This window comes from Streptomyces sp. CNH189 (assembly GCF_000527195.1).
In genome coordinates this window covers 1-115343 of record NZ_AZUS01000020.1, presented here as the reverse complement: position 1 = coordinate 115343, position 115343 = coordinate 1, and the positions used below count along the sequence as shown (strand labels likewise).

The 115343-nt window shown below is 72.9% G+C and carries 107 protein-coding genes and 1 riboswitch (1 of these 108 running past the window's edge); of the genes, 53 read left to right on the top strand and 54 right to left on the bottom strand.

Features of this window, described 5'->3' with window-relative positions:
• The 11 genes from araD to B100_RS0125350 form a co-directional block, all read left to right on the top strand.
• Window positions 1-1646: the 3' portion of an L-arabinonate dehydratase gene (gene araD, locus B100_RS0125400; protein WP_024887229.1), read on the top strand. 85 nt of this gene lie to the left of the window's left edge; the window shows 1646 of its 1731 coding nt (coding positions 86-1731); the start codon falls outside the window, past its left edge; its stop codon occupies window positions 1644-1646.
• A gap of 120 nt (window positions 1647-1766) precedes the next feature.
• Complete coding sequence (locus B100_RS0125395; RefSeq protein ID WP_024887228.1) at window positions 1767-2699, top strand: carbohydrate ABC transporter permease; 933 nt, start codon at window positions 1767-1769, stop codon at window positions 2697-2699.
• Window positions 2696-3592, top strand: coding sequence for a carbohydrate ABC transporter permease (locus tag B100_RS0125390; protein WP_024887227.1), 897 nt, complete (start codon window positions 2696-2698; stop codon window positions 3590-3592). Before B100_RS0125395 ends, B100_RS0125390 begins: the two co-directional genes overlap by 4 nt.
• On the top strand, window positions 3589-4773 hold the full coding sequence (locus B100_RS0125385; protein ID WP_024887226.1) for a Gfo/Idh/MocA family protein: 1185 nt from the start codon (window positions 3589-3591) through the stop codon (window positions 4771-4773). Before B100_RS0125390 ends, B100_RS0125385 begins: the two co-directional genes overlap by 4 nt.
• On the top strand, window positions 4770-5615 hold the full coding sequence (locus B100_RS0125380) for a DUF6807 domain-containing protein (protein WP_024887225.1): 846 nt from the start codon (window positions 4770-4772) through the stop codon (window positions 5613-5615). The genes B100_RS0125385 and B100_RS0125380 overlap by 4 nt, the downstream gene beginning before the upstream one ends.
• Entirely contained in the window at window positions 5612-7189 is a 1578-nt protein-coding gene (locus B100_RS0125375) for a glycoside hydrolase family 43 protein (protein WP_024887224.1), read from the top strand. Before B100_RS0125380 ends, B100_RS0125375 begins: the two co-directional genes overlap by 4 nt.
• The gene (locus tag B100_RS0125370; RefSeq protein ID WP_024887223.1) at window positions 7186-8553 is read left to right on the top strand and encodes an ABC transporter substrate-binding protein; all 1368 of its coding nucleotides are present in this window, start codon (window positions 7186-7188) and stop codon (window positions 8551-8553) included. Before B100_RS0125375 ends, B100_RS0125370 begins: the two co-directional genes overlap by 4 nt.
• A gap of 115 nt (window positions 8554-8668) precedes the next feature.
• The gene (locus B100_RS0125365) at window positions 8669-9994 is read left to right on the top strand and encodes a polysaccharide lyase family 1 protein (RefSeq protein WP_024887222.1); all 1326 of its coding nucleotides are present in this window, start codon (window positions 8669-8671) and stop codon (window positions 9992-9994) included.
• An 89-nt stretch (window positions 9995-10083) separates the two neighbouring features.
• On the top strand, window positions 10084-11196 hold the full coding sequence (locus B100_RS0125360; RefSeq protein ID WP_024887221.1) for a pectinesterase family protein: 1113 nt from the start codon (window positions 10084-10086) through the stop codon (window positions 11194-11196).
• On the top strand, window positions 11193-12272 hold the full coding sequence (locus B100_RS0125355) for a dienelactone hydrolase family protein (RefSeq protein ID WP_024887220.1): 1080 nt from the start codon (window positions 11193-11195) through the stop codon (window positions 12270-12272). The genes B100_RS0125360 and B100_RS0125355 overlap by 4 nt, the downstream gene beginning before the upstream one ends.
• Window positions 12273-12416: 144 nt before the next feature.
• On the top strand, window positions 12417-13868 hold the full coding sequence (locus B100_RS0125350; protein WP_024887219.1) for an NCS2 family permease: 1452 nt from the start codon (window positions 12417-12419) through the stop codon (window positions 13866-13868).
• On the opposite strand, the gene B100_RS0125345 is transcribed toward B100_RS0125350, so the two are convergent.
• Window positions 13865-14743, bottom strand: a complete 879-nt coding sequence (locus B100_RS0125345) for an SDR family oxidoreductase (RefSeq protein ID WP_024887218.1) — start codon at window positions 14741-14743, stop codon at window positions 13865-13867. The genes B100_RS0125350 and B100_RS0125345 overlap by 4 nt on opposite strands.
• Window positions 14744-14805: 62 nt before the next feature.
• On the opposite strand from B100_RS0125345, the gene B100_RS0125340 reads away from it, so the two are divergent.
• Window positions 14806-15402 carry a TetR/AcrR family transcriptional regulator gene (locus B100_RS0125340; protein ID WP_024887217.1) on the top strand — a complete coding sequence of 199 codons (597 nt, stop codon included), beginning with the start codon at window positions 14806-14808 and terminating at the stop codon, window positions 15400-15402.
• Between the two features lie 52 nt (window positions 15403-15454).
• Here B100_RS0125340 and B100_RS0125335 read toward each other — a convergent pair whose 3' ends face one another.
• From B100_RS0125335 to B100_RS0125325, 3 genes are all read right to left on the bottom strand, one after another.
• Window positions 15455-16912: a penicillin-binding transpeptidase domain-containing protein gene (locus B100_RS0125335; protein WP_024887216.1), complete on the bottom strand. Its 1458-nt coding sequence runs from the start codon at window positions 16910-16912 to the stop codon at window positions 15455-15457.
• A 252-nt stretch (window positions 16913-17164) separates the two neighbouring features.
• Window positions 17165-17638 (bottom strand): GNAT family N-acetyltransferase, encoded by a 474-nt coding sequence (locus B100_RS0125330; RefSeq protein WP_024887215.1) that lies wholly within the window; start codon window positions 17636-17638, stop codon window positions 17165-17167.
• A gap of 3 nt (window positions 17639-17641) precedes the next feature.
• The gene (locus B100_RS0125325) at window positions 17642-18415 is read right to left on the bottom strand and encodes an IclR family transcriptional regulator (protein WP_024887214.1); all 774 of its coding nucleotides are present in this window, start codon (window positions 18413-18415) and stop codon (window positions 17642-17644) included.
• A gap of 141 nt (window positions 18416-18556) precedes the next feature.
• On the opposite strand from B100_RS0125325, the gene B100_RS0125320 reads away from it, so the two are divergent.
• Window positions 18557-20086 (top strand): aldehyde dehydrogenase (NADP(+)), encoded by a 1530-nt coding sequence (locus tag B100_RS0125320; RefSeq protein ID WP_078541177.1) that lies wholly within the window; start codon window positions 18557-18559, stop codon window positions 20084-20086.
• Window positions 20087-20093: 7 nt separating this feature from the next.
• Here B100_RS0125320 and B100_RS0125315 read toward each other — a convergent pair whose 3' ends face one another.
• On the bottom strand, window positions 20094-20756 hold the full coding sequence (locus B100_RS0125315; RefSeq protein WP_024887212.1) for a response regulator transcription factor: 663 nt from the start codon (window positions 20754-20756) through the stop codon (window positions 20094-20096).
• 89 nt (window positions 20757-20845) lie between these two features.
• Window positions 20846-22576, bottom strand: a complete 1731-nt coding sequence (locus tag B100_RS0125310) for a histidine kinase (RefSeq protein ID WP_064751482.1) — start codon at window positions 22574-22576, stop codon at window positions 20846-20848.
• Window positions 22577-22804: 228 nt separating this feature from the next.
• On the opposite strand from B100_RS0125310, the gene B100_RS0125305 reads away from it, so the two are divergent.
• The 4 genes from B100_RS0125305 (at window position 22805) to B100_RS0125290 (ending at window position 26017) form a co-directional block, all read left to right on the top strand.
• A complete protein-coding gene (locus B100_RS0125305) occupies window positions 22805-23401 on the top strand; it encodes an LURP-one-related family protein (RefSeq protein WP_024887210.1) in 597 nt (198 codons plus the stop codon).
• Between the two features lie 47 nt (window positions 23402-23448).
• Window positions 23449-24057: a DUF1349 domain-containing protein gene (locus tag B100_RS0125300; protein ID WP_024887209.1), complete on the top strand. Its 609-nt coding sequence runs from the start codon at window positions 23449-23451 to the stop codon at window positions 24055-24057.
• 94 nt (window positions 24058-24151) lie between these two features.
• A complete protein-coding gene (locus B100_RS0125295; protein WP_024887208.1) occupies window positions 24152-24895 on the top strand; it encodes a DsbA family oxidoreductase in 744 nt (247 codons plus the stop codon).
• Window positions 24896-24964: 69 nt separating this feature from the next.
• Entirely contained in the window at window positions 24965-26017 is a 1053-nt protein-coding gene (locus tag B100_RS0125290) for an aminotransferase class V-fold PLP-dependent enzyme (RefSeq protein WP_024887207.1), read from the top strand.
• A 153-nt stretch (window positions 26018-26170) separates the two neighbouring features.
• Here B100_RS0125290 and thpD read toward each other — a convergent pair whose 3' ends face one another.
• From thpD to B100_RS0125265, 5 genes are all read right to left on the bottom strand, one after another.
• Entirely contained in the window at window positions 26171-27067 is an 897-nt protein-coding gene (gene thpD / locus B100_RS0125285; RefSeq protein ID WP_024887206.1) for an ectoine hydroxylase, read from the bottom strand.
• 6 nt (window positions 27068-27073) lie between these two features.
• Window positions 27074-27472 (bottom strand): ectoine synthase, encoded by a 399-nt coding sequence (locus tag B100_RS0125280; protein WP_024887205.1) that lies wholly within the window; start codon window positions 27470-27472, stop codon window positions 27074-27076.
• Window positions 27473-27507: 35 nt separating this feature from the next.
• Window positions 27508-28779: a diaminobutyrate--2-oxoglutarate transaminase gene (ectB, locus tag B100_RS0125275; protein ID WP_024887204.1), complete on the bottom strand. Its 1272-nt coding sequence runs from the start codon at window positions 28777-28779 to the stop codon at window positions 27508-27510.
• Between the two features lie 67 nt (window positions 28780-28846).
• Window positions 28847-29353, bottom strand: coding sequence for a diaminobutyrate acetyltransferase (ectA, locus tag B100_RS0125270; RefSeq protein WP_024887203.1), 507 nt, complete (start codon window positions 29351-29353; stop codon window positions 28847-28849).
• A 736-nt stretch (window positions 29354-30089) separates the two neighbouring features.
• Window positions 30090-31190: an aminotransferase class V-fold PLP-dependent enzyme gene (locus tag B100_RS0125265; RefSeq protein ID WP_024887202.1), complete on the bottom strand. Its 1101-nt coding sequence runs from the start codon at window positions 31188-31190 to the stop codon at window positions 30090-30092.
• A gap of 189 nt (window positions 31191-31379) precedes the next feature.
• Here B100_RS0125265 and B100_RS0125260 point away from each other — a divergent pair, with 189 nt between their 5' ends.
• The 5 genes from B100_RS0125260 to B100_RS0125240 all read left to right on the top strand — a co-directional run bounded on the left by B100_RS0125260 (window position 31380) and on the right by B100_RS0125240 (window position 36255).
• Window positions 31380-32231, top strand: coding sequence for a transporter substrate-binding domain-containing protein (locus B100_RS0125260; RefSeq protein WP_024887201.1), 852 nt, complete (start codon window positions 31380-31382; stop codon window positions 32229-32231).
• Window positions 32232-32235: 4 nt separating this feature from the next.
• Window positions 32236-33072, top strand: a complete 837-nt coding sequence (locus tag B100_RS0125255) for an amino acid ABC transporter permease (protein ID WP_024887200.1) — start codon at window positions 32236-32238, stop codon at window positions 33070-33072.
• Complete coding sequence (locus B100_RS0125250; protein WP_024887199.1) at window positions 33069-33860, top strand: amino acid ABC transporter ATP-binding protein; 792 nt, start codon at window positions 33069-33071, stop codon at window positions 33858-33860. Before B100_RS0125255 ends, B100_RS0125250 begins: the two co-directional genes overlap by 4 nt.
• 162 nt (window positions 33861-34022) lie before the next feature.
• Complete coding sequence (locus B100_RS0125245) at window positions 34023-35114, top strand: amidohydrolase family protein (protein ID WP_024887198.1); 1092 nt, start codon at window positions 34023-34025, stop codon at window positions 35112-35114.
• Between the two features lie 178 nt (window positions 35115-35292).
• Complete coding sequence (locus B100_RS0125240; protein WP_024887197.1) at window positions 35293-36255, top strand: SCO1860 family LAETG-anchored protein; 963 nt, start codon at window positions 35293-35295, stop codon at window positions 36253-36255.
• Window positions 36256-36618: 363 nt separating this feature from the next.
• Here the strand turns inward: B100_RS0125240 and cobC are convergent, their stop codons facing one another.
• From cobC to cobM, 6 genes are read right to left on the bottom strand one after another with little or no spacing between them, the layout of a single operon-like run.
• Window positions 36619-37680, bottom strand: a complete 1062-nt coding sequence (gene cobC, locus B100_RS0125235; protein ID WP_024887196.1) for an Rv2231c family histidinol phosphate aminotransferase CobC — start codon at window positions 37678-37680, stop codon at window positions 36619-36621.
• Window positions 37670-38581: a sirohydrochlorin chelatase gene (locus tag B100_RS0125230; protein ID WP_024887195.1), complete on the bottom strand. Its 912-nt coding sequence runs from the start codon at window positions 38579-38581 to the stop codon at window positions 37670-37672. Before B100_RS0125230 ends, cobC begins: the two co-directional genes overlap by 11 nt.
• The gene (locus B100_RS0125225) at window positions 38578-39165 is read right to left on the bottom strand and encodes a precorrin-8X methylmutase (RefSeq protein WP_024887194.1); all 588 of its coding nucleotides are present in this window, start codon (window positions 39163-39165) and stop codon (window positions 38578-38580) included. The genes B100_RS0125230 and B100_RS0125225 overlap by 4 nt, the downstream gene beginning before the upstream one ends.
• Window positions 39162-40844, bottom strand: a complete 1683-nt coding sequence (gene cobJ / locus B100_RS0125220; protein ID WP_024887193.1) for a precorrin-3B C(17)-methyltransferase — start codon at window positions 40842-40844, stop codon at window positions 39162-39164. The genes B100_RS0125225 and cobJ overlap by 4 nt, the downstream gene beginning before the upstream one ends.
• The gene (locus B100_RS0125215; protein WP_024887192.1) at window positions 40841-42079 is read right to left on the bottom strand and encodes a bifunctional cobalt-precorrin-7 (C(5))-methyltransferase/cobalt-precorrin-6B (C(15))-methyltransferase; all 1239 of its coding nucleotides are present in this window, start codon (window positions 42077-42079) and stop codon (window positions 40841-40843) included. Before B100_RS0125215 ends, cobJ begins: the two co-directional genes overlap by 4 nt.
• Window positions 42076-42894: a precorrin-4 C(11)-methyltransferase gene (gene cobM / locus B100_RS0125210; RefSeq protein WP_024887191.1), complete on the bottom strand. Its 819-nt coding sequence runs from the start codon at window positions 42892-42894 to the stop codon at window positions 42076-42078. The genes B100_RS0125215 and cobM overlap by 4 nt, the downstream gene beginning before the upstream one ends.
• 97 nt (window positions 42895-42991) lie before the next feature.
• On the opposite strand from cobM, the gene B100_RS0125205 reads away from it, so the two are divergent.
• On the top strand, window positions 42992-43720 hold the full coding sequence (locus B100_RS0125205; RefSeq protein WP_024887190.1) for a ZIP family metal transporter: 729 nt from the start codon (window positions 42992-42994) through the stop codon (window positions 43718-43720).
• 17 nt (window positions 43721-43737) lie between these two features.
• Here the strand turns inward: B100_RS0125205 and cobI are convergent, their stop codons facing one another.
• From cobI to B100_RS0125160, 9 genes are all read right to left on the bottom strand, one after another.
• Entirely contained in the window at window positions 43738-44469 is a 732-nt protein-coding gene (gene cobI, locus B100_RS0125200) for a precorrin-2 C(20)-methyltransferase (RefSeq protein WP_106967091.1), read from the bottom strand.
• Window positions 44466-45983, bottom strand: a complete 1518-nt coding sequence (locus B100_RS0125195; RefSeq protein ID WP_486585702.1) for a cobyrinic acid a,c-diamide synthase CobB — start codon at window positions 45981-45983, stop codon at window positions 44466-44468. The genes cobI and B100_RS0125195 overlap by 4 nt, the downstream gene beginning before the upstream one ends.
• Window positions 45977-46585 carry a cob(I)yrinic acid a,c-diamide adenosyltransferase gene (gene cobO, locus B100_RS0125190; protein WP_024887187.1) on the bottom strand — a complete coding sequence of 203 codons (609 nt, stop codon included), beginning with the start codon at window positions 46583-46585 and terminating at the stop codon, window positions 45977-45979. The genes B100_RS0125195 and cobO overlap by 7 nt, the downstream gene beginning before the upstream one ends.
• Entirely contained in the window at window positions 46585-48570 is a 1986-nt protein-coding gene (locus B100_RS0125185; RefSeq protein ID WP_024887186.1) for a putative cobaltochelatase, read from the bottom strand. Before B100_RS0125185 ends, cobO begins: the two co-directional genes overlap by 1 nt.
• On the bottom strand, window positions 48567-52247 hold the full coding sequence (cobN, locus tag B100_RS0125180; RefSeq protein ID WP_037723468.1) for a cobaltochelatase subunit CobN: 3681 nt from the start codon (window positions 52245-52247) through the stop codon (window positions 48567-48569). The genes B100_RS0125185 and cobN overlap by 4 nt, the downstream gene beginning before the upstream one ends.
• The gene (locus B100_RS0125175) at window positions 52244-53755 is read right to left on the bottom strand and encodes a cobyric acid synthase (protein ID WP_024887184.1); all 1512 of its coding nucleotides are present in this window, start codon (window positions 53753-53755) and stop codon (window positions 52244-52246) included. The genes cobN and B100_RS0125175 overlap by 4 nt, the downstream gene beginning before the upstream one ends.
• Entirely contained in the window at window positions 53752-54693 is a 942-nt protein-coding gene (locus B100_RS0125170; RefSeq protein ID WP_024887183.1) for a cobalamin biosynthesis protein, read from the bottom strand. The genes B100_RS0125175 and B100_RS0125170 overlap by 4 nt, the downstream gene beginning before the upstream one ends.
• 119 nt (window positions 54694-54812) lie before the next feature.
• A riboswitch (cobalamin riboswitch) is annotated at window positions 54813-54931 on the bottom strand.
• A 173-nt stretch (window positions 54932-55104) separates the two neighbouring features.
• Entirely contained in the window at window positions 55105-55326 is a 222-nt protein-coding gene (locus tag B100_RS0125165) for a hypothetical protein (RefSeq protein WP_024887182.1), read from the bottom strand.
• 28 nt (window positions 55327-55354) lie between these two features.
• Window positions 55355-56608, bottom strand: coding sequence for an inorganic phosphate transporter (locus B100_RS0125160; protein ID WP_024887181.1), 1254 nt, complete (start codon window positions 56606-56608; stop codon window positions 55355-55357).
• A gap of 155 nt (window positions 56609-56763) precedes the next feature.
• On the opposite strand from B100_RS0125160, the gene B100_RS0125155 reads away from it, so the two are divergent.
• The 3 genes from B100_RS0125155 (at window position 56764) to B100_RS0125145 (ending at window position 60332) form a co-directional block, all read left to right on the top strand.
• Complete coding sequence (locus tag B100_RS0125155) at window positions 56764-57495, top strand: class II aldolase/adducin family protein (RefSeq protein WP_024887180.1); 732 nt, start codon at window positions 56764-56766, stop codon at window positions 57493-57495.
• Between the two features lie 123 nt (window positions 57496-57618).
• Window positions 57619-58746, top strand: a complete 1128-nt coding sequence (locus B100_RS0125150) for an alpha/beta fold hydrolase (protein WP_024887179.1) — start codon at window positions 57619-57621, stop codon at window positions 58744-58746.
• Between the two features lie 308 nt (window positions 58747-59054).
• A complete protein-coding gene (locus B100_RS0125145; RefSeq protein WP_024887178.1) occupies window positions 59055-60332 on the top strand; it encodes a hypothetical protein in 1278 nt (425 codons plus the stop codon).
• 493 nt (window positions 60333-60825) lie between these two features.
• Here the strand turns inward: B100_RS0125145 and B100_RS0125140 are convergent, their stop codons facing one another.
• Complete coding sequence (locus B100_RS0125140) at window positions 60826-61239, bottom strand: VOC family protein (RefSeq protein WP_037723488.1); 414 nt, start codon at window positions 61237-61239, stop codon at window positions 60826-60828.
• 212 nt (window positions 61240-61451) lie between these two features.
• Between B100_RS0125140 and B100_RS0125135 the strand changes: the two genes are divergently transcribed.
• From B100_RS0125135 to B100_RS0125125, 3 genes are all read left to right on the top strand, one after another.
• Entirely contained in the window at window positions 61452-63050 is a 1599-nt protein-coding gene (locus B100_RS0125135) for an ABC-F family ATP-binding cassette domain-containing protein (RefSeq protein ID WP_024887176.1), read from the top strand.
• Between the two features lie 383 nt (window positions 63051-63433).
• Entirely contained in the window at window positions 63434-63655 is a 222-nt protein-coding gene (locus B100_RS0125130) for a helix-turn-helix domain-containing protein (protein WP_006132657.1), read from the top strand.
• A gap of 106 nt (window positions 63656-63761) precedes the next feature.
• The gene (locus tag B100_RS0125125) at window positions 63762-64565 is read left to right on the top strand and encodes an enoyl-CoA hydratase/isomerase family protein (RefSeq protein WP_024887175.1); all 804 of its coding nucleotides are present in this window, start codon (window positions 63762-63764) and stop codon (window positions 64563-64565) included.
• An 86-nt stretch (window positions 64566-64651) separates the two neighbouring features.
• Here the strand turns inward: B100_RS0125125 and B100_RS0125120 are convergent, their stop codons facing one another.
• Window positions 64652-65410: a hypothetical protein gene (locus B100_RS0125120; RefSeq protein ID WP_024887174.1), complete on the bottom strand. Its 759-nt coding sequence runs from the start codon at window positions 65408-65410 to the stop codon at window positions 64652-64654.
• Window positions 65411-65496: 86 nt separating this feature from the next.
• On the opposite strand from B100_RS0125120, the gene B100_RS0125115 reads away from it, so the two are divergent.
• The 5 genes from B100_RS0125115 to amaP are packed head-to-tail and all read left to right on the top strand — an operon-like array spanning window position 65497 to window position 67786.
• Window positions 65497-65991, top strand: coding sequence for an Asp23/Gls24 family envelope stress response protein (locus tag B100_RS0125115; RefSeq protein WP_024887173.1), 495 nt, complete (start codon window positions 65497-65499; stop codon window positions 65989-65991).
• 25 nt (window positions 65992-66016) lie between these two features.
• Window positions 66017-66202, top strand: a complete 186-nt coding sequence (locus tag B100_RS0125110) for a hypothetical protein (protein WP_024887172.1) — start codon at window positions 66017-66019, stop codon at window positions 66200-66202.
• Window positions 66199-66582: a hypothetical protein gene (locus B100_RS0125105; RefSeq protein WP_024887171.1), complete on the top strand. Its 384-nt coding sequence runs from the start codon at window positions 66199-66201 to the stop codon at window positions 66580-66582. Before B100_RS0125110 ends, B100_RS0125105 begins: the two co-directional genes overlap by 4 nt.
• On the top strand, window positions 66579-67205 hold the full coding sequence (locus B100_RS0125100) for a DUF6286 domain-containing protein (RefSeq protein WP_024887170.1): 627 nt from the start codon (window positions 66579-66581) through the stop codon (window positions 67203-67205). Before B100_RS0125105 ends, B100_RS0125100 begins: the two co-directional genes overlap by 4 nt.
• A gap of 2 nt (window positions 67206-67207) precedes the next feature.
• Complete coding sequence (gene amaP, locus B100_RS0125095; RefSeq protein ID WP_024887169.1) at window positions 67208-67786, top strand: alkaline shock response membrane anchor protein AmaP; 579 nt, start codon at window positions 67208-67210, stop codon at window positions 67784-67786.
• A gap of 357 nt (window positions 67787-68143) precedes the next feature.
• Here amaP and B100_RS0125090 read toward each other — a convergent pair whose 3' ends face one another.
• The 11 genes from B100_RS0125090 to B100_RS0125040 all read right to left on the bottom strand — a co-directional run bounded on the left by B100_RS0125090 (window position 68144) and on the right by B100_RS0125040 (window position 81632).
• A complete protein-coding gene (locus B100_RS0125090; RefSeq protein WP_024887168.1) occupies window positions 68144-68899 on the bottom strand; it encodes an SDR family oxidoreductase in 756 nt (251 codons plus the stop codon).
• Window positions 68900-68903: 4 nt separating this feature from the next.
• On the bottom strand, window positions 68904-70685 hold the full coding sequence (locus B100_RS0125085; RefSeq protein WP_024887167.1) for a glycoside hydrolase family 15 protein: 1782 nt from the start codon (window positions 70683-70685) through the stop codon (window positions 68904-68906).
• 33 nt (window positions 70686-70718) lie between these two features.
• Entirely contained in the window at window positions 70719-71084 is a 366-nt protein-coding gene (locus B100_RS0125080; RefSeq protein WP_024887166.1) for a hypothetical protein, read from the bottom strand.
• Window positions 71081-71707, bottom strand: coding sequence for a sigma-70 family RNA polymerase sigma factor (locus B100_RS0125075; protein WP_024887165.1), 627 nt, complete (start codon window positions 71705-71707; stop codon window positions 71081-71083). The genes B100_RS0125080 and B100_RS0125075 overlap by 4 nt, the downstream gene beginning before the upstream one ends.
• A complete protein-coding gene (locus tag B100_RS0125070; protein ID WP_024887164.1) occupies window positions 71704-73260 on the bottom strand; it encodes a sodium:solute symporter in 1557 nt (518 codons plus the stop codon). The genes B100_RS0125075 and B100_RS0125070 overlap by 4 nt, the downstream gene beginning before the upstream one ends.
• Window positions 73261-73460: 200 nt before the next feature.
• Window positions 73461-74273: an SURF1 family cytochrome oxidase biogenesis protein gene (locus tag B100_RS0125065; RefSeq protein WP_024887163.1), complete on the bottom strand. Its 813-nt coding sequence runs from the start codon at window positions 74271-74273 to the stop codon at window positions 73461-73463.
• Between the two features lie 109 nt (window positions 74274-74382).
• Window positions 74383-75366, bottom strand: a complete 984-nt coding sequence (locus B100_RS0125060; protein ID WP_024887162.1) for a DEDDh family exonuclease — start codon at window positions 75364-75366, stop codon at window positions 74383-74385.
• Between the two features lie 98 nt (window positions 75367-75464).
• Window positions 75465-76472, bottom strand: coding sequence for a CopD family protein (locus B100_RS0125055; RefSeq protein ID WP_024887161.1), 1008 nt, complete (start codon window positions 76470-76472; stop codon window positions 75465-75467).
• 548 nt (window positions 76473-77020) lie between these two features.
• A complete protein-coding gene (locus B100_RS0125050; RefSeq protein WP_024887160.1) occupies window positions 77021-78397 on the bottom strand; it encodes a CoA transferase in 1377 nt (458 codons plus the stop codon).
• 101 nt (window positions 78398-78498) lie between these two features.
• Window positions 78499-80040 carry a S8 family serine peptidase gene (locus tag B100_RS0125045; protein ID WP_024887159.1) on the bottom strand — a complete coding sequence of 514 codons (1542 nt, stop codon included), beginning with the start codon at window positions 80038-80040 and terminating at the stop codon, window positions 78499-78501.
• Between the two features lie 62 nt (window positions 80041-80102).
• Window positions 80103-81632, bottom strand: coding sequence for a S8 family serine peptidase (locus B100_RS0125040; RefSeq protein ID WP_024887158.1), 1530 nt, complete (start codon window positions 81630-81632; stop codon window positions 80103-80105).
• Between the two features lie 267 nt (window positions 81633-81899).
• Here B100_RS0125040 and B100_RS0125035 point away from each other — a divergent pair, with 267 nt between their 5' ends.
• From B100_RS0125035 to moaA, 3 genes are all read left to right on the top strand, one after another.
• Complete coding sequence (locus B100_RS0125035; RefSeq protein ID WP_024887157.1) at window positions 81900-82256, top strand: DUF485 domain-containing protein; 357 nt, start codon at window positions 81900-81902, stop codon at window positions 82254-82256.
• On the top strand, window positions 82253-83881 hold the full coding sequence (locus B100_RS0125030) for a sodium/solute symporter (RefSeq protein WP_024887156.1): 1629 nt from the start codon (window positions 82253-82255) through the stop codon (window positions 83879-83881). Before B100_RS0125035 ends, B100_RS0125030 begins: the two co-directional genes overlap by 4 nt.
• 160 nt (window positions 83882-84041) lie before the next feature.
• A complete protein-coding gene (gene moaA, locus B100_RS0125025; protein ID WP_024887155.1) occupies window positions 84042-85031 on the top strand; it encodes a GTP 3',8-cyclase MoaA in 990 nt (329 codons plus the stop codon).
• A gap of 23 nt (window positions 85032-85054) precedes the next feature.
• Here the strand turns inward: moaA and B100_RS0125020 are convergent, their stop codons facing one another.
• Both B100_RS0125020 and B100_RS0125015 read right to left on the bottom strand, forming a co-directional pair.
• Complete coding sequence (locus tag B100_RS0125020) at window positions 85055-85282, bottom strand: hypothetical protein (RefSeq protein ID WP_037723464.1); 228 nt, start codon at window positions 85280-85282, stop codon at window positions 85055-85057.
• A gap of 242 nt (window positions 85283-85524) precedes the next feature.
• Window positions 85525-85920 (bottom strand): DUF3099 domain-containing protein, encoded by a 396-nt coding sequence (locus B100_RS0125015; RefSeq protein ID WP_024887153.1) that lies wholly within the window; start codon window positions 85918-85920, stop codon window positions 85525-85527.
• Window positions 85921-86164: 244 nt separating this feature from the next.
• On the opposite strand from B100_RS0125015, the gene B100_RS0125010 reads away from it, so the two are divergent.
• Complete coding sequence (locus B100_RS0125010; RefSeq protein ID WP_024887152.1) at window positions 86165-86449, top strand: GlsB/YeaQ/YmgE family stress response membrane protein; 285 nt, start codon at window positions 86165-86167, stop codon at window positions 86447-86449.
• 69 nt (window positions 86450-86518) lie between these two features.
• On the opposite strand, the gene tyrS is transcribed toward B100_RS0125010, so the two are convergent.
• From tyrS to B100_RS0124995, 3 genes are all read right to left on the bottom strand, one after another.
• The gene (gene tyrS, locus B100_RS0125005; RefSeq protein ID WP_024887151.1) at window positions 86519-87787 is read right to left on the bottom strand and encodes a tyrosine--tRNA ligase; all 1269 of its coding nucleotides are present in this window, start codon (window positions 87785-87787) and stop codon (window positions 86519-86521) included.
• Window positions 87788-87853: 66 nt separating this feature from the next.
• Window positions 87854-89248 (bottom strand): metallopeptidase TldD-related protein, encoded by a 1395-nt coding sequence (locus B100_RS0125000; protein ID WP_024887150.1) that lies wholly within the window; start codon window positions 89246-89248, stop codon window positions 87854-87856.
• A complete protein-coding gene (locus B100_RS0124995) occupies window positions 89245-90768 on the bottom strand; it encodes a TldD/PmbA family protein (protein WP_024887149.1) in 1524 nt (507 codons plus the stop codon). Before B100_RS0124995 ends, B100_RS0125000 begins: the two co-directional genes overlap by 4 nt.
• Before the next feature lie 334 nt (window positions 90769-91102).
• Between B100_RS0124995 and fabG the strand changes: the two genes are divergently transcribed.
• From fabG to B100_RS0124980, 3 genes are all read left to right on the top strand, one after another.
• Entirely contained in the window at window positions 91103-91807 is a 705-nt protein-coding gene (gene fabG, locus B100_RS0124990; RefSeq protein ID WP_024887148.1) for a 3-oxoacyl-[acyl-carrier-protein] reductase, read from the top strand.
• Window positions 91808-91812: 5 nt separating this feature from the next.
• Window positions 91813-92580, top strand: a complete 768-nt coding sequence (gene fabI / locus B100_RS0124985; protein ID WP_024887147.1) for an enoyl-ACP reductase FabI — start codon at window positions 91813-91815, stop codon at window positions 92578-92580.
• A 73-nt stretch (window positions 92581-92653) separates the two neighbouring features.
• The gene (locus B100_RS0124980) at window positions 92654-92938 is read left to right on the top strand and encodes a hypothetical protein (protein WP_051490058.1); all 285 of its coding nucleotides are present in this window, start codon (window positions 92654-92656) and stop codon (window positions 92936-92938) included.
• On the opposite strand, the gene B100_RS0124975 is transcribed toward B100_RS0124980, so the two are convergent.
• Window positions 92916-93608, bottom strand: coding sequence for a FadR/GntR family transcriptional regulator (locus B100_RS0124975; RefSeq protein ID WP_024887145.1), 693 nt, complete (start codon window positions 93606-93608; stop codon window positions 92916-92918). The genes B100_RS0124980 and B100_RS0124975 overlap by 23 nt on opposite strands.
• An 82-nt stretch (window positions 93609-93690) precedes the next feature.
• Here B100_RS0124975 and B100_RS0124970 point away from each other — a divergent pair, with 82 nt between their 5' ends.
• The 4 genes from B100_RS0124970 (at window position 93691) to B100_RS0124955 (ending at window position 96270) form a co-directional block, all read left to right on the top strand.
• On the top strand, window positions 93691-95031 hold the full coding sequence (locus B100_RS0124970) for a CynX/NimT family MFS transporter (RefSeq protein ID WP_486585701.1): 1341 nt from the start codon (window positions 93691-93693) through the stop codon (window positions 95029-95031).
• Between the two features lie 133 nt (window positions 95032-95164).
• Window positions 95165-95281, top strand: a complete 117-nt coding sequence (locus tag B100_RS37720; protein ID WP_106967088.1) for an SGM_5486 family transporter-associated protein — start codon at window positions 95165-95167, stop codon at window positions 95279-95281.
• Window positions 95282-95481: 200 nt separating this feature from the next.
• Window positions 95482-95688 (top strand): hypothetical protein, encoded by a 207-nt coding sequence (locus tag B100_RS0124960; RefSeq protein WP_024887143.1) that lies wholly within the window; start codon window positions 95482-95484, stop codon window positions 95686-95688.
• 63 nt (window positions 95689-95751) lie between these two features.
• Complete coding sequence (locus B100_RS0124955) at window positions 95752-96270, top strand: SixA phosphatase family protein (protein WP_024887142.1); 519 nt, start codon at window positions 95752-95754, stop codon at window positions 96268-96270.
• A 116-nt stretch (window positions 96271-96386) separates the two neighbouring features.
• On the opposite strand, the gene serB is transcribed toward B100_RS0124955, so the two are convergent.
• Window positions 96387-97595, bottom strand: a complete 1209-nt coding sequence (serB, locus tag B100_RS0124950) for a phosphoserine phosphatase SerB (protein ID WP_024887141.1) — start codon at window positions 97593-97595, stop codon at window positions 96387-96389.
• Window positions 97596-97937: 342 nt separating this feature from the next.
• A complete protein-coding gene (locus B100_RS0124945; RefSeq protein WP_024887140.1) occupies window positions 97938-99893 on the bottom strand; it encodes a streptophobe family protein in 1956 nt (651 codons plus the stop codon).
• 243 nt (window positions 99894-100136) lie between these two features.
• Between B100_RS0124945 and B100_RS0124940 the strand changes: the two genes are divergently transcribed.
• Complete coding sequence (locus B100_RS0124940) at window positions 100137-102647, top strand: FHA domain-containing protein (protein WP_024887139.1); 2511 nt, start codon at window positions 100137-100139, stop codon at window positions 102645-102647.
• 91 nt (window positions 102648-102738) lie between these two features.
• Here the strand turns inward: B100_RS0124940 and B100_RS0124935 are convergent, their stop codons facing one another.
• From B100_RS0124935 to B100_RS0124925, 3 genes are all read right to left on the bottom strand, one after another.
• Complete coding sequence (locus B100_RS0124935) at window positions 102739-103461, bottom strand: transglycosylase SLT domain-containing protein (RefSeq protein WP_024887138.1); 723 nt, start codon at window positions 103459-103461, stop codon at window positions 102739-102741.
• Window positions 103462-103812: 351 nt separating this feature from the next.
• Window positions 103813-104856, bottom strand: a complete 1044-nt coding sequence (locus B100_RS0124930) for an S-adenosylmethionine:tRNA ribosyltransferase-isomerase (protein WP_024887137.1) — start codon at window positions 104854-104856, stop codon at window positions 103813-103815.
• Entirely contained in the window at window positions 104853-105551 is a 699-nt protein-coding gene (locus tag B100_RS0124925; protein WP_024887136.1) for an SDR family oxidoreductase, read from the bottom strand. The genes B100_RS0124930 and B100_RS0124925 overlap by 4 nt, the downstream gene beginning before the upstream one ends.
• A 244-nt stretch (window positions 105552-105795) precedes the next feature.
• Between B100_RS0124925 and B100_RS0124920 the strand changes: the two genes are divergently transcribed.
• The 3 genes from B100_RS0124920 to B100_RS0124910 all read left to right on the top strand — a co-directional run bounded on the left by B100_RS0124920 (window position 105796) and on the right by B100_RS0124910 (window position 107978).
• Entirely contained in the window at window positions 105796-106941 is a 1146-nt protein-coding gene (locus B100_RS0124920; RefSeq protein WP_024887135.1) for a GAF domain-containing sensor histidine kinase, read from the top strand.
• Entirely contained in the window at window positions 106934-107575 is a 642-nt protein-coding gene (locus tag B100_RS0124915) for a response regulator transcription factor (RefSeq protein WP_024887134.1), read from the top strand. Before B100_RS0124920 ends, B100_RS0124915 begins: the two co-directional genes overlap by 8 nt.
• A gap of 157 nt (window positions 107576-107732) precedes the next feature.
• A complete protein-coding gene (locus B100_RS0124910) occupies window positions 107733-107978 on the top strand; it encodes a chaplin (protein ID WP_024887133.1) in 246 nt (81 codons plus the stop codon).
• A 448-nt stretch (window positions 107979-108426) separates the two neighbouring features.
• On the opposite strand, the gene B100_RS0124905 is transcribed toward B100_RS0124910, so the two are convergent.
• Window positions 108427-109209, bottom strand: coding sequence for a hypothetical protein (locus B100_RS0124905; RefSeq protein WP_024887132.1), 783 nt, complete (start codon window positions 109207-109209; stop codon window positions 108427-108429).
• A gap of 163 nt (window positions 109210-109372) precedes the next feature.
• Between B100_RS0124905 and B100_RS0124900 the strand changes: the two genes are divergently transcribed.
• The 3 genes from B100_RS0124900 (at window position 109373) to B100_RS0124890 (ending at window position 111803) form a co-directional block, all read left to right on the top strand.
• A complete protein-coding gene (locus tag B100_RS0124900; protein WP_024887131.1) occupies window positions 109373-110170 on the top strand; it encodes an ABC transporter ATP-binding protein in 798 nt (265 codons plus the stop codon).
• Between the two features lie 88 nt (window positions 110171-110258).
• Window positions 110259-110699 (top strand): NfeD family protein, encoded by a 441-nt coding sequence (locus B100_RS0124895; protein WP_037723456.1) that lies wholly within the window; start codon window positions 110259-110261, stop codon window positions 110697-110699.
• A gap of 159 nt (window positions 110700-110858) precedes the next feature.
• Window positions 110859-111803 carry an SPFH domain-containing protein gene (locus B100_RS0124890; protein WP_024887129.1) on the top strand — a complete coding sequence of 315 codons (945 nt, stop codon included), beginning with the start codon at window positions 110859-110861 and terminating at the stop codon, window positions 111801-111803.
• A 110-nt stretch (window positions 111804-111913) separates the two neighbouring features.
• On the opposite strand, the gene B100_RS0124885 is transcribed toward B100_RS0124890, so the two are convergent.
• From B100_RS0124885 to B100_RS0124875, 3 genes are all read right to left on the bottom strand, one after another.
• Window positions 111914-112420, bottom strand: coding sequence for an HNH endonuclease (locus tag B100_RS0124885; protein ID WP_024887128.1), 507 nt, complete (start codon window positions 112418-112420; stop codon window positions 111914-111916).
• A 207-nt stretch (window positions 112421-112627) separates the two neighbouring features.
• Window positions 112628-113167 carry a YbhB/YbcL family Raf kinase inhibitor-like protein gene (locus B100_RS0124880; RefSeq protein WP_024887127.1) on the bottom strand — a complete coding sequence of 180 codons (540 nt, stop codon included), beginning with the start codon at window positions 113165-113167 and terminating at the stop codon, window positions 112628-112630.
• Window positions 113168-113207: 40 nt separating this feature from the next.
• On the bottom strand, window positions 113208-113990 hold the full coding sequence (locus B100_RS0124875) for a sporulation protein (protein ID WP_024887126.1): 783 nt from the start codon (window positions 113988-113990) through the stop codon (window positions 113208-113210).
• Between the two features lie 190 nt (window positions 113991-114180).
• Here B100_RS0124875 and B100_RS0124870 point away from each other — a divergent pair, with 190 nt between their 5' ends.
• Window positions 114181-114822 (top strand): DNA-3-methyladenine glycosylase, encoded by a 642-nt coding sequence (locus tag B100_RS0124870; protein WP_024887125.1) that lies wholly within the window; start codon window positions 114181-114183, stop codon window positions 114820-114822.
• The last annotated feature ends 521 nt before the right edge of the window (window positions 114823-115343 follow it).

Below are 115343 nucleotides of genomic sequence, written 5' to 3'. Positions count from 1 at the left end.
GTACCCGCCAGCTCGGCTACCTGCCCGAGGAGCACCTGGGCAAGCCGGTCGTGGCCATCCTCAACACCTGGTCCGACATCAACCCCTGCCACGTCCACCTCCGCGACCGCGCGCAGGCTGTCAAGCGGGGCGTGTGGCAGGCGGGCGGCTTCCCGCTGGAGTTCCCGGTCTCCACCCTCAGCGAGACCTTCCAGAAGCCGACCCCCATGCTCTACCGCAACCTCCTCGCCATGGAGACCGAGGAGCTGCTGCGCTCGTACCCGGTCGACGGGGCCGTGCTGATGGGCGGCTGCGACAAGTCGACGCCCGCCCTGCTGATGGGCGCCGCGAGCGCCGGACTGCCCGCCGTGTTCGTCCCCGCCGGGCCCATGCTGCCCGGGCACTGGCGCGGCGAGACCCTCGGCTCCGGCACCGACATGTGGAAGTACTGGGACGACAAGCGGGCCGGTGTCATCGGCGACTGCGAGATGCAGGAACTGGAGAGCGGTCTGGCCCGCTCGCCCGGCCACTGCATGACCATGGGCACCGCGTCCACGCTGACCGCCGCCGCGGAGGCGCTCGGCGTCACCGTTCCGGGCGCCTCCAGCATCCCGGCGGTCGACTCCGGACACGACCGGATGGCCGCGAAGGCGGGCATGACGATCGTCGACCTGATCCACAAGGGCCGTGGGATCGGCGACATCCTCACCGCGGACGCCTTCGAGGACGCCGTGACGACCGTCCTCGGGCTCGGCGGCTCCACCAACGCCGTCATCCACCTGATCGCCATGGCCGGACGCGCGGGAGTGAAGCTCACCCTCGACGACTTCGACCGCGTCGCCCGCACCGTCCCGGTGCTGGCCAACGTGCGGCCGGGCGGACAGACGTACCTGATGGAGGACTTCCACTTCGCGGGCGGGCTGCCCGGGTTCCTCTCCCGGATCCCGGACCTGCTGCACCTGGACCGGCCCACCGTCTGCCACGACACCCTGCGCGACCAGCTCGCCGGCGCGCGGGTGCACGACGACGACGTGATCCGTACCCGCGACAACCCGGTCGCGGCCGAGGGCGGGGTGGCCGTGCTGCGCGGCAACCTCTGCCCGGACGGCGCCGTCATCAAGCACATCGCCGCCGAGCCGCACCTGCTGAAGCACACCGGTCCCGCCGTCGTCTTCGACGACTACAGGGAGATGCAGCGGACCATCAACGACCCGGCGCTGGGCATCACCGCCGACAGCGTGCTGGTGCTGCGCAACGCGGGGCCCAAGGGCGGCCCGGGCATGCCCGAGTACGGGATGCTGCCGCTCCCCGACCACCTGCTCAAGCAGGGCGTGCGGGACATGGTCCGTATCTCCGACGCCCGCATGAGCGGCACGAGTTACGGCGCCTGCGTGCTGCACGTCGCCCCCGAGTCGTACGTCGGCGGACCGCTCGCGCTGGTGCGCACCGGCGACCCGATCACCCTCGACGTCGAGAACCGCACCCTCAGCCTCGACGTGGACGACGAGGAGCTGCGCCGGCGCCGCGCGGAGTGGACACCGCCGCCCGCGCGGTACGAGCGGGGCTACGGCGCGCTCTACAACGACCAGATCACCCAGGCCGACACCGGCTGCGACTTCGAGTTCCTCGCCCGCCCGGGCACCGTCCAGGACCCGTACGCGGGCTGACCCGCCCGCACGGGCGGACACGGCCCCCGCACACCCATGCAGAAAGCGCTTCCTACCGCGCACGAGAGCCACCCAGCCAGGCACCGCACAGCACGACGTACCGAGAAACGGAGAACAGTCATGGCCCAAGCCGCAGCCGTGGCGAAACCGCCCGCGCCACCGAGGCGGCGCCGTGCCTCCGCCACACCCCGCAGACTCCCCTACCTGCTGATCGCGCCGGCCGCCCTGCTCATGCTCGGGTTCATCGCCTACCCGGTGCTCAGCGTCTTCTGGTACAGCCTGCAGGAGTACAACCCCACCAAGCCCTGGCGGAACGGCTTCGCGGGCCTCGACAACTTCACCCACATCTTCACCGAGGACCCCCTCTTCTGGGACACCCTGGTCTTCAGCGCCAAGTGGGTGTTCGTGGAGGTCGGCCTGCAACTGCTGTTCGGACTCGCCCTCGCCCTCATCGTCAACCAGACCTTCGTGGGCCGGGCCCTCGGCCGCGCGCTGGTCTTCTCCCCGTGGGCCGTCTCCGGCGTGCTGACTTCCGCGATCTGGGTGCTGCTCTACAACTCCCAGACCGGCATCACCCGTTACCTCGCGGACATGGGCGTCGGCGAGTACGGCGTCAGCTGGCTGTCGGACACCTCCACCGTGTTCCCGGCGGCGGTCGTCGCCGACCTGTGGCGCGGCGTCCCCTTCTTCGCGATCCTCATCCTCGCCGACCTCCAGTCCGTCTCCAGGGACCTGTACGAGGCCGCCGAGGTGGACGGCGCCGGCCGGATCAAGCAGTTCCTGCACATCACGCTGCCGCACCTGAAGGACGCCATCATCCTCTCCACGCTGCTGCGCGCCGTGTGGGAGTTCAACAACGTCGACCTGCTCTACACGCTGACCGGCGGCGGACCCGCGGGTGTGACCACGACGCTGCCGCTGTACATCGCCAACACCTCCGTCGACGCCCATGACTTCGGCTACGCGTCGGCGCTGACCACGGTGGCGTTCGTGATCCTGCTCTTCTGCTCGATGGTCTACCTGCGGCTGAGCAAGTTCGGAGGCGAGAAGTGATCACCAAGGAGGCCACCGCGGCCGCCCCCGCCCCCGCGCCCGCCGTCCCGGAACCGCCCCGGCCCGCGAAGAAGCGCCGGGCCTGGGACGAGGCACCGCGCTGGCAGATCTACCTGCCGCTCGGCATCTACCTCGTCTTCACCCTGATCCCCTTCTACTGGATCCTGCTGTTCGCGCTGCGCCCGGCGGGCTCGACCTCGCTGGTGCCCTGGCCGATGACCACCGCCCACTTCGAGAAGGTGTGGACGGACCGGAGCTTCGGCACCTTCTTCCAGAACAGCGTCCTGGTCGGCGTCGCCACCCTGGTCATGACGACCCTGGTCGCCCTGGCCGGCGGCTACGCCCTCGCCCGGTTCGACTTCAAGGTCAAGCGGGCGTTCATGCTGGCGCTGCTCTGCTCCCAGTTCGTGCCCGGCGCGCTGCTCCTGGTCCCGCTGTTCGAGATCTTCGCCGAACTGCAGATGATCAACTCCCTCGGCAGCGTCATCCTCGCCGAGACGGTGTTCCAGCTGCCGCTGTCGATGATCCTGATCAGCAACTTCATCAAGAACGTGCCGTACTCCCTGGAGGAGGCCGCCTGGGTCGACGGCTGCAACCGGTTCCGGGCCTTCCGGGTGGTGGTGCTGCCGCTGCTGCGGCCCGGCCTGATCGCCGTCGGCTCCTTCGCCTTCGTGCACTCCTGGAACCACTTCCTGTTCGCCCTGATGTTCCTCAACAACCAGGAGAAGCAGACCATCCCGGTCGGCCTCAACACCCTGATGAGCGCCGACAGCGTCGACCTCGGCGCGCTCGCCGCGGGCGGCATCATCGCGGCCGTCCCCGTCGTGGTCGTGTTCGCCTTCATCCAGAAGTGGCTGATCACCGGGTTCAGCGCGGGGGCGGTGAAGGGATGAGCGCCCCCCCGACCGCGCCCGGCACCCCGCTGCCCGTCGTCCTCGCCGGCGCCCGCGGCCACGGCCGTTGGCATGTCGACAACATCCGCGGGCTGCAGGCGGCAGGCGTCGTACGGCTCGTGGGCGTCTGCGAGCTCACCCCGCTCACCGAAGACGAGTTCGGCGGCGAACTCCCGCCGCAGTCGCCCGACTTCGGGGCGCTCCTCGACTCCACCGGCGCCCGCGCCGCGGTGATCTGCACCCCCATCCCCACCCACACGGACCTCGCCCTCACCGCCGCCTCCCGGGGTGTGCACCTGCTGCTGGAGAAGCCCCCGGCACCGTCGTACGCCGAGTTCCGCAGGATGGCCGACGGGGTCGCCGCGGCCGGCGTCGCCTGCCAGATCGGCTTCCAGTCGCTCGGCTCCCACGCCCTGCCGGCGATCCGCGGCCTGGTCGACGAGGGCGCCGTCGGCCGGGTGACCGGGGTCGGCGGGGCCGGCGCCTGGGTGCGCCCGGAGGCGTACTTCCGGCGGGCGCCCTGGGCGGGCCGGCGGCGCCTCGACGGTGTCGACGTGGTCGACGGGGCGCTCACCAACCCCCTCGCCCACGCCGTCGCCACCGCCCTCGCGCTCGCCGGCAGCACCCGCGCCGAGGACGTCGCCGACATCGAGACCGAACTGCTGCGCGCCCACGACATCGAGTCCGACGACACCTCCTGCGTCCGCGTCACCACCGTGCAGGGCGGCTCGGTCACCGTCGCCGCCACCCTGTGCGCGGAGCGGGCCGACGAGCCGTACGTGGTGGTGCACGGCACCAGCGGCCGGATCACCTTCTGGTACAAGCAGGACCGCGTGCTGCTCCAGCGCGCGGGCCACGGCCCCGAGGAACTGCGCTTCGGCCGCACCGACCTGCTGGAGAACCTCGCCGCCCACCTCCGGGACGGCACCCCGCTGCTGGTCACCCCCGACGACACGGGCGCCTTCATGCAGGTCGTGGAGGCGATCCGCAGCGCCCCCGACCCGGCCCCGCTGCCCGCCGAGGCCTGGCACCGCGTCCCCGGCGAGGACCGCCGGGTCGTCCCCGGCGTCGACGCCCTGGTCGCCGCCTCGGCGGACGGCCTGTCCCTCTACTCCGAGCTGGGCGCCCCCTGGGCCCGGCCCGCCCACCACCACCTGCCGAAAGTGGTGAGCACCCGATGACCGGCAACGACTCCGTGGTGCTGCGCGTCGCCGGCCGGCCCGTCGGCCGCTACGTCACCCGGCCGGAGCTGCCGGCCCGGCTCTCCCCACGGCCGTTCCTGCACCCCGTCACCACCCTGGCCGGCACGGCGGTCACCGAACTGAGCCCCGCCGACCACGCACACCACCTCGGCGTCGGTGTCGCCGTCCCCGACGTCGAGGGGTTCAACTTCTGGGGCGGACGCACCTACGTCCGCGACCGCGGGTCCACCGAGCTGGACAACCACGGCGCCCAGCGGCACACCGCCTACCAGCGGCGCGAGGCCGACGGCTTCACCGAGGAGCTGCGCTGGATGGCCGCGCCCGGCGAACTGCTGCGTGAACAGCGCACGGTCACCGCGACCGCCCTCACCGCCGGCGCGTGGGCCCTCGACCTCAGTTTCGCCCTCACCAACGTCTCGGGACGCCCGCTGTCCGTCGGCAGCCCCGCCACCAACGGCCGCCCCGGCGCCGCCTACGGGGGCTTCTTCTGGCGGGCCCGCAAGGAGGACACGGCGCCGGACGTGTTCACCCCCGGCTCCGAGGGGACGGACGCGGTGCACGGGCGGACCGCCGACTGGCTCGCCCTGGCCGGCTCCACCTGGACCCTGGTCTTCGCCGGGGCCACCGGGGCGACCCGACGCGACCCCTGGTTCGTCCGGACCGGCGAGTACCCGGGGGTCGGCTCCTCCCTCGCGTACGACGCACGGCTGCCGCTCCCGCCGGGGGAGACGGTGGAGCGCCGGGTCGTCACCGTCGTCGCCGACGGCCGGCTCGGCCGCGAGGAGGCGGCCGCCCTGGTCGCCGAGGCGGTGAGCCCGTGAGCGCCGACCCGGCCGGGCCCGTCTACCGCAACCCGGTCCTGAACGCCGACTGGTCCGACCCCGACGTGATCCGCGTCGGCGACGACTTCTACCTCACCGCCTCCAGCTTCGGCCGGGCCCCCGGACTGCCCCTGCTGCACTCCCGCGACCTCGTCAACTGGAGCCTTGTCGGCCACGCCCTGCAACGCCTCGAACCCGAGGGCGAGTTCGCGGTGCCCCGGCACGACTGCGGGGTATGGGCACCGTCCCTGCGCCACCACGAAGGGCGCTTCTGGATCTTCTGGGGCGACCCCGACCAGGGCATCTTCCAGGTCAACGCCCCCGCGATCCGCGGCCCGTGGACCCGCCCGCACCTGGTGAAGGCCGGCAAGGGCCTGATCGACCCCTGCCCCCTGTGGGACGACGAGAGCGGCGAGGCGTACCTCGTGCACGCCTGGGCCAAGTCCCGCTCCGGCGTCAAGAACCGCCTCACCGGCCACCGGATGCACCCGCACGGCACCGAACTCCTCGACGAGGGCATGGTGATCGTGGACGGCGACCGCATCCCCGGCTGGTTCACCCTCGAAGGGCCCAAGCTCTACAAGCACGACGGCTGGTTCTGGATTCTCGCCCCCGCCGGGGGAGTGGAAACCGGCTGGCAGGGCGCCTTCCGTTCCCGCGCCTTCTTCGGCCCGTACGAGGAGAAGGTGGTCCTGGAGCAGAAGGACACCGACGTCAACGGCCCGCATCAGGGCGGCTGGGTGCGCACCCCGTCCGGCGAGGACTGGTTCCTGCACTTCCAGCACCGCGGCCCCTACGGCCGGGTCGTCCACCTCCAGCCGATGCGGTGGGACGAGGACGGCGGCTGGCCGGTGATCGGGGACGACGGTGCCCCCGTCACCGAGCACCGCCGCCCGGACCTGCCGCCGCAGCCGCCCGCCGCGCCCGCCACCGACGACGACTTCCCCGGCGGACGTCCCGGCCGCCAGTGGCAGTGGACCGCCAACCCCCGGGACGGCTGGGCCACCCACCACTCCGCCGACGGCCTGCGGCTCACCTGCGTCCGCAGCGCCGACGCCCACGACCTGCGCCTGCTGCCCCACGTCCTCACCCAGCGGTTGCCCGGTACCCCCTGCACCGTCGAGGTGGACCTGCGGCTCGACGGCACCGAACCCGGGGCGCGCGCCGGGCTCGCGGTCCTCGGGGACGCCTACAGCTGGATCGGCCTTCGGCGCGGGACGGACGGCACGGTGCACCTGGTGCACCGGTTCGCCGAGACGGCCGCGGAGCAGGAACGGGACGCCGCGCCCCCGCGTCCCGTCCCCGACGGCCGGGCCCGGCTGCGCGTCGACATCGACGCCGGCGCGCGCTGCCGCTTCTCGTACGAGACAGGGGACGGCACCGGGGGCGGCACGGAGCACGGCCCCTGGGGCGGGTTCCGCCCCTCCGGCCAGGTCTTCGCCGCAACCCCCTGGCGCTGGGTCGGCGCTCTGCTCGGCCTGGTCGCCCTGGCGCCCACCGGTCAGGGACACGCCGGTACCGCCACGTTCACGCAGTTCAGGATCCGCATCCAGGAGAAGAGAGCCGACCGATGAAGATCAGCATTCTCAGAACCAGCACGGGCAGCAGGCGCCGCCGCACGTCGGCGGCCGTCGCCCTCGGTGCCGTCCTCGCCCTGACCGCCACCGCCTGCGGTGACGACGGCAGCGGTGCGGGCGGCGACAAGGGCGCCGAGGGCAGCGGCACGGGGAAGATCGTCTTCTGGGACAACAACGGCGGTGTCCGCACCGACATCTGGAAGGCGATCATCGCCGACTTCGAGAAGGCCAACCCGGACATCGACGTCCAGTACGTCGGCATCGCCTCCACCGAGTACCAGTCGAAGGTCGACACGGCCATCCAGGGCGGCGGCCTGCCGGACGTGGGCGGCATCAGCGCGTCGATGCTCGCGGGCTTCGCCGCCCAGGGCGCGCTCGAGCCTCTCGACGAGCGGCTGGAGGGCTCGTCGCTCAACGGCAAGCTGAACAAGGACATGATCGAGTCGCTGCGCGCGGCCGGCGGCGGGGACGACCAGCTGTACTCCGTGCCGACCTCCGCCAACAACGGTGTTCTGTACTACCGCACCGACATGTTCGAGAAGGCGGGCCTGGAGGAGCCGACCACCTGGGACCGGTTCTTCACGGCCGCGGAGAAGCTCACCGACAAGGGCGGCAACCGCTTCGGCTACACCATCCGCGGCGGCGCCGGCTCCATCGCCCAGGCCCTCGACGCGGTGTACGGGCAGTCCGGGATCACCACGTTCTGGGACTCCACCGGCAAGAAGACCACGGTCAACGACCCGAAGAACGTCAAGGCGCTGGAGAAGTACGCGGGCCTGTTCAAGAAGGTCACCCCCGCCGCCGACCTCAACAACGACTTCACCAAGATGGTCGCCCAGTGGGACTCGGGCGAGATCGGCATGCTGAACCACAACCTGGGTTCGTACCAGGACCATGTGAAGGCGCTGGGCGCGGGCACGTTCCGGGGCATCCCGCAGCCGGTCGGCCCCGACGGCAAGCGCGTGCAGGTGTCCAACCCCGTCGACGGCATCGGCCTGTTCAAGAGCTCCAAGAACAAGGACGCGGCCTGGAAGTTCATCGAGTTCGCCACCTCGGCGCAGTCGAACTCGAAGTTCAACGAGTCGGCGGGGCAGGTGCCGGCGCACGCGGACGCCGCGAAGGACGCGTGGATCGGCAAGGCGGAGCCGACCAAGCTGGCGGCCGAGGCGCTGAGTGACGGTTCGACCACCATCGTGCAGCTGCCCTACTACCTGCCGGACTGGAACACCATCTCCAAGGCGGACAACGAGCCGAACTTCCAGAAGGTGCTGCTCGGGGACATGAGTGCGAAGGCCTTCCTGGACGGGCTGGCCGAGCAGCTGAACGAGGCTCAGGCCGAGTGGGACGAGCAGATGGGGTGACGTCGGTTCGGGACGGCCCGTTGGTCTTCGGCTGCGGGCCGTCCCCGGCCGGGCGCGCAGTTCCCCGCGCCCCTGAGAGGGCGCTTCACATCCCTGCGAACAGGAGAGCCGCACCATGAACGTTCATGTATGGCATGCTCATGCCAGGAGAGCCGGTGTGCTGGCCGGCTGCACCGCGCTCGTGCTGGCCCTGACCGGTACCGCCGCGCAGGCCCACACGCCCGCGCACCGCGACCCCGCCCGCCAGACCCTGCCCGCGGGCGACGGCTGGGCCTCGTACGGCACCGGCACCACCGGAGGCGCCGCCGCCGGTACCGCGCGGGTCCGCACCGTGACCGACTGGGCCCAGTTCACCGCGGCCCTCGCGGAGGGCGGGGACGCCCCGAGGATCATCAAGGTGAAGGGCACCCTCGACGCCGTCGCCGCCGGCTGCGACGCGCTCGCCGCACCTGGCTACGACTTCGACGCCTACCTGGAGACGTACGCCCCCGACACCTGGGGCCTGGACCGGGACCTGACCGACGAGCCCGACGACAGCCCCGAGGGCCTGCGCCGCGTCTCCGCCGCCAACCAGGACGCGGCCATCAAGGTGAACGTCCCCTCCAACACCACGATCATCGGCGTCGGCCGGAACGCCGCGATCAAGGGCGCCAGCCTGCAGATCAAGGGCGTGGACAACGTCATCGTCCGCAACCTCACCCTGGAGAGCCCCGTCGACTGCTTCCCGCAGTGGGACCCCACCGACGGCGACCGGGGCAACTGGAACTCCGAGTACGACACCGTCGTCGTGTACGGCTCCACCCATGTGTGGCTGGACCACAACACCTTCACCGACGGCACGCACCCCGACAGCGCGGCCCCGACCCACTTCGGCATGCTCTACCAGCAGCACGACGGCGAACTGGACGTCGTGCGGGGCGCGAACTACGTCACCGCCTCCTGGAACGTCTTCACCGAGCACGACAAGACGATCCTCATCGGCAACAGCGACAGCGAGTCCACCGCCGTGGGCGACCGCGGCAAGCTGAAGGCGACCTTCCACCACAATCTGTTCTCGGACCTCACCGAGCGGACACCGCGCGTGCGCTTCGGCCAGGTCGACGTCTACAACAACCACTTCAGGGCCGGCTCCGGCTACGGCTACAGCTTCGGCGTCGGCAAGGAGTCCCAACTCGTCGCCGAACACAACGCGTTCAGCCTGCCCCAGGGCGTCAGCCCGGCGAAGGTCCTCAAGCGCTGGAACGACTCGCCGCTCACCGCCCGGCACAACCTGGTCAACGGCAGGCCCGTCGACCTGATCGCCGTGCACAACGCGGAGATCCCCGAGGAGACCCTGCGCTCCGGCGCGGGCTGGACGCCCACCCTGCGCACCGCCGTGCACCCCGCCTGGGCCGTCCCTGCCCTGGTCCACCTCGGCGCGGGCGCCGGCCGCCTGCGCTGACCCGCCCGTCCTGCCGGGACGCCGGTGCGGTCCGCCCCCACAGCGGACCGCACCGGCCCTCCACCCAAGTCCCCCGAAGGAGCACCCGTATGCCTGCGCATCCGTCCCGGAGGAACGTCCTGCTGGCCGGCGCCGGGGCCGGCTCCGCACTCGCCCTGGCCGCCGCCCCGGCACAGGCGGGCCGCCGCCCCCGCGCCCCGTTCGGCCGCTACGGTTCGCCCTCCGCCCGGCTCACCCGCTCCGCCCTGTACGTCCACCCGGCGGGCGCCGGTGACTTCACCTGCGTCCAGGCGGCCGTCGACGCCGCCACCGGCCCCGGACGCACCCTCGTCCTCGCCCCCGGCGTCTACCGCGAAACGGTCTCCGTCCCCGCCGACCGCACGGACATGACCTGGATCGGCGCCTCCGACAACCCCCGTGACGTGGTCGTCGTGTACGACAACGCGGCCGGCACCCCGAAACCCGACGGCTCCGGCACCTACGGGACCTCGGGCTCCGCCACCACCACCCTGCGCCCCGACGGCTTCACCGCCCACCGGATCACCTTCGCCAACGACTGGCTGCGCGCCGACCACCCCGGCGTCGGCGGCACCCAGGCCGTCGCCGTCAAGGTGACCGGCGACCGCAGCACCTTCCTGCACTGCCGGTTCCTCGGCCACCAGGACACCCTCTACGCGGACTCGGCCTCCCTGGACACCGTCGCCCGCCAGTACTTCGCCCACTGCTACGCCGAAGGCGACGTCGACTTCGTCTTCGGCCGGGCCACCGCCGTCTTCGACCGGTGCCGGTTCCACACGCTGACCCGCCCCGACCTGACGTCCGCCCCGTTCGGCTTCGTCTTCGCGCCGTCCACCGCCGTCGCGAACCCGCAGGGCTTCCTCGTGACCGGCAGCCGGATCAGCGGCGAGGCCCCCGACGGCTCCTACAAGCTGGCCCGCCCCTGGGTGCCCAGCTCCGACCCGACCGCCCGGCCCATGCTCACCGTCCGCGACACACACCTCGGCGCGGGCATCGACGCCGTGGCGCCGTACACGAACATGGCGAGCGGGTACCCCTGGCAGGACCAGCGGTTCGCCGAGCACCGCAACACCGGCCCCGGCGCGGTGGTCACGGTCCCCGCGAACCGGCCGCAGCTCACTCCTGCCCAGGCCGCCGCGCACACCCGCCAGGCCTGGCTCGGCGACTGGCGGCCTCGGGCATGACCTCAGTGCCAGGACTGCCAGGACCGCCCGGCCTGCTCGACGCGCTCAAGGACGACCTGACGTTCCCGCTCGCCTGGGGGACCTCACCCGTCCGCGACCCCGCGCGCTGGCGTCGGGCGACCCGTGCCACGGTGGAGGGCACGCTTGTCGTCCCCGCCGAACCAGCCCTGCCCTACGACCCCCAGTACACCCCGGGTCCTGAAGGGGGCGGGTACGCGAGGGAGTTGGTGGAGGTCACCCTCACCCGCCGCACCCGGGTCCGCGGCGCCCTGCTCACCCCGCACGGCCCCGGCCCCTTCCCGGCGGTCCTGCTGCTGCACGACCACGGCTCCCGGTTCGACATCGGCAAGGAGAAGTGCGTACGGCCCTGGTACGACGACACCCGGCTCGCCTCCGCCGAGGAGTGGGCCGGGCGCCACTTCGACGGGCGCTTCCCCGGCGACGAACTCGCCCGTCGCGGCCACGTCGTGCTCTGTCTCGACGCGCTCGGCTGGGGCGAACGCGGTCCGCTCGTATACGAAGAGCAGCAGGCGCTCGCGAGCACCCTCTACCAGCTGGGCTCCTCCCTCGCCGGACTGCACGCCCGCGAGGACCAGCGCGCCGCCGCCTTCCTCGCGGGGCTCGACCGGGTGGACGCCCGCCGGGTCGCCGCCGCCGGCTGGTCCATGGGCGGCTACCGCGCCTGGCAGGCCGCCGCGCTGAGCGACCACGTGACGGCCGCGGCGAGCGTCTGCTGGATGACCGGGCTGAAGCAGATGACGGTGCCCGCCAACAACACCCTGCGCGGCCAGTCGGCGTTCCACATGCTGCACCCCGGACTCGCCCGCCACCTGGACATTCCCGATGTGGCGAGCCTCGCCGCGCCCAAGCCGACGCTGTTCTTCCACGGCGCCCGCGACCCCCACTTCCCCGCCGACGGGGTGCGGCACGCGTACGCCAGGCTGCGCTCCGTCTGGCGGGCCTGGGGCGCCGAGGAGCGGCTGCGACTGCGGGTCTGGCCCGAGCACGGCCACACCTTCGCCTCCCCGATGCAGGACGAGCTGTACGCCTGGCTGGACTCCGCGCCGCGCGCGTGACGTCACGTACGACGGGCCGGACGCCGTCCGGCCCGCCGGTATGCCAATCCGTCACACGAAGCACACCGGAACGACGTACGGCACGGGCACAATCCAGCCAGCGTTCAGCAGATCATCATCTCCCGCTCATCGAGGAGCAGTTGCATGTCCGAGGCAGAGAAGACGGCCGAACGGCGGGGCGCCGGGCCGTCCACGGTGACGGGTGTCGACCGGTTCTTCCGGATCACCGAACGGGGCTCGACGTTCGGCCGGGAGATACGCGGCGGCTTCGCCACCTTCTTCACGATGGCGTACATCCTCGTCCTCAATCCGCTGATCCTGGGCGGCGCGAAGGACAAGTTCGGTGAGCAGCTCGACCCGGTGCAGCTCACCACCGCCACCGCCCTGGTGGCCGCCGTGATGACGATCGTCATGGGCGTCGGCGGCAACCTGCCCCTCGCCCTGGCCGCCGGGCTGGGACTCAACGCGGTCGTCGCCTACCAGATCGCCCCGCTGATGAGCTGGGACGACGCGATGGGCCTGATCGTGCTGGAGGGCCTGCTCATCTGCGTCCTGGTGGTGACCGGGCTGCGCGAGGCCGTCATGCACGCCATTCCGCAGCCGCTGAAGCAGGCGATCAGTGTCGGCATCGGACTGTTCATCGCGCTGATCGGCTTCGTCGACGCCGGGTTCGTCACCCGCATCCCCGACGCCGCGAACACCACCGTGCCGGTGCAGCTCGGCGGCACCGGCACCCTCACCGGCTGGCCGATGCTGGTGTTCTGCGTGGGCGTGCTGCTCACCGTCGGACTGCTCGCCCGCAAGGTGCGCGGCGCCATCCTCATCAGCATCGTCACCATGACCGTGGTGGCGCTCGTCGTCAACGCGCTCGCCGACGTGGACACCTGGGGTCTGACCACCCCGGAGTTCCCCGACAAGGTCGTCGACGCCCCCGACTTCGGCCTCCTCGGCCAGTTCAGCCTGTTCGGCGCGTTCGGCCAGATCGGCGTGGTCACCGTCGTACTGCTGGTGTTCACCCTGATCCTGTCGGACTTCTTCGACACCATGGGCACCGTCGTCGGCGTCAGCGCCGAGGCCGGCCTGCTGGACGAGGACGGCAAGGTGCCGGGCCTCGGCAAGGTGCTGCTCATCGACGGCGCCGCGGCCGTCGCGGGCGGCGCCGCCTCCGCCTCGTCGGCGACCTCCTACATCGAGTCGGCGGCCGGCGTCGGCGAGGGCGCCCGCACCGGCTTCGCCAACCTGGTCACCGGCTCCCTGTTCGGCCTCGCCCTGTTCCTGACCCCGCTGCTCACCATCGTCCCCCTGCAGGCGGCGGCCCCCGCGCTGGTCGCGGTCGGCTTCCTGATGATGACCCAGGTCAAGCACATCGACTGGGACCGCTACGAGATCGCCGTCCCGGCGTTCCTCACCATCGCCGTGATGCCGTTCACCTACTCCATCACCAACGGCATCGGCGCCGGCTTCCTCGCCTACGTCCTCATCAAGACGGTGCTGGGCCGCGCCAAGGAGGTCCACTGGCTGCTGTGGGGCACCGCGGCACTGTTCCTGGTCCACTTCGCCATCGACCCGATCGAACAGCTCCTCGGCGTCGGCTAGGAGGCCGGCGGCCGGAACGCGGCGGCGTGGTCGGCGGCCCAGCGGCGGAACGTCCGCGCCTCACCGAGGAGGTCGGCCACCGCGGTGGTCACGTGGGCGGGCCGCCCGACCGCCGCGTTCCACGCGCCGAGCAGCATGTCCACCACCGCGGCGGGCGCGGTGCCCTCCGACAGGCGGCGGAACTCCTCCGGTGTCATCTCCTCGAAGGGGACCGGGAGTCCCAGGGCCTCCCCGATGACCCGCACCTGCGCGGCCTGGGTCAGTGACTCGGGGCCGGTGAGCACATGGTCGCCTCCGGTGAGGCCGGGGTCGTACAGCGTGCGCGCCGCGACGGCCGCGACGTCCCGGTCGTCGACCGGCGCTGTCTCGGCGGCCCCGTAGGGCCACCGGACGGCCTGGCCGGCGCTGATCGCGGGCGCCCACCAGGCCAGCGCGTTCGACGCGAGCATGCCGGGGCGGAGGATGGTCGCCTCCGGCCCGGCCGCTGTGATCAGCCGTTCGATGTGCGCGTGCAGATCCGCCATGGGGTTGGGCTGCCGGAAGAAGGGGTGCGGCGTCCGGTGCGGGGAGGAGAGGAAGACGACGCGCCGTACGCGGGCCGCCAGGCGTTCGACGACCGCCGCCGCCGTGTCGGGCGGAGCCGTCCAGACGAGGAAGACGGCAGCCGCGCCCGTCAGCGCCGGATCGAGGGACCCGGGCTCGGTGAGGTCGCCGGTGAAGATCTCGGCCTGCGCGGGAAGCGCCGCCGCCGCGTCCGGGCGGCGGACGAGGGCGCGGACCGGCACACCCGCGTCGAGCAGCCGGCCGACGACCAGGCGGCCGATCCGGCCCGTCGACCCGGTCACCAGTACGGGAGGAGTGTTCGTGGGATGCATGCCGCCATGAAAACGTTACCGAGTTAAAAAAGCAACTCGGTAACAAATGTTACGGTGGGCTCATGCACGAGCCGACGGGACTGCGCGCCCGCAAGAAGCAGCGGACGCACGACGCGATCGCCGACGCGGCCGTCTCGCTGTTCCTGGAACACGGCTTCGACCGCGTCTCGGTGAACGACATCGCCGCGGCGGCCGAGATCTCCAAGCCGACCCTTTTCCGGTACTTCCCCACCAAGGAAGACCTGGTGCTGCACCTGTTCAAGGACCACCAGGGCGAGGCCGCACGGGTCGTCCGCGACCGCGCTCCCGGCGTGGAGCCGATGACGGCACTGCACCGCCACTTCCGGGCCGGACTCGACCGGCGCGACCCCGTCACCGGCCTGAACGACCACCCCGAGGTGGTCGCTTTCCACCGGCTGGTGTTCGGCACCCCGAGCCTCGCCGGGCGCCTCGCGCGGTACCGGCTGGAGGACGAGGAGGCACTGGCGGACGCCCTCGGCGAGGGGATCGAGGCGCGCCTGCGGGCCGCCCAGGCGCTCGCCGTTCTCCAGGTCCTCGCCCGCGTCAACTGGCAGCGGATCGCCGACGGCCGGACCGCCGGGGACGTCCACCCCGAGGCGGCGGCCGACGCCGACCTCGCGTTCGACCGGCTCCGCTGACACGGACGGGCAGCCCCCTGGAGGACAGGGGGCGGCCCGGTGCTGTGCGGGTTCAGTCCTTGAGGGCTGCCTTCATCGTCGCCCTGGCGATCGGGGCCGCCAGGCCGTTGCCGCTGACCTCCGAGCGGGCCGCGTCGGACTGCTCGACCAGGACCGCCACGGCGACCTTCCTGCCGTTCGAGTCCGACTCGCCGTAGGAGGTGAACCAGGCGTACGGCGTCTTGCTGTTGTTCTCGCCGTGCTGCGCCGTGCCGGTCTTGCCGCCCACCGTGGCGCCGGCGATCTGAGCGTTGGTGCCCGTGCCCTTGGAGACCACCGTCTCCATCGCCGACCGGAGCTGCCCGGCGGTCGACTCGCTGACGATCCGCCTGGCCGACGCGTCCTCGTCGTGGTCCTCCAGCACGTCGCCGCCGCTGTCGGTCACCCGGGACACCATGTGCGGCGACATCAGCTCACCGCCGTTGGCGAGGGCCGCGGAGACCATCGCGATCTGCAGCGGCGTCGCCGTCACGTCGAACTGGCCGATGCCGCTGAGCGCGGTCTGCGGGTCGTCCATGTCCGAGGGGTAGACGCTGGGGTAGGCGCGCACCGGCACGTCCTGCTTCTCGTCGTTGAAGCCGAACTTCTCCGCCATCGCCCGCACCTTGTCCTGCCCCAGGTCGACGGCCATCTTCCCGAAGACGTTGTTGCAGGAGTACTGAAGCCCGACCCGGATCGAGGCGTCCTCGCAGGGCGCGGACGGATTCTCGTTGCCCAGGTCCTTGCTCGTGCCCGGCAGCGGGTAGGGGTCGGGGCTGTCGGTCGGGTCGTCCACCGAGGCGTACAGGCCGTCCTCCAGCGCGGCCGCCGCCACCACCAGCTTGAACGTCGAGCCCGGCGGCAGGGGCTGGCGCAGCGCGCGGTTGGTCAGCGGCTTGTCCTTGTCCGCGTTGAGCCGCGTCCAGGCCTCGCCCGCGGTGTTCGCGTCGGTCAGCGCCGTCGGGTCGTACGACGGGGTGGACACCGAGGCGAGGATCCGGCCCGTCTCCGGGTCGATGGCCACCGCGGCGCCCTTCTTGTCACCGAGCGCCTCGTACGCCGCCTTCTGCACCGCCGGGTCGATCGTCGTCACCACGCTCCCCGGGCCGGCCCGGCGGTCGGTGACGGTGTCCATCACCGACCTCAGCCGGGTGTCGGTGCCGTTGAGCAGGTCCGCGTAGATGCCCTCCAGCTGGGTCGGGGCGTAGGCCTGCGAGGCGTAGCCCGTCACCGCCGCGTACAGCGGTCCGTCCGTGTAGGTGCGCTTGTACGCGAGGTCGCCGCCCTTCGTCCGCGCCGAGCCGGTGATCGCCTCACCGCCCACGACGATGTTCCCGAGCGGCTCCGCGTACGTCTCGATCGCGTTGCGCCGGTTGTCCTTGTCGTCCGCCAGTGCCCGGCCCTCGTAGAACTGCACCCAGGTCGCCCGCACCAGCAGGGCGAGCACCAGGAGCAGCGTGAAGACGGAGGCACGCCTGATGGTCCTGTTCATCGCGTCCGGACAGACGAGCGGGAGGGGGCGGAGCGTTCCCGTCCGCGGGGATTCTCATCGGCTGTTCATACGGCCGCCCGCCGGGCGTGAGCCCGCTCACCCCGCCGCGCGGGACCAGGCGCACCCGTCGCGGGCAGGTCGGCCGCAGGCCGGGTCGGTGGGGGCTTGGCGCGCGGTTGCCCGCGCCCCTGGGTGAGCGGTCCGACCCGGCGTCCTGGGATCACCGGTCCCACAGGCACCCCGTGGGGCGGCTCAGCCCTCCAGTCCGAGTACCAGCTCGTCCGTGTCCGCGCCCCGCCCCGGTGCGTACGCCCGTGCCTTCCCGGTGATCTCGAAGCCGCACTTGCGCAGCACCCGCAGCGAGCCCGCGTTGTCCTCGGCCACGCGCGCGTACAGCGGACGGTCGGTGACCTCCGCCAGCAGGGCGCGCAACGCGGCCGTGGCGATGCCCTTGCCCCAGTAGGCGCGGTCGATCCAGTACGTCACCTCGCGCTCGCCCGCCTCGCCGTAGACGGATGCCGTCCCCACCACGTCGCCGTCCGCGAGGACGGTGCGCGCCACGATCTCCGGGGAGCTGCGGATGTGCGCCCAGTGGGCGTCGAAGCGGTCCCGGTCGGCGGGGTCCTCCGGGGTGAAGGCGGCCATGCGCAGCGCCTCCGGGTCGTTCATCTGCCGGTAGAAGACGGGCAGGTCGCTGTCGTGCACCGGGCGCAGGGCGACGTCCACGGGTCAGAGCCTCCGGGTGGCCAGGGTCAGCCGGTCGCGGGCGTCGAACAGGGCGTCCTTCACCATCTGTTCGTGCGCCGGGGTGAGCCGGGCGACGGGCACCGAGCAACTGATGGCGTCCCGCGCGGGCGTGCGGTAGGGGATCGCCACACCGAAGCAGCGCAGACCCAGGGTGTTCTCCTCGCGGTCCACGGCGAAGCCCTGCTCCCGCACCTGGTGCAGCTCCTCGATGAGCTTCTCCCGGTCGGTGAGGGTGTTCTCGGTGAGCGCGGGCAGTGTCTCGGGGAGCATCTTGCGCACCTGCTCGTCCGTGTACGTGCTCAGCAGCGCCTTGCCCAGTGACGTCGAGTGGGCGGGCAGCCGGCGGCCGACCCGGGTGAAGGGGCGCAGGTAGTGCTGCGACTGGCGGGTGGCGAGGTAGACGACGTTGGTGCCGTCCAGGCGGGCCAGGTGGATGGTCTCGGTGGTGTCGTCGGAGAGCCGGTCCAGCGTGGGCCGGGCCGCCGCGACGACCTCGTCGCCGTCGATGTACGACGTGCCGACCAGCAGCGCCCGTACGCCGATGCCGTACCGGGTGCCCGTCGCGTCCGTCTCGACCCAGCCGAGGTCCACCAGCGTGCGCAGCAGCATGTACAGGCTGGACTTGGGGTAGCCGACGGCCTCCTGGACCGCCGCCAGGGAGTGCATCCCGGGGCGCCCGGCGAAGTATTCGAGCAGTTCAACGGTCCGCACCGCGGACTTGACCTGCGCCCCGCCGCCTGTCTCGCCAGCCGACATCGCCCTTGACCCCTTCGTTCGCCGGGAAATAGTCTCCGAAGCGCATTCACCCACAGAGACGGTGTTCAGTATATCGAACACTCTCGTGGGTGACGTACATACTGCGGCATTGCATGCGGCATTCAAGTGGAGGGACCCGCGGTGGCAGCAGCACCAGTCTGGAGTGTCGACCCCCGAACCGGGAAGCAGCGTGAGCAGGTTGCGGTGGAGGCCACAGCCCAGGAGGTGGACGCCGCCGTCCGGGCCGCCGACGAGGCGCGCGAGGCGCTGACCGACCGCACCGTCCGCGCCGCCTTCCTGCGCTCCGCCGCCGACGAACTGGAGGCCGCCCGCGACCGGCTCGTCGAGGCCGCCGACGCCGAGACGGCGCTGGGCCCGGTCCGGCTCACCGGCGAACTCGCCCGCACCTGCTACCAGCTGCGCGCCTTCGCCGGCATCGTCGAGGAGGGCGCCTTCCTCGACGTCGTCGTCGACCACCCCGACGACACCGCCACCCCGCCGGTCCCGGACCTGCGCCGCTACAAGATCCCGCTGGGCGTGGTCGCCGTCTACTCGGCGTCCAACTTCCCCTTCGCCTTCTCCGTGGCCGGCGGCGACACCGCGAGCGCGCTCGCGGCCGGCTGCCCCGTCGTCGTCAAGGCCCACCCCGACCACCCCGCCCTGTCGGAACTGGTCGCCCGGGTGATCCGGCGGGCCGCCGCCCGGCACGACGTGCCCGACGGCGTGCTCGGCCTGGTGCACGGCTTCGAGGCCGGCCTGGAGCTGATCCGGCACCCGCTGATCACGGCGGCCGGCTTCACCGGCTCCGTCCGCGGCGGCCGGGCCCTCTTCGACGCCGCCGCCGCCCGGCCCGTCCCCATCCCCTTCCACGGCGAACTGGGCTCGCTGAACCCGGTCGTCGTCACCGAGGCCGCCGCCGCCGAGCGCGGCGAGGCCATCGGCGCCGGGCTGGCCGGCTCGATGACGCTGGGCGTCGGCCAGTTCTGCGTGAAGCCCGGCCTGGTCCTCGCCCCCGCCTCCGCGGCCGGCGACGCGCTGCTGAAGTCCCTCACGGACGCGGTCAGCGACACCGACCCGGGCGTGCTCCTCGACCACCGCATGCGCGACAACTTCCTCGCCGGCGTCACCGAGCGCGCCCAACTGCCGGACGTGGACTCCCCGGTGACGGCGGGCGCGGGCGGCGACCACACCGTCAGCGCCGGCTTCCTCACCGTCCCGGCCGAGCGGCTGACCCGCGAGGGCGACCACGACCTGCTGCTCGAGGAGTGCTTCGGACCGGTCACCGTCGTCGCCCGCTACACGGACGAGGCCGAGGTGCGCGCGGTGCTGTCCCGGCTCCCCGGCAACCTCACCGCGACCGTGCAGCTGTCCTCCGAGGAGGCGGCGGGGCAGGGCCGCGGGGCCGAACTGGTGCGGGAGCTGACGCCCCTCGCGGGACGCGTGCTGGTGAACGGCTGGCCGACGGGTGTCGCCGTCGCCCCGGCCCAGCACCACGGCGGCCCGTACCCGGCGACGACCTCCACGTCCACCTCGGTGGGCGGCACGGCCATCGAGCGCTGGCTGCGGCCCGTCGTCTACCAGGGCACCCCCGAGGCGCTGCTGCCCCCGGAGCTCAGGGACGACAACCCGCTCGGGCTGCCCCGCCGGTTCAACGGCAGCCTGGAGCGCTGACCGCAGCTCACCCGCCGGCCGGCTCCAGGCCCGCGTCGCGGGCCAGGAGCGCGGCCTGCACCCGGTTGTCGCAGTCCAGCTTGGTCAGGATGCGGCTGACGTACGTCTTCACCGTGGCCTCGCTCATGTGCAGCCGGGCCCCGGCGTCCGCGTTGGACAGGCCCTCCCCGAGCAGGGCCAGCACCTGGCGTTCCCGTTCGGTGAGGCCGGCCAGCCGGCGGCGTGCCTCCTCGGCGCGCGCGGTCGCGGCGGGGGAGGCGAGGGTGTCCACCACGTGCCGGGTGGCGGCGGGGGAGAGGTAGGCGTCGCCGACCGCCGCCGCGCGGACCGCGTGGATCAGCTCCTGCGGCGCGGAGTCCTTCAGCAGGAAGCCCGCACCGCCGTGGCCCAGCGCCCGCAACACGTTCTCCCGCTCCCCGAACGTGGTCAGGATCAGCACCCGCACCCCGGGCGCGGCCCGGCCCATCTCGGCCAGCGCGGTCAGTCCGTCCATCACCGGCATCTGGATGTCCAGCAACGCCACGTCGACCGCGGTGGCGCGCGCGGTCTCCACTGCCTCCCGGCCGTCGCGCGCCTCGGCGACGACGGCGATGTCGTCGGCCGAGGTGAGGATCATCCGTATGCCGGCCCTGATGAGCGGCTCGTCGTCGGCGACGAGGACCCGGATCACGCGGCCTCCTGCGCGGTGTCGGTGGGACGGCTGAGGGCGAAGCCCTGCCATCATGCCCGATCCCGCCACCGCGCCGAGCCGGCCGCCCGTCAGATCTCGTGCGGGTAGGACTCCTTGGCCACCAGCTTCCCGTCGCGGAAGCAGAACCGGTAGACGATGTCCTCGTCCTCGTCCACGAAGTGCTCGCAGACCGCGTCCTCGGGCAGCGGCGGGCCCTGCTTCTCCACCCCGTCGGTCAGGAGGGAGTCCCCGTCCGGGAACTCCTCGCGCAGGTCCGCCTCGGCGTCGCCGATGCGGGCGGAGTCGTACACGCTCGCCGGTATGACGCCCTTCTCCACCTCGTCGATCAGCTTCCCCACCCCCCACACCAGCAGGGCGGCGGTGCCGGCGACGAGGACGACGGCGACGAGGGCGCACCCCAGGGTGACGTTCTTCTTGGTGCTCATGATGGCGGCGTACTCCTTCTGCGGATCGAAGCGGTCGATGTCCGCTCCACCGTCGCCCGCGGCGCCCCGCCCGCTCTGCCCCCGAAAGTCGCCGGCCGGTGCGACGGACGTCGTGTCCTTCCGCCCGACGGGCGCCGGCCCGTCGCCGTACGGCAGCACACCCGCGACGCGGAACCCGCCGTCGGGCGCCGGGCCGCTGTGCACCATGCCGCCGACCAGCCGGGCCCGTTCCCGCAGTCCCGCCAGTCCCTGGCCGCCACTGATCGCGGGCGGCGCCGCGGGCACCCCGGCCGGGACCGGCCCGTTGGCCACCTCGACCACCAGGCTGTCCGGTTCGTGGCGCAGCTCCACCGTGATCGGGGCGCCCGGCGCGTGCTTGTGCGCGTTGGTCAGGCCCTCCTGGACGATGCGGTACACCGCGTGGTCGGCGGCCGGCGCGAGCGGCCGCGCGGTCCCCGAGCGGCGCAGCTCCACCGGGACACCCGCGCCCCGCGAGGACGCGACCAGCGCGTCCAGCCCCGCCGCACCCCGGGCGGCCGGCGCACCGGCCGCCTCCGCGTCGGCGCCCGGCCCGGACGCGGGCGGCTCGTCCGCGTCGTCACGCAGGATGCCGACGGCCTCGCGCAGTTCCCGCATCGCCGACCGGGCGGCCTCCCGGAGGATGCCCACGCCCTCCCGGTGGCGGTCGCCGAGCTCTGGGTCCACCTCCAGCGCCCCGGCGTGCACGGCGATCAGGGCGAGCTGGTGACCGAGGCTGTCGTGCATGTCCTGGGCGATGCGCTGCCGCTCCAGCAGCCGTGCCTGCCGGGCCACCATCGCCTGCTCACGCACCAGTTGGACGTTGTGCCGGCGCAGCGCGTCGAGCAGGTCCCGGCGCTGGGCGCGGTACCGGGAGGCGAGCCCCGGCACGACCGCCAGCACCAGATAGGGGCCCGCGCCGAGCGCCGTCGTCAGCAGCAGCGAGAACTCCAGCGCCTCCTCGCCCCCGCCGCCGAGCAGGGCGCCGGCGGCGTACAGCACCAGTCCGGCGGCGTAGGCGCCCACCGCGTGCCAGGGGCGCCTGGTGCGGCTGCCCGCCGACCAGCTCGCGTAGATCAGCAGCGGGCCGGTGCCGAGCACCGAGCCGGCCAGGGCCGACGAGACGACGAGCACGGTGGCCGGGAGCGAGCGCCGGACCAGCGTCAGCACGCCGACGGCCACGGCGAGGGCCCAGGACCGCGCGGCGGACCCGCTCTCCAGGGAGTACGCCGCCCCCGCGGTCCCGGCGAGCACCAGCACGAGGGCGGTCTCCCCGGCGATCCGTCCACGGGACCAGGGGGAGGCGGCGGCCAGCCGGGGCAGCAGCGGCCGCGCGGTACGAGATGTCTGCGCCATGTCCACGCGCCCGACCCTAGGGGCCCGCACCGGGGCGCCGGCATCCTCCCTCCGTAGCGGCCCCGAACGACGAAAGTGAACGGCGCCCGTCAACGTCCGTATCACCTACGGTCGTTGCGGACCGCGACTTCCGGAGACTGCGCCCGCACGGCCCGCCCCGCGACGATGGCGGAGCCGGTGAGGACCTCCGCCGGCGGCACACCCTCCACCGACACCGGGAGCACAGCAGTGGAGGCAACGGGACCCTGGGCCGGCCGGCGCTTCACCGTCACGCAGAAGGCCACCCTGAAGACCGACCGGTACCTCGTCACCGAGACCGCGCCGGACGGCTCCGAGGGACGGGTCCTCGCCTGTGCCGAGCAGAGGCGGTTCTCTCTCAAGGAGGAACTGACCTTCTTCACCGACGCGTCCAGGGACCGGGTCGCGTTCACCGTCAGGGAGCGCACGCTGCTGGACCCCGGCGAGGGCTTCGACGTGCTGGACGCGGAGGGGAAACCGCTCGGCGCCTTCCACGAACGGTTCTTCACCTCCCTGGTGTGCTCGACGTGGGTGCTGGAACAGCCCGGCGCGCCCGACGCCGTCGGCCGTGAACGCAACCGGTTCGTGGCCGTGCTGCGCCGGGTCTGGGGCTGGCTGCCGCTCGACCTGGTGCCGTTCGCGTGGCCGTACCACTTCGACTTCACGACGGACGGCAAGCCGGTGATGACGGTCGACAAGAAGATCGGGCTGCGTGACCGCTACCTGATCGACGTGCTCGCGCCCGACCTGGACCTGCGGCTCGCGGTCGCCCAGGCGGTCGCCCTGGACACCTTCCAGGGCCGCTGACGGGGACCGCGCGCGCGGGCCGGGGCGCCGCCTGGAAGAATCCGGTCATGGACCTGGACATACCCGAACTCCCTTTCCCCTTGCGGACGTACGGCCCCGAGGGCTCCTGGGCCTACGAGGACGGCGTCCTCACCGGATGGGCCGGACCGCGGCAGGACCGCTTCGTGCCGCCCACCGGCGAGTCGCCGGAGTCCGCCGCCGACGCGCCCCGGCTGCTCGGCGCGCCCGAGGGCGACTTCCAGCTGATCGCCCGGGTCACGGTCGGCTTCGGCGCCGCCTTCGACGCGGGCGTGCTCTACGTCCACGTCGGCGAGCGGGCCTGGGCCAAGCTCTGCCTGGAGTACTCCCCGAACGTGCCGACCATCTGCACGGTGGTCACCCGAGGTCACTCCGACGACGCCAACTCCTTCACCGTGGACGGCAGTTCCTTCTGGCTCCGGGTGAGCCGCACCGGACGCGCCTTCGCCTTCCACGCCTCGGGCGACGGCAAGCAGTGGACCTTCGTCCGTCTGTTCACCCTCGGCGACGAGAAGGAGACCGGGGCCGCCCTGGTCGGGTTCGCCACCCAGTCGCCGACGGGAGAGGGCTGCGTGGTGACCTTCGACCACATCGAGTACCGGCTGCACTGGCCGCCGGACCTGCGCGACGGAAGCTGAGCACGCGGCCGGGGGAATGTCCGCGACTGCTTGAACGTTCATCCGTTCGCGGGGGGAGTCTCCGCAGCCGTACGACCCTGGAGAGAGCCGGCCCATGCGCGTCGAGATCTGGAGCGACATCGCCTGCCCCTGGTGCTATGTCGGAAAAGCCCGCTTCGAGAAGGCGCTGGCCTCCTTCCCGCACCGTGACGGCGTCGAGGTGGTGCACCGCTCCTTCGAGCTGGACCCGCACCGCGCCAAGGACGACATCGAGCCGGTCCTCACCATGCTCACCAGGAAGTACGGCATGAGCGAGGCCCAGGCCGAGGCCGGCGAGGACAACCTGGGCGCCCAGGCCGCCGCCGAGGGGCTGCCCTACCGCGCCCGGGGCCGTGACCACGGCGGCACCTTCGACATGCACCGCCTGCTGCACTTCGCCCGCGAGCACGGCCGCCAGGAACAACTGCTCGACCTGCTGTACCGGGCGAACTTCGCCGAGGAGCGGTCCGTGTTCGGCGACGACCAACGGCTCGTGGAACTCGCCGGCGCCGCCGGCCTCGACAGCGACGCCGCCCGCACGGTCCTCGCCGACCCCGAGGCGTACGCCGCCGAGGTCCGCGCCGACGAGAGCGAGGCCGCGCAGCTCGGCGCGCGCGGGGTGCCGTTCTTCGTGCTCGACCGGAAGTACGGCGTCTCCGGCGCCCAGCCCGCCGAGGTCTTCACCCAGGCGCTCACCCAGGCCTGGGGCGAGCGGTCGCCGCTGACCCTCGTCACGGGCGGCACGGACGCCGAGGCGTGCGGCCCGGACGGGTGCGAGGTGCCTCAGCGGGAGAACCCGCAGGCCGGCGCGGACGTATAAGCGTCCCTTAGGGGTACCGCGCAGAACCTCGCGATGGACGGGGAGTGGGCGGGACCGCACAGTGGTCCCATGGAGACCTTCGAGAGCCTCGTCCGTGCCGAGTTCACCCCGAAGAACACCTACCTGAACACCGCGAGCAGCGCCCTTCTGCCCGCCCGCACCGTGTCCGCGCTGGACGCGGCCGCGCGGCTGCGGGCGGAGGGGCGTCCGCTCGACCCGCTGTTCGCCGACGTCGAGGTCTGCCGCGCCGCGTACGCCCGCCTGGCGGGCGTGCCCGTGGAGCGGGTGGCGGCCGGGGCGACGGTCGCCCTGTACTCCTCGCTGGTCGCCGCGTCCCTGCCGCCGGGCGCCGAAGTCCTCACCGCGGAGGGCGACTTCACCTCCGTGCTGAACCCCTTCCACGCGCGCGGCGACCTCAAGGTGCGGGCCGCGCCGCTGAAGCGGCTGGCCGACGCGGTGCGGCCGGGCACCGCGCTGGTCGCGGTCAGCGCCGCGCAGTCCGCCGACGGCCGGATCGCGGACCTGCCCGCGCTGCGCGACGCGGCCCGGTCCCACGGGGCGCGCACCTACGTCGACTTCTCCCAGGCGGCGGGCTGGCTGCCGGTGAGGGCCGACGCGTACGACTACAGCGTCAGCATCACCTTCAAGTGGCTGCTCGGCCCGCACGGCGCGGCGTTCCTCGTCGTCCCCGAGGACTTCGGTGACCTGATCCCGGTGCAGGCCGGCTGGGTCGCGGGCGAGGACCCGTGGGGCAGCTGCTACGGCCCGGTCGCCGAACTCGCCCGCTCCGCGCGGCGGTTCGACACCACTCCCGCACTGTTCAGCTACGCGGGACTGCGGGCCTCCCTCGAACTCGTCGAGGAGATCGGGGTGGACGCCGTCCGCGCCCACGACCTCGCCCTCGCCGAGAGGTTCCGCGCGGGGCTCGCGACGCTGGGCCGTGCGCCGCTGCCCGCGCCCGGTTCGCCGATCGTGTCCGTGCCGGGGCTCGGCGGGCTGCAGCCGCGGCTGTCCGAGGCGGGCATCCAGGTGTCGAACCGCGCCGGCAACCTGCGGGCGTCCTTCCACCTCTACAACACCGCCGCCGACGTGGACCGGCTGCTCGACGCGCTGTCCGGCTGAGCGCACGGCAGCGGGCCGGTGCCTCCTTGTCCCACACGAGGAGGCCCGGCCCGCAGTCTGTGTCACGGTGCGCTCAGGGGCACCGCCGTGTTGTCACGGTGCGCTCAGGGGCACCGCCTTGTTGCCGTGGTGCGCTCAAGGCACCGCGTGCGCCTACTTCACCGGCGTGAAGTCCCGCGCCCCAATGAACTCGGGGCGGCGGATCGGGGCCGCGAAGGGCTCGACCGCCGTGTTCTCGACGCTGTTGAACACGATGAACACGTTGCTGCGCGGGAACGGCGTGATGTTGTCGCCGGAGCCGTGCATGCAGTTGCAGTCGAACCAGGTCGCCGAGCCGGCCTTGCCGGTGAACAGCTTGATGCCGTACTCCGACGCCATCTTGGTCAGCGCCTCGTCGGACGGCGTCCCCGCGTCCTGCATCTGCAGGGACTTCTTGTAGTTGTCCTTCGGCGTGGCACCCTCGCAGCCGAGGAACGTCTTGTGCGACCCCGGCATGATCATGAGACCGCCGTTGGTGTCGTAGTTCTCGGTGAGCGCGATCGAGACCGAGATGGTGCGCATGTTCGGCAGACCGTCCTCGGCGTGCCAGGTCTCGAAGTCGGAGTGCCAGTAGAAACCGCTGGCGCCGAAGCCCGGCTTGACGTTGATCCGCGACTGGTGGACGTACACGTCCGAGCCGAGGATCTGCCGGGCCCGGCCGACGACCCGCTCGTCGCGCACCAGATTCGCGAACACCTCGCTGATCTTGTGCACCTCGAAGACCGAACGGATCTCCTGGGACTTCGGCTCGACGATCGAGCGCTCGTCCGCGCGGATCGCCGGGTCGGCGACCAGCCGGTCGAGCTCCCGCTTGTACACCTCGACCTCGTCCGGGCCGATCAGCTGGTCGATGGCCAGGAAGCCGTCGCGGTCAAGCGCCTGGAGGTCGGACTGCGGGACGGGGCCGGGCGTGTCCGGGCTGCCCCAGACGACCGGGTCCTGCCGCGGGGTCGCCACCTCGGTGGCACCGCGGGTCGGGTAGAGATCGGTGACGTGCGTGGTCGTGGTCACGGTGACTCACACCTCCTCGGTGAGCAGCGGGTAGACGCCGTTCTCGTCGTGGTCCTCCCGTCCGGTCACGGGCGGGTTGAAGACACAGATGCAGTGGAAGTCCTCCTTGACCTTGAGCGTGTGCCGCTCATGGCCGTCGAGGAGGTACATGGTGCCGGGCGTGATGTGGTAGGTCTTCCCGGTCTCGCGGTCGGTGAGCTCGGCGTCGCCCTTGGTGCAGACGACGGCCTCGATGTGGTTCGCGTACCACATGTCGGTCTCCGTACCCGCGTACAGGATCGTCTCGTGCACGGAGAAGCCGACCTTCTCCTTGGCGAGGACGATGCGCTTGCTCTCCCACGTTCCGGACGCCGACTTGATGTGCCGGTCGGTGCCTTCGATCTCCTTGAACGAACGGACGATCACGGTGTTGCGATGCCTCCTCGGCTGGGGTGTGTGTTTCAGGCGGTCTCGCGGACGGCGCGGGCGAGGACGGTGAGGCCCTCGTCCAGCTCGTCCGGCGTGATGGTCAGGGCGGGGAGCAGTTTGACGACCTCGCTCTCCGGGCCGGACGTCTCGATCAGCAGACCGAGTTCGAAGGCGCGCTTGGCGACGCGGCCGGCGCGCTCCTTGTCGTGGAACTCCAGGCCCCACACGAGGCCGCGGCCGCGGTACTCCTTGACGTCGGCGAGGTTCTCCTCGGTGATGGCGATCATCGCCTGCTCCACCTGCTCGCCGCGCTCGCGGGTCTGCTTCTCCATGGCGGAGCCGTCGGCCCAGTAGGCCTCCAGGGTGGCGGTGGCCGTCACGAACGCGGGGTTGTTGCCGCGGAACGTGCCGTTGTGCTCGCCCGGCTCCCAGACGTCCAGCTCCGGCTTGAACAGGGTGAGCGCCATGGGCAGCCCGTAGCCGCTGATCGACTTGGAGACGGTGACGATGTCGGGGGTGATGCCGGCCTCCTCGAAGGAGAAGAAGGCACCGGTGCGGCCGCAGCCCATCTGGATGTCGTCGACGATGAGCAGCATGTCCTGGCGTTCGCACAGCTCGGCCAGGGCGCGCAGCCACTCGGGCCGCGCCACGTTGATGCCGCCCTCGCCCTGCACGGTCTCGACGATCACGGCGGCCGGCTTGTTGAGGCCCGAGCCCTGGTCCTCCAGGAGCCGCTCGAACCACAGGAAGTCCGGGACCTGGCCGTCGAAGTAGTTGTCGAACGGCATCGGCGTGCCGTGCACCAGGGGGATGCCGGCGCCGGCCCGCTTGAAGGCGTTGCCGGTCACGGCGAGCGAGCCCAGCGACATGCCGTGGAAGGCGTTGGTGAACGACACGACGGACTCGCGCCCCTTCACCTTCCGCGCCAGTTTCAGCGCGGACTCCACGGCGTTGGTGCCCGTCGGCCCCGGGAACATGACCTTGTACGGCAGGTCGCGGGGGCGCAGGACGTAGTTCTGGAAGGACTCCAGGAACGCGCGCTTGGCCGTCGTCGACATGTCGAGGCCGTGGGTGACGCCGTCGCGCTCCAGGTAGTCGATCAGAGCGCGTTTCAGGACGGGGTTGTTGTGCCCGTAGTTGAGTGAGCCGGCTCCGGCGAAGAAGTCGAGGTACTCGTGGCCGTCCTCGTCGTACATGCGGCTGCCGTGCGCACGGTCGAAGACGGCGGGCCAGCCGCGGCAGTAGCTGCGTACCTCGGACTCGAGGGTCTCGAAGACGCTGAGGTCGGGCTGGGTGATGGTCACGACGAATCGCTCCTCGGTGGCGTGGGAGGTCAGAGGGAGTCGGAAGATCGGGGTGCGGGCCGGCCCGTCAGAGGGCGAACGGCCCGATGCGGTACAGAACCTCGGGGTCGTGCGGTCCGTCGGGGAACTGGCCGGCGTCGAAGAGCACCTCGCGCTCCAGCAGGGCGCCGTGACGCTCCGCGAACGCGGTGAACAGGCGCTCGGAGGCCGTGTTGCCGGGAGCGACGGTGGTCTCCACGGTGTCCACGCCGTGCTCCGCGGCGGTCCGGGCGGCCAGTCCGTCGAGCATGGCGGCGGCCAGTCCCCGGCCGCGGTGCGTCTCGTCGACGGCGACCTGCCAGACCAGCAGGGTGCGCGGGCTGTCCGGCCGGAGGTACCCGGTGATGAAGCCCACCGGTGCTCCGCTCTCGTCGCGAGCGACGGCCGAGGTGGCGGCGAAGTCACGGCACCACAGCAGATAGCTGTACGACGAGTTCAGGTCGAGAACCTTCGAGTCCCTGGCTATCCGCCACAGCACGGCTCCGTCCGCCACGGTCGGGCGGTCGATTTGCAGGTCTGCTTGTGCGGCAGTCATGCGAATTGAACTTACCGAGGTAAATTCAAAATTGCATCGTCTGTCGGGGTTACGTACGAGCGCGACATGTGTTATCGCGCGTACGGGTGGGTCCGCGCGAACCGTCGGCGGAATGCCCTGGTTTGCACGGGATGAAAGGGGTGAAAACGGGCGCGATGTGGAACCGGTCACATCTGTGTAACTCTCGTGACGGCCCCTGGAATCACCCGGTAGCCGCCTCTCGGATCAGGGCGTTTAGGGTCCGGGAAACCGGGCAGAAGAAGACGGGAAGCTGTTCCGCAAGGTAATAGGGAAATAAGCCGGGAAATGCCGCGGGAGTATGTGTGCGAGGGATTTCGATAATCCCTGTGAATTCAGCTGCCGGTCACTCCGCCGATGCGCTTCCGCAGGACACAGGACACCGGTGTGACCGTTGTGCCGCGCGTACGCAGCGCCGGGGGCGCGCGGTGATGGTCCAGCCGGGACTCCGGAGCTCCGCCCGCTCGTCCGTCACAGGCCCACGCCCCCGCCGGCCCACCGCACCTTTCCGGCCGCGCCCGGCGGGACCCGCGACGGGCACCCGCGGCAGACACCCGGGGCAGACACTCGCGGCGGGCACCCGCGGCGGGCACCCGCGGCAGACGCCCGCGGCAGGCACCCGCGGCAGACGCCCGCGGCAGACGCCCTGGCGGGCGGACGGGACGTCAGCCGGCGTCGGGTTCGCGGCCGTACGACACCCTCGGGCGAGGGGTACCGGTTACTGCCAGGCCTCTTCAGCCGCCGTCAGGGCCGCGGGGAGGTCGGCCGGCAGGCCCGCGTCGGTCAGGGCCGTGGCGAGGGCCGTCAGGCAGGCGCGGACCGTACCGCGGGTCGCGTCGGGTCCGTAGTGGTTGACGCGGATCATCTCGCGGGCCAGGGCGCCGCCGCCCGCCGCCAGCGGGAGGCCGGGGTCGGCGGCCAGGGCACGGGCGACCAGCTCCGACGCCGTCGTACCGGACGGCGCCCGCAGGGTCGTCGCGACGGGCGCCGCGTCGGCCGCGTCGTGGACGTACGGCGCGATCCCGCCGCCCAGCGCGAGCGCACCCGCCCGGGTCGCGGCCGCCGCGGAGGCGTGCCGCGCCATCACCGTCTCCGGGCCCTCCGCCTCGATCCGCTCCACGCACGCCTCCAGCGCCAGCATCTCCAGCTGCGCCGGTGCGTGCAGCAGAGCCTTGCGGCCGCCGTCGATCCAGCGCTCCTTCCAGTCGAGGAGGGAGAGGTAGGAGCGGCGCGGGGCACGCGGGTTGGCCGCCATCCGGGCCCACGCCCGCTCGCTCACCGAGACCGCCGACACCCCGGCGGGACCGCCCATCGCCTTCTGTGCCCCGATGACGCACAGGTCCACGCCCCACGCGTCCGGCAGTACCGGCTCCGCGCCGACCGACGCCACGGCGTCCAGGTAGAACAGCGCGCCGTGCGCCCGCACCACCTCGCCGATCGCGGCGACCGGGTTGGTGTTGCCGGTGGCCGCCTCGGCGTGCACCAGGGACACGAAGTCGATCTCCGGGTGCTCCGCGAAGGCGTCCTGGATCTGCCCGGCCGTCACCGCCGTGTGGAAGGGCACCGCCAGGTCGATCACGGTGGCGCCGCAGTCCCGCAGCCAGTCGCCGAAGGTCTGCCCGTAGGGGCCGGTGATGACGTTCAGCGCGGTCGTCCCGGGCCCGGCCGCGGCACGGATCGCGCCCTCCAGCGGCAGCAGTGCCTCGCCCTGCGTGATCACGACGTCCTGCCCGGTGCCCAGCAGGCGTGCCACCCGGTCCTCGATGGAGGCGAAGCGCGCGGCGCTCAGCGGGGGCAGGTCGAGGAGGAGGTTCGTCACGGCTGTGCTCTCTTTGCTCATGCTTCACGGCGGCGCGGGTACGTACGACCACGTCGAGGGTAAACCTTCGCCCGACGGGCGACCGGACAGCCAGGTTCCGTACCGGGCGCCGCCGCACCAAGGGCAGGTTTGAGGCACTCAAACCTTTACTTATAATCTGAACATTCAGTTCCCCGACAGGAGGCACCCGTGAAGACGCTCCTCGGCCGCCGGACGCGAGTCCTGGCCGCCACCACCGCGACGGCCGGGATGGTCCTCCTCGCCGCCTGCACCTCCACCGACGACGGAGGCAGCGGGTCCACCACCGCGGCCGGCGGGGTCGAGCTCGTCAAGGCGGGCCAGCTCACCACCTGCACCCACCTGCCCTACCCGCCCTTCCAGTCGGAGATCGACGGCAAGGTGCAGGGCTTCGACGTCGCCCTGATCGACCTGGTCGCCGACGACCTCGGGGTGAAGCAGCAGATCCTCGACACCCCCTTCGAGAACTTCAAGACCGGCGCCTTCCTCAACTCGGGCGAGTGCGACCTGGCCGCGGCCGGCATGACCATCACCGACGAGCGGAAGAAGAACGTCGACTTCTCCGACCCGTACTTCAACGCCACCCAGGCCGTCCTCGTCGACAAGGACAGCGGCGTCACCTCCCTCGCCGACGTGAAGGCGAAGAACGTCAAGCTGGGCGCCCAGGCGCAGACCACCGGAGAGGACTACGTCAAGGGCCAGGGCTTCGACCCGGTCTCCTTCGAGTCCTCCGACGCCGTCCTCAACGGCCTGCGCACCGGCCAGGTCAAGGCCGTCGTCATCGACTACCCGGTGGTCCAGGGCTGGCTGAAGGACAAGGCCAACGCCGACGCCTTCACGGTGGCCGAGCAGATCGACACCGGCGAGCAGTACGGCTTCACGGTGAAGAAGGGCAACACCGCCCTCCAGAAGGCCGTGAACAAGGCGCTCGCCGACGCCAAGGCCGACGGCACGTACAAGAAGCTGTACGAGCAGTGGATCGGCCCGTACGACGAGTCGGCCGCCTCGCCGGCCGCGTCCTGATCCCGTGGCCGACACGGAGAGGACGCCGCTCCAGCCCAAGCGGAAGGGCCTGACCCGGCGCCAGAAGCGCAGCGTGTCGCGCGGCATCCAGTACGCCGTGTTCGTCGCGGCCGTGATCGCCTTCGCGGTCACGGCCGACTGGGGCCGCCTGCAGAACCAGTTCGCACAGGTCGACATCGCCGAGCGGATGTTCCCTGAGGTCATCACGCTGGCGCTGAAGAACACCGTCCTCTTCACGGTGACCGGCTTCGCCGTCGGGCTCGCGCTCGGCATGCTGATCGCGCTGATGCGGCTGTCGTCCGTCGGGCCCTACCGCTGGCTGGCCGGCATCTACATCGAGATCTTCCGCGGCCTGCCGGCCCTGCTGATCTTCATCTTCATCGGCGTCGCCGTGCCGCTCGCCTTCCCCGGCACGGAGATCATCGGCGGCACCTACGGCAAGGTCGCCCTCGCCCTCGGCCTGGTGGCCGCCGCGTACATGGCGGAGACGATCAGGGCCGGCATCCAGGCCGTGCCCAAGGGGCAGATGGAGGCGGCCCGCTCGCTGGGCTTCTCGCCCGCCCGGGCCATGGTCTCCGTCATCATCCCGCAGGCCTTCCGGATCATCCTGCCGCCGCTCACCAACGAACTCGTCCTGCTGTTCAAGGACTCCTCGCTGGTGCTGTTCCTCGGCGTCACCCTGGAGGAGCGCGAGCTGTCCAAGTACGGCCGCGACCTGGCGAGCCAGACCGCCAACTCCACGCCCATCCTGGTGGCCGGCCTGTGCTACCTGCTGATCACCATCCCGCTCGGCTTCGTCGTGCGCCGCATGGAGGCCAAGGCCCAGGAGGCCGTCAAATGAGCCGCCCGGAGATCCGCGTCAGCGGTCTGCACAAGTCGTTCGGCGACAACCACGTGCTGCGCGGCATCGACCTGGAGATCGGCCAGGGCGAGGTCGTCTGCGTCATCGGCCCGTCCGGGTCCGGCAAGTCGACCCTGCTGCGCTGCGTGAACCTCCTGGAGGAACCCACCGAGGGCCAGGTCTTCGTCGGCGGCACCGAACTCACCGACCCGGACGTCGACATCGACGCCGTCCGCCGCCGCATCGGCATGGTGTTCCAGCAGTTCAACCTGTTCCCGCACCTGACCGTGACCGAGAACCTCACGCTGCCGCAGCGCCGGGTGCTCCGGCGCGGCAAGGCGGAGGCCGCGAAGGTCGCCGCCGAGAACCTGGAACGGGTCGGCCTCGCGGAGAAGGCCGACGCCTACCCGTCCTCCCTCTCCGGCGGCCAGCAACAGCGCGTCGCCATCGCCCGCGCGCTCGCCATGGGCCCCGAGGTGATGCTGTTCGACGAGCCGACCTCGGCGCTCGACCCGGAGCTGGTCGGCGACGTGCTCGCGGTGATGCGGATGCTCGCCGACGAGGGCATGACGATGATGGTCGTCACCCACGAGATGACCTTCGCCCGCGAGGTCGCCGACCGGGTGGTGTTCATGGACGGCGGCGTGATCGTCGAGGACGGCAGCCCCGCCCAGGTCATCGGCGCGCCCCGGCACGAGCGCACCCGCCACTTCCTCTCCCGCCTGCTCGACCCCGCCATGGCGCAGGTCGAGGAGGAGACGTCGGACCAGGTGGGCAAGTCGGACTAGAACGACGGTGACCGACAGGACCGCCCTTCCGGCGGTCCGCGCCGGCAGGACGGACCCCGGGCGGGCGGTCACCGCAAGCGGCGGACGTCTGTCGGGCTCCTCGGCGGGGCCGCGGCGGGAGCGCCCGCACGGGGCGGCGGGCGACGAACTATCGTGCGGGGCATGAACGATCAGGCGGTGCTGCACGTGAAGGGACGGATCCTCGTCGGCCCCGACGAGGTCCGTGACGAGCTGTGGGTGGTCGACGGCCGCATCTCCTACGACCGTCCGGCCGGCGCCCGCGACGTCCGCACCGTCGACGGCTGGGTGCTGCCCGGTCTTGTCGACGCCCACTGCCACGTGGGTCTCGACCGGCACGGCGCGGTCCCCGAGGACGTCGCCGAGAAGCAGGCCCTCACCGACCGGGACGCCGGCGCCCTGCTGCTGCGTGACGCCGGCTCGCCCTCGGACACCCGCTGGACCGACGACCGCGAGGACCTGCCGAAGATCATCAGGGCCGGGCGGCACATCGCCCGCACCCGCCGCTACATCCGCGGCTACGCCTGGGAGGTCGAGCCCGACGACCTCGTCGCGTACGTCGCCCAGGAGGCCCGGCGCGGCGACGGCTGGGTGAAGCTGGTCGGCGACTGGATCGACCGCGATCTGGGCGACCTGTCGGCCTGCTGGCCGCGCGGCGCCGTCGAGGCGGCGATCGCCGAGGCGCACCGGCTCGGCGCCCGCGTCACCGCCCACTGTTTCGCCGAGGACTCCCTGCGCGATCTGGTCGAGGCCGGCATCGACTGCGTCGAGCACGCCACAGGGCTGACCGACGACACCATCCCGCTGTTCGCCGAGCGGGGCGTGGCGATCGTCCCCACCCTGGTCAACATCGCCACCTTCCCCGCGCTCGCCGACGGCGGCGAGGGCAGGTTCCCGCGCTGGTCCGCGCACATGCGCCGGCTGCACGAGCGCCGCTACGACACCGTGCGGTCCGCGTACGACGCCGGCATCCCCGTCTTCGTCGGCACCGACGCCGGCGGCACCCTCCCGCACGGGCTCGCCGCCGAGGAGGTCGCGGAGCTCGCCAAGGCCGGCCTCCCGCCCGTCGAGGCGCTCGCCGCCGGCACCTGGAAGGCCAGGGCGTGGCTCGGCCGCCCCGGTCTGGAGGAGGGCGCCCCGGCCGACCTGGTGGTCTACGACGCCGACCCGCGCGCGGACCTCCGGGTACTGACCGGTCCGCGCCGGGTGGTGCTGAACGGGCGCGTCGTCGCGTAGGGCGCGCCCGCCGGCGGGGCACGGGAGGGTGACGGCGGCGAACAGCCGTACCCCGGAAATCGAAAACGTTCTCCGGCCTTCCCCGAAGGAGTGAAGAGTCGTCGGATCGCTGACGGGGCGGCGCGGGCGTGGACATTCTGTCCGGGTCCCAGCAAAGTCTCATGGGGGTCCCACCACCTTGTACACCAACAACTTCCGTACGCCTGCCAGCCGTTGGACCGCAGCCGCCGCGGCCTGCGCGCTCGTCGCGGGGCCCGTCGTCCTCACCGGCGCGGGCGCGGCGTACGCCACCGAGGGCCACGGCAGCGCGAGCGCCGCGGTGCTGCGCACCGGGCTCGACGTGTCCCTGCTCAACAAGACGGTGCAGGTCCCGCTCACCGTGTCCCTCAACGAGGTCCAGGCGCCGCGGAGCGCGCAGAAGACGGCCCTCACCGCCACCCTCGACGGCGTGAACCACGGCAAGCCGTTCAGCGTGCTGCGCGCCGAGGTGGCCGACGCGGTCGCGACCGTCGAGGGGGACAGGGCGGAGGCGTCCACCACCCTCGCCGACGCCCGCCTGCACGTCCCCGGGCTGCCGCTGCTGTCGGTCGTGGAGATCGAGGCGGTGAGCTCCAAGGCGGTCTGCGAGGCGGGGAAGACCCCGCACGCCTCCGTCACCCTGCCCGCCGCGGTCACCGTCCTCGGCAAGCGCGTCTCGCTGAGCGCCGGCGGCCCGACCCACGTCGAGGTGCCGGGCGTGGGCTCGGTGCGGCTGGACCTGTCGGAGACGGAGACGACCTCGTCCACCGCCGTCGCCACCGCCCTGAAGCTGGAGGTGTCGGTCAACCCGGCCGAGCTGAACGTGGCCGAGGTCGACGGCAGCCTGACGCTGGCCGAGTCCCGGTGCGAGGCACCGGCGGCGGGCGAGGAGCCGGAGGCGGCGGCGCCCGAGGCCCCTGAGCAGGCCGACGACGCCCCGGCGCAGGAGGAGGCCGCCGTCGAGGCGCAGGGGGCCCGCGCCGAGCAGGCCGCTTCCGCGGAGACCAACCTCGCCGAGACCGGCGGCGACTCGGCCACCCCGTACGTGGCGGGCGGCGCGGTCGCCCTGCTGGCGGCGGGCGGGGGAGCGGTGCTGCTGTCGCGGCGGGGCCGCCGCAACTGACCCGAGCGGTTGGGGGGGTACGGGGGGGGTGCCCCCGTACCCCCCAGCGGCTGGGCGCCTCGCCGCGACGGAGCCGTGCCGCGCCGCGGGGGTTGCCGCCACGCCCACCCGTGCCGCCCCAGCGGCACGACTGCCCGCAGCGGCAGGCGCTGCCCGTGCGGCGGCTGTGGCGGAGGTGCCCTTCAGGGGCGCGGGGAACTGCGCGACCAGCCACGGACTGCCCGCAGCGGCGGGGTGTCTGCTCGTGCGGCGGCGGGGCGAATGCGGCGGCTGTGGCGGAGGTGCCCTTCAGGGGCGCGGGGAACTGCGCGACCAGCCACGGACTGCCCGCACCCGGCGCAGCGGCGGGCAACCGTTCGGTGGTCAGACGCCCAGCGCCTGGCCCAGCGCCCGCAGGAACCCCTCCGTCGTCTCTCGGTCCCGTACCGCCAGGCGGAGCCACTCCTCACCCAGGCCCGGGAACGTGTCCCCTCGGCGGATCGCGTAGCCGAGGGTGCGCAACCGCTCCCGCACGCCCGCCGCGTCCGGGACGCGCACCAGGACGAAGGGGCCCTCGGCCGGTTCCACCACCCGCAGGCCGTGGGACGCGAAGTCCCGCAAGCCCGCGATCAAGTACGCGCGGTTCGCCGCGATCGCTCGCGCCGCCTCCTCCGCCTCGGCGAGCGCCGCAGGCGACACGCACGCCTCCGCCGCCGCCAGCGCCGGCGTCGACACCGGCCACAGCGGCTGCGCCCGCTCCAGCTCCGCGACGGTCTCCGGCGCCGCGAGCACGTACCCGATGCGCAGGCCGGCCAGGCCCCACGTCTTGGTCAGGCTGCGGAGCACGACCAGGCCCGGGACGTCCGTCCGCCCGGCCAGAGCCTCCCGCTCACCCGGCACCGCGTCCATGAACGCCTCGTCCACCACGAGGGTGCGTCCCGGCCGCGCGAGCCGGACGAGCGACTCCGCCGGGTGCAGCCGGGACGTCGGGTTGGTCGGGTTGCCGACCACCACCAGGTCCGCGTCCTCCGGGACCGCCGCCGGGTCGAGGCGGAATCCGTCGGCCTCCCGCAGCAGCACCCGGTCCACCATGTGCCCCGCGTCCCGCAGCGCCGCCTCCGGCTCCGTGAACTGCGGGTGCACCACCACCGGCCGGGACACCTTCAGCGCCCGCGCCAGCAGCACGAACGCCTCCGCCGCGCCCGCCGTCAGCAGCACCCGCTCCACCGGCAGCCCGTGCCGCGCCGCCACCGCGGCCCGCGCCGCCCGCCCGTCCGGGTAGACGGCGAGGCCGGTCAGCGACGCGGCGACATGCTCCCGCAGCCACGCCGGGGGCGTGTCCGCGCGGACGTTGACCGCGAGGTCGACCAGCGCGCGGCCGTCGTCGCGGACCTCGGCGTCGCCGTGGTGGCGCAGGTCGTGGCCGGCCGCCGGATCAGTGGGCATGGGAGGGGGAGTGCGCGTGACCATGACCATGATGATGGTGCCCGTCGTCCCCGGGATGGAAATGCGGCTGCTGCGGCATCCCCACCTTGTCCTCGAAGCCGGGCAGCGCGATCCGGTACACGCAGGAGTCGCAGTTCATCCGCAGATCGCCCTTCACGGCCTCCTCGTACCGCTCCAGCACCAGGTCCAGCAGCTCCGGCTCCGGCCCGATGACGTCCGCCGACCGCACCTCGGTGCCCGGGTGCGCCGCCGCCCACTCCTCGGTCTGGCTCCGCACCCGGTCCGGCAGGATCCCGGTGAACAGGAAGTACGGCAGTACGACGACCCGCCGCGCCCCCAGCCGGGCGCACCGCTCCAGCCCGCTCGGCACGTCCGGCTTCGCCAGCGACACGAACGCCGTCTCCACGCCCGCGTACCCGCGCCCCTCCCACAGCAGCCGGGCCGCCTTGAACACCTCCGCGTTGGCGTCCGGGTCCGTCGACCCGCGTCCCACCAGCAGCACGGTCACCTCGGCCGGGTCCCAGGAGGCGTCCACCGCCTCCGCGAGCCGCCGCTCCAGCACCCGCAACAACGCCGGGTGCGGGCCCAGCGGACGGCCGTACGTGTACGAGATCCCCGGGTGGCGTTCCTTCTCGCGGGCCAGCGCGGCGGGGATGTCGCCCTTGGCGTGCCCCGCGGACACCAGCATCAGCGGCACGGCCGCGAACCGCCGTACCCCCCGCTCCACCAGGCCGGCGACGGCCTCGCCGAGCGGCGGCGGGGAGAGTTCGATGAAGCCGCCCGCGACGGGCAGCTCGGGCCGACGGCGGCCCAGCTCCCGCACGAAGGCGCGGAACGCCTCCGCTCCGGCGTCGTCCCGGGTGCCGTGGCCGGCGATGAGCAGGGCGGGCGGGCTGGTCACAGGGTCTCCTCGGTCGAAAGGGGGTGGTACAGCAGGGCGTTGAGCGCGGCGGCGGCGACCGCCGACCCGCCCTTCTCGGACACGTTGCTCACGGCGGGCAGTCCGCTCTCCCGCAGCGCCGCCTTGGACTCGGCGGCGCCGACGAACCCGACGGGCAGGCCGACGACGAGCGCCGGGGAGGCGTCCAGCGTCAGCAGTTCCTCCAGCGCGGTCGGGGCGCAGCCGATCACCCACAGGGCGCCAGGGCCGACCTCCTCGTAGGCGAGACGGACGGCGTGCGCGGACCGGGTGAGCCCCGGCCCGGACCGCGCGTCCCGCAGCCGGCACACGGTCTCGCGGCGGGTGATCCCGGCCGCGACCATCTCCACGTCCGCGACGACGGGCGCGCCCGCGTGCAGCGCCGCGTGCGCGCGCACCAGCTCACTCTCGTCCATGACGAGGTCGGCGGCGTACTCCAGGTCGGCGGAGGAGTGCACGACCCGCTCCACGACCGCCCGGGTCAGCGGCGGGAGGTGCGAGGTGTCGAGGCGGGCGCGCAGCCGCCGGAACGACTCCTGCTCGATGGGGTGGACGACGCGGTTCACCGGGCCTCCTCCTGCCAGCGGTAGCCGCGCGGGGTGACCATGCGCCCCGCGATCTGCCGGGTCGCCGTGTTGCCCACGGTCACGACCGTCATCATGTCGACCGTCGCCGGGTCCAGCGCGGCCAGCGTGGTCAGCCGCACGGACTCGTCCGCACGGGAGGCGTTCCGTACGACTCCGACCGGGGTGGTGGGCGCCCGGTGCCCGGCGAGCACGGCGAGCGCCTTCGGGAGCTGCCAGTCCCGGCCCCGGCTGCGCGGGTTGTAGAACGTCACCACCAGGTCCGCCTCGGCCGCCGCCCGCACCCGCCGCTCGATCACCTCCCACGGTGTGTGCAGGTCGGACAGGCTGATGGACACGTGGTCGTGGCCCAGCGGAGCGCCGAGCAGCGCGCCCGCCGCGAGCGCCGCCGTCACGCCCGGCACGCCGACCACGTCGATGTCGTCGGACGCCTCCGCGAGCGCCGGGGACGCCATCGCGTACACGCCCGCGTCACCGCTGCCGATCAGTGCGACCGCATGCCCGCGCCGGGCCTCCGCGACCGCCGTACGGGCCCGCTCCTCCTCCGCGCCGAGCCCGGACTCCAGCACCCGCGTGCCGGGACGCAGCAGGTCGCGGATCTGGTCGACGTACTGGTCCAGGCCCACCAGCACCGACGCGCGCCGCAGTTCGTCCCGCGCCCGCGGGGTGAGCAGGTCCCGCGCGCCGGGCCCGAGCCCGACCACCGCGAGCCGCCCCCGCCCCGGACGCCGTACGACGGCACAGGTCGCCATGGCCGGGGATCCTGCCGACTTCCGTTTGGGCACCAGGAGTTCACCCCCGCCGACGAGCGCGGCGGCCTCCGCGACGGACGGGGTGCCGACGGCGGCGAGCGGCGCGTCGGACGGGTTCGGCACCGCCACCCGCGCCAACTCCCCAGCGGGGTACGTCACCAGCGGCACCCCGAGCCGCCGGGCAGCCTCCACGAGCCCCCGCTCCCCGGACTTGGCGTCCACGGTGGCCAGTTCGGCCACGGACGCCCGCGACAGCCCCGCCTCCCGCAACGCGTCCTCGACGAGTCCGAGCACCTCCTCCACGGGGGCGCCCTTCGACGCGCCCACCCCGACGACGAGGGTCGGCGGACGCAACACCGCCTCCCCGTCGGCCGGTTCGGCCAGCCGGTCCGTCACCCGGACCGTGTACGCGCCCGCGGCGGCGACCGGGAGCGGCGGCAGCGGCCAGGCCACCTCGGCGCGCAGCGCCACCGGCTCCCCGTCCAGCAGTGCCCGCGACACGGCGGCGACGTCGCCCTCGACGGGCAGACCCAGTGTGTCGAGACCGGGCAGTCCCACCGCGTCGGTCGCGGTCGTCACCACCGGCTCCGCGCCCAGCACCTCGCCGACCTCGCGGGCCAGGTCGTTCGCGCCGCCGCCGTGCCCGCCGAGCAGCGACACCGCGTACCGGCCCGCCTCGTCCACGCACACCACGCCCGGATCGCTCACCTTGCCGGCCAGCAGCGGCGCCACCAGCCGCACCACGGCCCCGGTGGCGAGGAAACACACCAGTCGGTCGCACTCCGCGAACCCGGCCCGTACCGCGTCCGCCACCGGACCGCCGTAGACGCGCGTGCGGTCCGGCCAGGCGGCGGCCAGCCGGTCCCGCGCCGCCGCTCCCGCCGCCGTGGCGGCAATGAGGCCGATCACTCGCCCACTCCTTCACTGTGCGCCGGGGGCCGGACGCCCCACAGCAGGAACACCGGGTTGGTCGCCGCGAGCCGGGTCACGTCCCCGGGCAGCGGCGCGAGCCGCGACGACTGCAGCAGCACGCCGTCGCAGGTCAGACCCGCGCTCGTCAGTGCCGCACGGGCGGCCGGCACCCGGTCGAGCGCCGCCACCGCCACGACGACCGTCCGCCGTGCCCGCCGGGCGCACGCGCTGACGACCGCCGGCAGCTCCCGGCCCCCGCCGCCGACGAACACGGCGTCCGGGTCGTCCAGCCCGTCCAGCACCCCGGGCGCCTCCCCGTGCACCACCGTCACGTCGACGCCGTGCGCCTCGGCGTTGGCGCGCACCCGCCGCACACCGTCGGCGTCACGTTCCACGGCGACGGTGGCCGCGCCGAGCCGCGCGCACTCCACCGCCACCGACCCGGACCCCGCGCCGACGTCCCACACCAGGTCGCCGGGGCGCGGACCGAGGCGGGCCAGTGCCAGCGCCCGCACCTCGAACTTGGTGATCATCGAGTCGCGGTGGGTGAACTCCGCCTCCGCCAGCGCCCACCCGGCGGGGCGAGCCGCTAGGCCGGCGACCGTACGCACCGGCCCGAGCACCCGCGCCTCGTCGAGGCACAGCACCACGCTCACCGCCCGGCCCCAGTCCCGGCCGGCCGCCTCCTCGGGCGTCACCCGCTCCACCGCCTCCCCGGCCGACCCCAGTGCCGAGGCGACGACCAGCGTCCGCCGCTCACCGCGCAACGCCGCCCCCAGCTCGGCCGGCCCGGCGCCCGGCCCGGTCAGCACGGCGACCTTCGGATGGGCCCTGCACACGTTCACCGCCGTACGCGGGTCCCGGCCGTGCGCGCTGACCACCACGGCGTCGTCCCAGGGGAGTCCGGCCCGCGCGAAGGCGGCGGCGACGGAGGACACCCCGGGCCGCACGTCGAGCCGCTCAGGACCGAACCGCTCGGCCAGCGCCCGCACGATCCCGAAGAACCCGGGGTCCCCGGAGGCCAGCACGACCACCGGCCGCTCCTCGGCCACGTAGGCGGCGACGGTGTCGAGCGCGGGCGCCAGCGGCCCCAGCACGACCCGCCCGGCCCCCTCCGGCACCTTCACGGCGTCCAGGTGCCGCCGACCGCCGACGACGAGCGCGGCCCCCTCGGCCACACGGACGTCGACCGACGCGTCCGCGCCCGTACCCGTCCCGACCACGGTGATCATGTGCTCGCCCCCCGCTCCCGCAGCTCCCTGCGGGCCCGCGGGTCGGCCTTGCGGAAGCCGTGGAAGTGCCCCGGGTGGTACAGGTGCGAGCGGGTGCCGTGCGCGTCGAGGGCCGGACCGACCAGGAACAGGGTGTGCTTCCACAACTTGTGCTCCTTGACCGTCTCCTCCAGCGTGCCGACCGTGCACCGCACGACCAGCTCCTCCGGCCAGGTCGCCTGGTACGCCACCACGACCGGCGTCGACGTCGGATAGCCGCCCTCCAGCAGCTCCCGCACCAGCTGCCCGCTCCTCGCCGCCGACAGGAACACCGCCATGGTGGTGCCGTGCCGCGCGAACTCGCGGACCTCCTCACCCGGCGGCATCGGCGTCTTGCCGCCGCCGAGCCGGGTGAGGATCACCGACTGTGCCACCTCCGGGATCGTCAGCTCCCGCCCCGCGAGCGCCGCCACCGCCGAGAAGGACGACACCCCCGGCACGATCTCCGTCGGGATGCCCAGCTCCGCACACCGGTCGACCTGCTCCTGGGTGCCGCCCCACAGCGCCGGGTCACCCGAGTGGATCCGCGCCACCTTGAGCCCTTCGTCGAGTGCCCGTGCGTAGACGGCCACCACGTCCTCCAGGGACATCGCCGCCGAGTCGAGGATCTCGGCGCCCTCCCGTGCGTGCTCCAGGACCTCGGCCTGCACCAGGCTGGCGGCCCAGATCACCACGTCCGCCTCGGCGATGGCCCGCGCGCCGCGGAACGTCAGCAGATCGGCGGCGCCGGGACCGGCCCCGACGAAGGTCACCTTGCCGGTGGGGGCGTCGGTCATGGAAAACGGGTCCTTCCCTGCGTGCGGTCGGAAGTGGAGGTGCGGGGAGCGGCTGTCACGCGTGCGCGAGCGGCCGCTGATCGGATACGAAGAGCACATGGCGGTCCTCGTCGCGCTGGGCGCGTTCCTGATGACGCTGGCCGGCGGCTGGTCGGCACACCGTGTGACCGACCGCCGCCACCTGGTGCTGGGCCTGGCCGGCGGGCTGATGCTGGGCGTCGTCGGCCTGGAACTCCTCCCGGAGTCCCTGGAGACCGCCGGCACCGAGGTGTACGGCGTGCCGGCCGCCCTGCTGCTCTTCGTCGGCGGCTTCCTGCTGGCCCACCTGGTGGAACGCCTGCTCGCCCACCGGCAGGCCGCGCACGGCGCGGGCGAGAACCACGGCCGCACCCCCGAGGTGGGCCTCACGGCCGCGGCGGCGATGGTCGGGCACAGCGCGATGGACGGCGTGGCGATCGGCGCGGCCTTCCAGATCGGCGGCGGCATGGGCGCCGCCGTCGCGGTCGCGGTGATCGCCCACGACTTCGCCGACGGCTTCAACACGTACACACTCGCCCACGCCTACGGCAACGCCCGGCGCCGCGCCCTCGCCATGCTGGTCGCGGACGCGGTGGCACCGGTCGCCGGCGCAGCCTCCACCCTCTTCTTCACGATCCCCGAGCCACTGCTCGGCGGTTACCTGGGCCTGTTCGGCGGCGCGCTGCTGTACCTCGCGGCGGCCGAGATCCTGCCCGAGGCCCACCACGACCACCCGGCCCGCTCCACCCTGGTGTGCACGGTCGCCGGGGTGCTGTTCATCTGGCTGGTCGTGGGAGCCGCCCACTGACCGCCCGTCCGCCCCGCTCACAGCTTCCCGCCCCGTCCGCCCGCGCGCCGCGGCGGTGCGATGAGCGTCGACAGATACGGCAACGGCCGCCCGTCCAGCTCCGCCGCCGGGCGCACCGACTCCTCCGGCAGCCCGAGCGCCGACCCCCATACCGCGTCGTCGAGCCGCCCGGTCTCCCGCAGCGCCTCGGCGACCTCACCGGCCTGCCGCCCGAACTTGTAGGCGACGACGGTGCCGGGCCCGGCAAGAGCCTCCTTGAGCACGGCGCTGCCGGCGGTGACCGGCACCAGCGTCAACGGCTCGGTCCCCTCGGTCAGCACGGCCCCGGACCGGGCGGCGAGATCCTGCATGGCGGTGATCCCCGGCACGGTCTCGACGACCAGCCCCGGCACGAGTGCGCCGGCGGTCTGCGCGAGATAGGTGAACGTCGAGTAGACGTGGGGGTCCCCGATCGTCGCGAACGCCACGGTGCCGCGCTCCCGCAGCAGCCCGGCGACCCGCTCACCGGCCGCGTCCCAGGCCGCCTCCCGCCGCTTCCGGTCGCTCCGCTCGTTCAGCGCGAACACCACCCGGACGACCTTCTCGGCGGGCACGTAGTGCAGCACGGTCGCCTCGGCCCGCCCCCGCTCACCCGTGTCCATCACCGGGACGACGACGACATCGGCGGCCCGCAGCGCGTTGACGCCCTTCACGGTCACCAGCTCCGGGTCCCCGGGCCCGACGCCCACCCCGATCAGTCTGCTGCTCATGACGTCCGGCACCTCTCCACGAACCGACGGGCGACACCGGGCTCGGACGCCCAGTGGGTGTGCAGATAACTGGCGTGCACGTTCTTCTCGACGAACCCCTCGACCCGCCGCTCGGGCACCCTCAGCCCCCACGCGGGGGAGGCCCCGGCCCCCGGCTCGACGACCGTCCGATGGAACTCGTGCCCCCGCATCCGCGTCCCGGCCGCGGCCAGCACACTGTCGCTGACGGCCACGGCATCCCGGTACCCGAGCGTCAGCCGCTCCGACATCCGCGCGGAGGCGTCCAGCACCCCGCACATCGGCAACCCGTCCAACTCCCGGCACAGGTAAAGCAACCCGGCACACTCAGCGGCGACGGGACCCCCGCTCGCGGCAAGCTCGCCAATCTGCGTGCGCAGCGCCTCGTTGGCGGACAACTCGGAGGCATACACCTCGGGAAACCCACCCCCGATGACCACCCCGGAGGTCCCCCCGGGCAACGCCTCGTCCCGCAGCGGATCAAAGGTGACGACCTCCGCCCCGGCGGCGGTCAACAACTCGGCATGCTCGGCATAGGAAAAGGAGAACGCGGCCCCACCGGCGAGGGCGATGACGGGTTCTTTCAGCCCGTTCGGCGTTTGAGGACGAGCGCCAAGGTCCGCCCCTCCCAGCCCGTCCGGCGCTTGAGGACGAGGCCCGCCAGGGCCGACAGGGGGGCCTGGGGGCGCAGCCCCCAGGGACGGGGAGGGAAGGGGCGGCGGGGGCGAAGAAACCAGGGCAGCACCCGCATCCCAGGCCGCACACGCCAAGGGCCCCGCACCGCGAGCCAAGGCGACAAGCCCTTCGAGATCACACCCGCCGGCGACAAGCGCCCCCATCGCAGCAACAGCCTCGACAGCCAAGTCCCCCCGCTCAGCCGCAGGCACAAGCCCAAGATGCCGAGACGGAGTCTCAACCCCCGCCCCCCGCCGCAACACCCCCATCACAGGAACCCCGGTCGCCTCCAACGCCTCCCGCAGCACAGCCTCATGCCGATCCGAAGCCACCTTGTTGAGGATCACACCCCCGACCCGGACCTCCGGATCGAAGCTCACGAACCCATGCACCAGCGCCGCCACCGACCGCGCCTGCGCCGACGCGTCGACGACCAGCACCACCGGCGCCCGCAACACCTTCGCCACCTGCGCGGTGGACGCCAGCTCACCCTCCCCCGACGCCCCGTCGAACAGCCCCATCACGCCCTCGACGACGGCGATGTCACACCCTCGCGCCCCGTGCGCGAACAACGGAGCCACCAGCTCGACCCCGCACAAGTACGCATCGAGGTTCCGCCCCACCCGCCCGGTGGCGAGCGCGTGATACCCGGGATCGATGTAGTCCGGCCCCACCTTGTGAGGCGACACGGCCATCCCGCGTGCCGACAACGCGGCCATCAACCCCGTGGCGACGGTGGTCTTCCCGCTCCCCGACGAGGGCGCGGCGACGACCAGCCGCGGGACGGAGCGGTCGGACCCGACGGCGGCCCCCGTCACCACTCGATCCCCCTCTGCCCCTTCTGCCCGACGTCCATCGGATGCTTCACCTTGGACATGTCGGTCACCAGATCGGCGAGGTCGACGAGCTCAGCCGGCGCGTTGCGCCCCGTGATCACGACATGCTGCGTCCCCGGCCGCTCCCGCAGCACGGACACCACCTCGGCCGTCTCCACCCACCCCCAGTGCATCGGGTAGGCGAACTCGTCGAGCACGTACAGCCGGTACGTCTCGGCGGCCAGGTCCCGCTTGACCTGCTCCCAGCCCTCGCGGGCCTTCTCCTCGTTGCTGACGTTGTCCCCCTGCAGCTCGCGCTGCACCCAGGACCAGCCCTCGCCCATCTTGTGCCAGGCGACGGACCCGCCCTCACCGGAGTCACCGAGCACCCGCAGCGCCCGCTCCTCGCCGACCTTCCACTTCGCCGACTTGACGAACTGGAACACCCCGATCGGCCACCCCTGGTTCCAGGCGCGCAGCGCCAGCCCGAACGCGGCCGTCGACTTGCCCTTCCCCACCCCGGTGTGGACGACGACCAGCGGACGGTTCCGCCGCTGCCGCGTCGTCAGACCGTCGTCCGGCACGACACTCGGCTGCCCCTTCGGCATCAGGCGGCCCTCCTCTGCACGTCCTTGACCAGCCCGGCGATCGAGTCGGCCCGCAGCTCGTCGAGCGTCACGGCGGTTCCGCCCAGCTCACCGGCGAGCCGCCCGGCCAGCCCGAGCCGTACCGGCCCCGACTCGCAGTCCACGACCACCGAGGCGACGCCCTCCGCCGCGAACAGCCGAGCCGCCCGCGACGCCAGCGCGACGGGTTCCGGCCCACCGGTCGCCCGCCCGTCGGTCACCACCACGACCAGCGGCCTGCGCGCCGGATCCCGCAGCCGCTCCACCCGCAGCACGTCGTGCGCCTTGAGCAGCCCCGCGGCCAGCGGGGTGCGCCCGCCGGTCGGCAGCGACTCCAGGCGGGCCGCCGCCGCGTCCACCGACGAGGTGGGCGGCAGGGCGACGTCGGCCGCCGACCCCCGGAAGGTCACCAGCCCCACCTTGTCCCGCCGCTGGTAGGCGTCCAGCAGCAGCGACAGCACGGCGCCCTTCACGGCGCTCATCCGCTGCCGTGCGGCCATCGATCCGGAGGCGTCCACGACGAACAGCACGAGGTTACCCTCGCGCCCCTCCCGGGTTGCCTGCCGCAGATCGTCACGGCGCACCACCAGCCCGCGCCCCGACCGTCCCCGGGCCCGCTGGTGCGGGGCGGCGGCCCGCACCGTGGCGGCCAGGTGCAGCGTGGTCAGCGTGCCCTCGGGCCGGCGCGCACCCGTCGTCCGCCCGTGCTCGGTACGGGCCCGCGACCGCCGCCCGGCGGCCCCCTCACCGATCCCGGGAACGCTCAGCACCTTGGTGCGGAAGGGCTCCGCGGCCCGCGCGGGGGACCGCTCCCCGCCCCCACCGGGCGCGGGCTCACCCTCACCGCCCCCGGGCCGGGCGCCGGTGTCGTCGCCCGCGGGCCCCTCGTCCGGCTCCGGCTGCCCACCGCCCCCACCGGGACCATCGCCGTCCCCGTCCGGGCCGGGACCGTCGTCGCCCCCGAACTCCTCCAACGTCTCGTCCAGCTTCTCCTCGTCCAGCCCCGGCGCGTCGAACGGGTTGCGCCGCCGCCGATGGGGGAGGGCCAGCAGCGCCGCCTGCCGCACGTCCTCCGCCAGCACCTCCGTCCGCCCGGCCCACGCCGCCAGCGCGGTCGCCGTGCGCGCCATCACGATGTCGGCCCGCATGCCGTCGACCTCGAACGCCGCACAGGTCGCCGCGATCTGCCGCAGCGCCCCGTCGCCCAGCCGCACCGACGGCAGCAGTTCCCGCGCGGCGAGGATCCGCTGCCGTACGGCGGCCTCCTCGTCGGCCCAGCGCGCCGCGAAGCCGGCCGGATCGTCGTCGTACGCCAGCCGCCGCCGCACGACCTCGACCCGCTGGTCCGGCTCCCGGGAGGCCGCGACCTCGACGGTCAGGCCGAACCGGTCCAGCAGCTGCGGCCGCAGCTCGCCCTCCTCGGGATTCATCGTCCCGACCAGCAGGAACCGCGCCGCGTGCCGCACGGACACGCCCTCCCGCTCCACGTACGAGGCGCCCATCGCCGCCGCGTCCAGCAGCAGGTCGACCAGGTGGTCATGGAGGAGATTCACCTCGTCCACGTACAAAATGCCCCGGTGCGCGGCGGCCAGCAGACCGGGTTCGAACGCCTTCACGCCCTCCGCCAGCGCCCGCTCGATGTCGAGCGCACCCACCAGCCGGTCCTCGGAGGCGCCGACGGGCAGCTCGACCATCCGCGCGGGACGCGAAGCGCCGACCGTGCCCTCGTGCGGCCCGTCCGGGCACCCCGGGTCGGGTGCGACCGGGTCGCAGGAGAACCGGCAGCCCGGCACCACCGCGACCTCCGGCAGCAGCGCGGTGAGCGCCCGCACGGCGGTCGACTTGGCGGTGCCCTTCTCGCCGCGCACCAGCACACCGCCGACGGACGGGGACACCGCGTTCAGCAGCAGCGCGAGCCGCAGGTCGTCCTGGCCCACGACGGCCGTGAAAGGAAAGGGGGTGGTCACTGGTCGTCGCCCTCCGAGTCGCCTTCGAGGTCGCCCTCGAGTTCCAGGTAGGTGGCGCGCAGCCGCTCCAGCGTGCCGGCGTCGGGCTCCGTCCACAGCCCGCGCTCCGCCGCCTCCAGCAAACGCTCCGTGATGCCCCGCAGCGCCCACGGGTTGGACTGCTTCATGAACTCCCGGTTCTCCGGCGAGAACACGTACTCCGCGCTGAGCTTCTCGTACATCCAGTCGTCCACGACGCCGGCCGTGGCGTCGTAGCCGAACAGGTAGTCCACGGTCGCCGCCATCTCGAAGGCGCCCTTGTAGCCGTGTCTGCGCATCGCCGCCATCCAGCGCGGGTTGACCACCCGCGCCCGGAACACCCGGTGCGTCTCCTCGCCCAGCGTGCGCGTCCTCACCTGGTCCGGGGTCGCCGAGTCACCCACATACGCCTCGGGGCTCTCGCCCGTCAGGTGCCGGACCATGGCGACCATGCCGCCGTGGTACTGGAAGTAGTCGTCCGCGTCGACGAGATCGTGCTCACGGGTGTCGACGTTCTTCGCCGCCACCGCGATCCGCCTGAACGCCGTCTCCATGTCGCCGCGCGCCGCCCGCCCGTCGAGCCCGCGCCCGTAGGCGTAGCCGCCCCACACCGCGTACACCTCCGCGAGGTCGGCGTCGGAGCGCCAGTTCCGGGCGTCGATCAGCGGCAGCAGCCCCGCCCCGTACGCCCCCGGCTTGGAGCCGAAGACGCGCGCGGTGGCCCGCCGCCGGTCACCGTGCGCGGCGGCGTCCTCCTCCACGTGCGCCCGTACGTAGTTGGACCCGGCCGACTCGTCCAGCTCGGCCACCGCCCGCACGGCGTCGTCGATCAGCCCCACGACGTGGGGGAACGCGTCCCGGAAGAATCCGGAGATGCGGACCGTGACGTCGACGCGGGGCCGGCCCAGCTCCTCCAGGGGCACGATCTCGAAGCCGGTCACGCGGCGGGACGCGTCGTCCCACACCGGACGGCAGCCCAGCAGCGCCAGGATCTCGGCGATGTCGTCACCCTGCGTGCGCATCGCGGACGTGCCCCACACCGTCAGGCCGACGGACCGCGGGTACGCGCCCGTGTCCTCCAGGTACCGCCGGACCAGAGAGTCCGCCAGCGACTGCCCGACCTCCCAACTCAGCCGCGACGGGATGGCCTTGGGGTCGACCGAGTAGAAGTTCCGGCCGGTCGGCAGCACGTTGACCAGCCCGCGCGTGGGCGAGCCGGAGGGACCCGCCGGGACGTACCCGCCGTCCAGCGCGTGCAGGATGTGCCCGATCTCGTCCGTCGTCCGGGCCAGCCGGGGCACGACCTCCTCGCACGCGAACCGCAACACGGCCACCGCGTCCGCGAGTTCCGTGCCCAGCACGTTCCGCACCAGCCCCGGCACGGTGCCGGCCGCCCAGTCCCGCTCCTCCATGCCCTCCGCGAGCCGTCGGCACAGCTGCTCGAGGAGGTCGATCGCGTCGGCGGCCGTACGCGACGGGCCGTCCACCAGGTCCGTCAGCTCCGCGGGCGCCTTCACCGGCGCGCCCGGCTCGGCCAGCAGGTCCTTCTCCACCATCCCGAAGTGTGCGGCGAGGCAGGCCCGCAGACCAGGCAGGGCGTTGGCCCGCCCGCCCCACACCTGCGAGGCGCGCAGCACCGCCAGCACCAGGTTCACCCGCGGCTCACCGACCGGTCCGCCGCCGAGGATGTGCAGGCCGTCGCGGATCTGCACGTCCTTGATCTCGCACAGGTAGCCGTCGATGTGCATGACGAACTCGTCGAACGCGTCGTCGTCCGGCTGGTCGTCGACATGCAGGTCGTGGTGCAGCTCGGCGGCCTTCACCAGCGTCCAGATCTGCGCCCGCACGGCCGGGGCCTTCGCCGGGTCCAGGTCGGAGACCAGCGCGTACTCGTCGAGCAGCTGCTCCAGCTTGGCGAGGTCGCCGTAGGTGTCGGCGCGGGCCATCGGCGGCACCAGGTGGTCGACGACCGTGGCGTGCCCGCGCCGCTTGGCCTGGGTGCCCTCGCCGGGGTCGTTCACGATGAACGGGTAGACCAGCGGCAGGTCGCCCAGCACCGCGTCCGGCGCACACCCGGCGCCCAGCCCGAGGCCCTTGCCGGGCAGCCACTCCATCGTGCCGTGCTTGCCCATGTGGACGATCGCGTCGGTGCCGAAGCCCCCCTCCGACGGTGCGGCCTCCAGCCAGCGGTAGGCGGCCAGGTAGTGGTGGGACGGCGGCATGTCCGGGTCGTGGTAGATGGCGATCGGGTTCTCCCCGAAGCCACGCGGCGGCTGGATCATCACCACGACGTTCCCGAACTGGAGGGACGCCAGCACGATGTCGTCCCCGTCGACGTACAGCGATCCCGGCGGCTCACCCCACGCCTCGGTCATCGCCTCCCTCACCTCCGGGACCAGCGACGCGAACCAGGCCCGGTAGTCAGCCAGTGGCACACGCGCGGGCGCGGCGGCCAACTGCTCCTCCGTCAGCCACTCCACGTCGTGCCCGCCGGCCGCGATCAGCCGGTGGATCAGCTCGTCGCCCTCGGACGGGTGCCCGTCGACGGCGTACCCGGCGTCCCGCAGCGCGTCCAGCACCCGCACGGCCGACGCGGGCGTGTCCAGGCCCACCGCGTTGCCGACACGCGAGTGTTTCGTCGGGTACGCGGTGAAGACCAACGCCAGCTTCTTCTCCGCGTTCGGCTTGTGGCGCAGGGCCGCGTGCCGTACGGCGATCCCGGCGACCCTCCCGGCCCGCTCGGGGTCGGCGACGTACACCGGCACGTCGTCCGGGCCCTGCTCCTTGAAGGAGAACGGGACGGTGATCAGCCGCCCGTCGAACTCGGGGATGGCGACCTGCATGGCCGCGTCCATGGGGGAGAGGGCCGCGTCGGACTCCTCCCAGGCCCCGCGCGAGGTCGTGAGGCACAGCCCCTGCAGCACCGGCACGTCCAGCTCGGCGAGCGCGCCGACGTCCCAGGCTTCCTCCTCACCGCCCGCCGACGCCTGCGAGGCGTGGGTGCCGCCGGCCGCGAGCACCGTGGCGACCAGCGCGTCCGCCCGGCCCAGCAGCTCGTACAGCGCCGGGTCGGCGCCGCGCAGCGAACCGCAGTACACGGGCAGCGCGTTGGCGCCGCGTGCCTCGATCGCGTCGCACAGGGTGTCCACGAAGGCGGTGTTGCCGCTGAGTTCGTGCGCGCGGTAGAAGAGCACGCCCACGGTCGGACGTCCCGGCTCCACCGCTCGCGAGCCGTGCACGCCGAACTCCGGCATGCTGCGCGGCTGTTCGAACCCCTCGCCGGTCAGGAGCACCGTGTCCGAGAGGAACCGGGCCAGCTCCGCGAGGTTCTCCGGGCCGCCTTCGACGAGGTACCGCAGCGCCTCGGCCACCACGCCCGCCGGGACGCTCGACTCGGCCATCAGCTCCGCGTCCGGCACGGTCTCCCCGCCGAGCAGCACCGTGGGGATGCCGGACGCCTCGAGCGCGGCCAGCCCGTCCTCCCAGGCGCGCTTGCCGCCCAGCAGCCGCACCACGGCCAGGTCGGCGCCGTCGAGCAGTGCGGGCAGTTCGTCCGCGACGTCCACGCGGGTGGGGTTGCCGATCCGGTAGGTGGCGCCGGAGGCGCGGGCCGCCAGCAGGTCCGTGTCGGCGGTCGACAACAACAACACAGTGCTCATGCGGGCGCTCCCGGGGGGATGAAGGGCAGTCCTCGTGGCGCGCCGGACTCGATGAGCCGCCACAGCGCGTCGGTGTCCGCGTGCTGTTCGATCAGGTCGCCGAGCCGGTCGAGCTGCTCCTCGCGCAGCGCGGCGAAGGAGGTGTCGGGGGCCGGCACGAAACGGCGGCCCGCGCGGGCGGCCACCGCGCGCAGGAAGGCCCGTCGGAAATCGTCCGACTCGAGCGCCCCGTGCCAGTGCGTGCCCCAGGTGCCGCCGACCCGGCAGCCGTCCAGGAAGGCTTCGCCTCCCAGTACTTCGGCGACCCCGTGATGGATCTCGTAGCCCTCGACGCGTTCCCCGAGGGCCTCGCCGACCGGGCGCGCCAGGGTCTTCTCGCGGGCGAACCGCACCCGCACCGGCAGGACGCCGAGCCCGTCCACCTGGCCCGCGCGGCTCTCCACGTCGTCCTCGATGTGCTCGCCGAGCAGCTGGAAGCCGCCGCAGACGCCCAGCAGCGGCCGGCCCTCGGCTGCCCGCCGCACCAGCGCGTCCGCCAGCCCGCGCTCCCGCAGCCAGCGCAGCGCCTTCACGGTCCCGCGGGTGCCGGGCACGACCACGAGGTCGGCGTCGGCGAGTTCGTCCGGCCGGTCCACGAACCGCACCACGACGCCCGGTTCGGCGGCCAGCGCGTCCACGTCCGTGAAGTTCGACATCAGCGGCACCGCGCACACGGCGACCCGCAGCACCTCCTCGCCGGCCGGCGCGGCCACCGCGGACTCCCGCACGGCGCCCCGGAGCGACACGCGGAGGCCGTCCTCCTCGTCGATGCCGAGCCCGTGCCGGAACGGCAGCACGCCGTAGGTGCGCCGCCCGGTCAGGCCGTGCAGCATCTCCAGGCCCGGCTCCAGCAGGGAGACGTCCCCGCGGAACTTGTTGACCAGGAACCCGGCGACCAGCTCCTGGTCCTCCGGGGAGAGCAGGGCGACCGTGCCGAAGAAGGACGCGAACACGCCACCCCGGTCGATGTCCCCGACGACGAGGACCGGCAGCCCGGCGTTGCGGGCGATGCCCATGTTCACGATGTCGGTGCGCCGCAGATTGATCTCGGCCGGGCTCCCGGCGCCCTCGCAGATCACCGCGTCGTACTCGCTCCGCAGCCGCTCCAGGCAATCGAGGACCGTGCCGAGGAGGCGCTCCTGACGGCCGCCGTGGTAGCCGCGGGCGCTCATCTCGCCGACCGGGCGGCCCATCAGCACGACCTGGCTGGACCGCTCGCCCCCCGGCTTCAGCAGCACCGGGTTCATCAGCGCCGTCGGTTCCACCCGGCACGCCTGGGCCTGCATGGCCTGGGCCCGCCCGATCTCGGCGCCCTCACGCGTGACGAACGAGTTGAGCGACATGTTCTGCGCCTTGAACGGCGCGACCTTCACCCCTTGGCGCACCAGCCACCGGCAGATCCCGGCGGTGACCACGCTCTTGCCGGCGTCCGAGGTGGTTCCGGCGACCAGCAGTCCGCCCCCGCTCACTTCGCACGTCCCTTCAGGACGCGCCGCGCGGCCACCCCGGCCGCGAGCGCCAGCCAGCCGACCCGCCGTGACAGGCGCACCGCCCGGTCGATGTCGGTGACGGCGACGGGACGCCCGCCGCCGTTGAGGACGGGCCGGTGCTCGACCCGGCCGCCGTAGGAGAGGGTGCCGCCGAGCCGTACGCCGAGCGCGCCCGCGAAGGACGCCTCCACGGGGCCGGCGTTGGGGCTCGGATGCTTCGCGGCGTCCGCGCGCCAGGCTTGTACCGCCCCGCGCGGGTCCGGCCCGGACAAGGCGGCGAGTACGGCCGTCAGGCGTGCCCCCGGCCACCCGGCGACGTCGTCCAGGCGGGCCGACGCCCAGCCGTAACGGCGGTAGCGGGGCGACTTGTGACCCACCATCGCGTCCAGGGTGTTGACGGCCCGGAAGCCCACCAGACCCGGCACCCCGGCGACCGCGCCCCATACGAGGGCGCCCACGACGGCGTCGGAGGTGTTCTCGGCGACGGACTCCACCACGGCGCGGGCGATCCCGTCGGCGTCCAGGGCCTGCGGGTCCCGGCCGCACAGGTGCGGCAGCCGCTCCCGGGCCGCCTCGACGTCACCGGACTCCAGCGCCCGCCCGACGGCACGCGCCTCCCGGGCCAGCGAGGTGCCGCCGACGACGGCCCAGGTGGCGACGCCGGTCAGGGCGACGGAGGCGGCGGGACTACGGCGTACGGTGCGGGCGGCCAGGCTCGAGAGCGCGACGGCGCCGCCGACGCACACGGCGGTGTGCACGGCCCCGCGGCCCCGGTCGTCCCACCACAGCACCCGCTCCACGGCAGCCGCGGCCCGCCCGAAAGCGGCGACCGGATGCCCGCGGCGGGGATCGCCGAGGAGCAGGTCGCCCAGGAGGCCGGCAGCGGCGCCGTACGCGAACACGCGATCGGCACCCATGGGTTCAGCCGGTGACGGATCCGGAGGGAACGGCCCCGGAGGGGGGCGGGGAGTCGCTGATCGACCTCGACAGGCAGCCGCGCATGGCGATATGTCCTCACTCAGGGTGTCCGCGCCCTGGTTCGACGAGACCGGCGGCGAGAGTTCCTGGCTCCCGGGGTGGGCACCCCGGTGACAGTGGCGGGACCGCGCCGGATTCGCACCGGCTTCCTCTCCTGCCGCCGTGTTGGCGGAGGCAGTCCACCACGCCCCCGGAAGGGCCGTCAACTTGCCTTTGACCTGCGGGGCTCAAGTGTGCTGAGGCCCACAGAGGGGCTCACGTGGGTGAACGGCGGCGGAGCCGGGCACGCGGAAGCGGGCGGGACGGAAGCCGGTGCTCCCGTCCCGCCCGCCGCCGCGCGCCGCCTGTGATCAGGCCATGATCAGGTAGATGCCGTAGCCCACCGCCGCCGCGCACGCGGCGAAACAGGCGTAGGCGCCGGTGACCGCGAGGGCCGAGGACCGGCCCTCGGCGGTGGCCCGCTCGCGGCGGGACAGGCCGGAGATGCCGAGGGTGAACAGGGCCACCAGGGCCACGGTGATCACGAGGCTGACGCCGAAGACGGAGCCGAGGGCCGCCCAGTCGATTGTCATGGTGCTTCTTCCTTCGTGCCGGGCGCGGTCAGACGGTGGTGGCGGCCGACGGGGCCTGCGGGTCGGTGGCCGCGGGGGCGGGGATGGTGGCCGAGAGCTCCTCGGCCGCCGGGTTCGCCGGCGGCGGGGTCACCGCCGCGATGGCCTGCGTCACCACACCGGGGGGCTCCTCGGCGGGGGCGTCGTGGTCGTTGACGTTGGTGTGGTCGACGACCTCGCGCCGGGAGATCTTCCAGATGGCCGCGCTGGAGGCGATGAGGAAGACGGCCACGACGGCGGTGCCCCAGTCGCCGAAGCCGCACACCCACTCGGCGAGCGCCGCGACGACGGCGGCCGCCGGCAGCGTCAGGCCCCAGGCGACGAACATCCGGGTGGCCGTGGACCAGCGGACCACACCGCCCTTGCGGCCCAGGCCCGCGCCCATCACGGCACCGGAGACGGAGTGCGTCGTCGACAGCGAGAAGCCCAGGTGCGAGGAGGCCAGGATGACTGTCGCGGCGCTGGTCTGGGCGGCGAAGCCCTGCTGCGGCCGGAGGTCGGTCAGGCCCTTGCCCATGGTGCGGATGATGCGCCAGCCGCCCAGGTAGGTGCCGAGCGCGATGGCGATGCCCGCGGAGAGGATGACCCACACGGGCGGGTCGGAGTCGGGGGCGACGGCGCCGCCGGCGACCAGGGCGAGCGTGATGATGCCCATCGTCTTCTGGGCGTCGTTGGTGCCATGGGCCAGGGAGACCAGGCCGGCGGAGGCGATCTGCCCGGCGCGGTAGCCCTTCTCGGAGGCCTTGCCGTCGATGTTCCGGCCCATCCGGTAGGTGAGCCGGGTGGCCAGCAGCGCGGCGACGCCGGCCACCACCGGGGCGGCGATCGCGGGGATGAGGACCTTGGTGACCAGCACGTCGCCGTGGACCGCGCCGAAGCCGGCGGAGGCGACCGTGGCGCCGATCAGACCGCCCATGAGGGCGTGCGACGAGCTGGACGGCAGGCCGACCAGCCAGGTGAGGAGGTTCCAGAGGATCGCGCCGACCAACGCGGCGAAGATGACCTCGGGACGGATGCCGGCCTCGTCGACGAGGCCCTTGGAGATCGTGTTCGCGACCTCCACCGAGAGAAATGCGCCGACAAGGTTCAGCACGGCGGACATGGCCACCGCGACCTTGGGCTTGAGCGCACCGGTCGAAATGGTCGTTGCCATCGCGTTCGCGGTGTCGTGGAAACCGTTCGTGAAATCGAACGCGAGTGCGGTTACCACCACAATCGCGAGGATCAGCGAGAAGCTTTCCATTTACCCAGGCAATCGTTCGAGGTCATTGGCTGGTCGAACGTAGGTAACCAGGGTGAACGGAAGATGAACTGGAATGGGCATCGTGGTGACCGTAAGAGGGGGTCGGTGCTCCGCCGGACAGCCCAGGCCGCAAGGGCTCCTGGCAGGATCGCCGCATGGCTGAACAGGGCCCGCGCGAGCGGGAAACGGAAGGCGCCGTGAGTGGCGCCCGGGACACGGGGGGTCCGCGCGCCGGACGGGCGGGCGAGGAGACGGCGCGGGCCTGGGCGGAGGTGGTGGGGACCGCCCGCCGGACCGTCGCCGACGGGCTCGTCGTGGGGACCTCCGGCAACGTCTCGGTGCGGGTCGGCGACACCGTCCTGGTGACACCCTCGGGGGTGCCGTACGACCGGCTCCGGCCGGCCGACGTGACCGGCGTGGACCTCACCGGCCGGCAGGTGCTCGGCACCCTGGTCCCGACCAGCGAGCTGCCCCTGCACCTGGCCGTGTACCGCGAGACCGACGCGCGCGCCGTGGTGCACACCCACGCCGTGCACGCGACCGCCGTCTCCACCCTCGTCGACGAGCTGCCGCCGATCCACTACATGACCGCCGCCCTCGGCGGCCCCGTCCGGGTGGCCCGCTACGCCGCCTACGGCACCCCCGAGCTGGCCGCGCACACCCTGCGCGCCCTGGAGGGCCGCACCGGCTGCCTGCTGCGCAACCACGGCACCCTCACCTACGGCGCGACCCTCGACCAGGCCTACGACCGCGCCGCCCAGCTGGAATGGATGTGCCGGGTGTGGCTGACCGCCTCCTCGGTGCCGGGACTGTCCCCCAGCCTGCTGAGCGCCGGACAGCTGGCGGAGGCGGGGGAGCGCCTGCGGGGGTACGGGCAGCGGGGGTGACCGGGCGGTCACGGAGCTACGGCGGCGGGGCGGCGGGCCGAGGCCGCGAGCGGCCGGGCCGGTGCCGTTGTCCGGGGCACCGCCCACTGGCCGCGTCCGCGTTCGGCCCCGACACTGGGAGGCGTGCGCACTGTCAGAGCGACGGCCGCTGCCGTCACCGCCGTGATAGGGGCCGGCGCCGCCGCTGTGGCCGCCGGCCGGTTCGCCAGCGACGCTGCCCTGAGGATCCCCTCGGGCAAGCCCCTGCCCACCGAGCCCGGACTCACCGTCCACGCCACCGCCGCGGGCCAGGTCACCCTCACCCGTGACCTGGCCGCGCTGCGGCCCGGCCGCCACGGCCTGGTCGGCCGCGGCTTCCACGCGGTGGTGGGACCCGTGCTGTCCGTCGCCTCCAACCCCGCCGACACCGTCGTACGGCGTCTGGAACGCGTCACCTACGGCACACCGGAACCCGGCGACCGGGCCAGGTTCACGCCGAACGTGTACGTCGGCGACCCGGGGACCGCGCTCGGCGTCGACCACACCGTTGTCGACGTGCCGGGCGAACTCGGGCTCCTGCCCGCGTGGTTCGTGAACGGCGCCCGGGACACCTGGGTGATCGCCGTGCACGGCCTCGGCGCCACCCGGGAACACACCCTGAACGTCCTCCAGGCCCTGCGCCGCAACCAGTTCCCGGTGCTCGCCCCCGCCTACCGGGGCGACCCGGACGCGCCCCGTTCCCCCGACGGGCTCAACCACCTCGGCGAGACCGAGTGGCGCGATCTCGACGCCGTGATGCGGCATGCGGTGGACTCCGGCGCCCGCCGGGTGGTCCTCTACGGCTGGTCCACGGGCGCGACCATGGCGCTGCGCGCCGCCGCCCGCTCCGAGGTCCGCGACCGGGTCGCCGGCCTGATCCTGGACTCCCCGGTGCTCGACTGGGAATCCACCCTGCGCGCCCTCGCCCACGCCCACCGCACCCCCGGCGCGCTGCTGCCGCTCGCGGTCCGCGCCGCCCAGGGCCGCACCGGCCTGTACGGGGACCACCGGCCCGGCGCCCTCCACCTGGACGGCATCGCGGTCCCGACGCACATCTTCCACGGCCCCGACGACACGGTGGCGCCCTGGCGGTTCTCCCGCCGGCTCGCCGCCGCCCATCCGAACACCGTCACCCTGCAGACCGTCAGGGGCGCCTCGCACGCCGCCATGTGGAACGCCGACCCGGACACGTACGAGGAGTCGCTGCGGAGGTTCCTCACCCCCTTGATGTGAGGGCCGCACGGGGGCGGTGCGGAGGATTCCGTTTAGCGTCGTACCAGTGGCTTGATCGGGCCCCTCCGGCCCCGTCCGGGCCCGGAGGGTGACCGGCCCCGCGGCCCCCGCCGGCATTCCGTTTGGGCTTTCGGTCCGTCACCAGGAAGACTGCACCCGTGACGTCCCGTATCCCGCGCGACTCCAGGCTTCGACTCGTCCGTCCGCGACCCCTGGCCGGCGCCCCCGCAGCGATCGAGCAGCGGCGCGCCCGCCGCCCCGCGCCCCGCCCCCCGGAGGGCACGCCCGCACCGGCCGAGCTGGCCGGAATGGCTCGCTCCGTGCTGGCCGCGGCCGCCCGTGTGGCCCGCTGGGCCGACCGCGCCCTCGGCCCCGGCGGCGACAGCGCCACCGCCGACGGCAAGGCCACCCTGTCCGACGCGACCGCCCGGCGGGCGGCCGAGGCCCTCGGACTGACCGCCGATCAGGTCCGTGCCGACTGGGACACCGCCCGGCTGGCCGGCCTCATCGAGGTGCACGGCGACAGCGCCCGCCCCGGGTGGCGGCTGCGCGCCTGGGACCGCGACGACAGCGCCGTGCTGCGCGGCTGGGTCGCCCTCTGCGACGCCTGGTCGCTCGCCTGCCCCGAACCGGGGGAGCACGAGCCGGCCGCCGTCGCCGAGGTCGTGACGGCCATGCCGCAGGTGCTGTCCTTCCTGCAGCTGTCCGCCGGGCCCGTGCCCCTGCCCCAGTTGCTCGACCTGCTGGAGCAGCGCGTCACCGAACTGCGCACCGAGCGCTGCGAGGTCGACTACGGGCCCCGGCCCGGAGCGCCCGCCGCCGCCCCGGAGCCCCGGCCCGCGCCCGCCGAGCCGCCCGCCGCCGACGCCCCGCTCGAACCTCTGCTGGACTGGGCGCTGCGCGCCCTCGCCTCCGTCGGCGCCCTGACCTACGGCGACGGACAGGCCACCCTCACGCCGCTCGGCAGCTGGGCGGTGTGGGTCAAGCTGGAGCAGATCTGCGTCGCCGCGCAGAGTCCCGCCGGCAACATCGAGCAGGGCGCCGAGGACATGCTGCGCGGGTGCGCGCGGCTGCGCCCGGCCGCCGCCCGCGCCGAGTACCGCGCCTGGCTGGCCGCCCGGCCGGTCGGCAGCGCCGTCACCGAGCTGATCGCCGCCGCACGGGGCGAGGACGCCCTGCTGCGCGGGCTCGCCTTCGAGGCGCTGCGGGTGGTCGGCGCGCCCGCCGAGCCCGAGGTGCGCGCCGTGCTCGACGAACCCGCGCTGCGGCCGTACGCCCTGTTGTGGCTGGCCGAGCACGACGGCGTCGACCCCGAGGACGCGCACGAGGTGCTCACCCGCGAGGAGGCGACGTGGCTGTGGGTGGACACGGCGGCGGCGGTCGCCGACCACGGTGAGGCTCCGCTGCTGGTGCGGCACCTGGAGACCGCCGTCCAGCCCACGGTGCCGTCCCTCCTCGACGAGGTCCGCGCGGTGGGCCACCCCCGCACGGTCCAGGTATTGGTCGCCCTGGCCGCCGCCCACCCGGACCCTGCCTTCGCGAAGGCACTCCGCAGAGCGGCCTTCCAGGTCCACACAGGCGGCTGACCGTCCGCCCCGCCGCGCGAGCCCACGCGGTGCAGCGGCGGAGGCACCGTCCTGTACGGGCCGCCGGCCCGCCGCCCGCACGCCTCCGGCTCCCGTCGGCGCCCGCACACGTCCGGCTCCCGTCCCCGCCCGCCGCGGGCGCGGCGCCGAGCCGCCCACGGCCACCGGGGGGCCGGGGGCTGTCGTACGCCGGGTGCGGGCCGCCGGGGGCCGCTCGCGCAGTTCCCCGCGCCCCTGAACCCGCCGACGGCGGGCAGTCGTGCCTCTCCCTGCGCCTCAAGGGCCTGGGAGGTACCCGAGGGCGATGGGGGAGGGGGGACGCAGCGGCACCCCTACGACGGGCGCGCCGCCCCACACGGCCCGGCACCACCCCGGCCCAGGCGCGCCCCGGGCACCAGTGCCCCGGTGCCCACGAGGCGCCCCGTCCCACGCACGGTGCCCCAAGGCACCCGCCCGCGGACGACGCGAAGGGCGACGCCCCCGTCCCGTCGGCCTACGCGCCCGCCTCCGGCGCGTACGTGCCGAAGCTCCACACGTTCCCCTCCAGATCACGAGCCATGTAGTCCCGCGACCCGTAGTCCTGGTCCGTAGGCGGCATCAGCACCTCCACCCCCTGTTCGACCGCCCGCCGATGATGGGCGTCGACGTCCTCCACCACGACGTACACCCCCGCCGGCCCCGCACCCTTCATCGCCGTGTCGAACACCCCGCCGCGCCCCGTGGAGCCCAGCATCACCACGCCGTTGCCCTGGGCCAGTTCGGCGTGCATCACCGTGCCGTCCTCGCCCTCGTACACCGACAGCTCGGTGAATCCGAAGGCCTCCGTCAGCTGCCGGACCGCGGCCTTCGCGTTTTTGTACAACAGCGTCGGAACGACGCTCGGACGCGTGCTGCCCGTGCCTGCCATGGCGATCACTTCCTCGTGTCCGGAGTGCACCGGGATGCCGTCGTCGCCCAGTGTGGCACCGGTCACCGACGGCCGCCGGGGAAGAACCGCGCGCGGAAAAGAGGTTGCACCGCCCCGTTAGAATGGCTCGCATGGCCATTCTCCTCGCGCATTAGACGGCGGGAACGTCCTCAGCCGCCCACCGCCACCCACACCTGCCCTGGAGTCTGTCCGTGATCTCCGCCTCCGGCATCGAGCTGCGCGCCGGTGCCCGCGTCCTCATCGAAAGCGCCACCTTCCGCGTCGCCAAGGGCGACCGCATCGGCCTGGTCGGCCGAAACGGCGCGGGCAAGACCACCCTCACCAAGGTCCTCGCCGGCCAGGGCATCCCCGCCGGCGGCACCGTCACCCGCTCCGGCGAGGTCGGCTACCTCCCGCAGGACCCCCGCACCGGCGACCTCGACGTCCTCGCCCGCGACCGCATCCTCTCCGCCCGCGGCCTCGACGTACTGATCCGCAAGATGCGGGAGAACGAGCAGCGCATCGCCAACGGCCAGGGGGCCACCCGGGAGAAGGCGCTGAAGCAGTACGAGCGCCAGGAGACCGAGTTCCTCACCAAGGGCGGGTACGCCGCCGAGGCCGAGGCCGCCACGATCGCCGCCGCGCTGAACCTCCCCGACCGGGTGCTCGGCCAGCCGCTGCACACCCTCTCCGGCGGTCAGCGCCGCCGCGTCGAGCTCGCCCGCATCCTGTTCTCCGACGCGGACACCCTGCTCCTCGACGAGCCGACGAACCACCTCGACGCCGACTCGATCGTCTGGCTGCGCGACTACCTCAAGACCTACCGCGGCGGCTTCATCGTGATCTCCCACGACGTCGACCTGGTCGAGACGGTCGTCAACAAGGTGTTCTACCTGGACGCCAACCGCGCTCAGATCGACGTCTACAACATGGGCTGGAAGCTCTACCAGCAGCAGCGCGAGGCGGACGAGAAGCGCCGTAGGCGCGAGCGGCAGAACGCCGAGAAGAAGGCGGCCGCGCTGCACTCGCAGGCCGACAAGATGCGCGCCAAGGCCACCAAGACCGTCGCCGCGCAGAACATGGCCCGCAGGGCGGACAAGCTGCTGTCCGGCCTGGAGGCCGAGCGGAAGTCCGACAAGGTCGCCAAGCTGCGCTTCCCCGAGCCGTCCCCGTGCGGCAAGACCCCGCTCATGGCGGAGGGACTGTCGAAGTCCTACGGCTCGCTGGAGATCTTCACCGACGTCGACCTGGCCATCGACAAGGGCTCCCGCGTCGTCATCCTCGGCCTCAACGGCGCGGGCAAGACCACCCTGCTCCGCCTCCTCGGCGGCGCCGAGAAGCCCGACACCGGCCGGGTCATCGAGGGCCACGGCCTCAAGCTCGGCTACTACGCGCAGGAGCACGAGACCCTCGACCCGGACCGCACGGTGCTGGAGAACATGCGCTCCGCGGCGCCCGACATGGACCTCGTCGAGGTCCGCAAGGTGCTCGGCTCGTTCCTGTTCTCCGGCGACGACGTCGACAAGCCGGCCGGAGTCCTCTCCGGCGGCGAGAAGACCCGGCTCGCCCTGGCGACCCTCGTGGTCTCCTCGGCGAACGTGCTGCTGCTCGACGAGCCCACCAACAACCTCGACCCGGCCAGCCGCGAGGAGATCCTCGGCGCCCTGCGCACCTACAAGGGCGCGGTCGTCCTCGTCACCCACGACGAGGGCGCCGTCGAGGCGCTCCAGCCGGAGCGGATCATCCTGCTGCCGGACGGCGTCGAGGACCTGTGGGGCTCCGACTACGCGGACCTCGTGGCCCTCGCCTGACGGTCGGCGCGGGCGGCGGGGCCGGACAGGACCGTCATCCGTGCGTGATCGAATGCGTGATCCACTGTGTATGGATCATTCGGCCCATCGGTGATCCATCAATCGTGTGAGATCTCCTCACCCCGAGGTGTGTCCTACACGGATTTCGCGGCCGGACCCCCGCAGAACCGGGGTCCGGCCGTCGCCCCTTTCTGACCTGGCACTTCTCGGAGAAACCCGATCGGCGGTCGCGGAAAAGTCCTTTGGAATTCCTCATTCCGGATGTGGGGACGCGCTCCCGTCGTCACAAGCTTGTCTCATCGACCTTGCCGAATGGGTGGCCATCGGGCCCGGGAGGGGTGATCATGAGGAGACCAGAGCGCACTTCCCATGAGGAGGCACGGGTGGCCGAGACTCTGAAGAAGGGCAGCCGGGTGACCGGCGCCGCGCGCGACAAGCTCGCGGCAGACCTGAAGAAGAAGTACGACGCCGGTGCGAGCATCCGGGCGTTGGCCGAGGAGACCGGCCGCTCGTATGGCTTCGTGCACCGCATGCTGAGTGAGTCGGGCGTCACGCTCCGAGGGCGTGGCGGGGCGACACGGGGCAAGAAGTCTCCGTCGGCCTGACCCGGGGCGCCCCGCAGACCCGATGGTGACCACCCGGTCGGCCGACTGACCGGCCGGGTGGTTACTGTGCAGTCACTTAGACGACCGCACCCATCGGAGGCGCCCCATGGCTTCGTCCCCCCAGGACCTCGGTCCGGTACTCGACAAGGACGGCGTACGGCTCACCGTCGACGACGCGATCGCCACGGTGACGCTGACCAACCCGGCCAAGCGCAACGCGCAGAGCCCCGCTCTGTGGCGCGCGCTGACCGAGGCGGGTCGGCTGCTGCCCGGCTCCGTCCGGGTCGTGGTGCTGCGCGGGGAGGGCAAGTCGTTCTCCGCCGGACTCGACCGGCAGATGCTCTCTCCCGAGGGCATCCCGGGTGAGCCGTCGTTCATCGACCTCGCGCGCAGTGACGACGCCGCGCTGGACGCCGCCATCGCCGGTTACCAGGAGGCGTTCACCTGGTGGCGGCGCAACGACCTGGTGACCGTCGCCGCCGTCCAGGGACATGCCATCGGGGCCGGGTTCCAGTTGGCCCTCGCCTGCGACCTGCGGGTCGTCGCGGACGACGTGCAGTTCGCCATGCGGGAGACCAGCCTCGGCCTGGTGCCCGACCTGACCGGCACCCACCCCCTGGTCGGCCTCGTGGGGTACGCCCGCGCGCTGGAGATCTGCGCGACCGGGCGCTTCGTCACGGCCGAGGAGTCGGTGAACATCGGCCTGGCCAACCTCGCCGTGCCCGCAGCCGACCTCGACGCCGCCGTCCAGGACCTGGCCGCGGCGCTGCTGGCCGCGCCCCGCGACGCCGTGATCGAGACGAAGGCCCTGCTGCGCGGCGCCCAGACCCGCACCTACGACGACCAGCGCGCCGCCGAGCGCGCCGCCCAGGCCCGCCGTCTGCGCGACCTGGCCGGCCTCGGCGAATAGCGAGCGGCGAACCGGCCGAGGCGGCGGAGCGGAGTCCTCCGGGGGCTCCTCCCCGCCGCCGCGTGCGCGAGCGCCGCGGCGGCCGGTCAGTCGAGGTCGGTGACCAGCACGGCCACCGTCGGCCGGTCCGGCAGCGACGCCGCCACGGCCGCGCGTACCGCCCGCGCGACCTCCAGGGGGCGGAACTCCGCCCCGACCGCGAGGTCCACGCGCGCGTGCCGCCGGGGCAGGGCGTCGCCCCCGGACGCAGGCTCGCTCAGCCGCACCGGCCGGCCCCAGGTGCCCGTCAGCCGGCTCACCCCCGGCACGGCGAGCACCGCCGCCGCGACCCGGTCCGTCTCCGCGTCACCCGCACGGCCCACACCGTCCGTCCCGGCCGTGTCCGACCGGTCCGCGGGCGCATCGGAGGCGTCGGAAGCGGACGGCGGCGGCAGGTCCGGCTCCGTGTCCAGCAGTTCCGTCACCCGCAGATCCACCTCCTCGACCGCGAGCCCCAGGCGTTCCGCCGCGGCCACCGCCAGTGCCGTGCGCAGACGGGACGCCGTCTCCGGGAGCGGCCACGCCGCCGTGGCCGCGAACTCCGCCGTCAGCCGCAGCGGGCCCGGCGGCAGCGCGCTCGGCGGGGCCGGTACGGCGGGCTCCGGGGCCACCTCCAAGTCGTCGGCGAGCCCCAGCCGCAGCCCGTCCACGCGCACCTCCGGCACCTCCCGTTCCACCGTGCGCCGCAACGCCGCACCGGCAGCCCCCTCCGCGATCCACGCGCCGTCGTGCCGCCCGCCCAGCGGCAGGATCCTGCCCAGCCCCACCTGCTGTCGCACCATCCGCGTCCACCGGTCCGCCGTCATTCCTCCAGCCTGCCGTATGTCTGGCGCGAATCGGGGCAAGCGCGCATACGGTGGTCGAAGGAGGACGACCGAAGGGATGTATGGCGATGACCGACATGACCGAAGGCGGCTCGGTACGGGCTCCTGACAACGAGAAGACCCTGGGTGACTCCGGCTCGCGCCGGGGCCAGGGCACACGGCGCGGCGGCGGCGCCCCCGCCGACCGGGGCCGCACGACCATCGCCGACGGCGTGGTGGAGAAGATCGCCGGGCTGGCCGCGCGGGACGTCGTGGGCGTGCACACCATGGGCAGCGGGATCTCCCGCACCTTCGGCGCCATGCGCGACCGGGTGCCCGGCGGGTCGAAGTCCGCGACGCGCGGCGTGAAGGCCGAGGTCGGCGAGGTGCAGACCGCGCTCGACCTGGAGATCGTCGTCGACTACGGCGTGTCCATCGCCGACGTCGCCAAGGACGTACGGGAGAACGTGATCGCGGCCGTCGAGCGGATGACCGGCCTCGAGGTGGTGGAGGTCAACATCGCGGTGAGCGATGTGAAACTGCCCGACGAGGAGGACGACGAGCCGGAGTCCCGACTGCAGTGAGACACGCTGAGCGGAGGAGCACAGCATGAGGATGGCCGTGGTCGGCATGATCGCCGGCATGGCGTTGGGTTTCGCCGGATACTTCGGCGGGTTCGGGGCCTTCCTGCTCGTGGCGGCCCTGGGCGCGGTGGGCTTCGTCGTCGGCAGGCTGCTCGAAGGGGACCTGGAACTGGGCGACTTCTTCCGTTCCCGTGACGAACGCCGGCGGTGACGGCGGTGGGCACGGAGGTGGCCGAGCAGGCCGGGGACCCGCGGACCGTCCTCCCGGGGGAACGCGGGGAGACCACGATCGCCGACCGGGTGGTCGCGAAGATCGCCTCCCAGGCTGCCCGTGAAGCCGTCGGCGCGCTGCCGCCGGACGCCGCGCCGCCGCACGCGAGCGTGGTCGTCCGCCACGGCAGCGCCCGGGTCCGGGTGCACGTCGAACTCGACTACCCCGGCGACATCGGCGGCCGGTGCGCGAGCGTGCGGCGGCAGGTGGTCGAACGGGTGCGCGCCCTGGCGGACATGGCCGTGCCGGAGGTCGTCGTCCAGGTGGAACGGCTGCACCTCGCCGTACGGCCCGAAGCAGTCGGCGGGAGGACACCATGACCGGACCCCCGGGCGCCACTGCGGACACGGCGCCCCCGCCCGCCGAGAGCGGCGCGACCACGGGCCCCGTCCCCGGCGGCCATCGGCGCTTCTGGTCGGCCCGCCGGATCCCCGCGGGCCTGCTGGCGCTGGTGATCCTGGTGATCGCGGGCGCCTTCCTGTACGACGTCGTCGCGGTGCGCGCCGACCGGGCCGGGATGAGCTGGCGCCGTGAGCTCGCCCGGCAACTGGCCGAACGTCCGCTGGACGACGTCTGGGTGCTGACCGGCGCCGCGGTCGCCGCCGCGCTCGGCCTGTGGCTGCTGGTGCTCGCGGTCACGCCCGGCCTGCGCTCGCTGCTGCCGATGCGCCGCACGCACCCCGACGTCCGCGCCGGACTGGACCGGGAGGCCGCCGCCACCGTGCTGCGGGACCGGTGCCTGGAGGTGGCCGGCGTGCAGTCGGCCCGGGTCACCGTGAAGCGACGGAAGACGGACGTCCACGCGGTGTCGCACTTCCGCGACCTCGACGACGTACGGGCCGATCTGACCGCGGTGCTGGACGGGGCGCTGCGAGGGCTGGGCCTGGCCCGGCCGTCCACCCTGTCGCTGCGGGTGCGGCGGCCCGGCCGGAAGGGACGGTAACCGTGATCAAGGGTGTCAACCGTGTGCTGCTCGCGCTGGTGGGGCTGGTGCTGATCGCCCTCGGCGGGTCGGTGCTGGCGATCGGGCTGGGCGCGCCCGCGCCGTCCTGGTGGCTGCACGACGGGCGGCACGACGTGCTGCTCGACGACTCCGAGCGGACCCGCTGGCGGGACCAGGGCTGGTGGTGGCCGGTGGTGATCGCCGTACTCGCGGTGCTGGTGCTGCTCTGCCTGTGGTGGCTGGTCGCGGTTCTGCGCAGGCGGAGGACGGGCGAGATCCTCGTCGACAGCGGAGACGGCGAGGGCGCGGCGCTGCGCGGCCGGGCACTGGAACAGGCGCTCGCCGAGGAGGCGAACCGGCAGGACGGTGTCGCCCAGGCCCGCGTCACGCTGACCGGTCGGCACGGTGGGCCGCGGGCCCGGATGGTCCTGCTCCTGGAACCCCACGTCGACCCCGGTACGGCCTTGGACACCCTGACCACCGGCGCCCTCACCCACGCCCGCGACTCCACGGGCCTGGCAACCCTCCCGACCGAGGTCCACCTCCGAGCGGAAAAGCACCGCCCGGAACGAGTCACCTGACGTCACCGTCCCGTGCGCCACGTGCCGGTCGCCCACGATGCGGCACCCACCACCCCGATCACCGGGCGCCGCCCCGGCGGCGCCGCCTCCGGTCGACGCACCGCGCCGGCCGCCGCGCAGCGAAGCCGCCGTCCCGCTCGGCGGCATGTTCCGGCCTCCGGCCGTGCTGTCGAGGAGGTTTCCCGAACCGAAGGCCGTCCACCGCGGGGTGCCGCGTAGGCCGCAACCCTGCTCGGCCCGGCCCTCACTGCCGGGCAGTGCCCGGTCTCCGGCCGTGCCGTCCCGTTCCGGCACGGCTGGGCCGATTCACGGACGCGCGACCGGTCCCGCCGCGAGAGTTCCCCGGGCAGGCCGGGGTCAGAAGCCGTGGCGGGAGCCGCCGTCGACGGGGAGCATCACGCCCGTGATGTACGACGCCGCCGGGGAGAGGAGGAACGCCGCCGTGCGGCCGAACTCCTCCGGGGTGCCGTAGCGGCGCAGCGGGATGCGGGACTCGACCGCTTGGCGGGTGGCCTCCGGGTCGGCGGACAGGGAGTCCAGCTCGCGGACCCGGTCGGTGTCGACGCGGCCGGGCAGCAGGCCCACGACGCGGACGCCACGCGGGCCCAGTTCGTCCGCGAGGGACTTGGCGAGCCCGGCGAGCCCCGGCCGCAGCCCGTTGGAGATGGTGAGCCCCGGGATCGGCTCGTGCACCGAACCGGACAGCACGAAGCCGATCACGCCGCCCTCGCCCAGCTCCCCGGCCGCCGCGCGGGCCAGCCGCACCGCGCCGAGGAACACCGACTCGAACGCCGACTGCCACTGCTCGTCGGTGGTGTCGGCGACGAACCCCGGCGGCGGCCCGCCCACGCTGACGAGGACGCCGTCGAAGCGGCCGAACCGCTCCCGCGCGGTGGCGATCAGCCGATCGGCGGCCCCGGGGTCGGCGTTGTCGACGGCCACCCCGGCCGCGTCCGGCCCCAGCGCGGACGCGGCCTCGGCGACCGCGTCCTCCTTCCGCCCGGTGACGACCACCTTCGCGCCCTCGGCGAGAAGCGCCCGCGCGGAGGCGTTGCCCAGTCCGCGGGTGGCCCCGGTGACGACGAACACCCGGTCCTTCAGTCCAAGATCCATGGCCCTATCCTGCCCTCTCGTCCCCGAACAGGGCGAGGGCGCTGTTCACCAGTCCGATGTGGCTGAACGCCTGCGGGAAGTTGCCGAGGAGCTGCCCGCTCGCCGTGTCGTACTCCTCCGCCAGCAGCCCCACGTCGTTGGCCAGCCCCAGCAGCCGTTCGAACAGCTCGCGGGCCTCGTCGGTCCTGCCCGTCATGTGCAGGGCGTCCACCAGCCAGAACGCGCACGCCAGGAAGGTGCCCTCCTGCCCGGGCAGCCCGTCGAGTTCGGTGGCGTCCGGGGTGTAGCGGCGTACGAGACCGTCCTGGCCGAGCTCCCCCTGGATCGCGTCGACGGTGCCGAGCACCCGGGGGTCGTCGGGAGGCAGGAAGCCGGCCCGGGGGATCAGCAGCAGCGCCGCGTCGAGTTCACGCGAGCCGTAGGACTGCGTGAACGTGTTGCGCACCGGGTCGTAGCCCTTCTCGCACACCTCGCGGTGCACCTCGTCACGCAGCGCGCGCCAGCCGTCCAGATCGCCGTCGAGGTCCGGGAACGTCTCCATCCCCCGCACCATGCGGTCGGCGGCCACCCACACCATCACCTTGGAGTGCACGAAGTGGCGCCGGCCGCCGCGCACCTCCCACAGCCCCTCGTCCGGCTGACGCCAGGCCGTGCGCAGGAAGTTCAGCAGCACCGACTGCAGGGCCCACACGTCCGGCCTCCCGGACAGCCCCGAACGCCGGGCCAGCGCGAGCGAGTCCACGACCTCCCCGTACACGTCCAGCTGGAGCTGCTTCACGGCGTCGTTGCCGACCCGTACGGGCGCGGCGCCGTTGAAGCCCGACAGCCACGGCAGTTCGAACTCCGGCAGCCGCCGCTCGCCCGCCAGCCCGTACATGATCTGCAGGTCCGCCGGGTCGCCCGCCACCGCGCGGAGCAGCCAGTCGCGCCACGCCTCCGCCTCCTCCTGGTAGCCGGCCGCCAGCAGCGCGCTCAGGGTCAGCGTGGAGTCCCGCAGCCAGCAGAAGCGGTAGTCCCAGTTCCGTACCCCGCCCGGCTCCTCCGGCAGGGAGGTGGTGGGCGCGGCGACGATGCCGCCGGTGGGACGGTAGGTGAGCGCCTTCAGCGTGATCAGGGACCGCACCACCATGTCCCGGTGCGGCCCCCGGTAGCGGCACCGGGCCGCCCACGCCTGCCAGTCCTTCAGGCTGTGCCGCAGCGAGGCGTACGGGTCGACCAGCGCGGGCCGCGGCTCGTGCGAGGGGTGCCAGGTGAGCACGAAGGCGACCCGCTCGCCCTCCCTCACCGTGAACTCCGAGTGGGTGCCCAGGTCCTCGCCCCAGGTGTGCACCTCCGGCACGCTGCGCAGCCACGCCGAGTCGGGCCCGGCCACGGCCACCCGGTGCCCGTCGGCCCGGCGCACCCACGGCACCACCGACCCGTAGTCGAACCGCAGCCGCAGCGTGCTGCGCACGGTCACCTCACCGCTGAGCCCCTGCACGATCCGCACCAGGTCCGGCGCCCGGTGCCGCTGCGGCATCAGGTCCGTCACCTGCACGGCGCCGTCGGGCGTCTCCCACACCGTGTCCAGGATCAGGCTGTCCTCGCGGTAGGCGCGGCGCGCGCACCGCTCCTGCCCCGGCGGGGCGATGCGCCAGTGCCCGTTGCTCTCGTCACCGAGCAGCCGCGCGAAGCAGGCCGCCGAGTCGAAGCGGGGCAGACAGAGCCAGTCGACCGACCCGTCGGTGCCCACCAGGGCAGCGGTCTGCTCGTCGCCGATGAGCGCGTAGTCCTCGATACGGTGCACGGGGTGCGGGTTCCCGGCCGCCGGGTGCGGCAATCAGCGGAGCGGCCGGGGGAGTGACGGACCGTCGGCCGACGCGGCGCCATCGCCGGAGAAGATCACGCCCGGTTCCGCGGGCGCCTGGTTGAGCACCCACAGGCCGATCAGCGTGGCCAGCGCGAAGACGACGGCGACCAGCACGGCCAGCACCAGCCGCCGCCGTCGCTCACGGCGCAGCCACTCGCCGCGCGCGGTGCGGTAGGCGTCGGGGTCGGGCAGCACCCCGCCGGCCAGGGCGCGCAGGGCGTCGGCCAGTTCCCGTTCAGTGCGCTCCGCGTCCGGCGGCCGGGGCGGCTCGGACCGCTCGCGGCCGGTGCGGTCCTGGCTGGTGCCACGCGACGGAGTCGCCTCTCGATGCGTCATCGCCGGGCCTCCATGGCCTGGGTCAGCGCGGCGATGCCGCGCGAGGTGTGCGTCTTGACGGAGCCGCGGGAGATGCCCATCGCGGCGGCGATCTCGGCCTCCTTCAGCCCGAGCCAGTGGCGCAGCACCAGCGCCTCCCGCTGCCGGGCCGGCAGCTGTTGCAGCGCGCCGATCAGCACCCGCTGGTCGTCCCGCAGCAGCGCGGTGTTCTCGGCGGAGGCCACGGTCTGCTCGGGCGGGGAGGCCGGCTGCTCCTCGTGCCGGCGGGCGACCTGGAGGTGACGTATCCGCATCCGCGTCAGGTTGCAGACGGTGGAGCGCAGGTACGCCTCCGCGGCGGCCACGTCCTTCAGCCGCCGCCATCTGCGGTAGATCTGGTAGTACGCCTCCGCCACCACGTTCTCCGGGTCGTCCGCGCCGAGCAGCACGGCGAGCCGCAGCATCGAGGAGTAGTGCAGCTCGAAGAGGCGGGCCACACCGGCCTCCCGCTCCAGGTCCTCCGGGTCGGCGACCGCGGGCCCGAGCGGGCCGGGTGCCACCGGGGCGGGCGGTGTGACGGCGGGCGGTGGTGGGCCGGCCGGCGCGGGGGCCAGCGTGGCCGGCGGGCGGTGTCTGCGTCTCACGGGTTGTTCGCTCCCGTCGGTGGACGTCGCCCGGCACGCGGGTGGGACGACAGGTCGGTGGCGTCGGCGCCGCGCGGGACGCCCAGGCCGGCGAGGACGACGGTGCCGGCCACCGCGACGGTCAGGTTCAGCACCAGCGCGGCGACCCCGGCGTAGACCGACGGCGACCCGGCGCCGAGCGGCACGATCGACGAGAAGCCCTCGCGCACCACCAGGTACGTGCCGGCGGCCATGCCCGCGGCCCAGCCGGCGAGCAGCGCCCGCGGGTGCAGCCACCGCGTGTACAGCCCGACGGCCACCGCCGGGAAGATCTGCAGGATCCACACCCCGCCGAGCAGCTGGAGGTTGATCGCGTCCTGGTCGCGCAGCCCGAACACGAATGCCACCGCGCCGACCTTCGCGGTCAGCGACACGGCCTTGGCGACCCGCACCTGCCGTTTCGGCGTGGCCGTCGGGTGGACGTACTCGACGTACACGTTGCGCACGAAGCTGGTCGCCGCCGCGATGGACATCACCGCCGCCGGCACCAGCGCTCCGACCACGATCGAACCGAACACCAGCCCGGCCAGCGGACCCGGCATCAGCCGGTCGACCAGCATCGGCACCGCCGCCTCCGCACCGCCCTCCGGGGCCCGCACCCCTGCCGCGAGGGCCGCGACGCCGAGGAAGCCGAACAGGGCGAGCAGCGCCGTCCAGGCGGGCAGTCCCGCCGACACCTTGCGCAGCGTGCGCGTGCCGTCGGCGGCGAACCCGGCGGTCAGCACGTGCGGGTACATCAGCAGGGCCAGCGCGGAGCCGAGTGCCAGCGTGGCGTAGGCGGGCTGCTGGTCCGGCGTGAGCACCAGGGGCGAGTGGGCCGCGTCGGTGCCGCCGAGGGCGCGGGCGGCCCCGTCGAACACCGCGCCTGGACCGCCGAAGCGCTCAAGGACCAGCCAGCAGACCGCGGTCAGCGAGAGGAACACCGCCGCCGCCTTCAGCGCGGAGATCACCGCGGGGGCACGCAGCCCCTGCCGGTAGGTGGCCACCGCCAGCCCCGCGAACACCGCCACCATCACCAGGTCCCCGGTGGCGCCGTGCGGATACAGCCCGCCGGCGGTGAGCACCGCGCGGATGCCGAGGAGCTGCAGCGCCAGGTACGGCATCGTCGCCAGGATCCCGGTCAGCGCGACGACCAGGGCCAGCGGCGGCGAGCCGTAGCGGCCGCGCACGAAGTCGGCGGCGGTGATGTAGCCGTGTCGCCGGGCCACGCTCCACAGCCGGCTGAGCAGCACGAACGCCAGCGGGTAGACGATCACCGTGTACGGCACCGCGAAGAAGGCGGGCGCGCCGTTCCCGTACGCCAGGCCCGGTACGGCGGTGAAGGTGTACGCGGTGTAGACCGTCCCGCCGAGCAGCAGCCAGGTCCAGCCCGGCCCGAGGCCGCGGTCGGCCAGCGCCCAGCCCTCCAGCGACGGCAGCCGGTCGCTCGGCCGCAGCCGGCGCGCGGTGACGGCGAGCAGCGACGCCCCGCCGATCACGGCGAGGAACGTCGCGGTCATGGCGCCGCCGGCCATGAATCACCGTCCTTGGTGTGCTGTGCCCTCGGGGGAGAGTTGCGCGGACGGCCCGTCCGGATGACGGAAACCGGTCCGTCCCGTGTCCGGAACACACCGGCAACACGCCCGACCGGTGCGCCACTCTCGCACAGAACCCGGCGTACCGGGAGAGTCGCCCGGGGTGCGGGTGGGCTCCCCCGGTACGCCGGGTCCGGTGGTCAGACGGCCGCCGACTCGGGGCGGGGGGCGTCGGGGGACCCGGTGTCCGGCCCCTCGTCCGCCTTCTGCGCGCGTTCGTGGGTCTCGCGGCGGGCCAGCACGAACCAGCCGACCGGCACGGCGGCCGCGAACAGCCACCACTGGATCGCGTACGCGTAGTTCAGCGCCGCGTTCTCCTTGCCGGGGTCGCCGAGCCGCTGCGGGAGGCCGTTCCCCGGCTCGGGCGCGGTCTGTGCCACGTAGCCGCCGAGCACGTCGGCGTCCAGCCGCTCCGCCTCGCGCTCGCTGTTGATCAGCATGATCTGCCGGTCGGGCAGCCCCTCGAGCTCCTTGATGCCGCTGGCCTCGGTGGTCTCGTCCGGCATCAGCCGGCCCGTGATCGTGGTCTCGCCGGCCGGCGGCGCGGGCACCTTCGGGAACTCGGTCTGGCTGGGCCCGTCCGAGGGGATCCAGCCGCGGTTGACCAGCAGCACCTTGCCGTCGTCCAGGACGAACGGGGTCAGGACGTGGAACCCGATCTCCTCGTCGGCGTTGGTGCGCCGGCGGACGACCACCTCGGCGTCCGTGTCGAAGCGGCCCGTGGCGGTCACCGTACGGTACCGCTCGGGGCGGGTCACGGCGTGCCCCGGGGCCGCCAGCTTCTCGACCGGCACCGGATCGGCGGCCAGCGCGTCGGTGACCAGCTGGTTCCTGGCGGACCGCTCCTCGTAGCGGTTCATCTGCCATATGCCCAGCGCGATCATCGTGGGGACGAGGAGCAGGGCGACCAGGGTCAGGGTCACCCATTGCCGGGACAGCAGGAAGCGGTACACCCCACGACCGTACAACCCGGTCGTGAGGTGCTTTGCGGCGGGTACGTCCCTTCCCACCCGGTCGACGGCCGCCGCCGTCCCCTCCGCGCGGGCGCCCGCGCGGGCCGGGTCAGCCCTCGGACGCCGGTTCGACGTCCCCGAGGAGCTGGCCGAAGGCCGCCTCGTCGACCACCGGGGTGCCGTACTGCCGGGCCTTGACCACCTTCGACGTGCCCGAGTCCGGGTCGTTGGTGACCAGGAGGCTGGTGAGCCGGGACAGGCTGGTCGCCACGTGCAGCCCGGCCTCGGTCGCCCGGTCCTCCAGGAGGTCCCGCTCGACGGAGGTGTCCCCGGAGAACGCCACCCGCATGCCCTGCTTGAGTCGCTTGCCTGTTTCATACCGGCCCGGGTTGGGATAGGGGCATGCGGGCCTTTTGCGGGAGGGGCGCCAACTGGAGGGCTGCCGCCCGCCGTAGCCCGCCTGCTGCCCGATGCGCGGGCGGTCGCTCCACTCGGTGAGCGGCCGGCACTCGTGCAGCGGCAGCCGTACGCCGCCCGCCGCCGCGGCCCGCAGACTGGGCCGGAAGGCCTCCGCCAGCACGCGCGCGTCGTCCAGCGCGTGGTGCGCCCGCTGCTGCACCACGCCGAAGTGCGCGGCGAGCGACTCCAGCTTGTGGTTGGGCAGCGGGAGCCTCAGCTCCTTCGACAGGGCGATGGTGCACAGCCGTTGCCTCACCGGGGCCTCACCACGCGCACGGGCGTACTCCCGGGCGATCATCTGCCAGTCGAAGACGGCGTTGTGCGCCACCAGTACCCGGCCCTCCAGCCGGGCCGCGAACTCCGCCGCGATCTCCGCGAAGAGGGGCGCGCTTTCCAGCACGTCGCTCGTCAGTCCGTGTATCCACACCGGGCCCGGGTCGCGCTCCGGATTGACCACCGTGTACCAGTGGTCCTCGACCTCGCCGCGCGCGTCCAGCCGGTAGACGGCCGCGGAGATGATGCGGTCGTCCCGGGCCAGCCCCGTGGTCTCCACGTCAACGGCCGCGTATCCCTGCGGATACGCGGCCGGCCACGCGGTGGGGGAGGAGGCTGCGGCGGTGAGGTCTTCGAGCATGGTTCACGAGGATACGGGCCACTACTGACAGACCTGTCCGTCAGGTCCCCCGTGCGGAGCGTCCGTTCGGGGCGCGATCGGAGTGCCCCGCCGGCCCGTCACCAGCGGATCGGCACCGGCAGCGCCGTCAGCAGTCCCGACACCGCGACCACCAGGGCGAGTACGTACACCTCCGCCCGCGCGGGTGAACTCGCGCTCAGCGGATCGGCCGCGCGGGCCAGCCGCACCCGGGCCCACAGGGCGAGGGTGGCGACACCGGCCATCAGGAACACCTTGGCGAGCAGCACCCGCCCGTACGCGGTGTCCGTCAGCTGCTCCAGGATCGTCCCGGACGGCATCCTGCGCAGCGAACTGCACACCCCCGTCGCGGTGATGGCGACGAGCAGGACGACCGCCACGCGCGCGTAGCGCCCCAGAAGGGCCGCGCCCGCCTCCGCGTGCCTCCACAGCCGCAGGGTGCGCAGGACGTGCAGCAGGCCGCCCGCCCACAGCGAGGCACAGGTGAGGTGGACCAGTGTCAGCCCGGAGCCGACGAGCGGGCTGTACTCGGTCGTCGGGTGGGCGCGCAGCGCCTCGGCGACGACGACCGCGGCGAGCGGCAGGGCTTGCGTGGCGGGACGGCCGGAGGCGGCGCACAGGGCCGCGGCCAGGAAGCCGTTGACCTCCAGCAGGGCGAGCTTGCCGTCCCGGGTCTCGTAGAGGCCGCCGACGTCGATGTCGGCGACGCCGTCGGGCACGAGGTTGCCGGTGGCCACCACGGAGGCGAGTCCGAGGGCGGCCACGAAACCGACGGCGTTGGCCGCGGTGGACCAGGCGCGGGGCAGCACGGCGGGCGCGCCGGGGAGGGCGCGCGCCATCCGTGTGGCGAACAGCTCACCGGCGGACACGGCCAGCGCCGCGAACAGCACCGTGCGCAGCAGGGCGATGCCACCGGTGCCGGGCGCGTCGGCCTCACCGGTGCCGTGCAGCGCCGGCGAGGGGCCGAGCAGGGGTATCAGCGCGCCCAGCGTCACCAGGACGAGGACGGCCACGGCCCGGCCGGCACCGGCGTACCGCGATCCCCCGTGCGCGTCGGCCGTCCGGGACCTGGGTTTCGTCAGAGTCACCCCAGGATCTTCACAAGATCACACAGAGCGGGGCAAGTCTCGCCCGAAATACGAACGATGTCCACCCGCGCGAGCGCCGACCGCACCACCCTCACACGCGGCCCCCACGCCCCCGAGCGCCGGGCGCTCACTCGAGGCGAGCTCCCTCCGCCCCCGCCGCGCCGGGCGTGCGCCGCGACGTCACGGCGTCCGACGAACAGTCAGCGGCGGCACGCGGCGCCCCGGTGCCGGGGCGCGGGGGCCGAAGCGTCCGCTGCCGACGAGGCCGATCGGCGCCCGTCGCCGCTCGGCCCGGAGCGCGGCGCGCCGAGCTCACCCGCCGCGCTTCTCCGTCGCGCCGCTTTCGCGAGCCGGAGCGTCCCGCGCTCACTCCGGCGCGCCCGGACCGCGCCCCGGTCGGGCGGGCCGTCCGCCGGTGACGTCGCTCGCGGTCGACGGCCCGTCAGCAGCTCCCTGGCTCGCGCGAGGCACCGGGTGTCCACTGCCGACGAGGCCGATCCGCACCCACTGTTGGGCGTCAGGCGGCGAGGCGCGGGAGCGCACGGCGCTCACCAGCGTGCCGGGTCCGATCCCCACGCGGTCGGGGGGTGGGGCCAGTTGGGTGGGGCGCCCTCGAAGCGCAGCGGGGGGAGGACGTGGCGCAGTCGGCCCAGGGGGCTGTCCCGTTCCGCCAGCCAAGGGGCGGGGGACAGCTCGCCGTCGTCCACGGAACCCGCCTTGTCCTCGGGGCCGTTCCCCCACGACAGCAGTTCGCCCGCCGTCCGTGCCAGGGCCACCCGAACCAGTCTGCTGCCGCCCGTCTCCGCCTGTTCGGCGAGGGAACGCAGCACGCCTGCCGCGAGCAGGTAGCCCGAGCCGTGGTCGAGGGCCTGCGCGGGCAGCGCGCCCGGTCGGTCCGCCGCGCCCTCGATCCGGGCGATCCCCGTGGCCACCTGCACCAGGCTGTCGAAGCCCCGCCGGTCCGCCCACGGTCCGGAGGTCCCCCACGCCGACACCTGCGCCACGACCGCCCCGGGCCGCCGCTCGGCCAGCGCGCGAGGGCTCAGCCCGAAACGGTCCAGGGAGCCCGGACGGTACCCCGTGACCACCACGTCCGCCCGCGCCAGCAGCTCCTCGAACGTGTCCCGGTCGGCGGCCAGGTCCAGCAGCGCGGACCGCTTGCCGAAGCCGGTGTCGGCGTGCTGGTCGGGCAGTTCGGGCAGCCCCGGGGCGTCCAGCCGCAGCACGTCGGCGCCGAGCAGGGCGAGCGTGCGGGTGGCGACCGGACCGGCGAGGACCCGGGTGAGGTCCAGCACCCGCAGTCCCGCGGCGGGCAGCAGCGGGCCCTCCGTCCCGCCGGACGGCGTGAACTCCCGTGCCGGGGCCGTGTCCAGCCGCTCCCGCTCCACCAGGGGGTGCCGGGCGACCGCCACCGCCTGCTCGTGCGCCGCCCACTCCTCGGGGGTGCGCAGCGCGACAGCGAGGCCCCCGGCCGCGGTGACCGTGTCCTCCACCTCGTACGCGGACCGCCCCGCGAGCGCCGCGGCCACCGCGTCCGGGTCGTCACCCGTACCGAGCGCGGCGAGCAGCCGGGCCCGGTGGTGCGGGTAGTTGGCGTGGGTGCGCACCCAGCCGTCCGCCGTGCGCCAGAACCGGGAGAGCGGCGCGAAGTTCTCCGGGGCCCGCCCGTCGATCCGCAGGTGACGCTCGCTCACGAACGCCGTGGCGACCGCACCGTCGTCCACCCGCACCGCCGGGACCTCGCCGCCCGCGCGCCGGGCCGTGAGTTCGGCGGCGGCCAGCGCGCACACGCCGACGCATGCCCCGGCCGTCTGCCGTACCGGCAGGCGCGAGGGCAGTACGGAGGGTCGCTCGACGGCGGACACCCGGGCGAGGTGGGCGGGGTCGCCGCCCAGACCGGACCAGAAGGACGCGAGAGGATTCATGGCCTCACTGTGCAGCACCGCCCGCCCACGACGGCACCGGCCCGCACGACGGAAGGGGCCGGGCGACATCCGCCCGGCCCCCTCGCACAGCTGCCCGACGACTAGCGCGTCACCGCGTCCAGCGCGTCGGCCATGCCCCAGCCGTAGAAGCCGTTGTAGTTCTTCGGCCCCTCGCACACCGCGTCGACCTTGCCGTCGTTGTCGATGTCGTACGGCTTGGTGCAGGCGGTGGCGTCGGCCTGCGCGTACAGCAGGGCCTTCACCAGCGCCGGCGGCGCGTACGGGTGCTTCGACTTGATCAGCGCGGCGACGCCCGCGACGTGCGGGGACGCCATCGACGTACCGGCCATGTAACCGTAGCCGCCGCCGGGCAGCGTGCCCAGGATCAGGCCGCTGGTGGCGGGCGGGGCCGGCGTCTGCAGGGCCGTCGAGTCACCGCCGGGCGCGGCGATGTCGATGATGCCCCGGCCGTAGTTGGAGAACGACGACTTCAGGCCCTTGGCGCCGGTCGAGGCGACCGTCACGACACCCGGCAGCTGGGTCGGGATGTCCAGGCACTCGGACGGGTCGATCACCCGGTCCGAGGTGGTGCCGTCGTTCGGCGAGGACGGGTCGGTGATCTCGTCGGCCGCGAGGTCGTAGTTCTCGTTGCCGGCCGCCGCGACGTTGACCGCGCCCTTGCGCTCCGCGTACTTCGTGGCCCGGCCCACGGCCTCGACGAGCGCCTTCTGGTCCGGGTCGTTCTTGCAGTTGAAGTACCACGGGTCGGTGTAATAGCTGTTGTTGGTGACGTCGACCCCGTGCTCGGCCGCCCACATGAAGCCGCACACCACGGCCTCGGTGTAGAAGTAGCCGTCCGGGTTGGACACCTTGATGCCCGAGACCTTCACCCCGGGCGCGACACCGGTCATGCCGATGCCGTTCTTGGCGGCGGCGATCTCACCGGCGACGTGCGTGCCGTGCGGGCTCTCGGCCGCGCCCGGACGCCACGCACCCTCGCTGGTGTCGGGCTTGCCCGCCACACAGTTGACCGACGCGGCCCGGTCGAAGTTGGGCGCGATGTCGGGGTGGGTGTCGTCGACGCCGGTGTCGATCACGGCGACGGTGACCTTCGGGCTGCCGAGGGACTTCTCGTGCGCCTTGTCCGCCTTGATGGCCGGCAGGTCCCACTGAAGGTTCTGCAGCGGGTCCTGGCCCGCGGCGGCCTCGGCCGTCGCCTCGGCGACCTCGGCGGCGCTGAGCACCTTCGGGGAGCCCGTGTCCGTGGTGGCCGCCGACGGCAGCGGCGCGTTGCGGGTGGCACCGGCGGACTGCACGCCCGGCGCCTTGCGGACGGTCTTCGCGAAGTCGGCGTTCGAGGAGTGGACGACGATGACGCCGATCTTCTCGTACGACGTCACGATGGTGCCGCCGGCCTTGGCGATCGCCTTCTTCACGCTCGCCGGCGCGCCGTGTCCGCCCCGCACGTTCACCACGTAGCTGAGCGAGGCCGCGTCCGCGGAGGCCGAGGCGGACGCGGAGCCCCCCTGGGCCGCGGGAGCGGCCGTGGCCGCCGTGTTCGGCAGGAACGCGAACGCGGTCGCCATGGCCATACCGGCCGGGACGACGAGCGCGCGGCGACGGCGCGGCTGAGACGCTGTCATGGTGTCTCCAGTTCTTTCACTTTGACGGGCGTACGGTACGGCGGGTGTGCGGGTGCCGCGGCTCACTTGACGGCGCGCAGCGCGTCGACGATGCCGAAGCCGTAGAAACCGTTGACCGCGCGGCCGCCCTCGCATGTCGCGTCCTGCGCGCCGTCACCGTCCTGGTCGTACGACGCGGGGCAGCCGGGGTTCTTCGCCTGCGCCTTGAGCAGCGCCTGCAGCGCCGCCGGGGGCAGCCACGGGTGCTTGGACTTCAGCAGCGCCGCGACGCCGGCCGCGTGCGGCGAGGCCATCGAGGTGCCCTGCAGCCAGGCGTACTCGCCGTTCGGCATGGTGGACAGGATGCGGCCGTTCTTCGACGGGGTGTCCGGCAGCTGGTAGCGGCCGTCACCGCCCGGCGCGGCCACGTCGATGACACCCTTGCCGTACGAGGAGTAGTACGACTTGAGGTTCTCCGAGCCCGTCGCGCTCACCGTGACGACGCCCGGGAGCTGCGTGGGGATGTCGAAGCACTCGCTCGGGTCGATCGTGCGGGTGACCGGCGTGGTGTCGTTCGGGCTCGAGTCGTCGACGATGGCGTCGGAGGCCAGGTCGTGGTTGGAGTTGCCGGCCGACGCGAAGTGCAGGGTGCCCTTGCGCTGGGCGTACAGCTGGGCCCGGTTGACCGCGTCGACGATCGCGCGCTGGTCCGGGTCGTCCATGCAGTTGTACATCCACGGGTCGACGTAATAGCTGTTGTTCGTGATCTCCACGCCGTGGTCGGCGGCGAACACGAACGCGCAGACGACGGCCTCCGCGTAGAACAGCCCGTTGTCGGGGTCGGTGACGTTGATCGCCGAGACCTTGACGCCGGGGGCGACGCCGGCGACGCCGACGCCGTTGCGGGCGGCGGCGATCTCACCGGCCACGTGCGTGCCGTGGTAGTCGTCCGCGGTGTAGGGCCGCCAGGCGCCCGGGCTGGTGTCCGGGGCGCCGCCGAAGCAGTTGGCGGACTGGGACCTGGAGAAGTTCGGCGCGAGGTCCGGGTGGGTGTCGTCGACGCCGGTGTCGATGACGGCGACAGTGACGTTCCTGCTGCCCGGGTCGATCGTGGCGGCCTTGTCGGCGCCGATGGCCCGCAGGTCCCACTGGTCGGCCTCGAGGGGCTCGCTGCCCGGGGTCTTCGCGGACGCGGCCTTCAGCTTCGCGGTGTCGGCGGCGGTCAGGTACTCCGCGGAACCCGCGTCCGTCGTCCCGGCCGGGGCCAGCGGAGCGGTACGGGTGGCGCCGGCGGACTGCACGCCGCGCACCTTGCGGAGGGTCTTCGCGAAGTCGGCGTTCGAGGAGCGCGCGACGATCACGCCGATCTTCTCGTACGCGATGACGACCTCGCCGTCCGCCGCGGCGACCGCCCGCTTCACGGAGGCGATCGTGCGGTGGTCCGCCTTGGTGTTGACGACGTACGCCAGGGCGGGCGCGTCCGCCGCCTGCTCCGCGGACACCGTCGCCGGGGCGGCCGAGGCCGCCGCCGGCAGGAAGCCGAGCGAGGCGGTCAGCGACAGCACGACGGGCACGGCGAGGGCGAGCCGGCGTCTGGAACGCAGATGAGCCATGGGGTCTCCACATCATCCTGAAACGAAACCGGCCCGAGACAGAGGTGGCTGCCCGGGCAGGTACATGACGGGTGGTGCAGGGTGAAGCTATCCCGCCCGTGCGCTGGCCAGCAATGATTTACGTGCAACGTCTTCGGAAAACGTCCATGGAAAAGAACCGACGGGAGTTGAACCGGTCCTCGCGTGGCGCCGTGCCCTTGAGCAGGAAGCACGAGGACACTCGCCTTCCGCCTGCGTACGAACCGACCCGCAACGCGAGGAGACTCCGTGGCCGCCGAAGCACCGCCCCCCTCGACAGATCAACACAAACTCCCCACGCCGGAGGAGTTCACCGAGGTGCAGGAGAGCGCTGAGTTCGGTGAACTGCGCCGCTCCTACCGCTCGTTCGCCTTCCCGCTGACCATCGCCTTCATCGTCTGGTACCTGCTGTACGTGCTGCTGTCCAACTACGCGGGCGGCTTCATGGGCGCCAAGCTGGTCGGCCACATCAACGTCGCCTTCGTCTTCGGCGTCCTGCAGTTCGTCACCACCTTCCTCATCGCCTGGTGGTACTCCAAGCACGCCGCCGCCAAGCTCGACCCCAAGGCCGAGGCCATCAAGAAGCGTATGGAGGGCGGCGCATGAGCCCCTCGATCACCCACGTCACCCTGGCCGCGAACGAGGCCAGCGAGCACCGCGTCCTGATCATCACCCTGTTCGCGCTGTTCGTCCTCGCCACCCTCGGCATCACCGTGTGGGCCGGCCGGCAGACCAAGGACGCCGCCGACTTCTACGCGGGCGGGCGGCAGTTCAGCGCCTTCCAGAACGGCCTCGCCGTCTCCGGTGACTACATGTCCGCCGCGTCGTTCCTCGGCATCGCGGGCGCCATCGCCCTCTTCGGCTACGACGGGTTCCTCTACTCCATCGGCTTCCTGGTCGCCTGGCTCGTCGCCCTGCTGCTCGTCGCGGAGCCGCTGCGCAACTCCGGCCGCTACACGATGGGCGACGTCCTCGCCTACCGCATGCGCCAGCGCCCGGTGCGCACCGCCGCCGGCACCTCCACGATCGTCGTGTCGATCTTCTACCTGCTGGCCCAGATGGCCGGCGCGGGCGTCCTGGTGTCGCTGCTGCTCGGCATCACCTCCGACGCAGGCAAGGTCCTCATCGTGGCCCTGGTCGGCGTCCTGATGATCGTGTACGTCTCCATCGGCGGCATGAAGGGCACCACCTGGGTCCAGATGGTCAAGGCCGTGCTGCTCATCGGCGGCACGATCCTCATCACCTTCCTGGTGCTGCTGAAGTTCAACTTCAACATCTCCGACCTGCTGGGCAAGGCCGCCGAGAACAGCGGCAAGGGCGACGCCTTCCTGGAGCCCGGCCTCCAGTACGGCGCCGACAACCTCACCAAGCTGGACTTCCTCTCCCTGGGCATCGCCCTGGTGCTCGGCACCGCCGGCCTGCCGCACATCCTGATCCGCTTCTACACGGTGCCCAACGCCAAGGCCGCCCGTAAGTCCGTCAACTGGGCCATCGGCATCATCGGCGGCTTCTACCTGATGACCATCGCGCTGGGCTTCGGCGCGGCGGCGCTCATCTCGCAGGACGAGATCATCGAGTCCAATCCGTCCGGCAACACGGCCGCCCCGCTGCTCGCCCTGCACATCGGCGGCGTCGACTCGGCCTGGGGCGCGATCCTGCTCGCCACCATCTCGGCGGTCGCCTTCGCGACCATCCTCGCGGTGGTCGCCGGACTCACCCTGGCCTCGTCGTCCTCCTTCGCGCACGACATCTACGCCAACGTGATCCGCAGGGGGAAGGCCACCGAGAAGGAGGAGATGAGGGCGGCCCGCTGGGCGACCGTCCTCATCGGCATCGTCTCCATCGCGCTCGGCGCCCTCGCACGCGACCTGAACGTGGCGGGCCTGGTCGCCCTGGCCTTCGCGGTCGCCGCGTCCGCCAACCTGCCGACCATCCTCTACAGCCTCTTCTGGAAGCGGTTCATCACCCAGGGCGCGCTGTGGTCGATCTACGGCGGTCTGATCGTCGCCGTCGGCCTGGTGCTGTTCTCGCCCGTCGTCTCCGGCGACCCCAAGGCGATGTTCCCGGACGTGGACTTCGCCTGGTTCCCGCTGAAGAACCCGGGCATCATCTCCATCCCGTTCGGCTTCCTGATGGGCTGGCTCGGCACCGTCCTGTCGAAGGAGGAGCCGGACGTCAAGAAGTTCGCGGAGCTGGAGGTCCGTTCGCTGACCGGCACCGGCGCCCACTGATCCGCACCCCGCGCGACGGCCGCGTCGTGGAGACCCTCGTAGGTCCCTACGACGCGGCCGTCCGTATCTCGTCACATCGCGTCGCTGGGTGATGTCGGCCGCGTCACGTACGCTCGCAGGTATCGGGACATGAGTGATCGGCGTCGAGGGAGGGGCCCACGTGCTCATCGACACCTACGGCCGGGTGGCCACCGACCTACGGGTCTCGCTGACCGACCGGTGCAATCTGCGCTGCACCTACTGCATGCCCGAGGAGGGGCTGCAGTGGCTTGCCAAACCGGACCTGCTCACCGACGACGAGATCGTCCGCCTCATCGACATCGCGGTCACGTCCCTGGGCATCGAGGAAGTGCGCTTCACCGGCGGCGAGCCCCTGCTCCGCCCCGGCCTGGTCGGCATCGTCGAGCGGGTCGCCGCCCTCGAACCCCGCCCCCAGATGTCCCTCACCACCAACGGCATCGGACTGCGCCGCACCGCGGGCGCCCTGAAGGCGGCCGGCCTCGACCGGGTCAACGTCTCCCTCGACACGCTCCGACCCGACGTCTTCAAGACACTCACCCGCCGCGACCGCCACCAGGACGTCCTGGACGGCCTGTACGCGGCCCGTGAGGCCGGTCTGACGCCCGTGAAGGTGAACTCGGTCCTGATGCCGGGGCTCAACGACGACGAGGCCCCCGAGCTGCTCGCCTGGGCCGTGGAGCACGACTACGAGCTGCGCTTCATCGAGCAGATGCCGCTGGACGCCCAGCACGGCTGGAAGCGCGACGGCATGATCACCGCCGGGGACATCCTCACCTCCCTGCGCACCCGCTTCGAGCTCACCCCCGAGGGCGACGAGGCGCGCGGCTCCGCCCCCGCCGAGCGCTGGCTGGTCGACGGCGGCCCGCACCGGGTGGGCGTCATCGCCTCCGTCACCCGGCCGTTCTGCGCCGCCTGCGACCGGACCCGGCTCACCGCCGACGGACAGGTCCGCACCTGTCTGTTCGCCACCGAGGAGACCGACCTGCGCGCGGCCCTGCGCTCCGGCGCCGCCGACGAGGAGATCGCCCGCCTCTGGAAGCTCGCCATGTGGGGCAAGAAGGCGGGCGCGGGGCTCGACGACCCGTCCTTCGTCCAGCCGGACCGCCCGATGTCCGCCATCGGCGGCTGAGCGGCCGAGAGCCCCCGGAGGGCTCAGGCCCCCTCCGGGGCCTCCCACTCCTCGAAGCGCACCACGTCCTTCAGGAAGCCGCGCACGCCGAGGAACTGCGCCAGGTGCTCCCGGTGCTCCTCGCAGGCCAGCCACGTCTTGCGCCGCTCCGGCGTGTGGATCTTCGGGTTGTTCCAGGCCAGCACCCACACGGCGGGGGCGCGGCAGCCCTTCGCGGAGCAGATGGGCGTCTCGGGGTCAGGGTTGATCACCGTCCGACCCTAACGCGTGCGCCGGGGGAGGAACCGCCCCGGGAAAAGGCGACGCCGAGCAGCCACGGGGGGAGCTGCCCGGCGTCGGTCCGTCGCTCCGACGGGGGATGCGGAGCGCGTACGAAGTATGTCACGGGTCACCCCGCCCCCGGCACCGAAAGAACATGATTGATCTGAGGTTTCTTTGAGCTTGGCCGGGAAGCCACTTCCGCTCCGCGCGGTCCCGGCTTACACCCCGATCTTCACGCGTGCCCCGGCCCCTCCGTTCGTGCGCCGGGCGCCGCCTGCGACCGGACGTCTTCCGCATCGGATTCCGTGGCACCGTCATTCGTCCGGGGCGGTGCGATCATCGGCTTCATCGGCGTCGTCACGAAGGTCGACGGCAGGGACGGCGCGTTCTCCCGCCCTGCGTTGGCGATCACCACCGCGATGTAGGGCAGCACCGCCCCGAGTACCAGGGCGACGATCGCCACGTGCCGCTCCACGTTCCACAGGGTGGCCGCGAGGATGACCGAGATCGTGCGAACGGCCATCGAGATCACGTACCGGCGCTGCCGCGCCCGCACATCGTCATGGAGGCCGGCCCGGGCGCCCGTGATCCGGAACACCTGGACGCCGCCGTCACGCTGCTTCCGCATCACATTCCACCATCCGCCCGTATCGGACCCGTTCCGTGTCCGGCCGTCCCGTGTCCCGGTATGCGACATCTGGTCCGGACAGAACCACGGTACGCCGCACCCGGCCCGGTCACGAGAGCGGGTCGCCCCCGCCCGCGCCGCCGCGTCTGCGCCGTACCGCGTACGGCATGTCCGACATGCGGCGTACCGCGTCCGGGCCGACACTGACCGTAATGCTCGCGTCACGTCGTACGAGGAGGCAGCCATGGGCTGGTTGTGGGCGATCATCGTGGGATTCGTGCTCGGCCTGCTCGCCAAGGCGGTGATCCCCGGCAAGCAGCACCTCCCGCTGTGGCTGGCCACCATCTGCGGCATCATCGGCGCCGTCATCGGCAACGCCATCGCGCGGGGCTTCGGCATCGAGGAGACCCGGGGGATCGACTGGGGGCGGCACATCTTCCAGCTGGGCGCGGCCATCGTCATCGTCCTGTTCGCGGAGATGATCTACAACGCGATGCAGCGCAGGAAGCACGAGGGCCAGCGGGCCTGACCCGGCCCCGCGGACGGCGAAAGGGGCGGTTCCCGACCCGCGGGAACCGCCCCTCGACGCGCCTCCGGCTCAGCCGGCCGTGACCTCGACCGCCGCCAGGTTCTTCTTGCCCCGGCGCAGCACCAGCCACCGGCCGTGCAGCAGGTCCTCCTGCGCGGGGACGGCGTCCTCGGCGGCGACCTTGACGTTGTTCACGTAGGCGCCGCCCTCCTTCACCGTGCGCCGCGCGGCCGACTTGCTGGGCACCAGGCCGACCTCGGCGAACAGGTCCACCACCGGGCCCAGCTCGGTCACCTTCACGTGCGGCACCTCGGAGAGCGCCGCGGCCAGCGTGCGCTCGTCGAGCTCACCCAGCTCACCCTGGCCGAACAGGGCCTTGGACGCGGCGATCACGGCGGCCGTCTGGTCGGCGCCGTGCACCAGCGTCGTCAGCTCCTCCGCCAGCGCGCGCTGCGCCGCCCGGGCCTGGGGGCGCTCCTCCGTCTGCCGCTCCAGCTCCTCCAGCTCCTCGCGGGACTTGAAGGACAGGATCCGCATGTAACCGGAGATGTCCCGGTCGTCCACGTTCAGCCAAAACTGGTAGAACGCGTACGGCGTGGTCATCTCCGGGTCCAGCCAGACGGCGCCGCCCTCGGTCTTGCCGAACTTGGTGCCGTCCGCCTTCGTCATCAGCGGGGTCGCGTAGGCGTGGACGGAGGCGTCCGGCTCCAGCCGGTGCAGCAGGTCGAGGCCGGCCGTGAGGTTGCCCCACTGGTCGCTGCCGCCCTGCTGCATCGTGCAGCCGTAGCGCCGGTACAGCTGGAGGAAGTCCATCGCCTGGAGCAGCTGGTAGCTGAACTCCGTGTAGCTGATGCCCTCGGAGGACTCCAGGCGCCGGGCCACGGAGTCCTTCGTCAGCATCTTGTTGACCCGGAAGTGCTTGCCGATGTCCCGCAGGAACTCGATCGCGGACAGATTCGCGGTCCAGTCGAGGTTGTTGACCATCACGGCCGCGTTCTCGCCCTCGAAGGACAGGAACGGCTCGATCTGGCCGCGCAGCCGCTCCACCCAGCCCGCGACCGTCTCCGGCGAGTTCAGCGTGCGCTCGGCGGTCGGGCGCGGGTCACCGATCTGCCCGGTGGCGCCGCCGACCAGCGCCAGCGGCCGGTGCCCGGCCTGCTGGAGCCGGCGCACGGTGAGCACCTGCACCAGGTGCCCCACGTGCAGCGACGGCGCGGTCGGGTCGAAGCCGCAATAGAACGTGACGGGACCGTCCGCGAGCGCCTTGCGCAAAGCGTCCTCGTCAGTGGACTGGGCGAACAGCCCGCGCCACTTCAGCTCGTCGACGATGTCCGTCACGGTTCTCGTGTCTCCTCGGTGATCTGCGGCCGCATCGATACCGGCCTGCTGTGAACGCCTACGAGGTTATACGCCCCGGCTGACCGAGCTCATGTTGAAATCGGGGATGCGCAGCGCGGGCATCGCGGCCCGGGTGAACCAGTCGCTCCACTCCCTGGGCAGCGTCCTCTCCGTACGGCCCGCCTCGGCCGCCCGGCCCAGCAGGTCCACCGGCGACTCGTTGAAGCGGAAGTTGTTCACCTCGCCGGTGACCTCGCCGTTCTCCACCAGGTAGACGCCGTCCCTGGTCAGGCCGGTGAGCAGCAGCGTCGCCGGGTCCACCTCGCGGATGTACCACAGGCAGGTCAGCAGCAGTCCCCGCTCGGTGGCCGCCACCATCTCCTCCAGCGAGCGGTCCTCGCCGCCGTCCAGGATCAGGTTGTCGATCGCGGGCGCGGTCGGCAGGCCGGTCAGGCCCGCGCTGTGCCGGCTGGTGGTCAGCCGGTGCAGCTCGCCCTCGCGCACCCAGTCCGTGGCCGCCAGCGGCAGCCCGTTGTCGAACACGGACTGGTCCCCGCCGGAGGAGTGCGCGAGCACGAACGGCGCCGACTCGAGGCCCGGCTCGTTCGGGTCGCTGCGCAGCGTCAGCGGCAGCTCGCTCAGCCGCTCGCCGACCCGGGTGCCGCCGCCCGGCTTGGAGAACACCGTGCGGCCCTCCGCCGCGTCCCGCCCGGACGCCGACCAGAGCTGGTAGATCAGCAGGTCCGCCACCGCGGTCGGCGGCAGCAGCGTCTCGTACCGGCCCGCCGGCAGGTCGAGGCGGCGCTCCGCCCAGCCCAGCCGTACGGCCAGCTCGGCGTCCAGCACCGCCGGGTCGACGTCCTTGAAGTCACGGGTGGAACGGCCCGCCCACGCCGACCGGGTACGGTCCGGGGACTTGGCGTTCACCTCCAGCGTGCCGTTCGGCTGGTCGTGCCGCAGACGCAGCCCCGTCGACGTGCCCAGGTAGCTGGAGACCAGCTCGTGGTTGGCGAAGCCGTACAGCTCCCGGCCGCCGGCCCGCGCCCGGGCGAACGCCTCGCCCAGCGCCGGGGCGAAGTCGGTGAACACCGCGGAGGACGTCTCGGCGGGCGCCTCGGTGAACTCCGGCGACGGCTCCACCCCGGTGACCAGCGGCTGCGCGTCCTCGGCCGGGGCCGCGCCGCGCGCGGCGGCCTCGGCGGCCCGCACCAGCGGCTCCAGCTCGTCCACGGTCACCGCCGACCGGGACACCACCCCGGAGGCCGTGCCCCGCGCCCCGTCCACCGTGGCGATCACGGTGAGGGTGCGCCCGCGGGTGACCCCGTTGGTGGTGAGCGCGTTGCCCGCCCAGCGGAGGTTGGCGGTGGACCGCTCGTCGGCGATCACGACACAGCCGTCGGACCGGGACAGCTCCAGCGCCCGCTCGACGATCTCGTGCGGCTTGGTGGTGCGCGCGCTCATCGCCCGGCCTCCTGCGTCGTGTTCAGAATGTTGACTCCCTTGAACAGGGCGGACGGGCAGCCGTGCGAGACCGCCGCGACCTGGCCCGGCTGGGCCTTGCCGCAGTTGAAGGCACCGCCCAGGACGTACGTCTGAGGACCGCCGACGGCGGCCATGGAACCCCAGAAGTCGGTGGTCGTGGCCTGGTAGGCGACGTCCCGGAGCTGCCCGGCGAGCCGCCCGTTCTCGATCCGGTAGAAGCGCTGCCCGGTGAACTGGAAGTTGTAGCGCTGCATGTCGATCGACCAGGACCGGTCGCCGACCACGTAGATGCCCCGGTCGACGCCCCCGATCAGGTCCTCCGTCGACATCCCGGCCGGGTCCGGACGCAGCGACACGTTGGCCATGCGCTGCACCGGCACATGGCCGGGGGAGTCCGCGAACGCGCACCCGTTGGACCGCTCGAAGCCGGTGAGCTTCGCGATCCGCCGGTCCAGCTGGTAGCCGACGAGCGTGCCGTCCTTCACCAGGTCCCAGGACTGCGCCTCGACGCCCTCGTCGTCGTAGCCGACGGTCGCGAGGCCGTGCTCGGCGGTGCGGTCACCGGTGACGTTCATCAGCTCGGAGCCGTACCTCAGCTTGCCCAGCTGGTCGAAGGTGGCGAAGGAGGTCCCCGCGTAGGCCGCCTCGTAGCCGAGCGCGCGGTCCAGCTCGGTGGCGTGCCCGATCGACTCGTGGATGGTCAGCCACAGGTTGGAGGGGTCCACCACCAGGTCGTACAGGCCCGGCTCGACGCTCGGGGCGCGCATCTTCTCGGCCAGCAGCTCGGGGATCCGCGCCAGCTCGTCGTCCCAGTCCCAGCCGGTGCCGGTCAGGTACTCCCAGCCGCGTCCGACGGGCGGCGCGAGGGTGCGCATCGAGTCGAACTCGCCGCTGGACCCGTCGACCGAGACCGCCGTGACGACCGGGTGCAGCCGTACCCGCTGCTGCGTCGTCATGGTCCCGGCCGTGTCCGCGTAGAACTTGTTCTCGTGCACGGTGAGCAGCGAGGCGTCCACGTGGTCCACCGCGTTCGCCGCCAGCAGCCGCGCGCTCCACTCGGCGAGCAGCCCGGCCTTCTCCTCGTCGGGCACGGTGAACGGATCGATCTCGTACGACGACACCCAGGTCTGCTCGGCGTGCACCGGCTCGTCGGCCAGCTCGACGCGCTCGTCCGATCCGGCCGCCCGGATCACCTGCGCGGACAGCTTCGCCATCGCCACCGCCTGGGAGGCGACCTTGGCGGCGGCGTCGAGGGTGAGGTCCGCCCCGGACGCGAAGCCCCAGGTGCCGCCGTGCACCACCCGCACCGCGTACCCGAGGTCGGTGGTGTCCGACGAACCTGCGGGCTTGGCGTCCCTCAGCCGCCAGGAGGCGCTGCGCACCCGCTCCAGGCGGAAGTCCGCGTGCTCCGCCCCGAGCGCCCGGGCGCGGGCCAGCGCGGCGTCGGCGAGGGCGCGGAGCGGCAGGGTCGTGAAGGCTTCGTCAATGCTATGAGACACCTACGTCTCTTCCTGTCGGGTTCGAATCGTTGGGTTGACGCTTCGTTCGGTTGTCACTGCGGCGCATCATGTCGCGTCGGAACCGGGCCGGACCACATCTTTGCGGCACGCCCGGCCGTATTCGTGTCACCCGTCGCGCACCTTCCGGTCGCCCGGCCCGCTCCGCGCGTCGCCCGACCGGCACTTTCTGTAGGGATCCGACAGAGCGGCCCCCCGGCCACTGTCGGTGCCCCGATGTCCCGCGGTGGACCGGGACCGATAGGTTTTCGGTGCAGCCGCCTGTCGTCACGGTGTCCGGGCGGTTGGAACAGACCGCTATCGAAGGGGTGATCCGTTGAGCCGCTCGGTTCTCGTCACCGGAGGCAACCGGGGCATCGGCCTCGCCATCGCCCGCGCGTTCGCCGACGCCGGCGACAAGGTCGCCATCACCTACCGCTCGGGGGAGCCCCCGGCCGGCTTCCTCGCCGTCCGGTGCGACATCACCGACGCCGAGCAGGTGGAGCAGGCCTACAAGGAGATCGAGGAGGCGCACGGCCCCGTCGAGGTGCTCGTCGCCAACGCCGGGATCACCCGGGACCAGCTCCTGATGCGCATGTCCGAGGAGGACTTCACCTCCGTCCTCGAGACCAACCTCACCGGCACCTTCCGGGTCGTCAAGCGCGCCAACCGCGGCATGCTGCGCGCCCGTAAGGGCCGCGTCGTGCTGATCTCCTCGGTCGTCGGGCTGCTCGGCTCCGCGGGGCAGGCCAACTACGCCGCCTCCAAGGCCGGCCTGGTGGGCTTCGCACGGTCCCTCGCCCGTGAGCTGGGCTCGCGCAACATCACCTTCAACGTCGTCGCGCCCGGTTTCGTCGACACCGACATGACCCGGGAGCTCACCGAGGAGCAGCAGGCGAAGATCCTCGCCCAGGTGCCGCTCGCGCGGTACGCGAAGACCGAGGAGATCGCCGCCGCGGTGCGCTTCCTCGCCTCGGACGACGCCTCGTACATCACTGGAGCCGTCATTCCCGTTGACGGCGGACTGGGAATGGGTCACTGACACACATGAGCGGAATTCTCGAGGGCAAGCGCGTCCTGATCACCGGTGTGCTGATGGAGTCCTCCATCGCCTTCCACACCGCCAAGCTGGCCCAGGAGCAGGGTGCCGAGATCATCCTGACCGCCTTCCCGCGGCCGACGCTGACCGAGCGCATCGCGAAGAAGCTGCCCAAGCCCACCAAGGTCCTCGAGCTCGACGTCACCAACGACGAGCACCTGGGCCGCCTGGCCGACGTCGTCGGCGAGGAGCTCGGGGGCCTGGACGGCGTGGTGCACTCCATCGGCTTCGCGCCGCAGGACGCGCTCGGCGGCAACTTCCTCAACACGCCGTTCGAGTCGGTCTCCACGGCCATGCACGTCTCGGCGTTCTCCCTGAAGTCGCTCACCATGGCGTGCCTGCCGCTGATGCAGAACGGCGGCTCCGTCGTCGGCCTCACCTTCGACGCGCAGTACGCCTGGCCACAGTACGACTGGATGGGCCCGGCCAAGGCCGCACTGGAGGCCACCAGCCGCTACATGGCGCGCGACCTGGGCAAGCAGAACATCCGCTGCAACCTCATCTCCGCCGGCCCCATCGGCTCCATGGCCGCCAAGTCCATCCCCGGCTTCGCCGAGCTGGCCTCCGTCTGGGACAACCGCGCCCCGCTGGAGTGGGACCTGAAGGACCCGGAGCCGGCCGGCCGCGGTGTCGTCGCCCTGCTGAGCGACTGGTTCCCGAAGACCACGGGCGAGATCGTCCACGTGGACGGCGGACTGCACGCCGTCGGCGCCTGACCGGACGCCCTGCGCGAGGGCCCGCTTCCCCTTGGGACGCGGGCCCTCGCGCGTTGCCTGGGAACCCGCGTGCGTGCCGCAGGGACCCGCGTGCGTGCCGCAGGGACCCCCCGCTCCCGAGGAGCTGTTCGGTGCCGCCTGCCGGGTCCGGATCGACGGCTCCCGGGTGACCGCCCACTGCCACAACCCCTATCCCGGCACCGACCGGGTCGCCCTGCACGTCGAGTGCGCCCGATGGTGGGACCTTGACGGCGACGGCTCACCGGTGGCCGTCGGGCCCGCGGGGAGGGTGCTGCTCACCGGCCGTTGCTGGAGCGACGTGGACTCGGCGTGGGTCAGTCACGCGCGGGAGCGGTGAGCCGCCCCGGCTTGCACACCATCGGGTAGCCGGCGGCCTCCTTGGACGCCGTCGCCTCGTCGCCCGCGCGGATCGCGTCCACCAGGCGGCTGTGGTCCATGTGCGTCTCCGGCGTCATGTCGCCGCCCACGTCGTCACGCAGCCAGTCCCGCAGCACCTCGACCAGATCCGCGTACAGCGCGGTCATCACGTCGTTGTGCGAGGCGGCCACGACGGCCAGGTGGAACGTCGCGTCCGCCGTCACGAACGCCTCCGCGTCGCCCGACCCCCAGGCCTCCTCGCGGCGCAGCAGCAGGGCGTCGAGCTGCTTGAGGTCCTTCTCCGTGCGCCGCCGGGCGGCCAGCCGCGCCGCCGAGGACTCCAGCGTGGAGCGCAGCTCGGCGATGTGACGGGGGTCGGCGTCGGCGAACCGGCGGTGCATCACGCCGGCCAGTTCGCTGGTGGCCGCCACGTAGGTGCCCGAGCCCTGGCGGATGTCCAGCAGGCCGTTGTGCGCCAGCGCGCGCACCGCCTCGCGGACCGTGTTCCGGGCGACCCCCAGTCGCTCCACGAGTTCCGGCTCGGTGGGGATGCGTGAGCCGACCGGCCACTCGCCCGAGGTGATCTGGGCCCGCAGGGCGGCGATGACCTGTTCGGACAGCGCCGAACGGCGCGGATGGCTCAGAGGCATGACACACCTTCGCACGGCTGGGGCCTCGTACGGCGACCGCCACATGGACAACCAATCATCCCATGATTCTATGATGGGTCGCATGACTCGTACGACTGGCGACGAGGCCCGGACACGTCCGTCCACCGCCGCCTCCGGCACGCCCACCGCGCCCGTCCCCCCGGCACGCCCCGGTGGCACCACGCGCGCGTGGCGGACCCGGCTGCTCGTCATCGGCATCGTGCTCGCCGCCCTGAACCTGCGCCCCGCCATCACCAGCTTCGGCGCGCTGCTCGAGGAGGTGCGCGACGGACTCGGCATGAGCGGCAGCGTGGCCGGCCTGCTCACCTCCCTGCCCGCGCTGTGCTTCGCCGTCTTCGGCTCCACCGCGCCCCGCCTGGCCCGCCGCTTCGGCCCCGGAGCGGTGGTGTGCGCCGGTATGGCCGCCATCGGCACCGGCCTGCTGGTCCGGCCGTTCGTCGGCAGCACCGCCGCCTTCCTCGTGGCCAGCGGCCTCGCGCTCGCCGGCATCGCGGTGAGCAACGTGCTGATGCCGGTCATCGTCAAGCGCTGGTTCCCCGACCGGGTCGGCACCATGACCGGCCTGTACTCCATGGCCCTCGCCCTGGGCACCGCCACGGCCGCGGCCGTGACCGTGCCGCTCACCGGCGCGATGGGCGGGAACTGGCGGGCCGGTCTCGCCGTGTGGGCGGCCCTGGCGGCGGCCGCCGTCCTGCCGTGGCTCGCGTTCGTACGGCCACGGGGCGGGACGCCGGGGGAGGAGGCGCCGGAGCGGGACAAGCGGGACGGGCCGCCGGAGGGCGGGTCCGCCGGGCAGGCGCCCGCCGCGGCACCCGTCCTGCGCATCACCCGCAGCCGCACCGCCTGGGCGCTGGCCGTCTTCTTCGGGCTCCAGGCCACCGCCGCCTACATCAGCATGGGGTGGATGGCGCAGATCTTCCGCGACGCGGGCGTCCCCGCGGGCCGGGCGGGACTGCTGCTGGCGATCACCATGGTCATGGGCGTGCCGCTGGCCTTCGTCATACCGCGCCTGGCCACCCGGCTGCCCCACCAGGGCCCCATCGTGGTCGCGCTGGGCGTGAGCGGCCTGGCCGGCTACGCGGGCCTCTACCTCGCCCCCGCCGGCGGCGCCCTGGCCTGGGCCGTGCTGATCGGCATAGCCAACTGCGCGTTCCCGCTGGCACTCACCATGGTCGGGATGCGGGCCAGGACGGGCGCGGGCGTGGCCCAGCTGTCGGCCTTCGCCCAGAGCACCGGCTACCTGATCTCCATCCCCGGACCCCTCCTCGTGGGCGTGCTCTACCAGCACAGCGGCGGCTGGGGGCTGCCGATCGCGCTGATGGCGGGGCTGATGGTGCCGCAGATGATCGTCGGCGTGTTCGCGGGCCGCGACCGTACGGTGGAGGACGAGGCGGCGGCCTGAGGGGCAGTTCCGTCGCCGTGCCGTGGAGGCCGCCCCGGCACGGTCCGCCGTGGCCGCCGCGCCACGCCTGTCCGCCACGCCCGTCGTGGACCCCGTGGCCGGTGCGGGGCGGGAGGGGTGCGAGACTTGCCCCATGCCAGTCCTCGACCCGAACCCGCAGAACGGCCAGAAGAAGATGCTGCTCGTCTTCGGCGCGTTCTTCGCCATCTTCGTCGTCATCGGAGTGATCGCGACCGTGCTGGCCCCCTGACCGTCGATCCGGCCCCCTGACCACCGCTCCCCGTGGGCTTCCCTCCGGGCCGTGGTGGTGCTGGCACCACCGTCCCCTAGGGGGTCAGGCTCAGGGTCAAGTGGGTGGATCACCGGATGGGTTGACGCCCCGGCGATCCGTACCTTCGAGATGTGGCCGCGACCGGCGCGCCACGGACCACTCGAAGAGCGGAGGCCCCCATGTCGGCGCGCACGCACTCCCGGCCCGTCCCGGCCCCCCGGGCAGGTGCCGCCACCCGGCTGCCGTGGTGGGCCCTGGCCCTTCCCGCCCTCGCCTTCGTCGCCCTGCTCACCCTGGTCCTCAACCCCTCCGAGGCCCACGCCACCGCCGGTGATCCCGCGCTCACCCACCTCGTCGAGCGGGCGCAGCAGCTCATGGCCCGCTGAACGCGCCCGGGCGCCGGTCAACTCCCTGCGCCTCGTGGCCTGTTTCGTGCGAAGCTGGGTCCCATGAGCGTCGCAGAACCCCGCAGGATTGTCCTTTTCCGGCATGCGAAAGCCGACTGGCCTCCGGTGGCCGATCACGAGCGCCCCCTCGCCGAGCGAGGGCGCCTGGACGCCGCGGCGGCCGGCCGCAAGCTCGCCGACACCGGCGTCGCCTTCGATCTGGCCCTGTGCTCCACGGCGGTCCGCACCCGCGAGACCTGGAAGCTCGCGGTGCACGAGTTCCCGAAGCGGCCGAAAACCGTGTACGAGGAGCGGATCTACGAAGCCTCGCCCGGCGAGCTGATCGCCCTGCTCAACGAGACCCCCGACGACGCGCAGAACATCCTGCTGATCGGCCACAACCCGGGCGTCCAGGGACTGGCGGACATCCTCGCCGGCGCCTCCGAGGGCGACGCCCGTGAGCGCATGACGCGCCGCGGCTACCCGGCCGCCGCCTTCTCCGCGCTCACCTTCCCCGGGTCCTGGAAGTCCCTGGAGCCCGGGGCCGCCACGCTGGTCGACTACTGGGCGCCGACCGAGTGACCTCCGCCTGACGCACCCGGCACGATCCCCCGGGTGACACGCCCGGCGCGACAGGGGCCCGGCACCGACATCCGTCGGCGCCGGGCCCGCTCGTCGTCGTGGCCGTCCCGCGCGGGTCAGTCGCCCGCGAGCGTGTCGGCGGCCTCGACCTCTTCCCGCGTGATGCCCAGCAGGTAGAGGACGGTGTCGAGGAAGGGGACGTTCACCGCCGTGTGGGCGGCCTGGCGCACCACCGGCTTGGCGTTGAAGGCGACACCGAGACCCGCGGCGTTCAGCATGTCGAGGTCGTTCGCCCCGTCACCGATCGCCACGGTCTGCGACAGCGGCACCCCCGCCTCGGCCGCGAACCGGCGCAGCAGACGGGCCTTGCCCGCCCGGTCCACGATCTCGCCGGTCACCCGGCCGGTGAGCTTCCCGTCGACGATCTCCAGCGTGTTCGCCTGGGCGAAGTCCAGACCCAGCCGCTCCTTGAGGTCGTCGGTGACCTGGGTGAAGCCGCCCGAGACCACGCCCACCTGGTAGCCGAGCCGCTTGAGCGTGCGGATCAGGGTGCGGGCGCCCGGCGTCAGCCGCACCTCGCTGCGGACCTTGTCCACCACGGAGGCGTCCAGCCCCTTCAGCAGCGCCACGCGCGCGTGCAGCGACTGCTCGAAGTCCAGCTCCCCGCGCATCGCGGCGGCCGTCACCTCGGCGACCTGGTCCTCGCAGCCGGCGTGCGCGGCGAAGAGCTCGATCACCTCGTCCTGGATCAGCGTGGAGTCCACGTCCATGACCACCAGGCGCTGCGCCCTGCGGTACAGCCCCGCGGCGACCACGGCGACGTCGACCCCGAACCGGGCCGCGTCCGTCACCAGCGCGGTGCGCAGCGGCTCCGTCTCCACGCCGGACACCGCGAACTCCACGGCGGTCACCGGGTACTTGGCGAGCCGGAAGATGCGGTCGATGTTGCCGCCGGCCTTGGTGATCCGGGCGGCGATCGACGCCGCCGCCTCCGAGGTGAGGGGGTGCCCCAGCACGGTGACCAGGGAGCGGCCCAGGCCGCGCGGGAGGTTGTCGCCCCTGCCGGAGATGATCTCGGCCTGCATCTTCATCGACTCCGCCCAGCTGTGGACGGTCGCCCGCAGGTCCCCCTCCATCCCGGCGGGGGGCTCAGTCACGAGCGCGCAGAGCACGATGCGACCGCGGGTGACGACCTGCTCGATGTCGACCACGTCGACGGAGTAGGCGGCGAGAGTGTCGAAGAGTCCGGCGGTGATGCCCGGCCGGTCCTTGCCGAAGATCTTGACCAGGAGGGTGGGAACGTCGGTGGTCTGCGATGCGCTCATGGTGTTCTTACCGTATCCGGCACGCGGTGCCCCGCGCCCGCGAGGTCCGCCACCCGGACACCCCTTCGACCGGCCCCGCCCGCGGCCCGACCCAGGCCGGTATGCCTCCGTACGGTGCCGGTCCCGGCTCGCCTTGAGGTACGGCCTGCACGGCCTCGGTCCGGCCCGCCCGCGGGACGGCCCCCGGCCGGTACGCCTCCCGTACGGCCCGGGTCCCGGCCCGCCCGCCTCGCCCACGGGACGGCCCCGGCCGTTACGCCTCCGACCGGTACGCCTCCGCATGGCGCCGGTCCCGGCTCGCTCAGGTCAGGCGGGCCCGGCCGCCCCACCGCCCGCCCGGCCCTACTGCCTGCCCGGCTCCCTGCCGTCCCCGTTCCTCCCGTGTCGCTCGTGGTCGTCCAGGTCGCGGTGGTCCGCTCCCTGTGTGCCCGCTCCGGGTGAGCCCGGGCGCCGTGGCCGTGGCGGCGGGGTGGGAGGCGGAGGCGGGGGAGGGGGCGGCACCTCGTCCGGCCACAGGCGTCGGCCGCCCCGCCCCGGAGGCGGGGCGGGACCGATGACGGTCGGCGCCGCGGACAGGTCGTCCGCCCCGCCGCGCTCACCCGCGCCCGGCGACCGGGGGGCGTCCCGAGTGGTTCCGCCTCCCGGCTCTTCACACCCGCCGGCACCGTCCCCCCGCCCGCTCCGGGGCACCGCGTCCTCGGGCTCGCCCGCCCCCGACCGCGGGCCCGGCCCCGACGGTTCCCCCCACCCCGACCGCCCGCCCGGCAGCCGCAGGTACGGATTGGTGTCCGGGTCGGGCGCACGGTACGGCGCCCCCGGCTCGTACGGCCCCGCGGCCGACGGCACCGACCCGACCCCGACCCCGCCCCCGCTCCCGGCACCCTGTGCCGCAGCCACCGCACGCGCCCCCGCCGCCCCGCTCGCCCACGCCAGCAGTGCACCCGCCGCGCCCGCCCCCGCGCCCCACAGCGCCCCGAGCAGCGCCGCCGCCCCCAGGTGACCGCGCAGCTCCAGGCCGGCGTCGAACGCGTCGAAGCCGAGGACCGACAGCGAGGCGTTCGCGGAGACCTCCGTGAGCCACACCAGCAGCGGCAGGGTCACCGCCGTGGCGACGCCCAGCGCCGACGCGCACCGTCCCGCGAACCCTGTCGCCCCCGCCCGCCGCTCCGACGGCACCGAGGCCGACGCCGACGCCGACGCCGGCACCGGCGTCCGTACCGCCGTCAGCACCCCCGCGAGCAGCATCATCAGCGCGGCGGCCACCCCGAGCAGCCACACCCACCCGTCCAGCTCGGCCAGCCGCCCCAGCGTGACGGGCTCCTCGGACCCCGTCCGCAGCAGGTCGTCCACGGGGTGGGGCAGCGCCCCCAGCAGTGCCCCGTCCACCCGGGCGTCCCACGGCACGAACAGTCCGACCGGCACCCCGAGCCACACCCCGTTCGGCGCCGCCAGCAGAGCGGCCCCCGCGATCCGCCGGGGGTGGTCGTCGCCGATCGCCGCGTACCCCGCGGCGGCGGCCCCGGCCGCGACGGCCACCAGCAGCACCGCGACGACCGAGGAGACGGCCGGCCGCACCACCCGGTGCATCGCGTCCCAGCCGCGCGGCAGCGGAGTACGGCGGGACGCGAGCAGCGCGACCAGCAGTACACCGGCCGACCAGCCGAGCCCGCCCAGCAGCGTCGGCACGGTGTCCACGGTGAACCCCACGGCGGCCTGCGCGTCGACAAGGTCACCCACCCGGTCGGGCAGCAGCCCTTCGATGTCACCCAGCCCCGGGACGTCCAGGCCACCGCCGTCCGGGTCCGGCAGGTCGTCCAGGCCGAGCGAGCCGCCGTCGATGGTGATGACGTCGTGGCCCGCCCACACCAGCCCGCCCGCCGTAGCGACGAACAGCGCGACCACCGCGCCCGCCCGCGCGAGGAGTTCACGCCCCGAGACCACAACTCCCGCCGCCCGCAGGGACCGCAGGAAGAAGAAGGACAGCAGCAGCGCCCCCACCAGCCCCACACCCAGCGGCGCGAGGTCGATCGCCGTCCCGGCCTCCGCGCCGGACAGCCCGAACGCCGACACGTCACCCGAGGGAGTCACCGAGCCGCCCGCCGCCAGCGCCACCACCGCCGCGGTCATCGGCGCCAGGGACCCGGCCGCGTCCGCGTCCAGCAGACGCAGACCCAGCGCCGCCGTCCCCGCCATCCCGATCACCGCCCAGCTCACCGCGGCGACCGCGGACATCACCACGTCCCCCCACGGCAGACCGGCGTCACGCCCCGCCGCCGTGGCGCCCCTGGCAGCACTCATGGCAGACCCCCCGATCCGCGGCACGGCCCCTCGGGCCGTCCCTGTCCCCCCCGCGTGGTTTACCACTCTCCGGTCCCATTTCAACCCCCTTCCGGACAACGCCGTGGACACCTTGTCGCGCGGTCGTGACAAGGGCCGACTTTCGGTCGGAGGGCCGAGCCTGGAATAGTTCCCCCCGATGTTCGACATCCCTAGACTCCCTGCGACGGGGGAAATTCGGGGGACAACTCAGTGGGGCATGGAGTGCCGGAACTCGTACTGGAATCAAACGGACGGACCTGGACGCTCGATCCGTCCAAGGCCTACACCCTGGGGCGCGATCCCCAGGGCGACGTCGTGCTGGACGACGCAAGGGTGTCGTGGCGTCACGCCACCATCAGTCACAACGGCCGCAGTTGGGCGATCGAGGACCACGGCAGTACCAACGGCACGTTCGTGCAGGGGCAGCGGATCCACCACCTGGAGTTCGGCGCCGACACGGTGCTGAACCTGGGCAACGCGAACGACGGGCCGCGCGTGACGCTGTCCGGCGTCGGTGCCGTACCGCAGGCCCAGCCGCAGCAGCCGTACGCGGCGCAGGGGGCGAGCGCCGGCTGGGCGCAGCAGGCCCAGCAGCCTCCCGCGCAGCAGCCGCCCGCCGGGCAGCCCGGCTGGCAGCAGCCGCAGCAGGCGGCACCGCAGATCCCGCAGCAGCAGGGACCCGGTGGTGGCGCGGGGGCGCCGCCGGTCTACGGCGACCGCAGCCCCACCACGTTCCACCAGTTCTCGCTCGGCCGCGTGATGCGCATCGGCCGTGCCCTGGAGAACGACCTGGTCGTCTCGGACCTCCAGGTCTCCCGCAACCACGCGGAGTTCCACTCGACGCCCGACGGGCGCATGGAGATCCGCGACCTGGGCTCGCACAACGGCACCTACGTCAACGGCCAGCCGATCCCCAAGGGCGGCTCGCAGCTGCTCGGCCCGACCGACATCGTCGGCGTCGGCCACTCCACGTTCCGGATCGTCGGCGACCGGCTCGAGGAGTTCGTCGACACCGGTGAGGTGTCCTTCTCCGCGCGCCACCTGACTGTCGAGGTCGACGGCGGCAAGCAGATCCTCAAGGACGTCTCCTTCGGCGTGCCCGAGAAGTCGCTGATCGCGGTCATCGGCCCCTCCGGTTCCGGCAAGTCGACGCTGCTCAAGGCGCTCACCGGCTACCGCCCCGCCAACCAGGGCGAGGTGCTGTACGACAACCGCGACCTCTACAAGCAGTTCGCCGAGCTGCGCCAGCGCATCGGTCTGGTCCCGCAGGACGACATCCTGCACAAGGAGCTGACCGTCAAGCGGGCCCTGAAGTACGCGGCCAAGCTGCGCTTCCCCGCCGACACCACGGCGGCCGAGCGCGAGGCGCGCATCGACGAGGTGCTGCGCGAGCTGAAGCTCGACATCCACAAGGACAAGAAGGTCACGTCCCTGTCCGGCGGCCAGCGCAAGCGCGTGTCCGTGGCGCTGGAGCTGCTCACCAAGCCGTCGCTGATCTTCCTGGACGAGCCGACCTCCGGTCTCGACCCGGGCATGGACCGCGACGTCATGCAGCTGCTGCGCGGACTGGCCGACGACGGCCGCACCGTCCTCGTGGTGACCCACTCGGTGGCCGAACTCGCCATCTGCGACAAGCTGCTGGTGATGGCGCCGGGCGGTTCGGTCGCCTACTTCGGTCCGCCCGAGGAGGCGCTGAACTTCTTCGGCTACGACACCTGGGCCGACGTCTTCTCCGCCTTCGAGAACTACCGCGACTACGACTGGGCGGGCCGCTGGAAGGGCTCGCAGCACTACCAGATGTACGCGGCGGACATCGACGCGGTCGCCCCGCAGTCCGTAGCCGTCCCGGCGATGCAGGCGATGAAGCCGCCCAAGCCGCAGGGCTGGCTGTCGCAGTTCTCCACCCTGGTACGCCGCTACGTCTCGGTGATCGTCTCCGACAAGGGCTTCCTCGCCCTGATGGTGATCCTGCCCGCCGTGCTCGGCGCGGTGAGCCTGCTCATCGACGCGGACAAGGGCCTGCTGCCCAACCCGCCCAACCAGAGCGGCCGGATCATCCCGAACGGCACGGCGACCACGGTGCTGCTGATCCTCGCGGTCGGCGCGTGTTTCGCGGGCGCCGCCAACTCCGTGCGTGAGCTGATCAAGGAACGGGTCATCTACGAGCGGGAGCGCGCCACCGGCCTGTCCCGCTCGGCGTACCTGATGTCCAAGGTCTTCGTGCTCGGCATGATCACGGTGCTCCAGGGGCTCCTGGTCGGCGTGATCGGCTTCGCCAGCCGGGAGATCCCGGAGGAGGGTCTGGTCTTCGGGAAGTTCACGCTGCTGGAGCTCTCGGTGCCGATCATGGCGCTCGGCTTCACCTCGATGATGTTCGGCCTGATCATCTCCTCGCTGGTGAAGACCGCCGAGAAGACCATGCCGCTGCTGGTGATGTTCGCGATCATCCAGGTCGTGTTCACCGGATGCCTGTTCACCCTGCACGGCTCGATCGGCGTGAACCAGTTCTCGTTCCTGATGCCGTCGCGCTGGGCGGTGGCCGCGTCGGGCGCCACGCTGGACTTCAACAAGATCAGCCCGCCGGAGACCGCGGGCGACACCGACCCGCTGTGGGAGCACACGGCAGGCGCCTGGGCGATGGACATGGGCGCGCTGCTCGTCCTCGGTGTGATCTGCGGGTTCTTCGTGGCGCGGTTCCTGCGCCGGCACGAGCCCGAGGTCATGCGGAAGTAGTCCCGCCGTTCCACCCCGAAGGGCGGCACCCCGTCAGGAGGGTGCCGCCCTTCGGCGTCTGTGTGCGGCAGGAGAGGTCCGCGCCGACCTCTCAGTACGCGCTGTCGACGTTGTCCATGGTGCCGTACTTGTCCGCCGCGTAGTTGCAGGCGGCGACGATGTTGGCGACCGGGTCGTAGATGTTCTTCGGCGTGCCCTTGACGTGGTACGCGTCGAAGGTGGGCGGGATCACCTGCAGCAGCCCCTTGGAGGGGATGCCCTTCTGGGCGTTGATGTCCCAGAGGTTGATCGCCTTCGGGTTGCCGGAGGACTCCCGCATGATGTTGCGGTGGATGCCGTCGTAGGAGCCGGGGATGCCGTGCTTCTTCATGATGGACATGGCTTCGCGGATCCAGCCGTCCAGGTTGTTGCCGTACGACTTGGGCGCGGCCTTCTTCACCTCGGCGCGCTCGGCGGAGCGGCTCGCGGCCTTCTTCGCCTGGTGCGCCTTCGTGGCCTTGGCCTCGGCGGCGGCCTTCTTCTTGGCGGCGGCCTCGGACGCGGCCTGCTTCGCCGCGATCTGCTCGGCCTTCACGCTGGCGCCTGCGAGCTGGTCGGTGACGTCGGCCTTGACGCCCTGGATCTGCTGGGTGCTGTACGCGACCTTCGCCGTGGGAGCGGCGGCGGCCTCGCTCGTGGTCGTCGTCGAGGCGTTGCTCGGGATCGCGGAGAAGCCGATGGCGGCGGCACCGAGGGCGGCGACGCCCGCGGCGGCGATCTTGTGGTGACGGGTCAGGGCACGACTATGACCACGGGTGAGGATGTGCTTGGGCATGCGGAACGGACCTCTTCGAATAGCGCGGAGGTCGCTCGATGTCCGGTGCGGACGGGTGCTCCTTCGGCACGCGAACGCCGCGGGAAAGAACCCACGGCGCTGAGCGACGCAGCCATTCTTAGCGGCCGCAAAATGGCGGGGCAAAGATGTGACCTACGAAGCCGGGTAGTGGATCAGGGGGGTAGGAAACGGGGCACAGCGGACTGTTCGCCCCGCTCACGTGGGCGGTATGTCTCTCCTACTCCGCTTCGTACGTGATGTGCACCCTATGCCCGGCCTCACACAGGCCCTCCTCAGGTCTCACGGCGTGTTGCTGGAGCAATGCGGTGGGTCAAGGGTCCTCGGCGGCGGTCAGGACGGCAGCAGCAGATGCACGTCGCCGAACTCGTGCCACAGGTAGCGCCCGCGCAGCGCCTCCTCGTAGCCCCGCCCGACCGCCTCCCGCCCCGCCACCGCCTCCAGCATCAGCAGGTGCGAGGCCTCCGGCTCGTGCAGGCCGGTCAGCAGCCCGTCCACCACCCCCACCCCGCGCTCCGGGGTGACCACCAGGTCCGTCCAGCCCGCGCGGGCCCGCACCACGCCGTCCCCTCCGGCCGCCGACTCCACCGCACGCACCGCCGTCGTCCCCACCGCGATCACCCGCCCTCCCCCCGCCCGGACCGCGCGGACCAGCCGCGCCGACGCCTCCGGCACCGCGAACCGCTCCGGGTACGGCGGCTCGTGCACCTCGCCCGACGCCACCCCCGTGTCCAGCCTGACCGGCGCGAACCACACCCCCCGGCTCACCAGCTCCGCCACCGTCCGCCCCGTGAACGGACGCCCCGCGCTCGGCATCTCCGCACTCCCCGAACCGTCCCGCGACGGCAGCGCGAACACCGTCTGGTACGCCGACAGCGGCTGGTCCCGCTCCGTGTACGCGTACCGGATCGGCCGCCCGTGCTCCCGCAGCAGCCCCGGCACCTCCCGCGACACCCGCGCCCACCACAGCCGCGGCGACCCCGCGTCCAGCGGTTCCTCCGGCACCAGCCGCGCACCCCCGGCGAGCCTCACCTCCCTCCCCGCGCGCGTGCCCGCGCGCACGCGCGTCGTGCCGCGGCCGTCCGGCTCCCTCAGCTCGACCGCCCAGCGCCCGTCGTCCCCCCGCGTGGAGAAGTGCACCACCACGCGCGCGTCCCCGAGCCGGCCGTCGACGGCCGCCGCCAGCGTCGGGGAGGTGTTCACCACCAGCAGGTCCCCCTCCCGCAGCAGCCGCGGCAGCTCCGCGAACGCGTGGTGCGCCACCTCGGTGCCCCGCGACACCAGCAGCCGCACCGAGTCCCGCTCCCGCCCCGGCCCGCGACGCTCCGCCGGCACCCGGGCGGACAGCTCCTCCGGCACCCGGAACGTCAGCGTCACCGCTCCCCCTCCAGCAGCGCCGGAGCGCCGTAGCGGCCGCTGGGCGGCCGCTCGTCCAGCAGCCGCAGGAAGGCCGGCACCACCCCGGCCGGGTCCGGCCGGGGATCGTCGTCGTCCGGTACGGCCGCCGCGTACAGGTCGGTCTCCATGTCCCCGGGGTCGACCGCCCAGACCCGCAGCCCCTGCTCCTCCGCCGCCAGCACCGCCGCCAGACGGTCCAGCGCCGCCTTGGACGCCCCGTACCCGCCCCAGGTGGGGTACGCCTCCGCTGCGGCGTCCGAGCTCACCACGAGCACCGCCCCCGCCTCGGCGGCCCGCAGCATCGGCAGCGCTTCCTGCACCAGGCCCAGCGCCGCCACCAGGTTCACCTCCAGCGCCCGCCGCAACCCCTCCAGCGGCAGCTCCTCCAGCCGCACCAGCGGCTCGGCACCCAGCGCGCTCGCGTTGTGCACCACCAGGTCCACCCCGCCCAGCCGCCAGGCCGCCGCGACCAGCTCCGCCCGGTGCGCGGGGTCCGTCACGTCCCCGGGCAGCGCCGTCACGCGCGTGCCGTGCGCCGACACCAGCACGGCCGCCTCCGCCAGACGGTCCGGACCCCGTGCGTCGAGCACCAGGTCCCAGCCCCGCGCCGCCAGCCCCTGGGCCAGCGCCCGTCCGAGCCCCTTCGAAGCCCCTGTGATGATCGCAACCGGCATGGCAGCCGTCCCCTCGTCGTCGTCGCCCGATCGGTGTGCGATCAACGTAGGAACCCGCCCCGGGCCACCGCCTCGGGCGCGGGACGCAGCCGCCCGGGTCCCTTCGCCCTACGACGGCACGCCGGGGCCCCGGGCCCTACGCCACCCGCGCCGGACCCGCGACCCCGGACCTAGGACCACCGTCCGGCCCGGGACGGACACCGGACCGATCCGCCCGGCAGGAGGCCGCCGGTACCGTGAGGACATGAGCCACGGCCCCCGGTCCGGCCTCGCCGCGGTGAGTTCCGCGTTGCTGGCCATGAGCAGGCACCTGGAGGTGCGCGACGTCCTCAAGACGATCGTCGCCTCCGCCCGCGACCTCCTCGACGCCCAGTACGCCGCGCTCGGCGTGCCCGACGACCACGGGGGCTTCGCCCAGTTCGTGGTGGACGGCGTCAGCGACGAGCAGTGGAAGGCCATCGGCCCCCTGCCACGCCGGCACGGCGTCCTCGCCGCGATGCTCGACGACGCCGCCCCGCAGCGCCTCGCCGACGTCCGCCGTGACCCCCGCTTCGGCGGCTGGCCCAGCGCCCACCCCGACCTGGTCGACTTCCTCGGGCTGCCCGTGCGCGACGGCGACGAGGTCCTCGGCGCCCTGTTCCTCGCCAACAAGAGGTGCGCCAAGCCGGAAGGCACCTGCGGCTTCACCGAGGACGACGAGGAACTCCTCGGCATCCTCGCCCAGCACGCCGCGATCGCCCTCACCAACGCCCGTCTCTACGAACGCAGCCGCGAGCTGACCATCGCCGAGGAACGCTCCCGGCTCGCCCACGAGCTCCACGACGCGGTCAGCCAGAAGTTGTTCTCCCTGCGGCTCACCGCCCAGGCCGCCGCCCGCCTCGTGGACCGCGACCCGGCCCGCGCCAAGGGCGAGCTCCAGCAGGTGGCGGTGCTGGCCGCCGAGGCCGCCGACGAACTGCGCGCGGCGGTCGTCGAACTGCGGCCCGCCGCCCTCGACGAGGACGGTCTGGTCGCCACCCTGCGCACCCAGATCCAGGTCCTCGACCGCGCCCACAGCGCCCGCGTCACCTTCACGGGCCACTCGGTGCGCGCCCTGCCAGCGGCCCAGGAGGAGGCGGTGCTGCGGGTCGCCCAGGAGGCGCTGCACAACGCCCTGCGCCACTCCGGCGGCGAGCATGTCGACGTGACCCTGGAGCGGCGCGGCAACGGCGCGGTCCTGCGGGTCGGCGACGACGGCGGCGGCTTCGACCCGCACGCCGTCCGCCGCGCGGGCCGCCATCTGGGCCTGGTCTCCATGCGCGACCGGGCGAGCGGGGTCGGCGGCACGCTGACCGTGGAATCTGCGCCCGGCAAGGGCACCACCATCGAGCTGGAGGTCCCCGGTGGCTGACACGATCAAGGTGCTGCTGGTCGACGACCACCAGGTGGTACGCCGTGGACTGCGCACGTTCCTCGAGGTGCAGGACGACATCGAGGTCGTCGGTGAGGCGGCCGACGGCGCGGAGGGGGTTGCCCTGGCCGCCGAGCTCCAGCCCGACGTCATCCTCATGGACGTCAGGATGCCGGGCATGGACGGCGTGGAGGCACTGCGCCGGCTGCGCGAGCTCGACCACCGGGCCCGGGTGCTGATCGTCACCAGCTTCACCGAGCAGCGCACGGTGATCCCCGCGCTGCGCGCGGGCGCCGCCGGCTACGTCTACAAGGACATCGACCCCGACGCGCTCGCCGGCGCCATCCGCTCCGTGCACGCGGGGCACGTCCTGCTGCAGGCGGAGGTGGCGGGCGCGCTGCTCTCCCAGGAGGAGAACGCCCCCGGCACCGGGCGCGCCGGGTCCCTCACCGAGCGGGAGCGCGAGGTGCTCGGGCTGATCGCGGACGGGCGCGCCAACCGGGAGATCGCCCGCGCCCTCGTGCTCTCCGAGAAGACGGTCAAGACGCACGTGTCGAACATCCTGATGAAGCTCGACCTGGCGGACCGCACCCAGGCCGCCCTGTGGGCGGTACGGCACGGAGTCAGCGGGTGATCTTCGACGACCGCCGCCATGCGGAAGGTTCCCCTCCGGTGCGAGATTCATACCGTAGGGGGAATGCCCCGAGGGTCCCGTATCCCTTGCCGGTGCCGCGCGTTTCCCAGGGAGGACCGCGGCGCCTGCCGCGGTCGTCCCAAGGAGGGCTCGGAAAGTGAAGAACCTGAAGAAGGCAGCGGCCGTGACGATGGTGGCCGGCGGTCTGCTCGCCGCCGGTGCGGGCATGGCCTCCGCCAGCGAGGGCAGCCACGCGGACGGCAAGGCCGTGGGCAGCCCGGGCGTAGTCTCGGGCAACCTCGTCCAGGTCCCGGTCGACGTCCCGGTCAACGTGTCCGGCAACAGCATCAACGTGATCGGCGTCCTGAACCCGGCCTTCGGCAACGTCGCCGTCAACCACTGACGCCGCCCGCCGACAGCCCCGGCCGCCCGCCCCACGGGGCGCCGGGGCTTTCGCCTGCCCGGGCGCGCCATCGCGCGCCATCGCGCGCCCGCGCGCCGGGGGCCCGGCTCGAGTAAGCCCTCACGCCGACTCGGCGCGCCCGCGCTCTCTCACAACGGTTCAGAGCGCTCAGCGCCGTCCCACGCCCCGATGCGTGCGCCCGCGCTCCCTCACACCGGTTCAGCGCGCCCCGCGCGGTCCAAGACCCGACTCCCAGCTTGGTGGGCGCGCGCTCGCGATCCGCGCCGGTTCAGCACGCCCCGTGCCGGCCAAGACGGCCTCGATCCAAGTGCGCCCCGGTGCCGTCCACGCCCCGGGTGAGCACACCCACACCTCCGCGTCGTATGCCCGCACGACAAGGCACGCCCCCGCGTCGTACCCCACACGACAAGGCACCCCCCGCGCGAGTTCAGCCCCGCTCCTCCACGAACGCGTTGTACGCGGCCACCTGCGCCCGTCGGGACGTCCGCTCCACCGGCCGCAGGGCCAGCGCCCGCGCCGACATCTCCGACGCGCTCACCGCGCCGCCGTGCCCGTTCACCGTCGCCAGCGAGATCAACGCACCGACCCGCTGCGCCAGCTCCAGCACCCGCACCGCACGCGGCGGATACCCCGGCGCCAGCACGTCCTGCCCCCGCGACGCCGACGCCCGTGCCCGGTACGCGTCGATCGCCGCCTCCGCCACCGGACCCGACGCGGCCACGTCCAGCCGCGTCAGCACGTCCGTCGCCTCCCGCAGCGCCTCCGCCAGCTCCCGCTCCGCCTCACCCAGCGACGGCACGTCGGCGGGCGGCGCCTCCCGCACCGGCAGACAGTGCCAGACGACCTCCACGTGCACATCGCCCGCCGGCCCCGCCTCCGTGACCTCCGGCACCAGCCCCAGGGCCGCCCCCTGGCACACCACCGCCTCCTCGGCCTCCAGCGCCCGCGCGTTGAACTCCGGCGGCCCGCTCAGCCCCAGCGGATGCCCCGGCGCCGGCAGCGCCACCCGCAGCCCCGACACCCCGAGCCCCCGCAGCCGCCCCAGGGCCAGCGTCAGCCCCACCGGCGCGGACTCCCCGGGCACCCCCTCCACACGGTGCACCGCGTCCTCCCCGACGACGGCGAGCGCCGCCTCGTCCGGGGAGACAAGTCCGGCAAGAAGGGCATTGCCCCAAGCGGCGAGACGACCAGAGCGTGGTTCAGAAAGCATGCGTACACCCTAGACAGCACCCGAGAACCGGACCGATGGAATGTCCGGGTCGACCAGTGGCGTAGATTTCATGATGGGCTGCGCCCACGGGTGCGGCGGACCGACCCACAAGGCGTACGCGACAGCCGAGACCGGCCACACTGCAAGGGGAGACAAGGCGCTCATGAGCGATGTTCTGGAACTTCAGGACGTATCCGTGGTCCGCGAGGGCCGGGCTCTGGTGGAGCAGGTCTCCTGGTCGGTCAAGGAGGGTGAACGCTGGGTCATCCTCGGCCCCAACGGCGCCGGCAAGACCACCCTCCTCAACATCGCGTCCAGCTACCTCTACCCCAGCAAGGGCACCGCCACCATCCTCGGCGAGACGCTCGGCCGCCCCGGCACCGACGTCTTCGAACTGCGCCCCCGCATCGGCGTGGCCGGCATCGCCCTCGCCGACAAGCTCCCCAAGAAGCAGACCGTCCTGCAGACCGTGCTCACCGCCGCCTACGGCATGACCGCCGGCTGGCAGGAGGAGTACGAGGACATCGACGAGCAGCGCGCCCGCGCCTTCCTCGACCGCCTCGGCATGTCCGAGTACCTCGACCGCAAGTTCGGCACCCTCTCCGAGGGCGAGCGCAAGCGCACCCTCATCGCCCGCGCCCTGATGACCGACCCCGAGCTGCTGCTCCTCGACGAGCCCGCCGCCGGACTCGACCTCGGCGGCCGCGAGGACCTGGTGCGCCGCCTCGGCCGCCTCGCCCGTGACCCGATCGCCCCCTCCATGATCATGGTCACCCACCACGTCGAGGAAATCGCCCCCGGCTTCACCCATGTCCTGATGATCCGTCAGGGCAAGGTCCTCGCCGCCGGCCCCCTCGAACTCGAACTCACCAGCCGCAACCTCTCCCTCTGCTTCGGCCTCCCGCTCGTCGTGGAGCAGGTCGGCGACCGCTGGACCGCACAGGGCCTCCCGATGAGCTGAACACCGCCCCGGCGACACAACACCCGGGACCCCCGGTCCCGTTCGACCGGATCGGCGCCCTGTCCGTGACCGGGTGCGCGGTTCTACCATGACCGGTGTGGACATCGACGCATGGCTGTGGTGGCTGATCGGCGCGGCGGCACTCGGCATCGGGCTGGTGATCACCGCGATGCCCGAACTCGGCATGCTCGCGGTGGGTGCCGTCGCCGCCGCGGTGGTCTCCGGCATCTTCGGCGGCGGAGCCGTCGCCCAGGTCGCGGTCTTCGCCGTGGTCTCGACCGCGCTGATCGCCGTCGTCCGCCCCATCGCCCGCAGACACCGGTCCCAACGGCCCGAACTCGCCACCGGCGTCGACGCACTGAAGGGCAAACAGGCCGTCGTCCTCGAGCGCGTCGACGGCAGCGGCGGCCGCATCAAACTGGCGGGCGAGGTCTGGTCGGCCCGCGCACTCGACGCCGGCCGCTCCTACGACGTCGGCCAGGAGGTCGACGTCGTGGACATCGAGGGGGCCACCGCGGTCATCATGTGACCCCGCACCTCCCGTACGACACAACCGGTGCGAAGACGGCCCCGGTTGGCCCCGCGGTCTGACAGACTCGACCAGCAAGATCTACAACCGCACGACCGTGCACAGGCACACACGACCTGCCGTAGGCGCCGAGGCTAAGAAGGGTTCGGGGAACCGACGATGGAACCGGTCATCATCGTCCTGATCATCCTGGTGGTGTTGGTCTTCATCGCCCTGATCAAGACGATCCAAGTCATCCCACAGGCCAGCGCCGCCATCGTCGAGCGCTTCGGCCGCTACACGCGGACACTCAACGCGGGCCTCAACATCGTCGTCCCGTTCATCGACACCATCCGCAACCGCATCGACCTGCGCGAGCAGGTCGTCCCCTTCCCGCCGCAGCCGGTGATCACCCAGGACAACCTGGTCGTCAACATCGACACCGTCATCTACTACCAGGTGACCGACGCACGGGCCGCCACCTACGAGGTCGCCAGCTACATCCAGGCGATCGAGCAGCTCACCGTCACCACCCTGCGCAACATCATCGGCGGCATGGACCTGGAGCGCACCCTCACCTCCCGCGAGGAGATCAACGCGGCCCTGCGCGGCGTCCTCGACGAGGCCACCGGCAAGTGGGGCATCCGCGTCAACCGCGTCGAGCTCAAGGCCATCGAACCGCCCACCTCCATCCAGGACTCGATGGAGAAGCAGATGCGCGCCGACCGCGACAAGCGCGCCGCCATCCTCCAGGCCGAGGGTGTACGACAGTCCGAGATCCTGCGCGCCGAGGGCGAGAAGCAGTCCCAGATCCTGCGCGCCGAAGGTGAGGCCAAGGCCGCCGCCCTGCGCGCCGAGGGCGAGGCCCAGGCCGTCCGCACGGTCTTCGAGGCCATTCACGCCGGCGACCCGGACCAGAAGCTGCTCTCCTACCAGTACCTCCAGATGCTCCCGAAGATCGCCGAGGGCGACGCCAACAAGCTCTGGATCGTCCCCAGCGAGATCGGCGACGCCCTCAAGGGCCTCTCCGGCGCGATGGGCAACTTCGGCTCCCACCTGGGCGGCAACGGCACCACGGCGAACGTCCCCGCCCAGGAACGCCGCGAAAACCCCTCGATCGACTAAGAGCACCCAGAAACACACGTTCCCCGCGCCCCTCAGGGGCGCGGGGAACTGCGCGATCAACCACGAACAACCCGCACGCGGGCGGTCGACTCAGCCCCTACGGCGAGCCGTCACGCGGCGTCCAACGCCAGCCACTCCGGCAAAGCCTCGAAGTCGTCCCTGGCCAGTGCCAGCAACATCGCATCCGCCGGCGTCGGCTCGTACGGCTCCCGCAACAACGGCATCCCGGCCTGCTCCGGCGTCCGGTTCGCCTTGCGGTGGTTGTCCTCCGCGCACGACGCCACCGTGTTCAGCCACGTGTCCTGCCCGCCGAGCGACCGCGGCACCACGTGGTCCACGGTCGTCGCCCTGCGGCCGCAGTACGCGCAGCGGTGCCTGTCCCGGACGAGCACCCCCCGCCTCGACCACGGCGCTCGTCTTCGGAACGGCACCCGCACGTAGTGGCAGAGCCTGATCACCCGAGGCGCCGGTATGTCGACCGCGGCTCCCCGCATCCGCAGTTCGGGGTGGGCCTGCTCGACGACGGCCTTGTCCTGCAGCACCAGAACGACGGCTCGGTTCAACGTCACCGTCGACAGCGGCTCGAAGCTCGCGTTCAGCACCAGCGTGTCCCGCATACCAGCCCACCTCCCGTGTGCACCGGCCCACCCCTCGGCGGGCTGGAACAACTCTGGCCGGGCGCGCCGGGATGGACAACGCAATATCCGCTGCTGCCACGGGAGGCGGCTCCCGCGAACCCCGGCAGAAAAATGCCCGCCCCTGATCAATTCCAAGACCAGGGGCGGGCAAACGTTCCGTGAACGTCAGGGGGACGCGCGGACGGCTCAGGACTCCGCGGGCACCTCGTACTCACCGATCAGCTGAGCCCGCGCGATCGCGTGGAACCGCAGGTTGAAACCGACCACGGCCGGAGAGGCGTCCGAGTCCGGACCCAGCTTCTCCTGATCCACGGCGTACACCGTGAACACGTACCGGTGCGGCCCGTCCCCGGGCGGCGGCGCGGCGCCGCCGAAGTCCTTGCTGCCGTAGTCGTTGCGCGCCTGTACGGCGCCCTCCGGCAGCCCCTCGAACGCGCCGCTGCCCGCACCGGCCGGCAGCTCGGTCACCGAGGCCGGGATGTCGAACACCACCCAGTGCCAGAACCCGCTGCCCGTCGGGGCGTCGGGGTCGTAGCAGGTCACGGCGAAGCTCTTGGTCTCCGGAGGGAAACCTTCCCACCGCAGGTGCGGAGAGGTGTTGCCCGCGGCCTGGACCTGAGCGTCCTTGAGCGCCGCCCCCTCCGTCACATCGTCGCTCGCCACCGTGAACGACGGCACGGGCGGATGGAAGTCATGGGGGAGCGGCCGCCGCTTGAGCTCGGACACCTCGGTACCTCCTGATCGACGAGTTCAGTCGACGACGAGCCTAGAACCAGTTGCGCTTGGAACCGACCTCCGACAGCCACTGGTTGAGGTACGCCGCCCAGTCGGTCCCCTGGTAGTCGTTCAGCCCCACCTGGAAGGAACGGAAGGTGTCGCTGCCCTCGCTGAACAGACCCGGCTTCTTGTCCATCTCCAGCACCACGTCCATCGCCCGCTCGTCGGCGACGAAGCTCAGCTCCACCTGGTTCAGCCCGCGGTACTGCGACGGCGGGTAGAACTCGATCTCCTGGTAGAACGGCAGCTTCTGCCGGGTGCCCCGGATGTGGCCGCGCTCCATGTCCGCGGTCTTGAAGCGGAAGCCCAGCTGGATGAACGCGTCCAGGATCGCCTTCTGCGCCGGCAACGGGTGCACGTTGACCGGGTCCAGGTCACCGGAGTCGACGGCCCGCGCGATCGCCAGCTCGGTGGTCACACCGATGTCCATTCCGCGCAGCTGCTGCCCGTCGATCATCGTGACCGGCGTCTCCCACGGGATCTCGAGACCGAACTGCACGGCGTGCACCGCACCCGCCTGCAGCTCGAAGGCGCCCCCCAGCTGCTGCTTCGTGAACTCGATGTTCTGCTTGTACTCCTGGTCGCCGTTCTCCACCTCGACCTTGGCCTGAAGTCCGACCGACAGTCCCTCGATCTGCTGGTTCACGGACCCGCCCTGGATCCGCACCTCGCCCTGGACGACACCCCCAGGAACGACGTTGACCTCGTGCAGCACCGTCTCGACCGAGGCCCCGCCGGCCCCCAGACTCGCCAGCAGCTTCTTGAACGCCATGTCTCTCCCTCTCCAGGCGACCCCAGCGGGTCACACCTGATCCACCGGCCCGCGGCACGTCGTGCGCCGGACTCCGATCCTTAACAACGCGATCCGGCCTCGGCCGGTTCCGTGTGCCCCACACCCTGGCAACCGCGGCGTCCCCTTGACCAGCCCGTGGCCCGGCTCGCCTCCAGTACCCTCGGACGGCATGATCGCGAGCCCCGACCGTACGCCCCTGCCGAGGGAGTTCTTCGACCGGCCCGTCCTCGAGGTCGCCCCCGATCTGCTCGGCCGCCTCCTGGTCCGCGACACCCCGGACGGTCCGATCGTCCTCCGCCTCACCGAGGTGGAGGCCTACGACGGACAGAACGACCCCGGCTCGCACGCCTACCGCGGTCGCACCCCCCGCAACGACGTGATGTTCGGTGCGCCCGGCCACGTGTACGTCTACTTCACCTACGGCATGTGGTTCTGCATGAACCTGGTGTGCGGCCCCGAGGGACGGGCGAGCGCGGTCCTGCTGCGCGCGGGCGAGATCGTGGAGGGCGCGGAGCTCGCCCGCACCCGCCGGCTCTCGGCGCGTAACGACAAGGAACTGGCCAAGGGCCCGGCCCGGCTGGCCACGGCGCTGGGCGTCGACCGCGCCCTCAACGGCACGGACGCCTGCGCCGCCGGCGACACCCCGTTGCGGATCGTGCACGGCACGCCCGTCGACCCGGACCAGGTGCGCAACGGGCCGCGTACCGGAGTCCCCGGTGACGGTGCAGTACATCCCTGGCGGTACTGGGTCGCGGACGACCCGACGGTGAGCCCGTACCGGGCCCACGTGCCCCGTCGGCGTCGAAGTTGACTCGCTCCTGAAACCTGCGTAATGTATCCCGAGCCGCTTGAGCCGGGCAGGGCAGTAGCCCGCATCCGGAAGCGGCGAACCCACTACCTACGATCACCCTTCAGCGGGGTCGACATCGGCATGTCCGCATGCCCGAATTCGAAGCCGCGGGCCCGATTATGAATCGAGCCGGGGAATCGGTTAACGTAGTGAATGTCGAAAGGCCGACAGGCGAAAGCCAAAGGCTCAACGACCTCCCGCCGACCGGGAATCGGAACCGAAAGGATCTGATAGAGTCGGAAACGCAAGACCGAAGGGAAGCGCCCGGAGGAAAGCCCGAGAGGGTGAGTACAAAGGAAGCGTCCGTTCCTTGAGAACTCAACAGCGTGCCAAAAGTCAACGCCAGATATGTTGATACCCCGTCCATCCGGTTTCGGATGGTCGAGGTTCCTTTGAAGAAAAACACAGCGAGGACGCTGTGAACGTCGGGACTATTCCTCCCGATGTTCCGCTCTCGTGATGTGTGCACCCGATTACGGGTA

Coding starts and splice junctions, on each gene's coding strand:
- B100_RS0125395 (WP_024887228.1), top strand. CDS start 1,767: ATGGCCCAAGCCGCAGCCGTGGCGAAACCGCCCGCGCCACCGAGGCGG.
- B100_RS0125385 (WP_024887226.1), top strand. CDS start 3,589: ATGAGCGCCCCCCCGACCGCGCCCGGCACCCCGCTGCCCGTCGTCCTC.
- B100_RS0125380 (WP_024887225.1), top strand. CDS start 4,770: ATGACCGGCAACGACTCCGTGGTGCTGCGCGTCGCCGGCCGGCCCGTC.
- B100_RS0125370 (WP_024887223.1), top strand. CDS start 7,186: ATGAAGATCAGCATTCTCAGAACCAGCACGGGCAGCAGGCGCCGCCGC.
- B100_RS0125365 (WP_024887222.1), top strand. CDS start 8,669: ATGAACGTTCATGTATGGCATGCTCATGCCAGGAGAGCCGGTGTGCTG.
- B100_RS0125360 (WP_024887221.1), top strand. CDS start 10,084: ATGCCTGCGCATCCGTCCCGGAGGAACGTCCTGCTGGCCGGCGCCGGG.
- B100_RS0125355 (WP_024887220.1), top strand. CDS start 11,193: ATGACCTCAGTGCCAGGACTGCCAGGACCGCCCGGCCTGCTCGACGCG.
- B100_RS0125350 (WP_024887219.1), top strand. CDS start 12,417: ATGTCCGAGGCAGAGAAGACGGCCGAACGGCGGGGCGCCGGGCCGTCC.
- B100_RS0125345 (WP_024887218.1), bottom strand. CDS start 14,743: ATGCATCCCACGAACACTCCTCCCGTACTGGTGACCGGGTCGACGGGC.
- B100_RS0125340 (WP_024887217.1), top strand. CDS start 14,806: ATGCACGAGCCGACGGGACTGCGCGCCCGCAAGAAGCAGCGGACGCAC.
- B100_RS0125335 (WP_024887216.1), bottom strand. CDS start 16,912: ATGAACAGGACCATCAGGCGTGCCTCCGTCTTCACGCTGCTCCTGGTG.
- B100_RS0125325 (WP_024887214.1), bottom strand. CDS start 18,415: ATGTCGGCTGGCGAGACAGGCGGCGGGGCGCAGGTCAAGTCCGCGGTG.
- B100_RS0125310 (WP_064751482.1), bottom strand. CDS start 22,576: ATGGCGCAGACATCTCGTACCGCGCGGCCGCTGCTGCCCCGGCTGGCC.
- B100_RS0125300 (WP_024887209.1), top strand. CDS start 23,449: ATGGACCTGGACATACCCGAACTCCCTTTCCCCTTGCGGACGTACGGC.
- B100_RS0125295 (WP_024887208.1), top strand. CDS start 24,152: ATGCGCGTCGAGATCTGGAGCGACATCGCCTGCCCCTGGTGCTATGTC.
- B100_RS0125290 (WP_024887207.1), top strand. CDS start 24,965: ATGGAGACCTTCGAGAGCCTCGTCCGTGCCGAGTTCACCCCGAAGAAC.
- ectA (WP_024887203.1), bottom strand. CDS start 29,353: ATGACTGCCGCACAAGCAGACCTGCAAATCGACCGCCCGACCGTGGCG.
- B100_RS0125250 (WP_024887199.1), top strand. CDS start 33,069: ATGAGCCGCCCGGAGATCCGCGTCAGCGGTCTGCACAAGTCGTTCGGC.
- B100_RS0125245 (WP_024887198.1), top strand. CDS start 34,023: ATGAACGATCAGGCGGTGCTGCACGTGAAGGGACGGATCCTCGTCGGC.
- cobC (WP_024887196.1), bottom strand. CDS start 37,680: ATGCCCACTGATCCGGCGGCCGGCCACGACCTGCGCCACCACGGCGAC.
- B100_RS0125215 (WP_024887192.1), bottom strand. CDS start 42,079: ATGATCACCGTGGTCGGGACGGGTACGGGCGCGGACGCGTCGGTCGAC.
- cobM (WP_024887191.1), bottom strand. CDS start 42,894: ATGACCGACGCCCCCACCGGCAAGGTGACCTTCGTCGGGGCCGGTCCC.
- B100_RS0125205 (WP_024887190.1), top strand. CDS start 42,992: ATGGCGGTCCTCGTCGCGCTGGGCGCGTTCCTGATGACGCTGGCCGGC.
- cobI (WP_106967091.1), bottom strand. CDS start 44,469: ATGAGCAGCAGACTGATCGGGGTGGGCGTCGGGCCCGGGGACCCGGAG.
- cobO (WP_024887187.1), bottom strand. CDS start 46,585: ATGCCGAAGGGGCAGCCGAGTGTCGTGCCGGACGACGGTCTGACGACG.
- cobN (WP_037723468.1), bottom strand. CDS start 52,247: ATGAGCACTGTGTTGTTGTTGTCGACCGCCGACACGGACCTGCTGGCG.
- B100_RS0125170 (WP_024887183.1), bottom strand. CDS start 54,693: ATGGGTGCCGATCGCGTGTTCGCGTACGGCGCCGCTGCCGGCCTCCTG.
- B100_RS0125165 (WP_024887182.1), bottom strand. CDS start 55,326: ATGACAATCGACTGGGCGGCCCTCGGCTCCGTCTTCGGCGTCAGCCTC.
- B100_RS0125160 (WP_024887181.1), bottom strand. CDS start 56,608: ATGGAAAGCTTCTCGCTGATCCTCGCGATTGTGGTGGTAACCGCACTC.
- B100_RS0125155 (WP_024887180.1), top strand. CDS start 56,764: ATGGCTGAACAGGGCCCGCGCGAGCGGGAAACGGAAGGCGCCGTGAGT.
- B100_RS0125145 (WP_024887178.1), top strand. CDS start 59,055: ATGGCTCGCTCCGTGCTGGCCGCGGCCGCCCGTGTGGCCCGCTGGGCC.
- B100_RS0125140 (WP_037723488.1), bottom strand. CDS start 61,239: ATGGCAGGCACGGGCAGCACGCGTCCGAGCGTCGTTCCGACGCTGTTG.
- B100_RS0125125 (WP_024887175.1), top strand. CDS start 63,762: ATGGCTTCGTCCCCCCAGGACCTCGGTCCGGTACTCGACAAGGACGGC.
- B100_RS0125120 (WP_024887174.1), bottom strand. CDS start 65,410: ATGACGGCGGACCGGTGGACGCGGATGGTGCGACAGCAGGTGGGGCTG.
- B100_RS0125115 (WP_024887173.1), top strand. CDS start 65,497: ATGACCGACATGACCGAAGGCGGCTCGGTACGGGCTCCTGACAACGAG.
- B100_RS0125110 (WP_024887172.1), top strand. CDS start 66,017: ATGAGGATGGCCGTGGTCGGCATGATCGCCGGCATGGCGTTGGGTTTC.
- B100_RS0125100 (WP_024887170.1), top strand. CDS start 66,579: ATGACCGGACCCCCGGGCGCCACTGCGGACACGGCGCCCCCGCCCGCC.
- B100_RS0125090 (WP_024887168.1), bottom strand. CDS start 68,899: ATGGATCTTGGACTGAAGGACCGGGTGTTCGTCGTCACCGGGGCCACC.
- B100_RS0125080 (WP_024887166.1), bottom strand. CDS start 71,084: ATGACGCATCGAGAGGCGACTCCGTCGCGTGGCACCAGCCAGGACCGC.
- B100_RS0125070 (WP_024887164.1), bottom strand. CDS start 73,260: ATGGCCGGCGGCGCCATGACCGCGACGTTCCTCGCCGTGATCGGCGGG.
- B100_RS0125060 (WP_024887162.1), bottom strand. CDS start 75,366: ATGCTCGAAGACCTCACCGCCGCAGCCTCCTCCCCCACCGCGTGGCCG.
- B100_RS0125050 (WP_024887160.1), bottom strand. CDS start 78,397: ATGAATCCTCTCGCGTCCTTCTGGTCCGGTCTGGGCGGCGACCCCGCC.
- B100_RS0125045 (WP_024887159.1), bottom strand. CDS start 80,040: ATGACAGCGTCTCAGCCGCGCCGTCGCCGCGCGCTCGTCGTCCCGGCC.
- B100_RS0125040 (WP_024887158.1), bottom strand. CDS start 81,632: ATGGCTCATCTGCGTTCCAGACGCCGGCTCGCCCTCGCCGTGCCCGTC.
- B100_RS0125030 (WP_024887156.1), top strand. CDS start 82,253: ATGAGCCCCTCGATCACCCACGTCACCCTGGCCGCGAACGAGGCCAGC.
- B100_RS0125015 (WP_024887153.1), bottom strand. CDS start 85,920: ATGCGGAAGCAGCGTGACGGCGGCGTCCAGGTGTTCCGGATCACGGGC.
- B100_RS0125010 (WP_024887152.1), top strand. CDS start 86,165: ATGGGCTGGTTGTGGGCGATCATCGTGGGATTCGTGCTCGGCCTGCTC.
- B100_RS0125000 (WP_024887150.1), bottom strand. CDS start 89,248: ATGAGCGCGCGCACCACCAAGCCGCACGAGATCGTCGAGCGGGCGCTG.
- fabI (WP_024887147.1), top strand. CDS start 91,813: ATGAGCGGAATTCTCGAGGGCAAGCGCGTCCTGATCACCGGTGTGCTG.
- B100_RS0124975 (WP_024887145.1), bottom strand. CDS start 93,608: ATGCCTCTGAGCCATCCGCGCCGTTCGGCGCTGTCCGAACAGGTCATC.
- B100_RS0124970 (WP_486585701.1), top strand. CDS start 93,691: ATGACTCGTACGACTGGCGACGAGGCCCGGACACGTCCGTCCACCGCC.
- B100_RS37720 (WP_106967088.1), top strand. CDS start 95,165: ATGCCAGTCCTCGACCCGAACCCGCAGAACGGCCAGAAGAAGATGCTG.
- B100_RS0124960 (WP_024887143.1), top strand. CDS start 95,482: ATGTCGGCGCGCACGCACTCCCGGCCCGTCCCGGCCCCCCGGGCAGGT.
- B100_RS0124955 (WP_024887142.1), top strand. CDS start 95,752: ATGAGCGTCGCAGAACCCCGCAGGATTGTCCTTTTCCGGCATGCGAAA.
- serB (WP_024887141.1), bottom strand. CDS start 97,595: ATGAGCGCATCGCAGACCACCGACGTTCCCACCCTCCTGGTCAAGATC.
- B100_RS0124945 (WP_024887140.1), bottom strand. CDS start 99,893: ATGAGTGCTGCCAGGGGCGCCACGGCGGCGGGGCGTGACGCCGGTCTG.
- B100_RS0124935 (WP_024887138.1), bottom strand. CDS start 103,461: ATGCCCAAGCACATCCTCACCCGTGGTCATAGTCGTGCCCTGACCCGT.
- B100_RS0124925 (WP_024887136.1), bottom strand. CDS start 105,551: ATGCCGGTTGCGATCATCACAGGGGCTTCGAAGGGGCTCGGACGGGCG.
- B100_RS0124920 (WP_024887135.1), top strand. CDS start 105,796: ATGAGCCACGGCCCCCGGTCCGGCCTCGCCGCGGTGAGTTCCGCGTTG.
- B100_RS0124905 (WP_024887132.1), bottom strand. CDS start 109,209: ATGCTTTCTGAACCACGCTCTGGTCGTCTCGCCGCTTGGGGCAATGCC.
- B100_RS0124900 (WP_024887131.1), top strand. CDS start 109,373: ATGAGCGATGTTCTGGAACTTCAGGACGTATCCGTGGTCCGCGAGGGC.
- B100_RS0124895 (WP_037723456.1), top strand. CDS start 110,259: ATGACCGGTGTGGACATCGACGCATGGCTGTGGTGGCTGATCGGCGCG.
- B100_RS0124890 (WP_024887129.1), top strand. CDS start 110,859: ATGGAACCGGTCATCATCGTCCTGATCATCCTGGTGGTGTTGGTCTTC.
- B100_RS0124885 (WP_024887128.1), bottom strand. CDS start 112,420: ATGCGGGACACGCTGGTGCTGAACGCGAGCTTCGAGCCGCTGTCGACG.
- B100_RS0124875 (WP_024887126.1), bottom strand. CDS start 113,990: ATGGCGTTCAAGAAGCTGCTGGCGAGTCTGGGGGCCGGCGGGGCCTCG.
- B100_RS0124870 (WP_024887125.1), top strand. CDS start 114,181: ATGATCGCGAGCCCCGACCGTACGCCCCTGCCGAGGGAGTTCTTCGAC.